Origin of the sequence: Bacillus cereus group sp. BfR-BA-01360 (assembly GCF_022663595.1) — a bacterium.
Classification (GTDB): Bacteria; Bacillota; Bacilli; order Bacillales; family Bacillaceae_G; genus Bacillus_A; species Bacillus_A cytotoxicus.
This window is the reverse complement of record NZ_JAKUFV010000003.1, coordinates 173,015-288,357: the sequence shown is the minus strand read 5'-3', so window position 1 is coordinate 288,357 and position 115,343 is coordinate 173,015. Positions and strand designations below refer to the sequence as shown.

Below are 115,343 nucleotides of genomic sequence, written 5' to 3'. Positions count from 1 at the left end.
GTTCGGAATATCTTCTAACATCTTATGTTTAAATTGTGCGGCGTACATGTAACCAAGTGCATAAGATGGGAAATAGCCAAACGATCCATCTGCCCAATGGATATCTTGCAATACTCCTTGTGCATCTGTTTCTGGACGAATGCCTAAATAGCTCTCCATTTTATCATTCCATGCTTTTGGTAAATCTTTTACTTCCAACGTTCCGTCAAATAATTCTTTTTCTAACTCATAGCGAACCATAATATGTAATGGATACGTTAATTCATCTGCCTCAATGCGGATAAAGGAAGGCTTTGATTCATTGATTGCATCATAAAATTCATCTACCGACACATTTTCAAATTGTCCCTCACTAAATTGCTTCAATAATTCATAATTGTTCTTCCAGAAAGATTTATGACGCCCAATAAAGTTTTCAAAAAATAGCGATTGTGATTCATGAATCCCCATTGAAGTACCACTGCAAAGCGGTGTTCCTTCTAAATCCTCGGAAATATTTTGTTCATATACAGCATGCCCACATTCATGAATTGTTCCAAACACAGCCGTTCGGAAGTCATTCTCATCATAACGAGTCGTAATGCGAACATCGCCTCTATTTAATGTAATTTCAAATGGATGAATCGTTTCATCTAAACGCCCAGCTTCAAAGTTATAATTTAATTGTTTTAATACTTCTAAAGTAAAATTCTTTTGTTGCTCCTTTGGAAAATGCTTAAATAATACATCTGTTTTTAATGTTTTATGAGACGCTGAAATGTTTTTCACAAGCGGTACAATTCGCTCACGTAATTGTCCAAATACATGGTCTAATATTTCTACTGTTACACCCGGTTCATACATATCTAACAACGTATTATATTTATACGTATCATAACCCCAATATGTAATAAATTTCTTCTTATATGCAACAATTTTTTCTAAATATGGTCTGAACATTTCAAAATCAGACTTTTCACGTGCTTCCCCCCAAACACTTTCTGATTTTGCTTGTAATTTTACAAACTCTTCATACTCAGCTTGTGGAATTTTTTTATTTTGGTCATACTTTTTGCGACACTCTTCTACAATTTTTTTCGTTGTTTCGGAAATTGTATTCTCTGCAATTCGTTGTTCTAATACTATTAAATATCTCTCCATCTCATCAGAAGTTGATAAAGAAAAGACTTCTGACGAAAGCATTCCGATGACTTCAGAGCGCTGATCTACCCCTTGTTTTGGAGCGCCTGTACGCAAGTCCCAAAATATTAAATTAAGTGCTTCGCCATAATTATTTATCTTTTTCACATATGCTAAAAATTCTTTTTCTAATTCATGTGTAGCGATTTTCATATCTCATTCCCTCCTTTTTCTATCTCCCCTTTATTTCGACATAAATAGATAAATTCCTTTTCTCCCTATAGAAAAAAGCTTGGCATTGACCAAGCTTTTTTCGTTAGATCATTATTCCTTCTACTGGCAGTACTTTCTTTACAGCTTCGACAACCTTTTCATTCTCATTTTCAGACAAGAATAACGAAATCGCTCCTTTGTCCTCACTTGTACGAATTAAGCGTCCAATTCCTTGACGAAGTCGTAAAATCATATATGGTACATCTACGTTCCAAAATGAATCATTTACATGTTTTCGTTTCGCTTCAAACACAGGGTCATTTGGAGGGAATGGAAGCGACCAAATAATGACATGTGATAATGATGAACCAGGAATATCTAACCCTTCCCATAAATGAACAGCACAAAGGACAGTCTCTTCTTCATTTTGGAAACGTGAAACGAGCTGACTAATTTCTTGATCTCCCTCATATAAGAACGGAATAGACATTTGTTCTTTGCTTACGTATTCTTTAAAGACAGCAAGCTCCTCAGTTGTTCGGAACAATACAAGTGTACGTCCATTGGTTTTTTGAATATTTTCAAGTATATATTGACACTTTCTTTCCCATGCATTTTCTTCATTATAGGATGGTAAATACACTTTCATTTGTTCTTCATAATCAAATGGAGAAGCAACCGAGAACGATAGATAATCTTTTATGCCGAGACTATTTGCGGTAAATGCAAATGAACCATTTTCAGATAATGTAGCAGAAGAGAAAATATACGGGATTTTTTTAGAGAATACTTTCTCTTGTAATACTTCTTCTACTGCACGTGGCATAATAACTAATGTAAATGTTCCATCCCCTTCTTCTCCCCACGTAATCGCATTTTTCTCATGCATGAAAAGACGAAGTGAATGTTCCAGTACATCTAAATGCTCGTCAACAATATTTAAATCATATGTGTTGACTGTATACATTTCACTTTCAAATACTAATGCATCGCCGACTTCAGCAATTTTCGCATATAATCGTTTTGCTTCTGTAGTCACTTTTTCTGTTACCGTAATTTCCAAGCGATCTGACCCTGGAATTTCTTGTTTATTCTCTTGTAAAACATCAAAGAAACGTTCTGTCTGCCAAATTGTTTCTTCTATTAAATGAGCAAATTCTTCACGAATATCATTTTGCAACAATCTTGTTAATAATTGTTCCATCATCGTTTGCTTTAATCGATACGTTAGTGCTTTTTGCGCTGCATATTCAACCAAATGTCCTTCATCAAAAACGACACAGCTACTTTCTGGTAGAAGCGGCATCTGTCCTTCACGCTTACGAGCATCATATGTCCAAATGTGGTCCATATAGAAATCTTGAGAACAAATAATTAAATCTGCTGCTTTACGGTAATGTTCACGAGAAAGCGTTTGACCGCAGCGATGGCGAGATTCACATGTGAAACAATCTTGGAAATAATCCCAAGATACTTTTGACCACTCTTCATCATTTAATAGCGGAAACTCTTTACGATCTCCATATGGTGTAAAATTTTGCATTGTTCCGTGATCAAATACAAATTGCGGCAATTCATAATATAAATCTTCAATTACTTCTGGAGCTCGTCCACTCATTACATCTTCTAATTTACGTAAACATAAATAATTATCCATTGATTTTGCAAGTCTAACATCAACAGATAACCCTAACGCTTCTGATAACTTCGCGATGTCCCCTTCTTCTTTTACAAGCTGTTCAATTAGCGTTTCATCTGCACAAGCGATAATAGCCGGCTTTCCTGTATAACGTGCATAACAAATTGCATATAAAAGATATACAATTGTTTTTCCTGTTCCAACACCAGCCTCAGCAAACATAACCTTCTTCTCTTGAAACGCTCGTTCTAATTGAAACGCCATAAAAATTTGTTCATCGCGCTCTTCAAAACCTTTTTCTGGGAGGATATCGTAAAATACATCTCCAATCCACTCATTCAACTTATCATAAAAATTATCTTGTTTCCCTACTTCAAATGGTAATCTCTTCTTAGTAAACATGCTTAGCCTCCAACCAAAAAGTTTTTCTATAAAAAAGATATAGCAACTGCTACTTATAAATAGCAGTTGCTTTCCCCTGTTGTAATACATAGAAATGCGTGAAAAAAGTTTTCCTTTATGTAAAGGAAAACTTTTTTTACTCTATTAATGACTTTAAATAACGCTTATCAATTAATGTTTCATATGATAACGCAGATAAATATTCTTCCTGTGCCTTTTGAATTTCATCTGCTGCTACACTTTGAAAATCAAGTTCTTTGCCGAGTTCATCATACGTACGATGAATCGCTTTTTGAATCATTGACAACTGGAACCCATCCATATCGATTCCTCCTTTTGCACATTACATAGTAGCCAGTATATGCGCAAAAAAGAGGTTTTATACTACGAATTACGAGGCGGACGTTTTCCAAAGTATTGGTAGTAATCTGTACGAATAAAGCCATTGAATAATTTACGCTTTTTCGACGCTTCTTGTCCATAACATTTTTCAAATGCCTCATAGCTTGTTAATACATATAAGGACCAAGTGTCTAACGGACGGAATACTTCTCCCATTTCTTTGTATAACTTTTCAACAAGTGCTTTTTCACTTAAACGTTCTCCGTATGGAGGATTCGTTACAACATAGCCATATTCCTCTTTTGTCGTAAAATCTTTTACTTGCATTTGTTTAAAGGAAATTAAATCGCCTAATCCAACTTCATCCGCATTATCTTGCGCGATTCTTATCATACGATGATCAATATCTGATCCGATAATTTGTAATGGCTGATCATAATTTGCTAAATCCTCTACTTCTTGACGCGCTTCTTTCCAATTTTGCTTACCAATCCAGTCCCATTCATCCGATGCAAAGTCTCGGTTAAATCCTGGTGCAATATTTTGTCCAATCAGCGCCGCTTCAATCGGAATTGTTCCAGAACCACAAAACGGATCAACGAATGGACGATCTGGTTTCCAATTTGTAAGTTTAATTAAGGATGCAGCTAACGTTTCTTTCAACGGTGCTTCTCCCTGATCAACACGATATCCGCGCTTGTGCAATCCGACACCACTTGTATCGATTGTTAACGTTGCAATATCTTTTAACATGGCAATCTCAATGCGGAATAAAGGACCATTCTCTTCAAACCAAGTTGTACGCTTATATGTTGATTTTAACTTTTCAACAACAGCTTTTTTGACGATACGTTGGCAATCTGGAACACTAAATAAAGTTGATTTCACAGATTTACCAATAACAGGGAATTCCCCGTTTTCAGGAATATAATCTCCCCAATTTAGAGCCTTTGTCTTCTCAAATAATTCATCAAACGTAGTTGCTTTAAATTCCCCCACTTTGATTTTGACACGATCAGCAGTACGCAACCATAAATTGGCACGACAAATTGCATTTACATCTGCTTCAAACGTTACTTTTCCGTTATCTACTTGGCACTCGTAGCCAAGATCACGAACTTCTCTTGCAACTAGAGCTTCAATTCCCATCGCTGCTGTTGCAATTAAAGTAACTTTTCCCATTTTCTATTCACCTCTTATGTATAATCAAACAATCATCACTCTATAAATGATTAAGTATGATAACGTATTGTTTTCTTTACCATTGTAACTCAAGCATCATTACTTCATACAAATAAAAAGCTCTCCTCTTTCAAAGGAGAGCTGAGTCATTACGTAATTGGTTCATAACGTTCTGTAAGCCATGTTCTGTTCCTTTGTACTACAAACGGCCCACGCCTCGTACTCCGGTGGTAATCATCTATCTACAGGTTACTCAAACCTGTCCTTTTCCATCGTTCATTTCCTTGGAAAAGATTCCCCTACCATTATTTGGGTTTCTCGCTCGTGGGGTTTACCTCGTTCCACTCCTATCATTTCTTCAAGGACTTCGTCACTGTGGCACTTTAAAGGTAGTCAAACCATATCCAAAAGGACTTAGGTTTTTTCCCTGCCGTTAAACCAGCCTCGCGGCCAGAATACCCTAGCTTATGAATTGGCTAGGCACGAACACTACGACCATCTCAGGTCGTGCGAGCATGGACTTTCCTCTACAACGTTTACGTTGCAGCGATTACCCAAACGCTATGACAAAGATTAGTATAGTGGAAACAAAAAGATTTTGCAATGCTTTTTTATATGTAAGATGTTTCAATCTTTTCCATTTCTACATTACTCGTATAATTTGCTTCCAAAAACAGCTTTTTCTAAATTAGATAAACGTTTCAAAATATCTGTATTTGTATTGCTATATACAGGTTGTGCAGCCGGTGTTGGAATCGTTTGTTGCGGAGCTTGTGCCGCAGCAAGTTTCTGCTCTTCTAATTCACGTTTCAAACGTGCGTTTTGCTGTTGCAATTGTTCCAGTTCCTTATGAAATACTTCATAATCTTTAATAATCATATCAAGAAACTTGTCGACCTCTTCTTGCTGATATCCTCTCATGCCTGTTTTAAATTCTTTTTCTAAAATATCTTTTGCCGTTAATTTAATTTTATCCGAAATCATTCTCTTCACCTCAAATTTTCACCAAAACTTTTATTAGCTAAATTTTTTCAGAAACAGTCACTTTTGTCAATCATATCTGCACAAGCAATCTTCCATATTACTCTGCATCATTCCACTGTTCTTCTTCTATTATATCTTGTAAATCAGAAAAAAGAATGAAATAGCTATGATAATTTTCTATTTCTTCTTTTTTCTTAGCCACCTCTACTATATATTTTGGACTTCCTGGTTTTTCTTCATCATATACAGCTAAAAGTGCGTCACTTTTGTCAATAAAAAATTGATTTTTTAATCGAAATTGCTCTGGGCTTTCATATCTTCTTTTTGTAATACTATCAACATGATCAGCTTGCTCTAAAATGAATTCATACCATTCTTTATTTTCTTCTTTCCAGTTTTCCTCTTGTGCTAAAAAAGGGGTAAACACAGCAAGTTTTAAATCGGGATATTCTAATTGTAAGTCAAACACAACTTCTGCAGCCCATAATTCAACCCCAAGTTGTCCACTAATCATCACCCATTCTAATCCTTCTTCCAAAAAGGCAAGAAATTTACGATGTAACGCTTTTTTTATATAAGTCACACCTGGGTGATCATTCTGAAATATTCCAAGTTCAAAAGGTTTATATCCTGTTACAGCTAAAACTTTCATATCAACACTCCAATAAAAAGAAAAGAACTAGCATCTCGCTAGTTCTAACATAACATTTACTTTTTAAATATTCCACCTACATTAGGGCCTGCGTTTGGGCCAAATGGTGATACATTAGGGCCTGCATTTGGACCAAACGGTGATACACTAGGGCCTGCATTTGGACCAAACGGTGATACACTAGGGCCTACATTTGGACCAAATGGTGATACTTGATGAGGGTATCCATGGTGTCCACACCCTCCACCATGACCTGGGTCTTCAAATCCTGGATCTACAACATTTACATTTGAATGTGTTTGCGGGAAGAAATGTTGGTTTTTAATTTGTTGATGATGCACATGCGTTGTATGAGTTGGGTGAATATGTGGCACCACCGTTGTAGAAAAAGTGTGTGTTACACATTGTTTTGTTGGATGAACAACAGGAGGTGCTGTGCAAATAGGACCTGTTGGCTTATGCCCTCCAAAACAAGGATGACAATGACGCATAGTTTTTCTCTCCTCTCTCACTCAAAATCTAACTACACTTTACAATATGAGAAAAGAGTAAAAGCCGCTTGTTATATATACCTATTTCTTCAAAGGAAATTCGTCTAGATTATAAGTCATTAGATGAAGAGCTTGGCTTATTGTCACACGATTACTTTCCGAAGAACCCCCCAACTTGTTTTACAATTCCTGTAACTTGATTTACCGCATTCATCATTTGGCCTGCTGTATTCATCATTTTGTTCACATCATAATTTCCATCTGCTGTTTTAAATTGAGACACCAAACTAGAAAACTGACTCGGTTGCTGTTTCTGCTTGTTCATTTTTGGATATGGTTGAAAGGGCTGCTGCGGCGGATAAAACATAGATGGTTGTGAGTGCGGCGGTGCGTAATACGGCATATTCATATAAGGTTGTTCATGCTGATTCATAAATGATACTTCAAATGGCTGATAATAATTTTGATTCCCATAATAAGGTGCGAAAGGATACATATTGTAGCGTAAATGCGGCGCTCCATTATGTTGATACGCGTTTGGCTGTGGGTTTGAATGAAACCCTTGATAAGTAGGTTGTTGAAACATGCATTCTCTCCCCCTTTATCTTCGTTTCTACCTTTAGAATATGTACCTACAAAATAAAAGGTGTTCTTATATAATTGTCTGTTTTTGTCGGAAGTTTAAATTTTTAAAAAAATAAAAAAGTAAACCCTTTCATGTTATGATATAAAAGAAGAAGATTCTCATGGGGGAGGAATCAACATGATATTAGGGGATTTAAAACAAGCGTTTTTACAAAAAAAGGGGTATTGTACAGAAAATATGAATGAATTGCTCGACTTTGCGCGACATTGTTATTTGGAAGGGAAAATCTGTATTTCAGAATATCGAGTGTTGATACGAGAATTGGAAACAAGTGGAGCAACAAGACCACGTCATAAAATTACAGAATCATAAAAAACACAAGAGGGATTCCCCTCTTGTTATTTACATAATTCCACAATAGTCTGTAACGTATATAAAATCGCCTGGTGCGTTTCATAAAACCGTTTCCCTTTTCCTTTATTCACAAAGCATTGCAAAGCATTATTTTGTAAATTTTCGCACACTTGATCTATTTGTTGAAAATGGACATATTTAGGATGTTCTTCTTTTATCCATCTGTAAGCCAATTCTTTCCAAGCCCTCAACTCGTTATCTACCATATCCACAAACGGCTTCATATCGGTATAAAAATCATATTCTACCACTTCTCTTTTTTTAACAATTGTTTCATCGTTATACTCTATTAACTTTATTGAAGATTGCTTTAACGCTTGATCCTTCACTTTATCCCACCTTGCTTATGCACCTACGACAACGTTTTGAAACGTTTGGAGCCAATTTCCTTTCTCCTGATGATGCACTAATTTATCTTCCATATGTTGAATGTGCATTTCTGTTATTTCTACTTTCTTACATATATCCTCACGTCTGTCCTTTAAATCATGATTAATCCTAAGTGAAACTTTCATTTCCAGCAAATCAAGAGCACTTAACATTTGATCCATTTTCTTCATTACATTTTCCTTCTGAACCATCGCCATCTATAAAACGCCTCCTTCTTTGCTTTCCCTTTGCCATGTAATTTCGACACCCCAGTTCTCACTCCTGCACGATTGACAAAACTAGTTGTGATTCGGCAAATAAAGTGAAACTTTCATTCGTATTTCTTCTTCATCTTTTAAAAATTAGAAAAGCTTGTATTCTGCATGTGTTTTATAGAAATGGTAACAATACAAATGGGAGGTGTTACTATGGCTAAAAATAAAAATGAAAAGAAGAAAAAACAAAGCAAACAGCAAAACAAACCTGAAACAGGAAATCCAAAATTAGATGGACCAAACTTCCCTGCTACATAAACAGGGGGCTGTTCATCCAAATTCGCTATTTCCTTCTAAAGTTCATCTTTTTTCACGCTGTTACAACAACATTTTTTCATTCAATACGTAAAGAACGTAAGCTATATAATCGATCCCCGCACTTTCACAAAGGTGCGGGGCTTTTTTTATTATAACACGAAGCTGTTGAATCGTTTACGAAAGCTAATGAATGAAGCAATGTAATGAATCTTCCTTTGTTTCTTTAGAAACCATGTAGTAACATCAATCTTTTCCTGCGGCTCCTTAACTATAAAAAAATTCTCTACATTTGTATAAGAATGAAACCAATCTAATGGATCTTGTCGCGCCGGAGGGACAATAGAAAACACCTCCCTAAGTTGCGGTGTACGATATCCTTTCATTCCCTTGAAATATTGTTCATAATCTAATCTTGAGCCTGTAGGAATCGTATGCAAAGCAAAATCATAAAATAACTCCTTATACTTCGGATGAAATAATAGCCACGCTAACTTCTTACCAAGTTCAATACGTTTTTTTACATTTTCAAATCCAGTAACCGAAAAACCATATAAATCCCCTTCTAAAGTTGGAAAAACAACCGCGTTCAAATGAAATCTTTCTTGCATTTTAAAAAGTAATCGATCCAATACACGAGACTGAATATACCGATTTTCAATAACTGGTTTTTGAATTTTATTTTGCTCATTAATAATTAATGCTATCATTAACCGCTTTTTATTTCTTTCTCTCCAAAAACGATTCCATTCCTTTTCCATAAAAACAGATACATAAAAAGAAGGCAACAAATGAAAGAACGTTCTATTTCTTTTTTTACTCTCTTCATATAGTAATAACTGTGGATAAGCATCTAAAAAAATAAGGCAATTTGCTTTCTCATATGTAAGGAATAATTGTTGTCTCATCCCTTTAGATAGGATATTCGAGTAATTTTCTCCTTCTAAATCTGTCATATTCCAGCCAGCATTTCTCGAAACCATACTCGCTAAAAAAGACCACTCGACCTCTTTATTTCGCAAATAATATTGTTGATAAGTTCGTGTACGCGAAATGTTGTCCATATTTGCAATAGCAGTCTTTTCCTTAATATAGGTAATGAGTTGTTTCTCCTCTTTTGTAAACGAAACCATTTCTTCATCTCTTTTCCAATTCTTATCTTCACTTCCGTTACCTCTCATCCATTCACCGCCTCTCTTTAAAAAAATCGCATTTTCATTGCTTTTTTTGATATAATCACCTGTGTAAGTGATTCTAAGCAAGATGGAGTGGACAAAACATGACCATTCGTTACCCAAACGGAAAAAGATATAATCAAGCTTTACAACCTCAAAAAACAAAAATGAAAAAACATACTTATGGTAACAGGGGGATGTCTCTTGAAGAGGAACTAAATGAAACAAATCAATATTATTTGAGTCATAATATTGCCTGTGTACACAAAAAACCAACACCTCTTCAAATTGTAAAAGTGGATTATCCTGCCCGAAGTGCTGCAGTTGTAAGAGAAGCTTATTTTAAACAGCCTTCTACAACAGATTACAACGGTGTTTATAAGGGTAAATACATTGATTTTGAAGCAAAGGAAACAAAAAATAAAACAAACTTCCCGCTCCAAAACTTCCATCTCCACCAAATTGAGCATATGAAACAAGTTATTGCTCATGATGGAATTGCATTCGTCATTATTAAATTTACACTTTATAACGAAATTTATTTACTCGATGCAAAACACGTTATTTCATTTTGGAATCGCAAAGATACCGGAGGGAGAAAATCAATTACAAAACAAGAAATTGAGGAACACGGCTCTTTGTTATCATGCGGTTATCATCCTCGAATCGATTATATTTCTATACTAGACATGGTTTATTTTTCGTGATAGAGTCAAAAATAAGGCTCTTTTTTCGACTTTTGGGGAGAAGATGAAAGGTAGGAGAAAGTATAATGTCAGAAAATTATCGTTCTCGTACAGAACGAAAACATGCAAAACAGCAAACAAAAGATAAAAATAAAAAGGATAAACCCAAGAAAAAAGGATCCTTTTTCAAGAAATTTTTAGTGACTTGCCTGCTTCTTGGCATTGTCGGACTTGTAGCTGGAGTTTCAGCATTCTTTGTCATAGTGAAAGATGCTCCAAAGCTAGACAAAGCGAAACTTGTCAATCCTCTATCAACTAAATTTTATGATAAAGACGGTAACTTCTTTTATGAATATGGTGCTGAGAAACGGACTGCTATCACTTATGATCAAGTTCCAAAAGTAGTTGAAAATGCCTTTCTTGCCACCGAGGATGCTCGATTTTATGACCATCATGGAATTGACTTTAAGCGTACAGGAAAAGCCATTATGGAAAACATCACAGGCGGGTTCGGTTCACAAGGTGGTAGTACAATTACGCAGCAAGTAATTAAAAATTACTTCCTTACAATGAAAAAAACACCAAAACGAAAAGTGCAAGAATGGTATTTAGCTTACAAACTAGAACAGAAATACTCTAAGCATGAAATTTTAGAAATGTACTTAAATAAAATTAATTTAGGTAATCGCTCTTATGGCGTAGCAACAGCAGCTCAAAACTATTATGGAAAAGATTTGAAAGATTTAAAGTTACATGAAGCTGCAATGCTCGCTGGCTTACCACAAGGCCCTAATATTTATGATCCAACGAAAAAAGAAAATGTACAACGTGCAACAAAACGTCGTAACGTTGTTTTAACATTAATGAATCGTCATAACTTTATAACAAAACAACAGATGGAAGAAGCGATGGCAATTCCAGTAACAGAAGGACTCCTTCCTTCTAAAGAGGTTACTGAAATGCCTTATCCTGCTTTTTTAGATGCAGTTGTAAAAGAAGTTGAAAAGCAAATACCTGATGTAAATATTGGATCTGATGGATTACAAATCTATACAACTCTTGATACAAAAGCACAAGATTATGCTGAAAAGATTTTAGATGGGGATCTTATCCGATATCCAAATGATAAATTCCAAGGTTCTTTCGTATTTATGGACACACAAACTGGTGAAGTTCGTGCAGTCGGTGCTGGACGTAAAGAAAGTAAATCAACATTTAAAGGTCATAACTTAGCCACTGATTTAGATCGACAAGTTGGATCTACAATGAAACCTATTTTTGACTACGGCCCAGCAATTGAATATATGCAATGGTCAACTTATCATCAATTAAATGACTCAGAATATACGTACTCAGATGGTACAAAAATTCGAAATGCAACGAGCAGCTATAAAGGGGATGTTTCAATGCGTGAAGCATTAAAAAAATCTTTAAACATCCCAGCATTAAAAACTGCTCAAGCAGTCGGACTAAATAAGTCAAAAGAGTTTTCTGAAAAACTCGGGATGACATTTAAGCAAGGACCATATGAATCAGCAGCAATCGGTAGTAATGAAAGTTCTCCGTTACAAGTAGCTGGTGCCTATGCAGCATTTGGGAATGACGGTATTTATAATAAACCTCATTTCGTAAAAGAAGTTGTCTTCCCTGATGGTAAGAAGAAAAACTTTAAACCAAAAGAAGAGCGAGTAATGAAAGACTATACAGCGTATATGATTACAGATATGCTTCGCGATGTTGTTAAACCAGGATCTGGTGGAACTGGCTCAGCAGCTTATGTTTCAGGCGTCGATCTTGCTGGTAAAACAGGGACGCAAAACTATGACAAATCGGTGATTGAAAAATATGATATTCCAGCAGATGCAAACCGCGATAGTTGGTTTGCCGGCTATACACCGCAATATACAATGGCTGTATGGACAGGTTATGAAAATGATAGTTCAGAAAACTATATAGGCGACCGCTCAACGAAAATTGCTCAACAAATGTTTAAAGTCATGATGGGTAAATTCGCAACAGACCGCAGTCGTTTTGAACAACCTTCTTCTGTAGAACGAATCAATGGCGAACTTTACGTAAAAGGTGCGAAAAAAGATGCGATTAAACAAATTAAGGTAGATCCACCAACTGGTGTAACACCTTCTTATGACGCAGGATCAAATACAATTACATTAAGTTGGTCCGGTCCTTCTGATGTATCTTATGCAGCAAGTTATAAAGCAAATGACGGTTCTAGTGGTAGCTTATCCGTAAAAGGAACATCTGCTACACTTGGCGGTGTAAAATCAGGTGTAACATATAGCTTCTCTGTCGTAGCCCAAAAAGGGACTGGCACAAGTAGTCCAGCTGGCGTTTCCTTTACCGTTCCTGGTCAAAATGCAGACGCTCAAAAGAAAGCTGAAGAAGAAAAGCGTAAAGCTGAAGAAGAACTGAAGAAAAAAGCCGAAGAAGAAAAGCGTAAAGCTGAAGAAGAACTAAAGAAAAAAGCCGAAGAAGAAAAGCGTAAAGCTGAAGAAGAACTAAAGAAAAAAGCTGAGGAAGAAAAACGTAAAGCTGAAGAAGAAGCAAAAAAACAACAAGAACAGCAGCAGAATCAGCATCCCCAACAAACTCCACCAGAACAGCCAACTGGTGGAAACGGTGGAACGAATGGAGAATCGACTCCTCAACCAGATGGACAATAAAAAAAGAAGTCACTATCTACTTTTAAGATAGTGACTTCTTTTTTATCATCATGTTTTTGGCGTATATTTTTTCTATTTCAATATATAGCTGTGTCAATTGGATGTACGATTGGTAATGATTCGGTTGCTCTATAATAAATGCATAGCGTTCCATAAAATTAACAGGCTGTAGCTTTAACTTCTCTGTATCCTGTTTTATATCTTTTAAACTAGATATTCTTTTTTCATTCATCCAATATAAAATCGATAATAAATAAGCACTGAAATGAATCATAGGCGCTTTCGCTTCGTTTCTTTTTCTCTCTTTAAATAACTTCGAAAGTGCCTCTTTCTTATTCGCCCACATTTGTAGCACTGCCGGTATACTCTTTTCTATTTTACGCCACGGTTGATATTTTTGTTCTATATCAAACAAAAAATAAGTATTTTGGATTAATTCTTCAAATGATTGACTACATGTGTACACAATTTTTGTTTCACTTTCTTTGAAAAACGGCTCACATTGAAACTCAGGTGGTATCTCCACAACTCTGTTTTCCATTCCCTACTTCACCTTCATCCGCTTTTTACCTTCACGACATATTTCTAATAACGGACATACTTCACACTGTGGCTTTTGTGCTTTACAATGATAACGTCCAAAAAAAATCAGTCTATGATGCGTAACGCCCCATTCTTCCATAGGCACCTTTTTCATTAATGTTTTTTCAACTTCTAACACAGAGTCTTTCCATCGACAAATTCCTAAACGCTTACTCACTCGTTCCACATGTGTATCGACTGCAATTGCTGGAATGCCAAAAGCAACAGAAACAACTACATTTGCCGTCTTTCGACCTACCCCTGGTAATTTTGTTAATTCATCACGATCTGCAGGAACTTTCCCATCATACTCATCGATTAGCATTCTGCATAGCTTTTGAATATTTTTTGCCTTATTTCTATAAAGCCCTATGGAACGTATGTCTTGTTGTAATTCTTCCAAAGAAACTTTCAAATAGTCCTCAGGTGTTTTATATTTTTGAAATAAATTTTTCGTCACTTTATTTACAAGTGCATCTGTACATTGTGCAGATAAAGCCACTGCAATGACAAGTTCAAATGGATTATCATGAATTAATTCACAATGTGCCTCTGGATACATTTTCGCCATTGTATCTAGACAATAGCGAATTTGTGTTTTATTTAACATACATTTCCTCCTACCTTATTGCTCCAACCAATTATAAAAAGGGACTTTCCCTGTGTACTTTGTCTCTTGTTTTGTTATCTGATGTGAGCGTTGCTGATTTGCTCGAAACTTCCGTCCTTGCTCTTGTGCTTGATCTACCGTTTTGATTCCATTCTTTTTCCATTCAAATAAAATCCGATCAATATATCGAAAATTAAGCTTTCCACTCATTACAGCTTCCTTAAGAGCAGCTTGAATTAAATTAGGATGGTGTTGATCTTGATCCTGCCACATTGCCAATGTCTCACATTCAAATGGTGACAATGGTCTCCCAAATTCACGTTCGAAAATAGTATATAAATTCAGTTGTAACTGCTTTTGTTCTTTCTGCTCTTCTTCTATTGTTTCATTCATTAAATAATGTAATATTTTTTCCCAAAGTGGTTGTAAAGAATAACTTTCGCACATCTTCGCTTCAGACCTTTGTCCACCTTCTAAAGCAAGAAAGCCTTTTTGAATTAATGATTGAATCATTTCCATACACTTCATTTCTGAAATTGTCATTCGTTCTGCAATTTCAGAAGGAGTTGGAAACGAATTACCCGACTCTAAAAAAGTATGAACATGAAGTACAATCATAAATTCCATCTCATTTAAGCCCAATTTTTTATAGTGCATCATAAGCAATTTTGGAATGGCAATACTCCCCTGTTCAAACCAATGTAACATCATTTTTTTCTTCATAACCAAAACACCTCGCTTTCTAGTATAACACAACCTCATAGCATTTCTTTTTCCACAATTCGTCAAAAAACCTCCCTATATAGGGAGGTCATGTTCATTTGTTCAAAAGTGCAAATCCAAAATATTCTTTTTAAGCCTGCACTTTACCTTTCATAAATGTATGAATTCGTTCTAAAGCTTTCTCTAATTGCTCAAGAGATGTAGCATATGATAAACGAACATTGTTTGGAGCACCAAATCCTGTTCCAGGAACAAGTGCTACTTTTTCTTCCTCTAACAGCGCTTTTGCCCATTCATCTACTGTTTTGTATCCAGCTAGTGCTACCGCTTCTTTTACATTTGGAAATAAGTAAAATGCGCCTTGTGGTTTGATACAAGTGAAACCAGGAACTTGAATTAATTTATTATAAATAATGTTTAATCTTTCTTCGAATGCTTGTCGCATCATTTCCACAGGTTCTTGTGGCCCTGCATATGCAGCAATTGCACCGTATTGAGCAATTGAAGTAGGGTTTGATGTACTATGACTTGCTAAATTGGTCATTGCTTTAATAAGCTGCTTATTTCCTGCTGCATATCCAATTCGCCATCCTGTCATAGAATGTGATTTAGATACACCATTTATAATAATCGTTTGTTCTTTCAATTCATTAGAAAGCTGAGCAATTGAAGTATATTCTACTCCGCCATAAACTAACTTTTCATAAATTTCATCAGAAACAATTAAAATGTCATGTTCTAAGCATACTTCTCCAAGCTGTTTTAATTCTTCCTTGCTATAAATCATTCCTGTTGGATTGCTCGGTGAATTAATAATAACAGCTTTTGTTTTCTCTGTAATCGCTTCACGTAGCTGCTCTGCTGTAATTTTATATTGATTCTCTTCTAACCCTTCCACATAAACTGGTTTTCCACCAGCAAGTTTTACTTGTTCTGGATAACTTACCCAATAAGGAGTTGGAATAATCACTTCATCCCCTTCATCAAGCAATACTTGAAAGAGTGTATAAAGTGAATGTTTTGCACCGTTACATATAATAATTTCTGTCGGATCATACGTTAGTTTTTGATCACGCATAAATTTCTTTACAATTTCTTGTTTTAGCGTTTGTAACCCACCAGTAGGTGTATATTTTGTATGTCCTTGTAACATCGCTTTATGTGCAGCATCTATAATATGCTCCGGCGTATTAAAATCAGGTTCTCCTGCTCCTAAACCAATGACATCATGCCCTTCGGCCTTTAGTACCTGAGCCTTTGCTGTAATCTCTAAAGTTGCAGACGGTGTTAAAGCAGCTACTCGCTTTGCTAATTTCATTTGCGGTTTTCCCCCTGTATCTATTTTTCAATGCTGTAAAATGCAGCAAATTCCCCATCTTGAAATCTCAAATAATAATACTTATAACGACCTTCTTGATCAATATATGTAATTTCCCAAAGCGGAACATCTTTTTCGATACCTAATTTTACTTTTACAATTTCTTTTGGAAGTTGCGGCTTTGATTCTTTATTTACCGTTTCCAAATACTCCATCATTTTTTGTATAGCTTGTTTTTCAGAAATGCCTTCACTCTTTTTCCTTACTAGAACTTTTCCTTTTTTCTCAGGTACCCATACAATCAGTTGTTCTCCTTTTTCATCTACACCTTGTACGACTACATATGAAGATTTCCCGTTATAATAATCAACGGATTTTACCTTTGTCAGCTTAGCTTTTTCTTTTGCAATTGCTACAACTTTTGATTCTTTCGGAATTTTCTTTTCCACTGTAGCATGATAAACATGCACCCCATACAATCCAATAGCAACGATAACGATAATGATGGCAAAGATCCACTTTTTCATTGTACCACTACGTTCTGTATATCGTAAATATTGCTGTTTCTTTTTCGTTTTCGTCTAACGCCAATCCGAACATGAGGTCCTGTTCCTTTAAAGTGCGATTTAAACTATCAACAATTTTATACAAATCAGATGAATATTTTATACGCGTCGTTGATAGCACTTCGATTTTCTTCTCCATGAAAACTCCTCCGTTACACAAAATTTCTAATTATAGAAGAACGCAATGCGGTTACAATAATAGTACATTCTTTACAACCCCTGCTTCATCACCCATCTATTATAGCAGGACATGTACAGCAAAAAAAGGTTTCAAGTCGAAAAGCAATATAATTTGTATATAAGAAGTAAGAAAAAATAAAATTCCTCCTACCCACATCGTTTACGCCTGAAGCATACGCTACTTCAGGCGTATTTTTCATATTTATTCATTTTATAAGCGGCGTAAAAGTTCATCTAATGATTCTTCATAAAGCGGAACATTTGGGATCGATTGCAAAAACTTTTCTCCATAAAAAGATGTTGTTAGCCGGCGATCTAACACAAATACAGTACCTGTATCCGAAGTACTTCGAATTAATCGACCGAATCCTTGTTTAAACCGAAGAATTGCTTGCGGGAGCGCTAGCTTTGTAAACACATCTTCTCCGTTCCTCTTCAACCATTCACTTTTTGCCTCCATCATCGGTTGATGAGGTGGCGTAAATGGTAATCGAGCAATGACAAGATGACTTAATGCAGCCCCAGGAATATCAATTCCTTCCCAAAAACTACTAGTTCCCAATAATATTGCCTTATCAAACTCTTGAAATTTCCGGATTAAACGACTGCGACTACGATTGTGAACACTTTGTGTTAGCAATATATATTCTTCTAATGCAGCTTCATTTTTTAACTTTGCGTACGTTTCTTTCAACATCTCATAGGAAGTAAATAGTACGAGTATTCTTCCATTTGTAGCCTGCGCAATCTTTTTAAGCTGTTGAGAAATTTCACGAATATATTCCTCTTCCTTCACTTCTTTAATAAGAGGAATATCTGTTGGAACCATTAATTTCACTTGCTCTTCATAGCGAAACGGTGATGGAACCGTTAATGTATGTGGCGCAAAATCCTCTAATCCAAGCTCTTCTTTTATATAGTCAAAAGTATGGTTCACCGTCAATGTAGCAGATGTAAAAATAACACTTCTCTTCTCTGCAAAAAACTCATCCGCAAGTCTTTCCCCAATATGAATAGGCTGTGCATATAACATTGTTGAATGAATGGTCCCTTTCGTTTCAGTTTCCATCCATGTTACATATGTATTTGCTTCTAATAAAAGTACTTGTAAAGAATGAGTCATCTTTCGGAGTGCAGTAATTAAATGAAAAAATTCACCTGTAACAACATGCATATTCCACTTCATTCCACTTTGCAGCAAATCAACTTGCTTCTCCAAATCCGTACACAAATCTTTTAATTCAAATATAAGCCGACTTGTTAATTCTATAATACCACTCCATAGCTTTCCGTTCTCTCGTTCAGTATGATATCGATAAATAAGTGGTATATTGTTATTTGAACTTTTTTCTTGCTTTGTTTTCTGAAATATAAATGCGCGCAACATTTGAAAAAGTTCATCGGCATCAAACTTCATTTCCTTCAACCTATGACTAATCTTCCGAAATGTAGAGCGAGAGGCTTGTCCTGATTCTTTCATCATTTTATACACCTTAGCTAATACATCATCTGTATCTAACGTACCAAGACGTGATAAAACCATTTGAAAATACATACATGAAAAACGCTCTCCTAACGTTCGACTTGCTGCTTCTTCAATGTGATGCGCTTCGTCAAAAATAATGTATTTATAAGACGAAAACAGCGATTCCTCACTAATAAAATCTTGAAATAGTAATGTGTGATTTGTAATCACAATATCTGCAAATAATGCCCGATTCTTCGCACGCTGATAAAAGCAACGACTAAACCAACTACTTTGAACTCCATTTGGGCTATATGCATCGCTACAAATTCGATTCCACAGTAATTTTCCACCTTCTGGAATGTTAAGTTCGTCACAATCACCTGTTTCCGTCTTCAATAACCATATTAAAATTTTCGCTTTCGTTAACGCAATATCATAATTCTTCTCATCTTCTTGTAAAGCATACTCAAATTTATGTAAACAAAGATAATGTTTTCTTCCCTTTAGTAAAGCAACTTCAAAAGGAAATGGCAGCACACTTTGTAATAACGGTATTTCCTTTTCTAATATTTGTTGCTGCAACTGCACCGTTTGTGTACTAATCACGACCGGTTCTTCTTTTTTCTTCGCAAAATAAATACTTGGAAGGAGGTAAGCTAACGTCTTCCCTGTACCTGTCCCTGCCTCTATTAATGAAAAACGTGCGTCTTGTAAGGCAGCATATATTTCTTTCATCATTTGTTGTTGCGTTTCTCTTTTTTCAAATTTGGGCACCTTTTTCTCAAGTTGTTCCATTGACTTGTGCAAAAAAATGCTAAATTTAGATGTTTGATTTTCACCTAAGTGCAACGAATAGCTACGCTTTCGCAGTGCAATATTTCGATATATGTCATATTCCTCCGATTCCTCTTTACCAGCCGTCATTTTCTTGAGAATATTTTCTGAAAGAATATGAGACATATCACTTTGAAATACATCACTCAATTCGTATAAAGATTGCAAAGTAACAAGCGGTAATTTTTCAATTTGAGTGAGAAATTGTAAAAATAATTCTGCCGTTGCAAGAGCATCACTATCTGCACGATGTGGTTGATCGTGCTCTAACTCATGTTTTTTAGCTAAATCTCTCAATTTATAACTATCAGCCGTCGGCAATAAAATCTGTGCCAATTCAACCGTATCAATTTTAGGACAATGTATATCTGCATAGCCAGCCTGCTTTAATTCTTCTTTTAAAAAATTCCAATCAAAGTGAACGTTATGTGCAACAAAAGAAGCACCCTGTAATAGCTCAACAATCATCGGCGCTACATCTTGAAATAGCGGGGCTTGTTTTACAAGATTTTCATCAATCCCTGTTAATTCTGTAATAAATGGGGGAATCTCCCTCTTTGGATTCACAAAAGACGAGAAAATTTCTAATATTTCTCCACCTTCCACCACAACAGCTGCGATTTGGGTAATTTTGTCTTTCCCATCTTTCCAAGAGTTCCCTGTCGTCTCTAAGTCGACAACGACATAACGTTTACTCATATGTAACACCTCAATTTCTTACCTTTCAAACAACAAAAATTCATATATTGTTACTATACCACGTTTTGTCTTATCTTAATGAAAAGATGCATAAAATGAACTGATTTTACAATTCCAATGATGCTGCTTCTCCAAAAAGAACCATATAGAAAAGACATTCTTGTAATAGCCGATAAAAAACAGGAGCCTTCTGACTCCTGTTTTCACCATTTATCTCGCTATTTTAGGGCAGTAACAGCCCGCTTGGTAAGGGCTTATAATCAATGCGAGAGAAAGAATCCCCCCATCAGTTTATACTTCAGTGCCTGCCTTTTCAGCACTTAACATTTCAATAATTTGATTGCGATCATCTAGCACTGCAATTTTGGGTATTTGTTTATAGACTTCTTCAGCTGATACAAGGCCATAACAAATAATAATCACTTTATCTCCAGGCTGCACAAGTCTTGCTGCAGCTCCATTTAAACAAATGACGCCGCTACCACGCTCCCCCTTAATCACATATGTCTCTAAGCGCTCTCCATTGTTATTATTGACAACTTGTACTTTTTCATTTTCGACAATTTCTACAGCGTCCATTAAATCTTCATCAATTGTAATACTTCCAACATAATTTAAATTAGCTTCTGTTACAGTTGCACGATGTAACTTTGCTCTCATCATTGTACGAAACATGGATGTCTCCCCCTTATTGAACCGTTAATGTTATATTGTCAATTAATCGCGCATTCTTGAACTGAACTGCAATTGCTAAAATTATTCTGCCTTTGATGATTTCTAGTGGCGTTAAAGCTGGATATGCATATATATCTACATAATCAACTATACCGTTTGTATTTGCTTCAATGTATTCTTTTACAACTGTGGTAATGTTTCGTGGATGACGCTCCCCCTCTTCTATTTTCTGTTTTGCTATACATAAGCTGCGGTATAAATGTGGTGCTTCCTTACGTTCTTGCTCCGATAAATATACGTTGCGGGAGCTTTTCGCCAACCCGTCTGCTTCCCTAACAATCTCAACTGGTACAATTGTAACTGGGATATGAAAGTCACTGACAATCCCTTCAACAACTGCTACTTGCTGTGCATCTTTCATTCCGAAATAAGCACGAGTTGGCATTGTAATATGAAACAGTTTCATCAACACCGTCGCAACACCTGCAAAATGAACCGGTCGTCTTTTCCCACATAAAACATTTGTACGTTTTACAACCTCTATTTTTGTTGTTTGTTCTGCTGGATACATTTCGTCTACACTCGGATAAAATAAGTAGTCAACGCCCGCTTCTTTTGCCACTCTTTCATCTCGCTTTATATCCCTTGGATAACGATCGAAATCTTCATCTGGTCCAAACTGTAACGGATTCACAAATACACTTAAAATGACAATGTCATTTTCTTTTTTGGCCTGGCGCAATAAAGTTGCATGTCCTTCATGTAAATATCCCATTGTTGGAACAAACCCAATCTCTTTACCACTTGCCCGAAGTTCGCCTGCAATTTGTTGCATGTCCTTCACTGTTGTTATCACTTTCATCCCTGTTTTCCTCCATATAAAGCTACATACTCTTCTTCTTTCATCGTAAATGAATATTGATCTTCTGGAAATTGTCTTGTTTTTACTTCAGCCACATATTGCGAAATCCCACGCACAATTTCATCCTGAACAGCCGTATATTGCTTGACAAATTTCGGAACTCTATTTACTCCGTAAGAAATCAAATCATGATAGACTAGCACTTGCCCATCCACATCTTTACCAGCACCGATGCCAATTGTCGGAATAGTTAACTCATCTGATATTATCTTTGCTAACTGCATCGGTACACATTCTAATACGAGAGCTATTGCTCCAGCATCTTCACATTTCTTCGCATCTGCTATTAATTGTTTTGCACTTTCAGCATCTTTCCCTTGTACTTTATAACCACCTAATATACCGACAGACTGTGGCGTTAATCCAAGATGAGCAACAACAGGAATTCCTGCATTCGTTAAATAATGAATAGTGGAAATGACTTCTCCAGCTCCTTCTACTTTTAAAGCATGCGCTCCGCCTTCTTGCACAATGCGACGCGCATGATGCATAGTTTCTGCCAGCGATACATGATAAGACATAAATGGCATATCTGTTACAACAAACGTATCCTTCGCCCCTCGGCGGACAGCTTTTGTATGATGAATCATATCCTCTACCGTCACAGGTACTGTGGAATCATATCCAAGTACAACCATTCCGAGAGAATCTCCAACTAAAATCATATCGACTTCAGCTTCCTCTACTAACTTAGCTGAGGGGTAGTCATACGCTGTCAGCATCGTAATCGGCTCACCTTTCTGTTTCATTCTCAAAAAATCTGTTTTCGTTTTCAAATATTACTCCTCCTTTATTTAGGAGAGAGGCGATGGCCGAAATGATATAAAAAAACCTTCTGACCATAAAAGGGCAGAAGGGTAGTGTTTGTAAATCGGCATAATCCATCCCTCTGTCCCAGTCCATTATTGGATCAAGGCAGAATCCAAATTATTATTGTTCCCTGCTTGGAATAACGGTGCAGTTCATTTTGATACTGCCCATATTCGAAATAATTATAGCAAACTGAGAATAAAAATGACTACATTTTATTTCAAATCCAAACCATGGGACCTTCTTTTTAGTTCATTTCTATATCAGCAGAATGGATATGATGAATATAACCTTGATGATCTTCTAATAGTAAGACGCCATCATCGGTAATCCCTTTCGCTACACCGGTAATCGTTCGCCTCATTGTACGAGCTGTAATTTCTTTTCCAATGCTCACTGCATAACTTTCCCATAACAGCTTAACAACCGTAAATCCATTATTTAAGTATTCTTTGTACAGTTTCTCCATTTGTAAAAAGATTTGCTGCATAAGTTCTGCACGAACAATTGGTTTTCCTGACTCGATGGCTAAAGAGGTAGCAATTTGTTTAATCTCATCAACAAAATGTTCTGTTTGTTGATTTGCATTAATTCCAATCCCCATAATAACTGCATTAATTTTATCTGGATCAGCTTGCATTTCTGTTAAAATACCTACAGTTTTTTTTCCATTTATTAAAATATCATTCGGCCATTTAATCCCTACATTCACGCCCGTACATTTCTCGATTGCTTGCGCCACGCTAACAGCAGCTAGTAAAGTAAGCTGAGGCGCATGATGAACAGGAATGGATGGGCGTAAAATAATGCTCATCCAAACTCCTGTTCCTTTTGGCGAATACCATTTTCGACTTAAGCGTCCTCTCCCTGCTGTTTGTTCTTCGGCGACGACTATTGTTCCTTCCGCTGCACCTTCATATGCAAGTTTCGCTGCAACATGCTGCGTAGATTCAACCGACTCTTCAAAGTATACCGTTCTCCCTATAAAGTCTGTTTGTAGCCCTAATTGAATTTCATTTGCTGTCACTTTATCTGGCTTACTCGTAATTCGGTATCCTAAGCGGCGAATCGCCTCCAATTCATAACCTTCTGTGCGCAAATCCTCCATATGCTTCCACACAGCCGTTCTAGAACAACCGAGCTTTTCACTTATCGTTTGTCCAGATACAAATTCTCCATTTGCCTCAGAAAAAATTTGTAACAATTGTTTTCTCATAGTAGATTGCATTCTTCAATCCACCCCCTTATCGCCTCTTTTTCATTTTCCAATCGCTTCTGCAAAATTTCTTCTTCAATTTTTTGTAATACTTCCGCTACCCAAGGGCCTGGTGTTTTATCTGTCCAACTTAATAAATCATTACCACTTACGTTCATTTCTTGACGCTTCTGAATTGGTAATGAATCAAATAATCTTTGCACTTCGCTTACTGTAGACATATTGTATTCTTCTATCATCACTTGATAGACTCTCTCTGCCATGAGAGCAATTTGTACACCAGTTTGATATAAGAAAACTGCATCCCATTCTTTTGTCTTTCGAGTACGAATAGCTAACAAAACAGCCACAATTTCTTTTATTTTCTTATTTGAAAATTTCCATTGACGTAAAAATACAGATGGATGTTCCTCTCCTATACAGGATAAGAAAAACGCCCATGCTTCAATTTCTGTTTCAAAAGACTCCCAGTTATACTCCGCAGCCTTTAAAATTTTCTCTTCTGACATTTGTAAATACGGTAAATGCATAAACAATTTCGTCTCTACTAGTTTTTGAAGTCCTTTTACACAGTATGGACCCGTTAATAACTTTTCAAATTCAACAGTAATTCTTTCAATCGCTATATGTTCTAATAAATGACCGTAGCGCTTAATCGCACACTCTGTTTTCTCTTCTAAAGAAAACCCTAATGTACTCACAAAACGAATACCACGCATCATGCGCAGCGCATCTTCTTGAAAACGCTCTGCCGCATTTCCTACTGTCACAATTTCTCGTTTTTGAATGGCTTCTTGACCTCCAAATAAGTCAATGATTTCTCCATCCTCATTCATCGCAATCGCATTCATTGTAAAATCACGTCGTTTTAAATCTTCTTCCAACGAGCGAACAAATTGTACACTACTTGGCCTGCGAAAATCTTCATAATCACTCTCTGTACGGAAAGTAGTTACTTCATATGGCTCACCATCTTGCAAAACGATAACCGTTCCGTGTTCAAGACCAACAGGAACGTGCTTTGGAAATAATTTCATAACTTCTTCTGGGAGAGCAGATGTAGCAATATCAATATCTCCTATCGGTCTATCAATAATAAAGTCACGTACACTTCCTCCTACAAAGTAGGCCTCATGTCCATGTTCCTTTAACGTCTCAATAATTGCTCCAGCTCTTTTAAATCGTTTCATTGTTGTCATCCCTTAATATGTCATAATAAATTGCTTCATATTGTGAAACGATATTTTCTGAACGAAATTGCTCGTGCACCGTTTCTAATGCTTGATCCGCCATATTTCGATGGAGTTCCTTATTTTGAAGAAGTTGTATAGCTTGCTTCGCTACCTCTGACGTATCACCAACTTCACATATATATCCCGTTTCACCATGTTTAATAACCTCTGGAATGCCCCCAACTCGCGAGCCAATACATGGCACACCACAAGCCATTGCTTCTAGTAAAACAAGGCCAAAGCTTTCTTTTTCTGATAAAAGTAACATCACATCACTCATAGCAAGTAGCTCTGCTACATTATCCTGTTTTCCTAAAAACAAGACACGTTCCTCTATATGTAAGTTTTTCACTAATTGCAAAATCGTGCAAAACTCTGGTCCATCGCCAACGAGCAATAGTTTCGCATTGACTTCTTTTACAACTTTAGCAAAAGCCTGCACAACATCTTGCACACGTTTCACCTTGCGGAAATTTGAAATATGGATCAATATCTTTTCATCTTCACTTATACCATATTCTTTTTTTAGTTGAGACATATCTCGCTTAAAATAGACACGCTCATCAATAAAATTATATACAGTCTGAATTTCCTTATTTGGTTTCACAAGTTCATTCGTTTCCTTAATCAATGAGTGAGATACAGCAGTAACAACGTCGGATTGTTCGATACCAAATCGAATTAAATTGTTCAGTGAAGGGTCTGAACCAAGTACAGTAATGTCCGTTCCATGCAATGTTGTAACAATTTTAATATGATCTCCAATCATTTGTTTTGCTAAGTATGCACAAATCGCATGTGGTATTGCATAGTGCACATGTAATATATCAAGCTTTTCTCTCTGCGCAACTTCTGCCATTTTACTCGCCAATGCTAAATCGTACGGCGGATATTGAAAAACAGAATATTGGTTCACTGTTACTTCATGAAAATAAATGTTTGGATATACTTTATTTAAACGAAATGGAACACCTGATGTAATAAAATGAATTTCATGGCCTCTTTCAGCTAATTGCTTGCCCAGTTCTGTCCCAACAACTCCAGAGCCACCTACAGAAGGATAACATGTAATACCTATTTTTAATTTCATTTACATCCTCCTATTAAATCAGCATGTAATAAAATTGGCTTCTTACTCATAAATCCTTCAGCATACATAACTCCAACTTCTTTTCCAAACATTTTCTCACGAGCTACTACTGTTTCTACATATCCTTCTGTTAAAGGCGTTTTTACGCCATCATTTCCCGTTGTAAATTGACTTTCATATGCTTCTAATGCTGCTATCTTCTCAGAAAGATGTTCACTAATATCTACGCAAAAATTGGGCTTATGGAAACCATTAATCATATAATAATAAAAAGATTGCACGCGGTGCGGTGAAATTTCTGGCATATATTTGCGAATACCAGCTGAAAAGACCGCTTCTTCTACAAGTTTTGCACAATTGGCATGATCTGGATGACGATCTTCATAGTATGGTGCAAAAATTAGCGCTGGCCTATATGTACGGATTATCTTTACAATTTCACGTATATATTCGTCTTTCATATATAGACCGCGATCAGGCATCGCCAAGTTTATTCGCGTCTTCACACCCATAATGTGCGCAGCCTCTTGAGCTTCTTTTTTTCTTAGCTCAATTGTTCCATTCGAAGATAAGTCCGCTTCTGTTAAATCACAAATACCGACTTCATATCCTTGTTTCGTATATTTGGCAATCGTTCCTGCCATGCCGATTTCAACATCATCGGCATGAGCACCAAACGCTAATATATGTAATCCACTCATAATCGTTCCCCTCATTTTCTAAACTTTCGATAGTCTAAATCTCCCCGATTTAATGCATGCATTAACATTTCAGCACTTGCCATATTTGTTGCAAGTGGAATTGCATATACATCGCATAAACGAAGTAGCGCATTTACATCTGGTTCATGCGGTTGTGCTGTTAGTGGATCTCGGAAGAAAATGACCATGTCTAAAGCATTTTTTGCAATCATAGCACCAATTTCTTGATCGCCACCAAGAGGACCTGATTGATATCTTGTAACAGCAAGACCTGTTGCTTCCATAACACGAAGGCCCGTTGTTCCTGTCGCGAAAAGTTCATGTTGTTCAAAAATTGGTTTATATGCGTATGCAAACGAAACCATATCATCTTTCTTTTTGTCATGTGCAATTAAGGCAATTTTCATCCGTTATCTCTCCCTTAATCCATAATATTCTCTAAACCGTATACAAGATGATCCAAGTTCATTACTGTTTCGATAGAAAGTTTTACCCCTGACATGAAGGAAGCTCGATTGAATGAATCATGACGAACTGTTAACATTTGTCCATCCCCGCCAAATAAAACTTCCTGATGTGCAATTAAACCTGGTAAACGTACGCTATGAATATGAATACCATCCACATTTGCCCCACGTACTCCTTTCAATTGTTCTGTTTCATTTGGATGACCTTGCTGCTTTGGCTCACGATTTTGGCGAATTAAGTCTACTGTTTTTACAGCCGTTCCAGAAGGAGCATCTAATTTTTGATCATGGTGCAATTCAATTATCTCGACATCTTGGAAATATTTCGCCGCCATTTGAGAAAATTTCATCATCAATACTGCCCCAATTGCAAAGTTTGGTGCAATAATAGTTCCTACTTCTTTTTCCTTCGCTATATTTGTTAAATGCTGTAATTCTTCTTCTGTAAATCCAGTTGTACCAATAACGGAACGAAGACCATGTTCAACCGCAAGCGTTACATGCTTCTTGCCTACCTCCGGTGTTGTTAAATCTAACAGCACATCTGCTTCTATCTCATCTAAACAAGTATGTAAATCCTCATAAATCGGAACATCTAACGCGGGCATTCCTGGTAAGTCTGAAATCTTTTCCCCACCATGTTTATAGTCAACAGCTGCTACAAATTGAAAATGCGGTGTTCTTTCCATAAGAAGAACTGCTTCATGTCCCATACGGCCTCTAGGTCCTGCAATAATTACTTTAATGTCTTTCATCGTTCTTCCTCTCCTTCTTCAATGCGTGTCCAACGATCCTTGTCACGTGTATTAAATTTATTCATTACAGTGTTATGCGCTATTTCTAAATCAATATTTAAACTATTTGCCATGCAAATCATCACAAATAATATATCGCCAAGCTCTTCTTCAATTGTTTTCTCTTTTTCAGTCGTTTTCTTTGGCTTTTCACCGTAATAGTGATTGATTTCTCTTGCAAGTTCACCCATTTCTTCTGTTAAACGAGCCATCATGGCAAGCGGACTAAAATAGCCCTCTTTAAATTGACCAATATATGCATCTACTTCCTTTTGCATATCTTTCATCGTTTTTGATTGCATCTTGTTCACCTCTATTCCTTCCTCTTTCATGTTAGCCAATTCATCGCAATTTGACAAATATTATCCCCCCATATTTGCCGATTTGCTCCGTTTTTTGGGATAGACTATAATAAAGTGAATTTCTCTTTCACAATGCTATTTTTATTAAAAATTCGCCTAAACTGCGCGAACTCTTACTGGCTATTCTTTTTTGCCACCTATTAGCCGTTTAAGCGGAGCAGTGCAAATCATTACATTATTGAGGGGGGCTTTTTATATGAAGACAAACTTGAAGATTCGCAATGTTATTTTCATTCTTATCGGTTCCGCTATCTTTTCTTTCGGTATTGTTAATATTAATATTGAAAACCATCTAGCAGAAGGTGGATTTACAGGTATTACCTTACTATTATACTTCCTCTTTTCACTCGACCCTTCCTATACAAACTTAATTTTAAACATTCCTCTATTTTTCGTCGGTTGGAAGTTACTTGGTCGAACAACATTTTTATATACGTTAATTGGAACCTTTAGCGTATCTTTCTTCTTATGGATTTTTCAGCGTTATGAACTGTTCAAATTACATGTAAACTTGCAAAACGACATGACATTGGCAGCACTTTTTGCAGGTGCATTTATTGGTATTGGTCTTGGAATTATCTTTAAGTATGGCGGAACGACTGGCGGCGTTGATATTATTGCGCGGCTCGCTCATAAATATATCGGTTGGAGTATGGGAAAAACGATGTTTATGTTTGATGCAGTGGTGATTGTTGTTTCTATCCTTACATACTTATCTTATCGTGAAGGCATGTATACATTAGTTGCTGTTTTTATCGGGGCGAAAGTCATTGATTTTATGCAAGAAGGTGCTTACGCTGCAAAAGGTGCTACGATTATTTCTAATAAAAATGACCAAATCGCTGACAAAATTTTATTAGAAATGAGCCGTGGAGCAACTTTTTTAAAAGCGGTTGGATCCTATACAAAAGTGGAGCGAAATGTATTATATTGCGTCGTGGCTAAAAATGAAATTGTTAAATTAAAAAACATTATCACTTCCATTGATCCTCACGCTTTCGTTGCCGTTAGTGATGTGCATGATGTCGTCGGTGAAGGGTTTACCCTCGATGAAAATAAAAATCCGTTACATCATTAAAAGAGAGAAAAGTTTTCTCTCTTTTAATGATGTATGTACTCCTTCAACTTTTCTAAATCTTCATATATGAAATCCAATAAACTTCGATTATAAAAAATAGACGCTGGATGAAAGATAGGAAAGATATAATACTCTTTTTTTGTCCATATAAACTCTGAGCTATTTATATCTTTTAGCTTTCGTACGGATTGCTTCAGTAGTTTTCCGTGAACATCCGTAATCTTCTTATCTCGTCCCACTAAACGCTGCAGTCCAATATTTCCAAGCGTGACAATCATTCGCGGCTTGATTTGTTCCAATTCATAATCTAATAACGGAGCATGCGCAACAATTTCTCTTTGATTTGGTGTTCGATTATACTTTTTCTGAATCACTTCTCCACTTTTTTCTTTTTTCTCTTTCCATTTATAAGGTCTACTTCGAACTGCACTCGTAATATACACTTCTTCTCTCGTAATATGAAGATAATTTAAAAATTCCATCAAATACTTTCCTGCCCGGCCGCTAAACGGGATACCATTGTGAATTTCTGTCTCACCAGGCGCTTCGCCAACAAGCATGAATTTCGGGTTTTTCGGACCCTGCCCACTTAAGAAACCTTCCAATGGATAGGGGGCACTCTTTTCTTTCACATGCTGAATTAAAAAATCTGGATATTGCATCTGATCACCTGCACTTATTGTACTTGTTCGTTTCTCACTTTTATACTTTCACTCCACGTTGTTTTCCTATACTTGTACTCTCAAATTAGAGAATCGAAATTTTTTATCCCGCTATTTTAGGGCAGTAAGACTCCCGCCTCAAGATTCAGAGAAAAGCAAGAAAGATAGGTGGGAGTAGGGCTGCCCGTAACAGCCCGGAGTGGTGAGGGCTCATAATCAGTTGGGATGAAGCCCCCCCCACTGATTAAAGTTTCACTTTATCGCACGTGAATAGAAAGTAAAAAAGACTATCAAAATCGATAGCCTTTAATCATCACTGCGCTGCATGCCTGTATAAATCAATACGAGACGCAATAACTCAAATACCGCAACAGCCGCTGCTGCTACATATGTTAACGCCGCCGCATTCAATACTTTACGAGCTTGGCCGTACTCATCCGTTGATACAATCCCAAGCGCCTCAATTTGTTGCATCGCACGTTTAGATGCATCAAACTCAACTGGTAAAGTAACAAGCTGGAAAAGTACACCTGCTGCCATTAAAACGATTCCTAATAGCAATAAATTAGACATTTGAGCAAATATGCCAATTAAAACAAAAACCCATGACATATTTGACCCAAAATTCGCAACGGGAACGAGAGAATGACGAACACGCATAAAGTTATAATCTTTTGCGTCTTGAATCGCATGTCCTACTTCATGGGCTGCTACAGCTGTTCCTGCAACAGAGTGTCCATAATAGTTATCTGTCGATAGTCGAACTGTCTTTGCTGTTGGATCATAGTGATCTGACAAATGCCCTGGCGTTTCTTCGACTGCAACGTTATACAAACCGTTTTCATCTAATATTTTTCGAGCTACTTCCGCTCCTGTCATACCTGATGTAGAATATACTTGTGAATACTTACTATAAGCACTGCGTACTTTAGACTGTGCATATAACGGTATGATCATAATGATTGCGAAGTAAATTAAATAAAACATCATGAACCTCCACCTAAGTCTTAATTGTTAGTACTTTTCATTCTATTTTTTTCTTGAAACATTGTCAATAAAGAAACCTTACAATCCTTACCTTTATTCGTAATATTAGCGATTTTTAGATGTAAGGTTACTTTTACGCTTCGTCTTCTCGCCTTTATATTTTCTCCATCCAACATATGTTAATGTAAATAAAATAATCCCGCCTGTAATGGTCATAAACCAAATAAGAGATGTATCTACCCCATCTTTCTTTACTGTTTGAAATATTTTTTGCAAATCTCCTTTAATAATACTTAATTGCGTTTGACCACTTTTATGTTTCAGCATCATATTTCGAAATTCATCCAAATAGGATAAATGAGCATTCACACGCTGCGTTTGATTTTCTGGCAACGCAATCATAAGACTTGGATAAATAATATCAAATTCATACAAAAATGTATTTAATGATTGTTGGAAATCAGCCTCATCTTCTTGTTGCATGGCTTTTTCCATCTTTGCAAAGGCTCCCATCACCGGCTCTTCTCGCTCCATCCACAGCGGTTGATATTTAGACACCTCAGCATCTACTGCCAATTGAAGCGCTAACGTATCATTTATCTTAATTTGTCTATCTACATGCTTTTCCTCAAGAGATTTCTGCGCTTTCTCATATGCTAGCGAAATAATCCGAAAATGAGCAGGTGTCACTTTTTTTTGTTTTGCATATTCACTTTGTACAAATTGCTTAGAAAAATATTGTAACACTTGAATTGCTTTTTCATCCTCTTTTTGTTTGACAAGTTGCAAAGAGTCATCTAACAGCCCTGTTAACTCATTCCATTCTTCAGCATATATACGTACTGGAAACATGATAAGCAGAAATGCTATCATTCCAAACAATGCTCGCTTCATTCCTGTCCCCCCTATAACTACTAGTACAAAATATGTTGAGATGGACAAGAATAGAACAGAATGAAGCTGAAAATTATTTCTCCTAAGCTAAGCAAATTTTCTTTTTACATATCTATATAAACAATAAGATAGTAGGCTTCCACCTAAAATGAGCAATAATATCCCGCATGCTGCGTGCATAAAGAACGTCTCTGGTAACATATTAATAACCGGATCCTTTTCACTATCAAATTGCCAATAATCATTACGAAATAAAAGTTTATGAAATAGTACAAAACTCTTTTCAAAATCTATAGCAATCGGCACTATCAATATAACCGGTATAGCAATCGTTAAAATAGCACCATTTAATAAAAACTTAATTTGTCGCTTACGTAACATATACCCTCCACCTAGCAAAGCAACTATAATCGTTACACACATTCCGTATTGAATATGTATTAAAATATTTTTCACATCCACAAAATGAATTCTTCCTTCTGCGGACATATGTAATGTCGGAAACTGTAATGATCCTTCATAAAAAGGGGAAAGATATGTAATCAATACATCATAATTCTTCTTAATTTCCGACTCAGTCATATTTGCTAAATCTGGTATATTTAAAAGATGTATATCCGCATAATATAACCATTTTCCATAGACAACGAGTACCGTCGCAATCGCAAAAATAGAAAATGCAATGCAATACGAGACGATTAAATTTATGAAGCGATTTAGTAACCTGATTCCTATCTTATTTTTATTCATTTGCTTTCCCCAATCCTTTATTCATTTCATAATGAAAATTGTTTTCGCCTGCTACTGAAACAATAATAATAAGTAATTCCTAATACAGCTATACTGAGCCAAAATGTAAAATAGCCAATTTTATCTACGAACAAATGCATAATGCCATACCGTGGCATTTGCCAAAATAAATAATCAATCGCATCATTATGTAAAATCCATAGTCCTGCAACAATAAGATGCCATTTTTTCATGCGGGTATATGGCGCATATAATAGTCCTTGCATGGCCATTGCAAGATGCGACAAAACGAGCATATAACTCATCATTCCAAGCGGCTCCTTGATCGCAAACATAATACCATTCACCACCACAGCCCAAATGCCATATTTCATTAAAGTAACAATTGCTAAAGCCTCTATTAACCCCCAATTTTTCTTTTGCAAAAACGCGATCAAAACAAATACAAAAAAGAGACTTGCCATCGGACTATCTGGAACAAAAGGCCAAAATAAATACGAAGTCTCTCTCAATTGCTCTTCATACCAAATAAATCCATAAATTGTTCCCAATATATTAACAATCAGCAACAACCATAAAACAGAACGTTGTCTTAACATTGCATATAAATACGTCACTCTCTCTGTACAACACCTTTCACACAACATAAAATCTTGTTACGCACAAATAATAAAGAAAAAATCTACTCTATTATAACAAAATTTTTCTTTTCATTAACAAAGCCGACTACAAATTTGCAGTCGGCTTCCGTCTTATTTTTCATTATATTTCGCGATAAATTCCGAAAGTTTCTTCAATTCTTCATCTGTTCCTTTAAATACCCCTTTCGGCATTGCCCCTTTTCCCTCTTTTGCAATCTTAGCAATTTCTTCTGGCTTTAAAGTTAAGTTTTGCAGTGCTGGCGCTGCTGCTCCACCTTGTAAATTATCGCCGTGACATGTTAAACATGTATTCTTTTCCAATAATTTATAGCCTTCATCGTTTTTATCAACTTGTACCGTCTTAACAATTTCACCTTGTTTTTTAGCAGCTTCCCAATCATGATGTGCTACAGACTCCCAAGTTAAGTAAACAATAGATGCAATTGCTAACATCATAAATCCAGTTGCTACTGGACGCTTCAACGGGCGTCGTTCAGGGCCACGATCAAGAAATGGCGCTAACATTAATGCTCCAAAAGCGATACCTGGCATAATAAACGCTCCTATTACAGTAAATGAGCCTGAAGCGTATGAATATTTTAAGAGCTGATACAAAAATAAGAAATACCAGTCTGGCAATGGTATATATCCTGCATCTGTGGGATCTGCCATTCTCTCAAGTGGTGATGGATGGGCCACTGTTAAACACAAATAGCCGATTAAAAAAACGGCCCCAACCATCCATTCTTTTAACAAGAAGTTTGGCCAAAACGCTTCCGTTTTGCCCGGATATTCGGAATAATCTTTCGGAATATTTTGTTTTCTAACTACAGGTACCCGCGAATCTCCTACAAACTTCATCCCTTTGCCGCGATGCATAATCTCCCTCCTTCATTTCTTTTCCCCTTTAATTTTGTAATTCTTATAGTGGACCGGAAATACCTTGTTTGCGAATCATGATGAAGTGGAAGGCCATTAAGCCTAGAAGTGCTGCTGGTAAGAAGAAGACGTGAATAGCGAAGAAGCGAGTTAATGTTTGAGCACCAACAATTTCGGAATGACCAGCAAGTAAAGTTTTAATATAAGGACCAATGAGCGGTGTTTGCTCAGCAATTTGAATCCCTACTTTTGTTGCAAATAACGCTTTCATATCCCACGGTAATAAATATCCGGTAAAACCAAGACCTAGCATAACAAAGAAAATAAGAACACCAACGATCCAATTGAGTTCACGAGGCTTTTTATAAGCGCCTTGAAAGAAAACTCTAAGTGTATGTAAAAACATCATTACAATTACAAGACTAGCGCCCCAATGATGCATACCGCGAACAATTTGTCCATATGCAACTTCATTTTGTAAATAATACACTGACTCCCAAGCATTTTTTATATCTGGTACATAGTACATGGTTAAAAACATTCCTGATAAAATTTGAATAACTGTTACAAAAAACGTAAGTCCTCCGAAGCAGTAAACGAATGCTGAGAAATGATGTGCTGGATTGACATGTTCAGGCACTTCGTGATCAGCAATATCACGCCAAATCGGTGTAATATCGAGCCGCTCGTCTACCCAATCATAAATTTTATTTAACATCTATTTCGCACCCCCTCGTGGCTTAGCTTTTCCTAAATAAAGTGTTCCATTTTTTACTTTTGATTCGTACACATCTAACGGAGCAAGAGGCGGTGTACCTTTAATATTGACGCCATCTTTTGTGTACCGTCCAGCATGACACGGGCAATAAAATTGATTTGGATGTGCCTTGTCAGAATTCCAGTTTACTGTACATCCTAAATGCTTACAAACTGGGGAAAGTGCAACAATGTCTCCGCTTTCATCTTTATACACCCATGCAGATTTAGGCTCCTCAGACTTGTACCATCCATCAACTTGTTTTACCTTGAAGTCAAAACGTTTTGGCTCTGTCGTAACCTCTTTTACTTGTGCAACAGCAACCAGTTCTCCCCCATCTTCTTTTCTTAATACTGGATCAAGTGCAAAGCGTGTCATCGGCATGAAAATTCCAGCTGCCATAAACCCTCCCACACCTGTAAGTGTGTAGTTCAAAAACTGTCTTCTTGATACACGATGCTCTTTCTCACTCACGAAAAATTCCCCCCTCTATCAGAAATTGTCCCCTCGTGACAAAACCGTATAAAAATAAAAACTAGGACACTATCATGATATAATACCCACATTCGCAGGTCAATATCACACTTCTCCCAATAATAAGAAATATATATTTATTTTATATTTTTCCATTTTTCAGTTAATAATTCCATTATATTTTTAATATGAGCATGAATGACTTCTCTTTTTGCTTGATCACTAAGTTGATCGAATGATATAGCCGGCAACCAAAATAATTGTCCTTGTAATACATTAGCTTGTTTCCAAGCGAAGTCACTTGTCACATACACAATATGCTGTATCCCTTGCTCTTGTAAATGATTCGTCCATCCTTCCAATCTTTCTTTCTCTTTTTCTTGATTTTCCGCTAAGTAAGTAAAGGCCGGTAATAACAAGACTCTGCCTTTATATTCTCTTTCTAATTCCATACTCAAAACCTCAATAAATTCCCCTTGTTCTACAAGCGCCTTCATCTCTTTCGCTACTGAAATTGAGAGAAGAGGTATAATACATGTATCTACATATTCCCTTGCTTGTACAAACTGTTCTGCATCTTTTACAGCCCATCTCAACTTTCATCCCTCCTTCTCCTAAATCTCTACACAAATGACAGAACTTTCACTTTATATATATTAAACCATACTAAAACAGGTAAAAAAAGAAAAACTACCCAATATAGGTAGTTTTTCTTAGAATAGTCGGAAAGTTATCAAAAATAAAATTTTAATCACCAGAAGTTTTCTTCATCCCTACGCCTATTTCTTACCCTCTTTTTTATCGCTTACGTCTTAAGGCGGAGTCTCGCTTCCCATAAAATACGGAATAAGCAGCACAAACAGTTATAAAGTTTTCAATTCAGCTGTTAGTCTCTGAAAAGCTTCTTGATCATGATTGTCTAACGCCTCGTCAATTTGCTTTAAAAGACGATTTCTTCGGAATGAAAAAACACTTTCTTCTAAAAAGCGTTCTGCAAGTAAACGATCCTTCTCGTTTACTTCAATATGCTTTGGTAAATATGGATTTTCCTCCAATACCGCCACATAATTTGGGTTTTGAAACGACGATTTAAAATTAAGTTGAATATAAATATCTTCATCCCGATTGAGACGAATGTCATGAAAAGATTTTTCCGCATCCGTTGTCATTACATTTTGTTTAAAAAAATGAAACGGAGTTTCTTTCACGCAATTAGCTGACATGATCAAGCCACGCGGACAATATTTTGCATGTTCTACAAAGTGAACTTTATGCATTAATTGATCATGACTCATTAAATAATTTAAAATCCATACACATTCACGCTGTTTCAGTTGGTAATTATTTAAAAACCATTTCACAAAATCCTTCTTCTCGTTTACAGAAACAGGGGTATTCATAGCGCCTAAGTCCCTCCTCTGTCTTTCTTTTTTTTATTTAGATTCAAGAAGTAGCATTCAGTTTCCTTCCAACTTATGAAAAATCCTCTAAATTATATAACAATTCCTCAATATGAATTTGTGTCGGATCTAGTTGTATTAAGCGTGTAAATACTTCTTTCGCCTCTTTTCGCATCCCTTCTTCTAATAAGAAGTAACCGTACTCTTCCAAGAAATCGGGATGATTCTTAAAAGAAGTATATGCACTTTCATAGTGTTTTAATGCATCCGAATACATTTCTAATTGTTTTTTAGCAAATGCAAGATCCCAAAGTAATTGCGCATCCTGCTCTCCACTTTCTCTTGCATTTTCTACAACACGAATTAATTCTTCGTATTTTTCTTGCCCTTTTAAGATATAGACATATTTTAATATTGCTCCTAAATGTCCTGGATCTAATCGCAGAGCCTTTTGAAGAACTTCCTCTGCTTCCGCCATCTTTCCTAGCTTCGCTGCAATATTTGCCAATTCTACATAAAGCGGCACAGATAACTCATCGACTTTAATACCATCGTGAAGTGTTTCATAGCTTTCTTGAAGCATCCCTTCTTTTTCGTAGCATTTCGCCAAATACATATATAATGATGCATATTCTGGATCTAATTCCTTCAATTCTTGCCAAACACTAATCGCTCGTTGATATTCTTCTCCTTGATAAAGAGTAAATGCATATCCGAATAAAGAATGAATATCTTTCTGTTCTTCTAATCCTTCTTCATAATAAGGGATTGCTTCTTCCCAATTTCCAACCGCACTTAACGTTTCTGCAAGGCGAAGAGCGATAATAACGCCTCCCATTACTTTATGTTCGGCAAGTAATGATTGATAATACTGAATCGCCTTTTTCTCTTCTCCTTTACTGCTATACAATTCAGCAAGACCAAATATAATGACAGGCTCTTCTGGCATGATTTCTTTCGCCTTTAATAGTTTTTGTTCGGCAACATCATCAAATCCTTGCATTTGGAATAAATCCGCAACAAGTAATAAAGATTGTACATAAAAATCGTCATCTTCAGGAATATCATGAAGTACCTCAATTGCTTCATCTTCTTTATCTAAATCAATATATAGCTCTGCTAAAAATATTGTAAATTCACTTTCTTCAGGATATAGAAGGTGTAAATCCTCTGCAATCGCGAGCGCTTCATCTACAAACCCAAGTGTATGATAATAGCGAGCAATATCGTATTTCTCCTCGTCCGTCCCTTGCTTCACCTGTTCTTTTAATTGCTGTAAACCTTTTTCTACCTCTCCATTTTCAATATAGGAAACAGCTTGTTCAAACTTTTGCATATATATCTCCTTTAACCTAAAAATATTCTCATCTATTCACTTAATCATAAACAACAGTTGACTACTAAGCAACTAAAAGAAATGGAAAAGAATTTTCTCAAAGAAAGTGCCTTCCTTTTCTTTACAAAGATGCCAACTGATCAAAAAAGTTTGGATAAGATACAGAAACCGCATCACTTCTTTGTATTTCAACCTCGCCATCAGCGATACAAGAAGCAATCGCAAGCATCATCCCAATGCGATGATCCCCATGACTATCAACAATCCCTCCTTGTAGCTTCTGATTTCCATATATAATCATACCATCTGATGTCGCTTCAATTTTTACGCCTAGCTTTTTTAGTTCTTGTACAACTGTATCAATACGATTTGTTTCTTTTACTTTTAATTCTTCAGCATCTTTAATAACGGTTGTGCCAGTTGCCTGTGTCGCTAGTAAAGCAATAATAGGAATTTCATCAATTAATCTTGGAATTAACGAGCCTCCAATTTCGATTCCTTGTAATTTTGAAGTTTCAATTGTAATATCTCCACATGGCTCAAATTCTTCATTTCGTACATGATCAACCGAAAGAATTGCCCCCATTTTTTGTAAAACGTCTATAATCCCTGTTCTCGTTGGATTTAAGCCAACATTTTTTAAGACGATTTTACTATTCGGAACAATCGCACCTGCAACTAAGAAAAAGGCTGCTGAAGAAATATCACCAGGCACTTCAATCTCCGTCCCTATGAGGGATTGTCCTCCTCGCAGTGAAACTGTTTGGCCCGTTACTTCCACTGTACAACCAAATGCACGGAGCATACGCTCAGTATGATCGCGTGATTGTAGTGGTTCCGTTACTGTTGTAACGCCCTCTCCTTTTAATCCAGCAAGTAAAATTGCTGATTTTACTTGTGCACTTGCAACAGGAGAATCATAATGTATCCCTTTTATATTCCCGCCTCGAATCGATAATGGCGTATATTGTCCATCTTCTCGACCATCTATTTGTGCATTCATTTCACGAAGAGGATCTGTAACACGTTTCATAGGACGTTTTCCAATAGAATCGTCGCCTATGATTGTACAATGGAAAGGTACATTTGCTAAAATACCGAGCATAAGGCGAATGGTCGTTCCCGAATTTCCCACATCTAATACCTCTCTGGGCTCTTGCAATCCAGCTAATCCTTTTCCATATATCGTGACATCATTTCCACTTTGATCAATTTTCACACCGAGTTTTCGAAAACATGCAATGGTACTTAAACAATCTTCTCCTAATAAAAAATTTGAAACTTTTGTTGTACCTTCCGCTATCGCTCCAAACATGACAGCGCGATGTGAAATCGATTTATCTCCAGGTATCGTAATCGTTCCATTTAACCCTTTTTCTCGCCTTATATTTGCCATCCTTTGCCCTCCTATATGTGTACTTACTTATATATGTATTATCTATCTTTATTGTACAGCTTTCTTTCTCTGCCGTGCAAACACATAAAACGAAACTTTTCACAACATCGTTTCATACATTACATATCAGGCTACAAGTATCGATATTCGCTTGCACCAATTCAATTGTTTCTTCCTAAATCACGTAGCGAGAGTCTTATTCCCCTAAAATAGCGGAATAAAATAAGCGGCTCCCCTTATAGGAGGCCGCTATAATCAATTAAGAGTATGTTTCTTCTTTCTTTACATGTTCTTTTACGAGATTCGCAAGCAACGCAATAATCTCAGCGTTCTCTTCTTTTAAACCAACTGTAATACGAATACCATCCAATAAACCAAACGGTGCACCTGATCGAACAATATATCCTTTTTTCATTAATTTCTCAAACACTTCGTTACCCGGAAGACCAATCTTTAGGAAAATGAAATTCGTTTGAGATGGATAATAAAACACATCATATTCTTTACAAAATTGATAATATTGTTCTAAACCTTCCGCATTCTTTTTCACACATTCTTGTAGAAATGATTGATCGTCTATTGCCACTGATGCCACGACTTGCGCAACAGTCGATGTATTAAATGGCAATCTTGCTACTTCCAACTTCTTTATTAACTCCGCGTATCCTACAGCATATCCAATCCGAAAAGCAGCTAATCCGTAAGCTTTCGAAAATGTACGTAACACCATAAGGTTTTCATATTTTTCAAGAAGTGGTAATGTTTGCGGGTAATCTTCAGCACCTGCATATTCATAGTATGCTTCATCCATAATAACGAGCGATGACTTTGGAACATTCTCTAAAAATGAAAGTAATTTCTGCTTTTCTACATATGTACCAGTCGGATTATTCGGATTACAGACCCAGACAATGCGCGTATTGTAATCTACTTGTTCAAGCATAGCATCTAAGTCATGAATCCCATCTTTTAACGGTACTTCACGAACTTCAGCCCCTTCGATGATAGCATGATGACGATATTGAGAAAAAGTTGGCCTCGCCATCACAACATTTGTGCCTTTATGTAATAAAGCACGACTAATCATCTGAATAACCTCATCCAATCCGCTACCAAATAGAAGTTGCTCTGGTTGCACTTTCAGATGATTTGCTACCTTTTGACGAAGTTCAAATGCAGCGCCATCTGGATATAGTGCATATTGCTCATTTAATAAAGCAAGTGCTTCTTTTACACGTTTCGAACAACCAAATGGATTTTCATTCGATGCTAGCTTAACAATTTTCGATAGTCCATACTCCCTCTTTACTTCTTCAATGTTTTTGCCAGGTACATACGCATTTAAACTGAACAACTGCTCTTTCACTTTCATTTTTCTTCCCCCAGTCATTTTGTTTAATCAGCGGCAATATAAGAAGCCGTTTCTTATACTACATACTCTTTTCCAACCGTCACCATCATTCAAAATTCATTTCTTCACCTAGTACCATATCTTTTTGAAATGCTTCTAATGAAGTGTGAACGGTCTTATCTGAAATAGATACGACATGTACGCCCCCATATTCCTGCATAAGTACCATACGAATTGTTCCAGCATTTGCTTTTTTATCTTGTTTCATAACATTTACAAGACGATCCACCTTCAAATGCCTTGGTATGCTCGGGTAACCATACTGCAAAAACCACTGTTTTAATTCTTTATACCTGAGGTCAATCTTATACATTTGTTCACTTAAAAATATGGCAAATAACATGCCGATTGCAACACCGTCACCATGCGTGATATTGCCATATCCCGATTCTTTTTCTAAGGCATGTCCTAACGTATGCCCAAAGTTCAAATGTGCACGCACCCCTTTTTCTGTCTCATCTTGCGCTACAATCTTCGCTTTAACAGGGATTGCACGTTTTAATACATAAACTAATTTATCATCTCGTAAATCCGCTAATGTTGTCACATTGTTTTTTAACCAATGATATAATTCTACATCTCCGATTAAAGCGTGTTTGATTACTTCAGCAAAGCCAGAGCGCCATTCTTTTTCAGGTAATGAATCTAGAAATGGCGTATGGTATAACACCGCTTCCGGCTGATGAAACGCCCCGATCATGTTTTTCCCTAAAGGATGGTTAATAGCCACCTTCCCGCCCACTGCACTATCATGTGCCAACAGTGTTGTCGGTACTTGAACAAAGCGAATCCCCCGCATAAATGTAGCTGCTACAAATCCTGCTAAATCGCCAATCATTCCGCCACCTAGTGCAATTATTAATGAATTACGATCGAGCTTGTTCTCAAGTGCCGCTGTATGGACTGCATAGAAATTTTCAAATGACTTTTCTTTTTCTCCACTTGCAATAACAAATGAAAACACATCTTGCTTTATTTGCAAAGCCTCTTTTACTTTTTGTAAATGCAAGGTTGCAACAGATTCATCAGAAATGATCATAACATTTGAAACAGCTGGTTTCATACGTTGAACAACCTCTGTTAAAGAGGATAGGACATGTTTGCCAACATATACATCATATTTTTTGGATGTTGTTTGAATGTGTATACTTTCCATTAAAATTCCCTCGCGTATTCATTATGTCGCTCAATATTTTCACGAATACAATCCATTCGATCTGCTCCAAATTGCTCCACTAAAGCTGTAGCTAGCTCCCATGCAACAACTGCTTCCGCTACAACACTTGCCGCTGGTACAGCACAACTATCAGAGCGCTCAATGCTTGCTGAGAAAGACTCTTTCGTTTCAATATCAACACTTTGGAGGGGTTTATATAATGTTGGAATAGGTTTCATAACCCCGCGAACAACAACTGGCATGCCCGTTGTCATACCACCTTCTAGACCGCCAGCATGATTCGTTCTTCTCGTGTACCCTTCTTCTTCGTTCCAAAGAATCTCATCATGAACTTGACTTCCTGGACGATGAGCTGCTTCAAATCCAATACCAATTTCCACACCTTTAAAGGCATTAATGCTCATAACTGCTGCTGCTAATTTCGCATCAAGCTTTCTATCATAATGCACATAGCTGCCAACTCCAATTGGCATGCCTTCAACAATAACTTCTACAATACCACCAATAGAATCGCCACTTGCTTTCGCATCATCTATCGCTTGCATCATCTTTTTCCCAGCTTCTTCATCTAAACAACGAACAGGAGATGCTTCGGTAATTTCTTGCAGTTGTTCAATCGTTTCGTAAGTCGTTTGTTCAGCGCGCACACCACCAATTTCGATGACATGTCCTGCCACTTTAATGCCAAGCTCTGCTAACACTTTCTTTGCCACAGCGCCTGCCGCTACTCGCACTGTTGTTTCACGTGCGGAAGAACGCTCAAGTACGTTTCTCATATCTCGATGACCATATTTAATGGCACCATTTAAATCGGCATGCCCTGGTCTTGGTCTTGTAATTTGTCGTTTCATTTCCTTTTTTTCTTGCTCAGTTAAAGGGGCTGCTCCCATAATTTTCGTCCAATGGGCAAAATCCTTATTTTCTACAATAAGTGCAATGGGTGCTCCAATTGTTTGACCATGTCTGACACCACTTACAATTTGAACTTGATCCTTTTCAATTTGCATGCGTCTTCCTCGGCCGTACCCTTTTTGTCGTCTCGCTAACTCGGCATTTATATCATCCGCGACTAGAGGTAAACCTGCCGGAATCCCTTCCAAAATCGTTGTCAGTTGCGGACCATGTGACTCACCAGCTGTTATATATCTCATCGGTTATTCCTCTTTTCTTATATGTATTTCATGTTCTAGCAATGTTCCACGCGCCATGCTAAAAAACGGAAATCGCATGGTAGAACACGCTATTTGTTTAAATATAATTTTCGATTCCGTTAATTGTCAAAAGGAAAGCTCTTTATGAATCGAACGTTTACTTTATGTATCAATATATCACACTAAACTTAGCTTCGTAACTATTAGAAACGAAAAAAGTGCAAGAAGGAAATCATCATCCTCTTGCACTTTTCACTATTATCACAGTGATTAAAGCGTTTACAAATTATTTTAAAATAATTAATAAATCCATTGATTCATTAGTTTTGAATAATCTACTAACTCTTCTTCTTTGAAGAAAATACCAATCTCACGTTCAGCACTTTCTAAAGAATCAGAACCGTGGATTACATTTTTCTCAACTGTTAAACCGAAATCGCCACGAATTGTACCTGGTGCCGCTTCATGTGGTCTTGTTTTCCCCATCATGTTACGAGCAGTATTTACTACACCTTCTCCTTGCCATACCATTGCAAACACCGGTCCAGATGTAATAAAATCTAGTAATTCACCAAAGAAAGGCTTTTCCACATGCTCAGCATAATGTTGCTTTGCAATTTCTGGAGTAACTTGCATTAATTTCGCACCAACCAATTGAAAGCCCTTTTTCTCAAAACGAGCTACAATTTCCCCAATGAAGGCACGTTGTACGCCGTCTGGTTTTACCATTAGAAATGTTTTTTCCATAAAAAAATCTCTCCACTTCTGAATTATGTATGTAATTGTATATCCCCACACACATATTAACACCCTTATCGTAATTGTGCAATAGTTTTGAAATAGAGAGATTTTTTTGTTTTTTAGAAAAAATATTAAAATTTTCTTTTTCCAATATACTTTGCTACATTTTGCAAAGCATATTTCGCCTGTCCTCTAGGCAATGGTTTAATCACTTCTAAAGCTTTATGTAAATAACGTTCACTAAATGCAAATGCTCGATCAATTGCCGGACTCATTTTAATAGCATGGATTATTTCCTTCATTTCGCTTGCTGTTGTATTTTCATGAACAGATACAATTTTCTCTCGAAGCTTCGAATCTTCCATCGCATACAAAGCTGGAAGTGTAACATTCCCCTGCAATAAATCTCCACCAGCAGGTTTGCCAAGTTTCTCTTCTGTCGAAACAAAATCTAAAATATCATCGATAATTTGATACGACATGCCGACAAAATACCCATACCAAAACAAGCGATTTACCGTATCGCGACTTGCCCCAGAAGCAATTGCACCTAACTGACAACTCGCGGCAATGAGTAGCGCCGTTTTTCTCTTAATTCTACGCAAATATGTTCGTAAGTTTTGATCATAATTATACTTGTCTTTAATTTGTTCAATCTCACCTTTACATACTTCTAAAATTGTATAAGACAAGGCTTGATGAGCTTCTGGAACCTCTAGATTCGTAATGCATTCAAGAGATTTTGCAAATAAATAATCTCCCGTATACATCGCAATACGATCTCCCCAGTTTGCATTCACTGTTGCACTGCCACGTCGCAATAGAGCAGCGTCAATCACATCATCATGAACAAGGGATGCCATATGAATAAGTTCTAATGCAACCGCTACATGCTTAATCGCATCTAATTTATATTCCCCAAATTTCCCTGCAAGAAGTACAAATACAGGACGAATTCGTTTCCCACCAGCTTCAATCAGTTGCAATGCTGCTTCTTCCACTAACGGTTGCTCAGAAGCAACCGTCTTTTTTAATTCTTTTTCTATCACATTAATATCTGATCGTAAAAAAGAGTACATAAGTTGTAACTTCATATTGTTCACCTTAACCTAAAACATCTTTTTTCTACTCTGATTCTGGCTTAACCCCTAAATGCATAGCAGCTACTCCAAAGGTAAATGGTTTTACTTGTATTCGCTCAAGTCCAGCATCTTCAAACATTCTTGCTAATTCCTTCATTCCTGGAAATGTACTTGCTGACTCTTGAAGCCAGGAGTATTCCTTATAACTTTTCGCAAATATTTTTCCAAATAACGGCATTATATATTTGAAATATAAGATGTATATTTGACGAAAACCAATCATCGTTGGTTGTGATGTCTCCAAACAAATGACTTTTCCGCCAGGTTTGACTACTCGTGTCATTTCTTTCAATACGTGCATATAATCTGGAACATTCCGCAAACCAAATCCAATTGTTACGTAATCAAATGTATGATCCTCAAATGGAAGTTCCATCGCATTCCCATGCATAAGTTCTACTTGCTCTAATCCTAAAGCCTTCACCTTTTCTTTCCCAACAGCTAGCATATTTTCGCTGAAGTCTAAACCTTTCACCTCACCATTTGGCCCTACTGCATTCGCAAGTGCAATCGTCCAATCTGCGGTTCCACAGCATACATCTAATGCTTTACTACCAGGTTTAACATCCATAATGCGCATTGTTTCTTTGCGCCACGCTTTATGTCTTTGAAAACTAATTACTGAATTCATTACATCATATTTATCAGAGATTTTCTCAAAGACATCATGTACTCTTTCTTCTTTTGATTGCTGCATGCTCTTACCCTTCTTCCAATATAAAATTGCTTAAGTGTTCAATTTGCCTTTTAAAGTAGAAACGATATCTCCAAATTCTTTATGATTTTTCAAAAATATTTGTTTCTGCTTGTTCAATTTTTCTAACCAATCCTCAAAGACGGTCTTCACATTTTTTTCATCATCATTTAATAAAATGGCTCGAACCGCTTCAAAAACAGGTGCATTTTGTTTTTCAGCATGCAATCGATACTCTTTTTGAAGACGATTTTTCCCTAATACATGTGCTACAAACAGTTTCCAATGTGATATTTGAAAATGATCACACGTTTTTTGTAAAAGCGCCGATTCGATTGTCATAACACTTTCAATGATTTCATCTACTGTGTGATATGCCTTCTGATACAGCATGATTTTATGCTCATTAATTTCTTTAATACCTTCTGCAAGTGCACGAATTAAAACAATATCACAATTCATTGACAATAAATAGTAATACAAACCACTATAATAATCTCCTGCAAGAACTGTAAGTTGACGACACTTATGAGATTCACTTGCTTCTTGATCTGCCTTATTCGATACTTTTTCATGTGTATCAAGCGCAATTTGTACAAGCATGATTGTTACTACATAATGTTCAATTTGTTCTTTATGTAAATTTGCATTCTTTAAAGCGGTGTATAAAAGTACTACCTTTTCTTCATCAATAAATGGTTCCTCAATATAATTTATAAAATAAGGATGGCGCAGTTTTTCTAACAACTGCTCCTTTATATCCGCATATCCTCTGTAGATGTCACACACAAAAAATCACCCTTGTTTTCTAATTCATAAAACCTATTATAACACATACATTTGATTTTCTATAATGAAAACTTGGTTGTCTCAAATAAAGTGAAGCATTCATTCATGTACGTTGTTCTTCATTCCTCACTAATTTCCACTACTCATAAATAAAAAAGAAAAGCAGTTTCCCGCTTTTCTTTACTTAGACTTAATAAAAGACAAAATTTCACTGCGTGCTGCTGCATCGTTTTCTAATACACCACGTACAGCTGTGGTTACTGTTTTAGCACCCGGCTTTTTCACACCGCGCATTGTCATACACATATGTTCTGCTTCCACCACGACCATAACACCATGCGGTTCTAACACTTCCATGATAGAGTCTGCTACTGTTGATGTAATACGCTCTTGCAGCTGTGGACGGCGCGCAATCGTGTCTACAGTACGAGCTAACTTACTTAAGCCCGTTACTTTTCCGCCACGTGGGATATATGCCACATGCGCAACTCCATAAAACGGAACAAGGTGATGCTCACACATTGAGTAAAATGGAATATCTTTTACTAATACCAGTTCTTCATGATCTTCCCCAAATACTTTATGTAAATGTTCTTTTGGGTCCTCATGCATTCCTGAAAATACTTCTGCATACATCTTTGCAACTCGTCTTGGTGTATCCAGTACTCCCTCACGATTTGGATCATCACCAATCGCCTCTAAAATAAGGCGCACTGCATGTTCAATTTGCTCTAAGTTAACTTTTGCCATCCGCTAGCCCTCCCAAGAAACCTAAAAATGATACGAACACATTCTAGCATATTTATGTTTTTAAAAGCAAAAAGAAGAGCCTCCTAAAAGGAAACTCTTCTTCCCTGTAATATGTAAGGATTATTTAACCGCATCTTTTAACGCTTTACCAGGTTTAAATGCAGGTACTTTACTTGCCGCGATTTCAATTTCCTCACCAGTTTGTGGATTGCGACCTTTACGAGCCGCACGCTCACGAACTTCGAAATTACCAAATCCGATCAATTGTACTTTGTCACCTTGTTTTAAAGCTTCTAAGATAGAATCAAAAACAGCGTCAACTGCTTTTGTTGCGTCCTTTTTAGAAAGGGAACTTGCTTCTGCAACAGCATTGATTAAATCTGTCTTGTTCATGCCATTCACCTCCTCCCAAAGATAAGACTGTATAATGATCATAAAATGAGTCTTACTTTCATTTGTAGGCAATTTTTACAAATTCTATACTACAAAGACGTAGATAAATCATTATCAACGCCTATATTATACGATTCTTCTTTATAATTCAATATTTTTAAGGAATTTGTTGCTCTGAAAATGCGAAAATCTGTTGAAACTTGACAATATACAATAAAGTATTAGATAATGACTATTTATTTTTCAAGTATATACTCTACCAAAGTGTAAAATCCCTCTGCACGCAGAGGGATTTTCATTATAATATAATCGCAATTAATCCACCAGATCCTTCGTTAATAATTCTCTCTAATGTTTCTTTCAATTTATAGCGGGCATTTTCTGGCATTAATGATAATTTTGCTTGAATTCCTTCACGAACAATCGAGCTAAGTGAACGCCCAAAAATATCAGAATTCCATATTGATAGCGGATCATCCTCAAAATCTTGCATTAAATAACGCACAAGTTCTTCACTTTGCTTCTCTGTACCGATAATGGGCTCAAATGTAGATTCAACATCCACTTTAATCATATGGATAGATGGCGCAACAGCCTTTAACTTAACACCAAATCGTGAACCGTGGCGAATGATTTCCGGTTCATCTAAGCTCATATCTGTTAAAGCTGGAGCCGCCACACCATAACCCGTTTGCTTTACCATTCGTAAAGCATCTGACACCTGGTCATATTCTGTTTTGGCATGAGAGAAGTCTAGCATGAGCTTTAATAAATGATCTTTCCCTCTAATTTCTACTCCTACAACTTCCTTTAGAATTTGATCATATAATTCATCTGGTGCATATAAATCAATTTCTGCTACCCCTTGCCCCATATCAATTCCTGCTAAACTTGCTCGATCAATGAATTCGTATTGACTAAACTGCCAAACGACACGATCTACATCACGAAGTCGTTTTATATCTTTTACCGTTTCTTGAACAGCCTCTTGATAACTTTTTCGTAACCAATGCCCCTCATTTAATACCATCACCCAGCTTGGAAGATTAACATTCACCTCTAAGACAGGAAATTCAAATAGTGCTTCACGAAGTACATTATATACATCTGTTTCTCTTAAACTCTCCACACTCATCGCAATAACGGGAATATCATATTCTTCAGATAAGCTTTGTCGTAACTGCTCTGTATCTGGATGATATGGCTGTACTGTATTAATAATCATGATAAATGGTTTTCCAACTTCTTTTAACTCATTTACAACTCGTTCTTCTGCTTCTATATAGTCGCGCCTTGGAATTTCACCAATCGTTCCATCAGTTGTAATGACAACCCCAATAGTAGAATGTTCCTGAATCACTTTACGCGTTCCAATTTCTGCAGCTTCATGAAATGGAATCGGTTCTTCATACCAAGGTGTATGAATCATGCGCGGACCATTCTCATCCTCATAGCCTTTCGCTCCAGGAACTGTATATCCCACACAATCTACTAACCGAACGTTTACCTCAAGACCGTCATCAACTTGTATGGAAACCGCTTGGTTTGGAACAAATTTTGGTTCAGTTGTCATAATGGTACGTCCAGCAGCACTTTGGGGTAATTCATCTTGTGCACGTTGACGATCAGATTCATTTTCAATGTTTGGAATAACAACTAACTCCATAAATTTCTTAATAAACGTTGATTTTCCAGTTCGAACAGCTCCTACCACCCCAAAATAAATATCACCGCCTGTGCGCTCAGCAATGTCTTTAAAAATATCTACCTTTTCCAAGTGATTCCCTCCCTCAAGATTTTTGGGAATAATTCATTTTCCATGAACGAACCATGCATATGCTGTTCTCTATGAATATCTTAGATATTATAGAGATTCGGATAATATATCATATGATTTTGTCCTAATTTCATATGACTATTTAAAAAAAACTTTTTGTTTATATCATAAGTTGGATTACATGAAAAAACCTTTCTTTTAGAACTTATTCGCCAAAAGAAAGGTTCATGACTTATCATTTAAAAAAAATTGGTTCTCCATCTTTTACTGTATAAGGTAGAGAATAAGCAGGTACAAACGGCGAATCCTTAAATAGCATATTTCGAATATCGTCTCCCTCCTTAGCAGTCCCTTTGTTTTTTTGCAGCATTTCATATAAATCCATTCGATAATCGACAAATATTTGTCCTTTTTCATTAATGACAAGCGGTAACCCTTTTCCAGAGTAAGGACTCGTTACCTGTGGTACATCTTTATACCCCATCTTCTTAAAGTCAAGTTCATATACTCCATCAGCAATCACTTTTTTATAAGGAGGATACTCATGTTCATCACGATACATCCGCAATTTTAGCGTAATATCACGAATTTTCTCTGCCATTCTTACATCAATTAATTTTACCATTGGATTTGTTTCAACATCCACCAATACATATTGATATACACCACCGCTTTCATAAGCATTTCCCGGTGCCTCCGGTATATAACGCGGTGCTATTTTTTGAAAATCAATAGGATATTTCTGATATAGTGGTGTATTCATGTCACGCGTCTTAATAGGAAGTAGCCCATTATTTTGTTCCTTATATATATCAACTGCCTTTTGAACCATTTGTAATTGATCTTCATAAGGAACTTCGTTTCGCTTCATATTTTCTCGCGGGTACATACATCCAACTAACATGCTTGTACAGCAAAATATTAAAATAATATAAATTTTTTTCATGAAACATTCACCCTTTATGCCCTTGCTAACCTTCTTTTCTTCATCGTTATCCTTTCGAAAGTCGCTATATTATTACGTAGGATTGGTGAGCACCTATTAAAAAATAATGTTCTCTTTATTGCTCCACCGGTCCGCTAAACACAACAAGAAAAATAACAATGCCAGATACAATCATAAGTGTATACGCAATACTAGCTGTAACCCCTTTCAAAAATTTATTCTTTATTTTATGCCGACTCAGCAAAATAAAGATAACTGCAATGAACATAAACCCCATTGCCCCCAAAGAAAACCACATTTTCATAAGCCCCTCAGACATATACACACCTCTTTATTCATTAATGGTTTTTATATTATTTTAACAAATTAAAAAATTTAAACAAATATATTTTTTTATTACCAATTGCTCTTCCTAACCTTTTATTTTCATTTCTATAACATGTTTTTCAAAAAATAACACTATAAAACCGAAGTGAACGGATTCACTTCGGTTGACCAAATACGCCCCAAACAGCCCTCTATTCCCATTTTTCAAAACTATTATATGCAATCGATAAACACTGTGTTTCCTATCCTTTATTTTTTAAACATTTTGCTTAGCGAGTTAAAGTCTGTTGGCATATTATTATTAATAATCGCTTTTACAATTTGATCTTCCTGTTCTTTTGGTACTTCGCGCCCTGCTATTGCTCCCACTTGATGAATTAATTGACGCAGCACTTTCTCATCTCGTAAATTGGCATTTTGCACAGATGATGCTAATTTAAAAATATCTTCTTTGTTCACTTTCGCTTCTTTCTCAATGTTATTGAAAATGTTATGATCCATTTTCCTTCACCCTCTCCTCAAGTTACTCTTTATCCTATGCAAAAAAGAAAAAATGGTGAAAGAACCTATAAAAAAAGCGACAAAAGTGTATTTGCACTTTTGTCGCTTTTTTTTTAAGATAGAGTGACACTTGAACTTGAATCAGTGTCCCCGCTGATTATTAACCTTCACCAATCGGACTGTTCCTCATTCTTGAAGCGAGAGCCTTAGCGAGATAAATCAGGTATCGCTTCAACTTCATGCTTACGAACACGGCCCATTAATGAACCAACTGCATCTTTCACGTTTTTCCCATTAAATAATACATCATATAAAGCCGCTGTAATTGGCATTTCAACTTCCATTTTTTCTGCTAATTCATAAGCAGCTTTTGTCGTTCTAACCCCTTCAACGACCATTCCCATACTATCGAGTACTTCCTCTAAAGAATGTCCTTTACCGAGCATATTTCCAGCTCGCCAGTTGCGGCTATGCACACTTGTACAAGTCACAATTAAGTCACCCATTCCTGTTAAGCCTGCAAATGTTAAAGGATTCCCGCCCATCTTTCTTCCTAGACGGGCAATTTCCGTTAATCCGCGTGTCATTAAAGCTGCCTTCGCATTATCACCTAACCCAAGTCCATCTGTAATCCCAGCAGCTAGCGCAATAATATTCTTTAACGCTCCACCAAGTTCTACTCCGATAATATCCGGGTTCGTATATACTCGAAAATAATGGTTCATAAATAAATCTTGTACTTCTTCAGCTGCTTCCATCCGCTTCGCAGCCGAAGTAACTGTTGTCGCTTGGCGAAGAGCAACTTCCTCCGCATGGCTTGGCCCTGATAACACAACAACTTCTCGAATAAGATGTTCTGGAATTTCTTCTTCAATCATCTCTGAAATTCGTTTTGATGTTCCAGGTTCAATTCCTTTACTTGCATGAATCCAAGTCATTGGTCCTGAAATCACTTTTTTCATATCTTGCAGTACTTCTCGGTACGCTTTCGTTGGTACAACTAAAAGTACCGTACTTACATCCACTAACGCTTCTTCTAAAGAAGAGTAGGCTACGATTGTGCTTGGCAATGTAATCCCCGGAAGATATCGTTTATTCTCGTGCTTTGTATTTATTTCATCCATAAGCTCAGGACGATTCCCCCAAATTCGTACATCATGACCATTGTCAGCTAATACCATCGCTAACGCTGTCCCCCAGCTACCTGCTCCTATTACTGTGATTTTTGTCATAAAATCACATCCTCTCCATTAGTCTCTTGCTCTAGCAATAATTCGAATTGGCGTTCCTACAAATCCGAACGATTCGCGAAGACGGTTCTTCAAGAAACGCTCATATGAAAAGTGCATTAATTCTGGATCATTTACAAACACAACAAATGTTGGTGGTTTCACCGCTACTTGTGTTGCATAGAAAATTTTCAATCGGCTACCGTTATGTGTTGGCGTTGGGTTCATCGCTACCGCATCCATAATGACATCATTTAATACATTCGTTTGTACACGGATGTTATGGCTCTCGCTCACCTGATTAATAACTGGCAGCAATGTTTGCGTACGCTTTTTCGTTTTTGCAGATAAAAATACAATTGGAGCGTAATCTAAGAATTGGAAATGAGCACGAATATTATCTTCAAACGCCTTCATTGTCTTCTCATCTTTTTTCACTGCATCCCACTTGTTCACAACGATCACAACAGCTCGTCCTGAATCATGCGCATATCCAGCAATCTTTTTATCTTGTTCAATAATTCCTTCTTCGCCGTCTAATACGACTAAGACAACATCAGAGCGTTCAATTGCTCGTAATGCACGAAGTACACTATACTTTTCGGTGCTCTCATACACTTTCCCTTTTTTACGCATTCCAGCTGTATCAATAATGACATAATCTTGGCCATCTTTCGTATATGGCGTATCGACAGCATCACGCGTTGTTCCTGCCACATTACTTACAATAACACGTTCTTGACCAAGAAGCGCATTGACAAGTGATGATTTCCCTACATTTGGACGACCAATGAGACAGAAACGGATCGTTTCATCATCATATTCTTCTTCCTCTACTTTAGGAAAATGCTGCGCTACTTCATCAAGTAAATCCCCTAGCCCTAACCCATGTGTACCTGAAATTGGGAACGGCTCTCCAAATCCTAATGCATAAAAGTCATAAATTTCATTGCGCATCTCTGGATTATCTACTTTATTTACCGCAAGTACAACAGGTTTATTAGAGCGGTATAAAATTTTCGCTACTTCCTCATCAGCTGCCGTTACACCGTCGCGGCCATTTGTCATAAAAATGATAACGTCCGCTTCGTCAATCGCTACTTCTGCTTGTTGACGAATTTGTGTCAAAAATGGCTCGTCTCCAATATCAATTCCACCTGTATCAATAATGTTAAATTCATGATTTAACCATTCTCCGGCACTATAAATACGATCTCGTGTTACTCCCGGAATATCTTCAACAATAGAAATTCTTTCTCCAACAATTCTATTAAAAATAGTGGATTTCCCTACGTTCGGGCGTCCCACTATTGCCACTACTGGTTTTGGCATATGCTCTCATCCTTTCAACTTGCTTCTGTTTATTATGTAAAAAACCCTTCTTTGTGCAAGAAGGGATTTGCATTCCAGAATATTTCTCATTATATCAAAACATCTCATATTATATCATACGTTACTAATGTTTCACAATAATATATACATTCTCTTGTAAGCGATGAGCAATTCCATCTAAAATGGCTTCTAAATTGTTTGCAACAAACTCCATTTCTTCTTTCGATTCACAAACAAATAGCGGCGCTCCTCCAGCAAATTTTTCTGGCGTTGTTGTAATAACAGCAAGAATATAACTTTCCAAAATCATCTCACATCTCTCCTTCTTTTTGGAGCTTCAGATGACATATGAACCGCACTTTCTAATGTTGGGACATTCCCTATAACGGCGATGGCTTTTTCCACATCTTGATCTTGGGGAAGCACAAATATCCCTACTCTTCCATCTTCCAAATCACGTTTTGCCAATGGCACTAAAGCAGGCGTTCCGGAATCTCTAAATATACCTAGCGCTACCGAAACGTCATGTAATATTGCTTGCCTTTGTCCAAGATTAGAAATTGTAACTCTTGCATCAATCGATTTTGGCTTTAAAATAAACCCCATTCCATACTTCATAATTTCTTCTTGCCTCGCTGGCAACCCAATATTCATCATATAAATGTTATCGATATACAGTCCCGCCCCTTCAAATCGAAGTGGCACATGCTCAATCTCGACAAGATCGCGCAACCTTTTGCCTGACATTAATATTTTAGCAATAAAGAAACACACGATACCAGCGATGATGCCAGCTACCCATGAACGAAATCCGATATAAGTGAGGGTTGTTACAAACGATGTTAACATCGCTAAATAATTGCGGCTTTCAAATACTAACGCAATCCCTTCAATATACGTATGCCCGCGCGGTACAAGCTCATATCCATCTAATTGTTGCAATGTATTTCGTTCCATATTTCGCACGTCTCGAAATTGTGATGCCGCTAATGTTAGAAATGTAATTGCTGAAAAATCTTTCTTCAAAATAGATGGAATCGCAATCGCCCCAAGAGCGGCTGCAATTAACCCCATCGCAATGTGAATAATTTTCCCATGCAGACGAGTAGGATATTGCCTCGTATCTGTACGAAGCATAAAGATTCTTGTGATTGTTCCCGCAATAACGCCACACAAAATGGCTGGTGTATATTCAGTCATGTATTATCCTTGCCTTTCTTTTACATGTTTTTTTCTAAATTGCCCAGTAAGGGCAGAGACTTTCGTAATCAAAAATAAAATAGCTACAAATAGCGTAGAAACAGCGATACTATCAAAAAACAGCAAACTGCCAAGTTCATACGGAAAATGCAGCTTACGAAAGATAAACGCTACTAAGATTTCTCCCTGTATCATTCCTATATATAAAGTACAAAGACGTAATAAGCGATCTCGATGCAATAACACAGATGCATATACAAGAGCTGCGCTTAACATCAAGGTTCGGTTGATTATAATCCAAATTGGGTCATACACTTCTAATAAATGAAAACTCGTATATAGCATCGCAACAATAAGAGCTGAAAACAGCGTGTACAACTTTTTCCATACCGAATATATTCCAACGATTCCGAAAGCAATGATGCTAATAAAAAGGGCGTTCACCGAGATTGAGAAAGACGCGATGGAAAATGTAAATTGCGAGCAAATAATCAGGAATAAAATAAAAGCACTCATTTTCCACCTAATGGATTCTTTTTTCATAAAAAACGTAGTAATAATCCAGCCCATCCATGCCAAAAAATAAAAATAACCTCCATCCATATTTTTCCCTCCTATCATTTCCATTATGGGAGCTTTTTATAAAAATTAATCTCTTTCTTCTTTCAGTATAGTTTTTCGTATATCAGCAACACTTTGTAATAAGGAGGTGCAGCAATGGGAAAAGATCGCCAAGAAAAGAAACTAAAACAATCGCGCCGCGTTGAATCCGATCGTGATCAGTCGCTTCAATATCCAGGTGCCACAGGGCTTGATACACCGGAGCAAGCTCGCAAGCAAAATCAGCATTAAAAAAGAACTGAAAAAGCAGCTCATACTAGCTGTTTTTTCAGTTCTTCTTCGTGATAACCCCAAGTTCTAACGCTTTCTTTACTGCTTCTACACGATTAGAAACTTTCATATTCGTATATATTAATAATATGTGTTTTTGCTATGGAAATAGAAATACAACGTTCTTTTCCTATTTCCTTATTTGTAAGCCCTCACCAATCGGGCTGTTACGGGCAGCCCTACTCCCACCTATCTTCCTTGCTTCTTTCTGCATCTTGAGGTGGGAGTCTTACTGCCCGAAAATAGCGGGATAAAAGATTAAAAAGATTCCCTGTTACCTCTGACTATAATACATCGTATCAATGCCACGCTGCGTTAACCAATGATATGTATCACCTTTCACAACAAGAGGAACTTGCTGGAGTTCTAAAATGTTCTTCGCCCCAAGAGCTGTCATGATAAATCGTAAATCGGTATGTAACAATTCTACTTCTTCGATTAATGTATCCATGCCTTCATTCATCAATATCCGCAAAAAATAGCCCGCAAAAGCCGTTGCCTGTGCTCCTAAAGCAATCGCTTTAGCTACATCAAGTGCCGTTTGGATTCCACCTGATGCAATGAGAGAGAGGGTATTGTTTGTAGAGGATGCTTCTATTATAGAAGAAGCTGTTTGAATGCCCCAATCATTAAAGTAAGAGAGCATACGGTTTCTTCTTTCATTTTCTACAGCAGCAAAGTTTGTACCGCCTTGACCACCAATATCTATCGCTGTTACACCTATGTTAGCTAACTGCTGAACCGTTTCTTTACTCATCCCAAATCCTACTTCCTTCACAATAACAGGAACTTCAGAAGTAAGGACAATGTTTTCAATTCGTTTTAATACACCTTTAAAATCTCGATCTCCCTCTGGCATCGTTAATTCTTGAATCACATTTAAATGAATCTGCAAAGCATTCGCTTCAATCATATCAACAGCACATTTTGCCTGTTCAACTGTCGCTTCGCTTCCTAAGTTTGCAAACACAATACCATTCGGGTTTACTCTTCTTACAATTCGATACGAGTCTACTTCTCTTTTCTCTTTTAACGCTGCCATTTGGGAACCGACGGCCATCGCAAGGTGATGATGTTTTGCTACATAGGCCAGTTGTTCATTAATGTGTAATGTACGCTCTCCTCCACCACCAGTCATCGCATTGATAAAAATCGGCGAACTTAGTGAAAGTTCGCCGATTTTAGTTTCACATGTAACACTTTCAAAACTTGAATTTGGTAAGCTTTTATGGACGAATTCAATATCACAAAAGCCATGTGTACGAGACTGTCCAGTGGAAAGAGCGTATTCAATATGTTCTAATTTACGTTTCTCTCTTGCCACTTATATCCCTCTTTATTTCTTTAATTTTTTCAATTGTTCTCCAATAATATCACTAAATTGGAAAGTTGCAGACTCAGAAGTTGGCTCATATTGACTATAATCTTCTGTGACATTATTTTCTTCAAGAGCTTCTTTTATACTTAAAGAAATACGCTTTTCTGCTGCATTCACTTCAAGCACTTTCACTTTCACTTCTTGTCCAATTTCTAATACTTCATTTGGATTTTTTACGTGACGATTGGCAATTTGTGACACATGCACAAGTCCTTCGACACCTGGTAAAATCTCAACAAAAGCACCAAATGTAACAATGCGGTTCACTGTGCCTTCACGAACATCGCCTACTTTGATTTCATCAGCGACATGTTCCCAAGGCCCTGGTGCTGCTGCTTTAATTGATAGCGAAATACGTTGTGTATCTGCATCAACAGATAATACTTTCACTTTCACCTTTTGTCCTTGTTCTAACACATCAGACGGTTGTCCCACGCGCTCATGAGAAATTTGTGAAATATGAACTAATCCATCTACCCCACCAACATTTACAAAAGCACCAAAGTCTGTTAAGCGTTGCACTGTTCCTTCCACAATCTCGCCTTCTTTTAAAGAGGAAATCGCTTCTTTTTTCTTAGAATCTAACTCTTGTTCTACAACTGCTTTATGAGAAAGAATCACACGATTTTTTTCGCGATCTAATTCTACAATTTTTACAGCTAATGTTTTCCCTTTATATTCAGTAAAATCTTCTACATAATGCACTTCGACAAGTGAAGCTGGAATAAATCCACGGACACCTAAATCCACAACTAAACCACCATTCACAATATCCTTCACTGTAACATCAAACACTTCACCAGAAGTGAATTTCTCTTGTAATTCTACCCATGCTTTTTCTGCATCAACAGCACGTTTTGATAATACAAGATCATCCTCTTCTAATTTAATTACTTTTAATTCAAGAGTTTGGTCCACCTCTACAACATCGCTTGCTTTTTCAATATGAACATTAGCTAATTCACTAATTGGAATTACACCATCTGTTTTGTATCCAACATTTACAAGTACTTGTTTTTCTTCCACTTTTATTACAGAACCTGTAACAATATCACCTACTTGTAGTACTTTTGAATCCACAACTTCTTCATTCATTTTCTCTACCATGGAAATACCTCCCTACAGAATTGACAAAGCTTTTATGTATATACGAAATGAAAACAAATGCTTTCATTTGCATGTTAATAAGAAATTATAACATATATTCCATTACAATACATTTTGTAGAAAGCGGTTTTAACTCTCCCTATAAATAGTATACAGCAAAATCGTTTTGAATAAAGTATGTTTTGAAATATAATAGCGAATATATTCTGACAGTTCCATCCCTCTTTAACTAACTTCTTATAAATTCATATATTTGTCAAGAAAAGTGTCCTCTACCGTATCATTACTTCTATAAAAAAAGAAAGAGGACGATTCCCCTTTCTCTATTTTTGCAATGCTTCAGAGACGATGGCCATAATGTTTCGAACAACTTCTTCAATGGATAAAGAAGTTGTATCTAATTCAAACGCATCTTCAGCTTTTTTCAGCGGAGATACTTCACGTTCTGAGTCTAGCTTATCACGCTGAGCAATTTCTTTTTTCAATTGTTCTAAATTAGAGGAAAAACCTTTCCTCATATTCTCTAAATGTCTGCGTTCCGCTCTTTCTTCAACAGAAGCGAGCATAAAAATTTTCACCTCAGCATTAGGAAGTACATGCGTGCCAATGTCACGTCCATCCATTACAACGCCACCTTGTGCCGCTAACTCCTGTTGACGGCGTACCATCTCTTCTCTAACAAGACGATGCTTTGCCACAATTGATACACGATTTGTTACATCTGGTGTACGAATCACTTCAGATACATCTTGTCCATTTAAAAAGACTTGTTGTGTATCTTTTCCTTGTTGAAATTCAATACGTATACTTTGCAAAACTTCCATTAACTTTTCTTCATTTTCAATATCAATATTTTGCTCAAGAGCAGCATATGTAAGCGTACGATACATTGCACCTGTATCAATATATACATAAGAAAGTTGTTTTGCTACAACTTTTGCAACCGTACTTTTCCCAGCCGCTGCTGGACCATCTATCGCAATTGAAATTCGTTTATCCATTTGTAACACCTCATTTTTCACTTATAAAACAAAATGAAAAGCAGGTATGTCCCCCTGCTTCCCTCTGTCAGTTTTAATCCTTTTCATCCTTCATTATTGTAGCATAATCCTCATAAGAAGAAAATGAAAACTACTTATTCACCTCTAAAATATCTGTCTTCGTTTTAAGCATGACTCCTTCATAATAAACGATTTTCGATAAATATTTAATGGAAGACCCCTGCATAAGCAGCAGCTGCGTCAGACATATGCAAATAAACTGGACAATCAGTATATGTATGATGAACTTCTCCACTTTTTTCAACAAATTTGCCCCTCTTTATCATTTTATGTTTTAGTGATCCCTTCTCTCTATCTTTACTACATAGAAAGGTATAATCCAATCTCATTTTATTCTCATTTTCCCTCTAAACTTTTATACATTTTCATTGTCGAATTTGCTAAAATCATGATATGTTCTAAATGTATTTTCAACCGAAAGGGGTATAATCATTGAAGAAAATCCTAGTTTTACACACAGGTGGAACAATTGCAATGGAGGAAGATAAAGAAACTGGGGTTGTACAACCAGGAAAACAAAATCCTCTTTTGAAATTTATACCTGATTTAGAAGATGATCTTGATTTAATTGTTGAAGATGTATTCCATCTTCCGTCTCCTCATATGACACCGAGTGAAATGTTGCAATTGCAAGTCATCATTGATGAAAGAGTCAAGCATGAAAATATTCATGGTGTAGTCATTACACATGGTACAGATACCTTAGAAGAAACGGCCTATTTTCTTGATTTAACCGTACAAGCAAATATCCCAATCGTTGTAACAGGCGCAATGCGTTCTAGCAATGAATTAGGTGCTGATGGCCTATATAACTTCTTATCCGCAGTCAAAGTCGCAAGCAGTGACGAAGCAATTGGAAAAGGTGTTTTAGTTGTATTAAATGACGAAATTCACTGTGCTACAAATGTAACGAAAACACATACGAGTAATGTTGCTACATTCCAAAGTCCTCAGTACGGACCAATTGGTATGGTAACAAAACGCGGCGTCGTATTCCATCATGCTTTAGTCCATCACGAGACCTATACGGTTAAACAAATTTCAAAAAATGTTGTTATATTAAAAGCATATGCTGGAATGGATGATACATTATTAGCTGCAATCGAAACTTTACCAGTGGACGGAATCGTCATTGAAGCACTCGGACAAGGTAATTTACCTCCAAGGACGTTGCCTAGCTTACAACGTTTAATTCATAAAGGAATCCCGATTATCCTCGTTTCCCGTTGCTTCAACGGCATCGTTCAAGATGTATATTCTTATGAAGGTGGCGGAAAACAATTAAAAGATATGGGGATTGTATTCACATACGGTTTAAACGCACAAAAAGCTCGTATTAAATTGCTTGTTGCTTTAGAATGTGCTCATTCGCAAGAAAAAATCCAAAAAATATTTATGCATGATTAAAAAATAAGCTGTCGAAATTCGACAGCTTATTTTGATTCTCTTGATACAATTGCTTGTGCAATTGCTCCACCATGAAATCGTCCATTTTCAATAAAAATTTCATTTGCATTATTACCAGCTGCAATCACACCCGCAATAAAGATGTTCTCCACATTTGTTTCCATCGTTTCTTCATTGTAAAGTGGGCGTCCCGTTTCATTATCAATCTCCACTCCCATTTTCGTCAAGAAGCTATGATCTGGATGGTATCCTGTCATTGCGAATACAAAATCATTTTGAATTGTAAAGGATTTCCCATCAATTGTATACGTTAACGTATGCTCCGTAATTCTCTCCACATGAGCATGAAAATGCATTTGAATCGTACCATTGCGTACGAGCGCTTCAAATTCCGGCAAAATCCATGGTTTAATGCTCGGTGAATATTCCCCGCCACGATACAATACTGTTACACGTGCTCCAGCTTTTACAAGTTCTAGCGCAGCGTCTACACTGGAATTCTTTCCACCTATTACAACTACATCTCGATCAAAATAAGGATGTGCCTCTTTAAAATAATGAGATACTTTGTCAAGTTCTTCACCTGGAACGTTCATATAATTTGGATTATCATAATACCCTGTTGCAACAATCACATACTTTGCTTTATATGTTTCTTCATTTCCATCTCGTTTTTTCGTATGAACAACAAAGAACTCTCCATCTTTTTGTACTTGTTCAACACGCTCAAATGCATGTACACGCACACCTTTTCGTTTCACTACTTCACGATAATAGGCAAGCGCTTGATTACGCACTGGTTTCCGATTTTCTGTAATAAAAGCTACATCACCAATTTCTAATTTTTCACTAGATGAAAAGAATGTTTGATGAGTTGGATAATGATAAATTGCATTTACGATATTCCCTTTTTCAATTACTAACGCGTTGATTCCAGCTTCCTGCAAAGAAATTGCCGCTGCCAACCCACAAGGTCCGCCCCCGATGATAATCGCTGCTTCTTTTTGCATACTCGGTTCACTCCTAGTCTTCTACCTCAAACTCTATTTATAAAACAAGAAAAAACCTACTTTCAGCAGTAGGTACCTATCTTTATTGTATTCTTTTTTCATATATTTGTCATCTAAACGAGACATACATTCGATAGACATCTGCTAAAAATTGCTGAAATCGAATCCCTTGTTGTCCTAGTACATTTTCAGGATCAATTTTCCGAGCTGGATCCAGCATCTTATGAGATACAATATCTGTTTTCGGATTCAAGCCAAAATAGTGGCATAAATATGCATGGTACCAAGTAAAACGTGTATACGCATCCCAAAAATTCATATTTCCTCCATAGCAAAGTTCAACTCCGATAGCTGCTTTATTCGCATCATAACCATATCGTTCATTATCTGTCGGAACATTGTATCTTACATGATAAGCGACTTCATCAATTGGGATAATTTCTAATATCGTTTTATCATCTACAAATGTATGCGCCGAAGCTTTCGGCTGTATTTCATGAAAATAATCTCTATTACCTATCGCATTACTACCAGGATTCCCCGTATCATGACTCACAATAAACCTTACCTTTGAAAGACGAATTCCGGGTCTCGAACTTCCATATTCAATATAATTTCGCTCTATTGGGAACGTAGCCATTTTAATCAACTCCGCTCTAAAAAATTACCATTCTTCTATATATGTATTCAAACGCTATGTCCATATGGCATATTTCTTATTTAAAGAGTAAATCAAAAATGTTAGAAGTAAATACCATAAATAATACAATACTTACAGCGATTCCATAAAAACCGTAAAACCAAATACGATCTTCTTTCGTATGTAAACCAAAAAAAGTATGTACTGATTTTAATAAAGATCCACGCTTACTATGTTTATTTCGTAAAACTTCCACTCGCTCCATAACGTCCGCTGGCATCATAAATCTTTGTTCTGCTGTCATCTTCATTTCTCTCATCTCTCCTTATTTTATATCCGCTTTGTTTATCTAAGAGAAGTATAGCACAAACGTTCGCTTGGAACAAGTGTTCTTTTTTATCTTTTTTTAAAAGACCATATCATCATCTAACATACAATAACTATAAGTTCCATAATGTTTGCTCTAAAAGTAAAGAATAGAAGCTCTTCCCCAAAATTCTATTACAGCTTATTTTTCATTCTTACTCCTTTCTAACTTCTCAACTAGCTATATTCACTTCATTTTGCACCTAAAAAAAGCGTGGTTTCCTCAAAAGGAAACCACGCTTTTCAAATACTCTATTCTATTATACCCAACCTCTAAAGCGGCTAGCTTCTGCCATTTTACGCACACCAACCATATAAGCTGCTAAACGCATATTCACTTTACGAACTTGAGATGTTTCATAAATAGACTCAAATGATTTTACCATTACTTTTTCTAAACGCTCTTCAACTTCTTCTTCTGACCAATAATAACCTTGATTATTTTGTACCCACTCAAAGTAAGATACTGTAACTCCACCAGCACTTGCTAGTACGTCAGGAACAAGAAGAATACCGCGATCTGTTAAAATTTTTGTTGCTTCTAATGTAGTTGGGCCATTTGCTGCTTCTACTACAATTTTCGCTTTAATATCAGCGGCATTTTTTTCTGTTATTTGATTTTCAATTGCAGCTGGAACTAAAATATCACATTCCAGTTCTAACAATTCTTTATTTGTAATTGTATTGTTAAACAATTTTGTTACGGTACCAAAGCTATCGCGACGATCTAATAAATAATCAATGTCCAATCCATTTGGATCGTGCAGTGCACCATAAGCATCTGAAATGGCAATTACTTTTGCACCCGCATCATGCATAAACTTAGCTAAGAAACTACCAGCGTTACCAAATCCTTGAACAACAACACGAGCTCCCTTAATATCAATACCGCGTTTTTTCGCAGCTTCACGAATACAAATCGTTACACCTTTTGCAGTCGCTGTTTCACGTCCATGGGAACCACCTAACACAAGCGGCTTACCAGTAATGAATCCTGGTGAATTAAATTCATCAATACGGCTATATTCATCCATCATCCATGCCATAATTTGTGAGTTTGTAAATACGTCTGGAGCAGGAATGTCTTTTGTTGGGCCAACAATTTGGCTAATTGCTCGTACATATCCACGACTTAATCTTTCTAATTCACGGAAAGACATCTCACGCGGATCACAAACGATTCCGCCTTTTCCTCCACCATATGGTAAATCAACGATACCACATTTTAAGCTCATCCAGATTGAAAGTGCTTTCACTTCATTTTCTGTTACATTTGGATGGAAGCGGATTCCACCTTTCGTTGGACCAACAGCGTCATTGTGCTGCGCACGATACCCTGTAAATATTTTAACAGTCCCATCGTCCATACGAACTGGAATTTTTACTGTCATCATACGAACCGGCTCTTTTAGTAATTCATATACTTCGTTTGGATAACCCAATTTTTCTAATGCTTCATTAATAACAATTTGTGTTGAATTCAACAATTCAAAATGTTGTTCCCTCTGTTGTGTTTGTGTTTGAGTTCCCTTTTCGGCTACCATAGTAAGTAAACCCCCTGTAATTTCACTTGTTTAGTAAACCTTCATTGCCTAGTATACACCGTTAAATTTTGAATGCAATAGAAAACGCTAACAAATATATGCAAACTATTTTTTGTTGCAAGCGTTTTCACTATTATTATAGTCCTTTTATTGCTTTTAGAAAAGTAAAATACTCAAATATTTAAATGCTTTTTATCTCGTTTTAGAGCAATAAGGCTTCATCTCAAAATTTAGAGAGAATCAAAGAAGATATCCGTAACAGCCCGATTGATGAGGGCTCATAATCAACGGGAGATGAAAAAACCTCACTGATTAAAGTTTCACTTTATCTCACCCTATCCAACAATCAAAATATGGTCATAACAAAAACCTCAAGCTATTGCTAATTAGCTGAGGTTTCCTTTTAAAATAAAATAATGATGTATTTGTTGAATCGCCTGAGAATCCATTAGCGATTTACCATACTCCATAATACGGTAAATCGTTACTGTTGCCGGATTACCATACTCCGCTAAAATCGCGATAAAATCCGCTTTTAAAAGCTTTGTTTCTTCCTCCATCCAGAGATAAAAACGTCCATCCCATGTGTACAACTTTCCGCCAGTAACTCCTAAGTTATATAAGCGTTCTGATAAATTGATTACATCCTCTAATGTAGCAAATTCATATAATATATGCTCACTCTCATCTAGAGTTACTTGCATCTCAATAAACTCATCGCGAAAATCATCTTCTATCTCCATATCATGATTTTCTTTTGTTACAATTACAACCATCCCTTGCGCTTGTAAGGAAAATACTTCAACAGCAACTGGGCCATTTGCTTCAAATCCAAGTTCTTTATTCGCTTCTTGCATCATATCACGGAATAATTGCTGCACTTTCGGTGCGTTTCTCCATAAATCTTCCTTGGTCAATCCGCGTTCTGATAAATCATCAAATGTTAGGAAAATTTTTATTTTATTATAATTCAAGCGTTCCAACCTCATCTTATAACCTCCTTACGTAAAACCATCGCTTCTAATTTTTATTATATGAAATGAGAAATAGATGGTTCTTTTCGAACAACTATTCTGACATTTTTAACCATTCATCCCACTCTTCTTTTGTACTTCCTATAAATACATACTCACTCTCAAATGGCTGGTCTGTTGAAATATGTGTGATGGCTGATCCAAGAAGAGCTATACTAAGCTTTTCATGCTGAGTTTGCAAGCTTTGAGCTAAATGCATCGTATCTTGCACATGTTTCATTTGTAAACAAGATATCACTACATAATCCGGTTCCAATTGTACAATCGTTTCATTGATTTTTTCTTCTTGCAAGCCTGTCCCAATATATATAGTTTGGTAACCTTTCAATCGTAAATAGACTGTTAAAATAAACAGCTGTAATGCCTGAACTTCTCCCGGTCCACAAAATGCGAAAACACTTTGTAAAGCTGAGGACTTCGGTACATACGCGTTATGATAAATCATACCTATACGCGTGCCTAAAAATGATTCTACATATTGCATTTGTACCATTGTAACTTGATTTGTTCCTTCTAACTTCTCCAACTGTTTTGTAATTTCGAGAAATATGTGTGTAATCACCTTTTCAATTGGATATATACTAAATGCCTCATTTACGAATGCAGAAGCTTTTACTTCATCAAATTTTAGCAAAGAATGTAGGATATCGTCTACTAAAAGCATTTCTTTATTATATGCCATTTCTATTTCATTGTGATTTTGCAACCGATTTCTCTCTAATATTTGCACAGCTTGTCCAATTGCAATCCCTTTATTCACCTGGTCTATTAACCATTTTAAGATTTGTATATGTTCCTCTGTATATAATCGATGCCCCGCATCATTTCGTTTTGGGGCAACAATATGATAGCGTCTTTCCCACGCCCTAAGTGTACTCGGTTGAATCCCAAGCATCTTTGAAACTGCTTTTATATTATATTTTCCTTTTAAAGTTGGCATCATTTCCCCCACCTTAAAAATTAAAAATCTCCTATTCCTTTTGCTTTAAAGTAATGATATGGGTTTGAGCAGGTGCTCGGAAACGAAGCGGGACAAGTGTCGTTCCATATCCATTACTAACAAAAAGTGTCATATTCGAATAATAATATACGCCACCCTTTAAATATTTTTTAAAATGGAATAAACGAATTTGTCCTCCATGAGTATGTCCACTTAGTATAAGAGAAATTCCTTCTTCCCCAGACATTTTGTCTATAATAGCAGGATTGTGACTAATCAAAATTCGAAAACCATCTTCTTGGCAATCAGCTAATGCTAAATCTAAACGATCGCGCTCTAACCCTACATCATCTACACCGAGCAAACAAAGCTTCTCTCCAGCACCTGATTCAAATATCACTCGTGTATTATCTAAAACTTTTACACCATGTTCTAACAATAGAGCATCTAGTTCATGGTATTCAATTTCATAATCATTATTTCCCCACACAAAATATACAGGGCCTATTTCCCTTAACTGCTTAATATTGAAAGCGATTTGCGCTAAAGATACACCTTTTTCTGCCAAATCGCCACCAATAATTACAAGATCTACTTGTCCCTTCACTCTTTCGATTAATGTGCGGGACACAATCCTCCTATGAATATCAGAAATGAAGAAAATTCTCACCTTTTGAAAGCTTTTCGGAAAGTCTTTGAAGGTTAAAGTATGTTCTAATACTGTATCACGCATCGCTTCCCTATACATGATAAAGAAAAAAATAAACCCGAGACATATAAAGACACTACCTAATATGATCCATAGCATATATTCGTCTCAACTTCTCCCTTAGTAGAATATAATTCTTTTATTCACTTCATTTTGTCTAACAAAAATACATGATATACATTTCTCTTATTCATTCTTCTTCTCATGATTCGTAATAGGTATTTTCAATTTTTGTCCTACTTCTAACTCACGATTTTGCAAATGATTATATTCCTCTATCTTTTCAGCTCCATTTTCTCCAGGAAAGTATTTCTCGCCAATGCTCTCTAAAGTTTCCCCTTCTTTTACAATGTGAATTTTAGGTTTCTCTATTTTTTTCTGCTCCACTGATTTATTCGAATCAAAAAAGATAACTTCAAATGCTCCTCTATTGGTCTCATTCTCTCCTTTTGAACTTTGCACTTCAATATATTGATCTGTATACCATAAAATACATATTGGTAACAAGATAAATAAGAACGTTAATACTCTAACAAAGAAATGATTAATTTTAAATTTCTTCTTTTTATCTCTATGAACCTCGCTACGCGGCGGTAAACCTTCCTCTACCTGCTCTTGTTCCTGTTCTTCTTGTAATTCTTCCTCAAAATCAGGAATTTTCCTTCTCACGTTGGTCACCACCACCTTTCATTTATTTCCTCAATTGAAGCCCCATTATAAAATCAACAAGAAAGTGGGCGAAAATTGTTATAAGCAAATTCCCCGTCCATTGAAATACATATCCGAAAATAAAACTTATAATACAAACAAAAGAGAATAAAAATGGCTTCGTAATATACCGGATATGTAAAATGGCAAAGATAAGGCTCGCAAGTATAAGTCCAAAATGTGTTTGCAAAACACCCCGGAATAAAAGTTCTTCAGCAAATCCGATAAAAAAAGTCACAACTAGTAATTGCATCACTGACATTCCTCGGAACATGCGATCATTAATACCACCATCATCAAACCATGACTCCGGCAAGATTTGCATTGCAAGATAATCTACTAGCACAATCCCACAGGCAATCCCGCCGCCTATGAAAAGAATAGAAAACGGTTCCCATTTCCATAAATTGGAAAATTCTTCTTTTCCTGGAAATAATATATATGCTAGCAAACATCCAATACTTATTATAATCAGTTGTGTGATATAGAGGTTAAGTCGTATCTCTTTCGGACTCATATCTTCAACGCTACGCCTTTGAATATTCATCATTCCTCCGTTCTCCCATACCAAAGAGCAATTGTAACTCTGTTTCCCAATTATAGTCGAAAACTGACTGCCTTGCTCGTCTTTTTTTATACTCTTCTTTTATAATACCGCAGTAGTCACAACAATTTTTTATCTTATCTTCCTTTTCATACCCGAACAGCTGTAATAATTGTTCTCGTTTACAACCTTGAATTTGTAACCACGATTTCATCTTTTCTAATTGATTATATTTATTATAAAGGCGTTTCTCCACCTCTAATATTAATTTTTGCATCGTTTCATCTGACAAGTCTTCTAATATAAGCATATTTTGTTGTACGATTTCCATTTTTTCTAAATGATACTTAAGAAAACGCCAATGTTGTTCATTTAATCCTGCAGTATGATAACAAATTTCTGCCACATCTTCTATCGGTAATCTTTTCGTTTGAAGTAATTTTTCTTGTAATAAAGCAAATAAAAATTGAATTTGCTTTTTATTAGGCAATTCATCTTCAATAATAGAAATAGGTAAATCATGATCGAGTGGACTACATAATAAAATCGCTATACTCGCCTCTCCATCACGACCTGCTCTTCCTATTTCTTGCAAATAGGAAGCAATATTCGTAGGATAATGAAAATGAATAATATACCTTGTATTCGGTTTGTTAACTCCCATTCCAAAAGCACTTGTGCAAATAACAAGTTGCAGTTGGTCATTCATAAATTGCTGCTGAATTAACATCCTTTCTTCATGATCCATTCCACCATGATAAAAAGCAACATCTATTATTCCTTTACTCCTTAAATACTCCGTTAACCGCTCTGTCCAAGCTCTGCTGGAGCAATAAATAATTCCTGGCCCTTGCAAGTAAGAAACATGCGAAAGAAGCGCTTCTTTTTTTTCCTCTATCGTTTCTAAAAACTGTACTTCTATAGCGATATTCGGTCGATCAATTGAATACACATGCTGGGAGACATTCTTCAAGCCTAAACTTACTATAATATCTTGCAATACTTCCTTTGTAGCCGTCGCCGTTAATGCTAGTACTGGGGGACGGCCAATGCGCATAATTACTTGATCCAATTTTTTATAATCTGTTCGAAAATCATATCCCCATTGTGAAATGCAGTGAGCCTCATCTACAACAAACAAAGAAATAGGAATTTTTTTCAATTCTTTCATTAATAATTCAGATTGCAACATTTCAGGTGAAACGAAGACAAATTTATACCATGCTAACTGCTTAATCGCTTTTCTTTTCTCACTTAATGTACGAAAACTATTAAATGCAATGACACGATTTTTCACAACATATTTCAGCTGTGTAACTTGATCTTCCATTAAAGATAGAAGCGGAGAGACAATCAATACCGTTCCTCCTTGCAACAAACCCGGAAGTTGATAGCACATAGACTTTCCTTGTCCTGTTGGAAGCATTGCTACGACATCTTTCCCTTGCAGTAAGTCTGTAATAACCTCTTTCTGTCCTTGGCGAAACTCCTTGTATCCAAACCATTTATTTAAATGCTCTTCAAGTTTCATTTGTTCCCTCCAGTTGTGCTAATACTAGGCGAATTTCAAAATAAGAAATCTCCTCTCCTACCGCTTGTTTTAATGCACGTAGCTTCCTTGTTTGTAACGTTTCAATCACTTGTTTCACGCGTTTTATCTTATTCTTTTCAATAAACATTTCAATCGAAAAAGCTTTTTCTCTTAATGCAATTTCTACAAAATGATCTTCTATTGTGGCAAGTTTTAAATTTCTAATCACTGCAATTTCTTCTAATGAGTATCCTTGTTTCCATAGTCTATATGTTTTTTTTGTTGATAAACTAAACAAATCTTCTCTTTCATTCGGATAAGATACAATTTTCGTTAATAAAGGAAACTCTTTCTCTCTTTGACAAACAACTTGAATCATATAATGAATCGTGCTCCAAAATAACAAATAAACTCGAAATACATCTTCATTTATTATTTCAGCAAGCTGTTGCAGCGTATAACCAATTCGTTCATACCCTGTTAAACGATATGTCAAAATCGTCGCTTCTATTTCATCCATATTCTTTAAAATATTGTACATTTCTTCCCATAGTCTTGTTGCTAATTCACTTCTTACATATGGTAACCCAATCAGAAATTCTTTTACCCACCGAGTTACTTCTGGATCTTGTTGAATAGGAATAAACTTTGTGTTTTTCTGTTGTAAGTTCGATACTGTTTGAATCGTTAATGATAACCTTTTCCAAAAAACTTCGCCAAGATCCCCGTAATTCAATCCATCTAAGTGCTTTGGGAAAGCCATTGTCTTTTCCAAAGTCTCTAATTGCTTTTCACCACGATCCGTTAGTACATATGTATTTTCGTGCTTAACTTCAATCCATTCCGAAGCTAAAATACGTTCGATTTCTTGCTCATAATTAGATCTTGTCAACGATTTATATACACCAAAAAGAAATGAAATCCGAAATATTTTTCCATCCTGTAACGTTTGGGAGGAACGTTTTCCCTTCAACAAATAATAAATGGAAGAAACGGTTCGTTCACCATTCAATTGTTTTAAACAATATAATATAGTGTATTGAAATTGCATTACCGCTTCCACCTCTCGATATATTTTTCCTTCCTAGACACTTGGCTCCAGAAATAAATCAAAAGCTTTATGGATGAAACTTCCTACGCGCAAATTTTTTCAGAAGGAAATAATAGAAAAAGATTGAATACACTATCAATAACATTTATCTACCGCTAAACTTTTATCTTCTATTTCCTATTGTATCAAACTGCTTAGCATTTAGGCATTTTGAAAATCTTATGAAATAACTAAAAAATAAGTTGACACCCTAATTGATAAGCATTATCATTATAATTTTATGTTGAAAAGTTTGAAGAACCGTTTTACAATAGGATTATAATTTTTATAGCGAATGTTTCACATACATATTATCAGGAGGGAAAAAAGATGGCAAAATATACAATCGTTGATAAAGACACTTGTATCGCATGCGGAGCTTGCGGAGCTGCTGCACCAGACATTTATGACTATGATGATGAAGGTATTGCCTTTGTAACATTAGATGATAACCAAGGAATCGTTGAAGTGCCAGATGTATTAATCGAAGATATGATGGATGCATTTGAAGGTTGTCCTACTGATTCCATTAAAGTTGCTGATGAAACATTTGATGGAGACGCTCTTAAATTCGAATAGTCCGTTTATTAACTTCAAAAAATCCCCCTCATGGAAATGAGGGGGATTTTTTGTGATGCAGCTCAATTCAGCATAAGACAAAAAAGCCTCTCTGCTAATTAAAGTTTCAATTTATCCACGAACCTCTTCCATCTAGCTTCTCATCAATAGGTGGATACTAAAAAGTCATGAGCGGTATCTTCACCGCTCATGACTTTTTATGCATTTTTCATTTTCGCAAATACCCATACTTTCAAACGTGAGAACAATGCTACAAATACAACTGTTACAGCAATTCCTTTTACTAAATTAAATGGCAGTATCGCCGTTACAATCATTTGTCGCATAGCACCGCTCGACATAGCTGGCGAATTTAAAAACCACGTGTACGCTGGTAAAATGATGAAGTAATTTAACACACTCATGATAAGAGCCATCATAATTGTTCCTAGCATCAAACCCATTGTTAAACTTTTGATTGTACGGTGTTTTCGGAATAGGAACGCCGCTGGTCCAATAAATAAGCATCCCGCAATAAAGTTTGCGATTTCTCCAATTGGAACCCCGGTCAAACTCCCTTGAACTCCATAATACAGAATGTTTTTGATTCCTTCTACAACTACACCTGCAATCGGACTAAAAACAATCGCTGCAATTAATGCCGGTATATCGCTAAAGTCAATTTTTAAAAAAGGTGGAAATCCTGGGAATGGGAAATCCAACATCATAAGTAGATACGCAATACTACTAAGCATTGCCACACTCACCATTTGTACTACACTGTTTTTTTGTTTCATCCTGCTCTCTCCTTTTCCATCGATCATCTCATGGAAAGTAGAAAGGTTCTGCTATGCCTGCTTTTCCTATCATAAAAAAACCCTTTGCGTTTTACACAAAGGGAGAAATTTTAGGCACCTCAAACAGACGTCCAAATACTAATCTTTTTTGAACGCTTGAACCTCCATCTTCTCCCATCCAGACTGTACTGTCGGCTTTGGAATCGCACCAAATCCTGCCTTAACGGCTCGCGGGCTTAGAACTCACATATTCATATACTCATTCATTACCGCCGGTCGGGATTTTCACCCTGCCCCGAAGATAGACCGATATTCTATTTTCTTCTTCATTATACAACAACATGTGGCTGTTGTGAATAAAAAGATTGTAACTTATTAAAAATAAGTTATTTATTTTTAATCCACATCTTCTACCACCTATTACTTTACAATTCAAACCAATTATTTCATATTTTCCAGCTCAATTCTCTAGCTATCCATACAGAAAAGTGATAAGATGTTGAAGTGTTAAGATAAGAGCATTTTCTTAATATGGAGGAAATGTCATGAAAAAAGAGAAAAGACACTCAATTCGCGAAACGATGAAAAAAAACTTAAGAAAAGAATACTTTTATTTAAAAAAAGAATTGCTTTTCTATTGTCCAATTGACCTAGGCACATTTTCGACAGAAACATACTACGCTACCTTTGATAAAGAAGGAATTAGTATTTATCAATATGATAAAAGTGCGGAAAGTAAACTAAAGCTATGCGAGCGCCATGCATGGAGCAATTGGAGAAAAGTGAAAATCGATCATTACTTAACTACTTCACGATTCATCTTCCAAGGGAAACGAAATTGGATTCTTTCTCTGTTCCATAAAGGAAAAGATGCTCAAAAAATAATAGAAGAACATACCTCTCTACAAACAGAGGTTGTTTCTCGTTCTTTTTTAAAAAAACTACCAGGCTTTCGTTCGAATGTAACATTAAATCAATACATCGGCAGTATTTGTTATACCGCACTTATTGCATTTTTATTAAAATGGCTTATCCCATTTCAAGTACAAATTGCCCTGTACTCTTTTTCAATTGGGTGCATGCTTCTCGGTTTGTTATGCCTTACAATCGGTTTAATTGAACCGACGATTGTTTTATTTCGAACGAAAGAAAAAACAAGAGCAAAAGTCTTTTATTATTATAGCTATTTAGCTATTTCCGGATTTATATGTGTCTTTATTTTTTGGTAAAACAAGAGCTAGCTGAAGCTAGCTCTTGTTTTAATTAATATATAATCTTTGATTTGGATAAATTTGATCTTGCCGCAGTGCATTTTTCTTTTTTATTTTGTCTACCGTAGTCCCAAACTTATGTGCAATTTTAACGAGCGTATCCCCCTTTTGGACTACATATAAAGACGATGAAACGACTTGATCCCACTTTTCATCTAAAACAAGTAATGGATTCATTGCATTTCTTTTTTCAATTGTCCAATTTCCTTGATGAATTTCTAGGTGTAAGTGCGCTCCTCTCGATTCACCTGTATTTCCAACCTCACCGATGACTTCACCGTTTCGAACGCGATCTCCTTGAATAACATATCGCTTATTTAAATGAGCATAAACAGCTTCATATTTCCCATGTTTTACAAATACAACATGTCCATAACTATTGGAAAAGTACGATTTTGTTACGATGCCATCTCGAATCGCTACAACAGGAGTTCCAACTTGAGCGGCAATATCAATCCCATAATGTTTTCCATGTCTAGTCCCAAAGTAGTCACTAATTCTACCGTCGACAGGCCATGTCCACTGATTTTCATCAGCATAAACATATAATTGGGAACAAAAGAATAATCCTGTTATGATGATACCAATTTTAAAAACTTTCATATGTATCCTCCGCTTTCTATTAGCCGTTATCCTTTCTCTATTGTGGTATAATACGGAAAAAAGTATACAAAAAAAAGAAAGTGATTCAGTCCACTTCCTTTTTTCCTTTATTCCGAAACACAATCGCACTTCGATTATATTCAACATCAGCAATTTGCAAACGTGCATTCACTACTCTCGCAATCGCAAATAAATAATCAGATAACCTGTTCACATAACGCAGAACAACTTCATTTATTTCTTCTTGCTTTCTTAATGATACAATCGCTCGTTCCGCTCTTCGCGTTACTGTTCGAGCAATATGAATCGCAGCAGCCGCTTTGCTGCCCCCCGGCAAAATAAAACGTTCTAACGGAGGAGCTTCCTCTATATATTGATCAATACGTTCTTCTAAATATTCCACCATCTCATCTGTCACTTTATAAGGTACTTTCTGCCCAACAATGGCCAAATCTCCTCCACAATCGAATAATTCATGTTGAATATTTTCACATTCCTGATAAATGTCTTGAAATTTTCCATCTTGTAAGAAAGTCATAGCATATCCAATATGAGAGTTCACTTCATCAATCGTACCATATGCTTCCACACGATAATGATCTTTATCCACTCGTCCACCAACAACACTTGTTTGTCCTTTATCTCCCGTTTTAGTGTACAGTCTCAGTTCAGCTCATCCTCTCTTCAATACAGTGAAACTTTAATCAGTGGAGTTTTCTTCATCCCCCACTGATTATGAGCCCTCACCAATCGGGCTGTTACGGGTAGCCCTACTCCCACCTATCTTCCTTGCTTCTTTCTGAATCTTAAGATGGAGTCTTACTACCCTAAAATAGCGGGATAAAAAGTTCTACTATCCTTTATTCAATCGAGAAACAATCTTCAAAATGAATAAATAAAATAGTAGAACTGTTATCCTTATTCCTTATATAATGCCCATGTTATATATATTACAACGCATGATTTGGTAAGTATACAAAGAAGGTTGTTCCTTCTCCAACAACACTTGATACCGAGATTTTTCCATCATGACTTTGAACAATATTTTTCGCAATCGCAAGACCTAAACCAGTACCACCTGTTTTTCCTCTCGTTCTTGCTTTATCCGCTTTATAGAATCGATCAAATAAAAATGGAATATCTTCTTCAGGAATACCTGCACCCGTATCTTGCACTTCAAATACAATTCCAGCATCCTTCTTGTCAATAACAAGTTTCACATGCCCATCAGCACTTGTATGTCTAATTGCATTATCAATCAAATTCGTCAACACTTGCTCTAGTCGATCTGGATCAAAAGTATGCTCTGTAACCTCCGTGCGAAAATCAACAGTTAACTTGACCCCTTTATCCTGTGCAATCCCTTGGAATTTACGTCCGATTTTCTCAACAAACGGGTGAATCTCCACTTCAGACATATGCAATTCCACATGTCCACTTTCCATTCGAGCCAAATCTAAAAGTTCATTTACAAGACGCCCTAAACGAACAGATTCATCGTAGATAATTTGTACAAATTCGTTTATTTCTTCTTTTGTTTGAACAACATCATCTAAGATTGCTTCACTGTATCCTTGTAGCATCACCATCGGCGTGCGTAGTTCATGTGATACATTCGCGATAAAATCCTTTCGCATTTTTTCTAAGCGGCGCTCTTCTGTCATATCTCGAAGTACAGCCACTGCTCCACGAATTTTCGTTTGATTATAAAGAGGCGTCATTAAAACAACATAATTTCCCTTTTGGAGATTCATTTCAATGACTTGCTGTTGTTCACTCTCAGCAACAAAATGGAACTGTTCCACAAGCTCAGGCGGCAAGTTTCTACTTAACTCCAGGTCGTTTTCTTCTTGCCATACTTGTAAGAAATGTTCCGCTGGCGGATTAATGACAACAACTTCCCCTTCTTGATTTAGCGTAATTACACCATCAGCCATACTACTTAAAATGCTCGATAGCTGTTCTTTTTCTTGTTGCAGCGCATTCATATTAAACTTCAATTGCTTTCCCATTTGGTTTAAAGCTGTAGCTAACTCTCCAATTTCATCTTGGGAAACCATCGGCACTTTCGCATCAAATTTACCGCGCGCTACTTCAAATGCTACTTCACGCATCTTACGGAGCGGCGCTGTAATTCGTGTTGATAAGAAGAAAGCAAAGAATGTTGTTAAAATAATCGCAATTCCGGCTGATAGAAAAATAAAATCCGTTGCCTTTTCCATACCTTTTATTGGAACTTGTAATGATTCATATACAAATACCGCGCTATTCTTTGTTCCTTTCAACGGCTTACCGACAATCATAATATCATTTTCGGAACTTTGTTTTGTTTTCCCATCAGGAAATTGTCTAATTTTATTTTTATTTTCTTTCTGGTTGATAAAAACAGCTGCTAATTCTTTATCTGCTTTTAAATCGTCTATCGTAAGTGTGACCAATCCTTCTTGTTTCGGAGAAGCAGAGAATTCCTTACCATCTTTCACAATAATAATGCGTGAAAGCGGGTCACTAAACTTATATGCGATATTCTCAATCGTTTTTACATCCGCACCTTCTTCAACAAGCTCTGTGACACTTTGAGCTACTTTCGTCAGTCTAGTCTCACTCAAATCGACATAATACGTTCTAAAAAACTGGGAAAGTAAAATCGCTACAAAGCCAAGAACAAACGAAACAAGCAGTAATATGGTCATCCATAACTTACCTACTACACTCCGCCAAAGCATCAGTCGTTCACAACCTCAAACTTATAACCCACGCCCCATACAGTTACAATCATCTTCGCTGCATTAGGTGATTTTTTACTGAGCTTCTCGCGTAAACGCTTCACATGTGTATCCACTGTACGTAAGTCCCCAAAGAATTCATATTGCCACACTTCTTTTAATAATTGTTCACGATCAAACACTTTATCTGGAGACTTCGCTAAGAATAGTAACAATTCATACTCTTTCGGTGTTAAATTTACTTCCTGTCCATCTGCTGTAATGCGATGAGCATCATTATCAATTGTTAGATGCGGGAATACAATTACATCTTTCGTGGTTGTATCTTGTGTAAAGAATGTTGTCGATACAGAACGGCGCAATACAGCTTTCACACGAAGAACAACTTCGCGCGGACTAAATGGTTTTACAATATAATCATCAGATCCAACTTCAAATCCTTGTACTCTATTTACTTCCTCACCTTTAGCTGTCAGCATAATAACTGGTGTTGCTTTTTTCTCACGAATTCCTTTACAAACTTCTATTCCATCTTTTCCAGGCATCATAATATCTAATAGAATTAAATCATAATCATTTTGCAGTGCCTTTTCTAAAGCTGTATCACCATTGTCAGCTTCATCAATTACGTAGTTCTCTCTTTCTAAATACATTTTTAATAAACGACGAATTCGATCCTCATCATCTACAACTAAAATTCTTGGTTCGTTTTCCATTGCTACCCGCTGCGGCTTATGTTTCAAAATGACCGCTGCGGTTCACACCTACCTTTCTCCAATATAATCCTATGCTTATTCTCATTTCATAAGGAATCATGCTAAAATGATCCATTCTTCACTTTAAATATTATACTTCACAAGAATAATAAAGTTTGTTCATTATTTTTCTAAAACTATGTATTTTTCTTGAACAAGCATTTCGGCCTCGACATTATTTTACAAAATTGACCTGTACTTTGTCATGTTTTTCTCAAAAAAGAAAAACATTTGATAAAAATATAGTAGGAAAGTGACGCTCACTTTCCTACTAGCTACTATTAAAACTTTTTCTCTTATACGACTGATTCTCTTTTCCTTATAATAAAAAGGTACGTTATGCGTAAGAATGCAGCCCGGCAATAATTAAATTTACGGCAATAAAATTAAACATAATAATCGCAAAACCGATTACTGCGAGCCATGCAGACTTCTCACCATGCCATCCTTTCGATAAGCGTAAATGTAAAACTGCTGCATAAAAAAGCCATGTAATAAGTGCCCAAACCTCTTTTGGATCCCATCCCCAAAAACGCGTCCACGCAATTTGCGCCCAAATCATTGCAAAAATTAGCGCACCTAGAGTAAAAACCGGAAAACCTATCGCAATCGAACGGTACCCAATTTCATCAAGCAAATCACTGTTAGCATTTTTTAAAATCGGTTGAAGGGCTGCTGATATTCTTTTTCGTAATACAAGCCTTGCTATGACATACAATCCTGTTCCAATAAGAAATGACCAAATTACCGTATTTAATTTTTTTGCATTTATTAGCGCTGGCATATCTATGACCGGCTCAAACTTTCCATCTGTTATTAATTTTCCTTCATTCGGCCCAACTAAAGCAGGTAAATGATACTCCATTTCAGCCTTTTGTTTGTTCTTATCCACCCACTGAAACTTCGCTTCATATTTCATTGCAGAATAAGTTGTTGTTACCGCTATAAATCCAACAGCACAAACAAGTGTAAATACAACGGTTTCTAGCCAAAATGTTCGCTTTGTGCTCCTAGATTGATCGACATTTTTCAGTAAATACATAACTCCTGTAATAAAGCTAATCGCTAAAATAGCTTGTCCAGCTGCCGCTGTTGTCACATGAATATGTAACCAATTACTTTTCAAAGATGGGATAAGCGGTGAAATTTCCCTCGGAAACATACTGGCATAGGCAATTAATAATAACGCTACCGGTAAGGCAAATAAGCCAACTATACTTATGCGATACATAAAGTACATAATAATAAATGCACCAACAAGCATCATGCCAAAAAATGTACCGAATTCAAAGAAGTTACTCACTGGCGCATGTCCAGAAGCAATCCACCTTGTTACAAAATATACTGTTTGTGAGGCAAATCCTAAAATTGTTATCGCTATCCCTATATTTGCCCACTTTCGGCCTTTTTCTTTTATTGCTCCTCCAAAAAAAAGCGTTGCGATTAAATATAAAATAAAAGCGATAAATAAGAAATTACTGCTTATTTGCACCATATATTCTCCCCACCTTAGCTAATTTTTTTATCATTCACTTTATCGTATGGTTGCGGAATAGATGTCCCTTCTAGTACTCTTTCAATATCTTTACGTAAACCAAACCAGTTTTTATTCGTATGACCAGCAATCCACCATTCATCTTTTACGCGTTGTATCCAAATACGGCGATGATTCCAATACATCCCTTGAATAACACCAACCATAAATATAAATCCTCCAACTCCAAGAATCCATAACGTTAAATCTTTTCGAACAACGAGTGCTGTTGCGTTTTGCATTTCTACTCCTGCAAATGCCAGTTTATATTTATTATTTCCTTCTGGCTCTATATTTTGTTGAATTCCAACGAAACTAATTTCTCCTTGGGGTGTTTCAGGTGTAAACATTTTAAACACAAACGCCGGATTATTGGGAAGCTTCGTTTTTGTATTCGGTTTACCGCTCTCATCAAAATAAAAATCTGGGAAATAGCTTAGTAGTGTAAGAGAATATCCATTTCCTAAGTCATATGATTCCTTAGGATGGTTTAAATCAACCTTAATCGGTCCCCATTTTTGCTTTGTTTCTTTATTCTGTAAATGGAAGGACATACTCCGAAATTCACTTTCTTTATAAGAATATTGATAAAGGGCGAAATGATTAAATTTAAGCGGTTCATTTACGCGGATTTTCGCTTCTTTTACTTTTTCTAATTTTGGTTTTTGTCCTGCCACTTTTTTCCCAACCGCTTTATATAAAATAGCATTCGTTTGATAGTTTTTCGCAATCATTTTATCTCCGATTCGATCAATAGCGGTATCAAATTTCTTATCTTCCTCATTTTCTTTATCATAAACTTCTTTTATAAATTTCTCATTTTTTAAGTAATACTCCCCGTTTGTTCCCGGGATTTCCTTCGTTTCTCCATCCCTTATCCAAACGGATTCATCTACATACATACTAGGAAGGACACGAAGCATTGCTCCGAATAAAAAAATGATAAGACCAACATGATTCACATATGGTCCCCAACGGGAAAAACGTCCTTTTTCCGCTAAAATGTTTTCACCGTCGACTCTTACATTATAATTTCTTTTTTTTAAATTCGCTTGAATCGTGTCCAATTCTCCTTCTTTCGGTGAAGCCGTTCCATATAATCGCTGTCTTTTTAAAAAACTCGGATGTCTTTTGACCCCTTGTTTCTTTAAAGCTTTATAAAGTGGAATCACTCGGTCTAAACTACATATCACAAGCGAAACTCCAATTGACGCAATTAAAATTATGTACCACCATGAACTATATAAGTGATTAAAACCTAATTGATAATATAATTTTCCTAAAAAACCATACTCTTGTTCATAATATTCACTCGGTGTTACACCTGAAGGAATATACATTTCTTGCGGGAATATTGTCCCTATAGCAGACGCTAATAGCGTAATCACAATGAGCCATACTCCGACTTTGACAGAAGAAAAGAAACTCCAAATCTTATCAACAATCGTTTTCGTTTGTGTAATAGAGCGCCTTGCACTTCCCTCGTAACGCATATCTAATAGCTTGGCACTTTCATTGTTTTCAAAAGGCTTACCACAAGATTCACAAAAAATAGTTCCTATCGGATTCACATGTCCGCATTCACATTTCACCTGTTCCAACACTTTCACCGCCTCTTGTTTCTATCACTATTGTATAATCTGAAACAAATTTCACGCAATACTCAGAATTTTCAACTTAGGCACTATACTTATAGTACCTCGCTAAATATGTAAAGGCTTACCCAATTATGGAGTAATCTTCTTTAAATATTCTTCCATTTGTTCTTTTGTTTGTGTCCCCGTAATCATTTGGATTACCTTTCCTTCTTTATCAATTAAAAACGTAGTTGGTAGTGGACCGACTCCATATGTATTAATAACTTCTGATCCTTTATCAATTGCAACAGGGAACTTTAATCCATATTGATTTACAAAATTTTTCACCGCGATTTCTGTTTCATCTGCATCTAACGCAATGATTTCTACACCTTTTTCTTTATACTTCGGATATAGCTCATTCATATAAGGCATCTCTTTTTCACAAGGCTTACACCATGTTCCCCAAAAGTTTAAAAATATTCCTTTTCCTTTTAAGTCTTTTCGTTCTATTTTCTTTCCGTCTAAAGTTGTCACAACGAAATTAGGTGCAACTTTTCCAACTTGCATTTTTTCTTTATCTGCAAAAAAGTTTTGATATAATGTAAAACCAACTGCCACGCTTAAAATCAGTAAGATCAGAACGCGAAATAGTAAACGATTCTTTTTCATCTCCCCACTCCTCTCTCTAGTTCATATCTATATAGGTACAAAATCACATAAAGTGAACCGTTAATCAGTGAGGTTTTCTTCATCCCTCACTCATTATGAGCCCTCGCCAATCGGGTTGTTATGGTCAGTAAGGCTCCCACTTATTTTCACAAAATGGTCTCATGTAACGAATCACCAGTGGAACAATCCACTGGTGATTCGTTATCTTGGCTTTGTAGATGCCAATGCACGCAGTTGTTTCACTTCATGCGGCGTCAATTCTCGTGCGTCACCAGGGCGCAAGCTACCTACTTCTAAGAAAGCGTATCGTTCACGCTTTAACTTCATGACTTTACAGCCAATCGCCTCAAACATACGGCGAACTTGACGATTGCGTCCTTCATGAATTGTCAATTGTACAATTGACATTTCTTTACGCTTATCCCAAGAAATAATTTTCACACGTGCCGGTGATGTTTTTCCATCTTCTAATATAACGCCTTTTTCCAACATGCGAATCTTTTCGCCTGTCAGCGGACCTTTTACCTTTGCAACATATGTTTTTTCCACCTTGTACTTTGGATGCATTAATATATTTGCAAAGTCACCATCATTTGTCATCAATAACACACCGGATGTATCATAGTCTAAACGCCCAATCGGAAATAGACGTTGCGGGATATCTTGGAAAAAGTCTGTAACAACCTTTCGTCCTTTATCATCTGATACACTCGAAATAACTCCTGTCGGTTTATATAATAAGAAATAAACAGGCTCTTCTTTCTCAAGAGGAATATGATTTACTTCTACTTTATCTTGAGGAGTTACCTTTGTGCCTAATTCGGTCACAATTTTTCCGTTAACTTTCACTTTCCCTTGTTGAATAAGCTCCTCAGCCTTTCTTCTTGATGCAATACCTGCTTGTGCAATCACTTTTTGTAGTCGTTCCATTTCCTTTTTTCACCTCAAATTTATCTTACCTTCATTAGAAACACTTGGCAACCGCCCAAGTCTTGTAGCGATTTACTCTAGTTTTCTCCAAACAACATAGGTATAGTGTAAACTTCAAAGGGTCAATAGCAAATTTTCCCCTTTATTATTATTGATGTTCTACTAGTTGTTTACAACAAAAGTTCATTATTTTGTCAAATTTACCGCATAAAAAAAACGCTATTAAGCGACACCTTAATAGCGGCTGTATACGTATTATAAGTGAATAGGAGAAAAAAATGAATAACTTTAATGAAATAATAATGAAACAAATACAATCGAACAAATAATCCCAATTAAATCAGCAAACAAACCAACCTTTAGTGCATCCCCCATTTTCCGAATTCCGACAGCACCAAAGTACACTGTTAAAATATAAAATGTCGTATCTGTACTTCCTTGCATCGTAGACGCTAATCTACCAATAAAAGAATCCGGTCCATATGTAGCAATTAAATCGGTCGTAATGCTCAAACCTGCCGATCCAGAAATCGGGCGTATAAGCGCAAGCGGCACAATCTCTGCAGGTACATGAATTATATCTAATGCGGGCTTCATAACCGATATCATCGCATCTAGCGCGCCTGATGCTCTAAAAATGGAAATAGATACAAGCATCCCTACCATAAATGGTAAAATAGAAATCGCAATTTGAATTCCTTCTTTTCCACCCTCTACAAATGATTCATAGGTCGGAACCTTTTTGATTGTCCCATATAATAATATAAATCCGATCACACATGGAATAATCCATAGTGATATAGTGTTAACAATACTCACTTTTTCCGCCCCTTCCTACTTCTTCTTCGGTAAAAATAGCGGTCAATCCAAATTGCTCCAATCATAGAAATGACTTGTGCTATAAATGTTACCCCTACAATTTCAGTTGGGTTCGCCGATTCATATGTCATTCGAATTGAAATGACAGTCGTTGGAATTAGTGTAATGGCAGAAGTATTTAGCGCTAAAAATGTTACCATAGAGCGGCTCGCAGAATCTTTCCCGCCGTTCAATTCTTTTAACTGCTCCATTGCTTTAATCCCAAGCGGTGTCGCTGCATTTCCTAATCCAAAAAAGTTTGCCATCATATTGGATAAGATGAACCCCATTGACGGATGATTTTTTGGTATTTCCGGGAATAGTCTTTTTGCAATTGGCATAAATAACGAAACTAACTTTTTTAACAAACCTGCTTCTTCTGCAATCTTCATTAAACCTAACCAAAATACTAAAACACTTATTAACCCTATACAAATTGTTACAGCATCTTTTGCCCCTGCAAAAACAGCTTTATTTACTTCTTCCATCGTTCCATTTACCATCGCATATACAATTCCAATAACTGCCATTGCCACCCATACAAGATTAACCATCGCCGTTCACACCTATCATATGAGAAAAAATTTCTCTCACATTATTCCAGTACGCCCCTGTTGTAGCTACTAATTTCCTCTTACTATAAAATAAATTTCGTTCCCCTACTTTTTCATTTCCTACATAAATAACTATTTTCCCTACTTTGTTTCCATCTTTTAAATTTGCACGTTTATCCAATTCGACTCTTAATAAAACTTTATTTTTTTCATCACTTGCTAACGGCACTGCAAAACCATTCTTTGTATAAACATGATGAGCATACTTCTTTTCTTTCAATTCCGGAAATGCCCCTTGTGCTAACACTTTTGTTAACTTATATCGTTTAAATCCTTGATCAAATAAATACATATGATCATCCCAATCACTCGAGGCTTTTAGCGTTACTACAATGAAATCCAAACCATTTTTTGATGCTGTCGTTACAAGGGTACGCCCTGCTTTTTTTGTAAATCCTGTTTTCCCTCCAGTTGCAAATTCATAATATGACGTAACAAGCTTATGTTTATTTTTCCATGGGTAATCCCACGATTCCGATTGGTATGTTTTTGTCCCAAAAATCTTTCGAAATGTTTCATTTCCCATTGCATACTTTGTTAAAAGTGCCATGTCATAAGCAGAAGAATAATGCGTGCCATCACCATCTAAACCATGTGGGTTCGAAAAGTGAGTATCTTTCATTCCAATTTCTTTTGCTTTTTCATTCATTAAATACACAAATCCCTCTATACTTCCACCAACTTTTTCAGCAATCGCTTGCGCTGCATCATTACCAGATCGAAGCATTAAACCATAAACTAAGTCCTCTAATTTCACTTTTTGTCCAGGTTTTAAATAAATCGCTGAGCCTTCTACACGAACTGCCTTGTTACTAATAGAGACCATTTCCTTCATTTTTCCCGATTCAGCAGCTAGTAACGCTGTCATGATTTTTGTAATACTAGCAATTTTTTGTGGTTCATGTTCACGTTTCCCATATAAAACACGCCCTGAATGTTCTTCCATTAATACAGCATTATGGGCACTCACATTGTTCATTTGTGCATATGTAGAATTAGGCATCGCATGCATACACATAATAAGAAGTGCAACTATCACCCAAGCTCGTTTCATACTTCCCCCACGTCCTTTTGGCACTTTTTTGTACAAGTGTATGCTTGGCCTTTTAAAATATGAATAAAATATTCTTTCTGCCACCACAAGAAAAGACGCACAAACATGCGTCTAATACGGAATCCATTCCAATTGTTTCGCTTGCTCAAATCTCTTTTGTACATCTGGCCAATTTACAACATTCCACCAATTTTTAATATATTCTTCTTTTTTATTTTTGTATTGTAAATAATAAGCATGTTCCCATACATCAAGCACCAGTAATGGTACTGTATCCCACTGGGTAAATAATTGATGCAATGTACTCTGTAGAATCTCTAACCTTCCTGAACGCGGGACCCAAACAAGAATCGCCCAACCAGCCCCTTCTACTTTTGATGCAGCTTCTGTAAAATGCTTTTGAAAACGTAAAAAGCTCCCGAAATTTTTTTCGATTTCTTCTGACAATTCCCCCCTTGGACTCCCGCCGCCATCTTTTTTCATATTATTCCAAAATATCGTGTGTAAATAATGCCCTGAACCATGAAAGGCAGCTTCTCTTTCCCAATGTTTAATTAAATCAAATTTATTTGTCCTCCGTGCTTCCTCCATCATTTTCTCCGCTTTATTTAACCCTTCTACATAACTACGATGATGCTTATCATGATGCAACATCATAACCTCTCTGGAAATATAAGGTTCCAAATCATGATATGGATACGGTAATGGAGGCAATGTATGTCCTCCAATTGGAACCGATCTATCTAAATACGTTCGTTCATATAATTCACATTGTTCCTCTTCTTGCATAAATACTTCTTGTAAATGATGTTGTATATGTTCTACATCCTCGCTAATTTCATATAGAAATTCTGCGTCTGTCTCGTATTCATTTTCTTTCATACGTTCTAACAAGCTTTGAATTTTATAAGCAAGCATATGGACATCGTATACTTCCATTGCACGGCTATCTAATACATCTAGAACACTTTCACACCAGCTCTCTACTTCATGAAAGTAATCGGTAAATACACCTTGTTGGCTCATGTCACACCTCCTCGATGCTATCCACTTTAACTATATTCACCATCATTCTCTTATATACCGTCTAAACAAGGAAAAGAAGCTAGGTTTCTTCTAGCTTCTTTTCCTTGTTTCTATCCTTTGGCATCCCATATTAATATTTGTGCAGCATTTTAGTCTGATAATCTGTTTCATAATATTCTAATTCCTCACGCATTGTCTGGAATTTCCCTTCTAATTCTTTCATCACCTTTACCATAGAAGAAGGTGGTGTTCGTTGAAATACAATCGAATTTTTTCCAGTGTATGCTGATCGACTATTTTCATACCACTGATCATTTTTTGGTGAAAAAAATTCAGCAATAACTTGATGATAAATTTTGTACAATGTTTTTTCAGCGGCTGTTTTTCGAAATGGTTGACTATTTAGCAAAATGAGACATGCATCTAATCCTTCTTCACAAAAAACAAGTAATCTTCTTACAGCTGCTAGTAATCCTTCATAGTAATTTTTATCACCTGTTGGTGCCTCTTTTAATAAAGAAGGTAGCGAATGATAGTTCACATAGTTTGTCATCACAGCAATTACTTCCTCTAAAAATGCTGAAACCTGTTCTGTTTGATTCTCAACCATTGAATTAGACATACCCTTTTCTCCCCTTTGCCATTTTACACAATCTCTACTTGTTTCTTCTCATGTAGTTCAACCAAAATCTCTTGTACTTTTCCCACTACACTTTCATCAAAAATGTCTTGAAAATCCTCTATTCTATTGATATACACGCGTTTTTGTCTATATATATCTGGATTTTTGAGAAAATATGCAAGAGCAGCGATATCGCGTAAATATATGTCTTTTCCTTCTATTTTAAAAACTGGATTTCCTTCAAAGGGGGTAATTTCATGCAAAATTTCTTCAAAGTATCGGACATATAATATAGAAAATGTTTTTTCCTTCCCATTACATATATATGTAAACTCAGATCTATTGAAAAAATCCTCAGACGTATTCGGTTGCGCTTTTTCTAATTCCCATCCTGCATAACCTGTTATAATCATCTCCGGCCCCTCTTCCTTCTTTTTGCTTTAGTTTAACTTATTTCCAGAATAAAAAAAACATTCTGAATCAATATTAAATGAAAAATAGAAAAAACCACTGCACTATTTTGGAATTCACCTTTTTATTTTCTTTGAAGTTTGTCATAATAAAGTATATTGTTGTCTCAGTTTTCTTAAACAAGGAGAGTTGTATTTATGTCGTTTTCATGGAAACGTTTATTACAAATTGGAAAATTTATTTTCCCGTTTGTTGTACTGACAATTGTTTTCTTTCAAGCACGGAAAGAACTAGCGGGGATTTCATTTCGCGACGCAATCGAAACAATTAAAAACATCCCAACGGGAGGGGTCTTTTTAGCGATTACACTTGGTGCATTAGCTGTATCAACAATGTTCTTTTATGACTTCGTTATGCTCCGGCACTTGAAAACAGATATACCTGTCAAAAAAATCTTTCGTGTTTCTTGGACTGCTAACACTTTAAATGGATTTCTTGGCTTTGGTGGTCTAGTTGGAGCTGGTGTACGTACGATATTATATCGTCCTTACATAAATGAAAATGGAAAGCTGATTAAAAGCATTGCTTGGATGACAACTGCTTTTATTAATGGATTAGCGCTTCTCTCATTTCTTGGTCTTATTGGAATATTGGATACACAGTTTATTTTGCATGAAAACCCTTGGCTATGGCCCGTTCTCATCTTCTTCGCTCTTTTTGTTCCTCTATATATTGGTTTTTCAAAACTAAAAAATAGAAAAAAACAAAATGTAGATGGACAAGAAGAAGAAAAAAATCCAACCGTTCTCTATTCACTTGTTTCTTTAGTGGAATGGCTTTCTGCTGGAATTGTTATGTATGTGATTTTGATGCTATTTGGAATTCACATCGATTTCCGTAAATTTTTAGGGGTATATGTAATTGCTGCTTTAGCTGGGGTTATCAGTCTTGTCCCAGGTGGTCTTGGTTCATTTGACCTTGTATTTTTGAGTGGTTTAGGACAATACGGGATTGATACAGGTGTTTTATTACCTGCCATGTTACTATACAGACTTGTATACTATATTTTACCGTTTTGCCTCGGCCTTATATTTGCTGCTTTTGAAATGACAGGGGCTGCTCTAAAAAAAATGGAAGACAAACCATTTATCGCACCCGCTTTAGAAACAACGGGGGTTCTTTGGACATTACAGCGCGATTTCATCGGAAAATTAGGATCTTGGGCCTCAGCAGCGCTAACAGCTTTTGCTGGTTTAATGGTTATTTTGTCAACGATTTTACCGACGAGTATAGACCGAGCACATGCATTACATATTTTAGCACCAAAACATCTCATTCAATTTTCTTTTAGCTTATCACTCACATTTGGTATCCTTCTTTTTATTTTATCAAGAGGGATTTACTATGGAACAAAACGGTCTTACTATATGACCATCGTCTCATTAATTGGTGCTGCTATTTTTAATACGTTAAAAGGGATTGATATTGAAGAAACTTTCATTTTACTAATTGTACTTGCTGTTCTATACATGCTCCGAAAAAGGTTTGTACGTGAGAGAATGGAAGTATCTTTCTCAGATATCATAAAACTATTTATATTTTTATTCATTATTTTATATTTGTACAAGAACTTAGGAGTTGTATTTGCAGAAGCAAAAGATGCATTTAAACCTGATTTTGTCGTTCGTAATATTACACAAGTAAAACGAAGTGCACTTGCAGCTGCGTTCTTTGTGCCAACTTTTTTACTTATCGGTTCGCTCATTGCCAACCGTTACCGCAATGAATTTCCTGGGCAACCAGCAAACGATAAACGTTTGCAAAATTTTTTAGACCAATATGGTGGAAACGTATTAAGCCATCTAGGCTTTTTAGGAGATAAACAATTCTTCTTCAGCAGTGATGGAAAAGCACTTCTTTTATTTTCTATCACAGGAAAACGGTTAGTCGTACTCGGCGATCCAATTGGTGATCCTACTTCCTTTCGGACAGTACTGCAAGAATTTCTAATAGAAGCTGATCGATTTGGCTATATTTGCGTTTTTTATCAAATTGAAAGTAGATGGATGAGTTTATATCATGACTTTGGCTATAACTTCTTTAAACTTGGTGAGGAAGCTGTTGTAGACCTAAATACATTTACGATTTCCGGAAAGAAACGTGCTGGATTACGCGCTACTTTTAACCGTTTTGAACGAGAAGGTTACACGTTCTCGATTCACCAACCTCCATTTTCAGATGCGTTATATGAAGAGCTAAAAAAAGTATCGGACGCATGGCTTGGCGGAAAAAAAGAGAAAAGCTTTTCGCTTGGATATTTTGATAGAGAGTATATCAATCGTGCTCCAATCGCTACTTTATCAGATGCAGAAGGCAAAATAATCGCCTTTACTACATTTATGCCTGTTTACCAAAGCGGTATCCTTTCTGTAGATTTAATGCGCTATTATCCTGACGCACCGAGCGGAATTATGGATGCAATCTTTATTCATCTATTCCAGTGGGCGAAAGAAAACGATTATCATTCCTTTAATATTGGTATGGCACCTCTTTCTAATGTTGGATTGTCTGCTCAATCATTTTGGTCTGAACGAGTTGCCGCTGCTATTTTTAACAATGTACGTTATACATATAGTTTTAGCGGGTTACGACATTTTAAAGAAAAATATAAACCAGTTTGGAGCGGAAAATATTTAGCATTTAGGAAAAACCATTCATTACCCGTTACAATGCTTGCTGTAACAAAGTTAATAGGAAAGCGAAAAAGCAGCTAATGATTAGCTGTTTTTTCGCTTTTGTACTTGAACAATAAACTCCTGTTTATATTTTTTATCATTTAAATAAAACGTCCCCCATATTTTATATGTTCCTTCTTGTGGAAATGTTATACGATACTGCAATTGTTCTTCCACATGAAAAGGTACTCCATATATAAAATGTTCTCTCTCTTCATCAACAATGGAAAGTGTACTTTTTACTCCCCGATGAGAGCCTATTTTCAGCTTCTCCCCTTTTTTAGCTTGAAACTGAAACGTTAATGTAGCTGCTTCATTTGGATGTAGAGCACCAAATAAAAGCGAAACTTGGTGGTCACCAATCTTCTTTGTTAAAATGGTATCTCCTACCAAACCTTTTGGCTTGTTCTTATTTTTTTCTCCAAAGTTTTTCTTAGAAAAGGATGATTCCGTTTTATTATGGTCTTCATATAAAAAAACTGTATATTCCTTACTTTTCTCTATCTTTTGCGTTATTTTATAGGATCCACTACCGATAAAGATAGGTTTTACCTCCTGTATCTCTCCTAAATTCTCATCTACAACAACTGCTCGAAGTTGATCATTTACCCCTCGAATCGCATTGCTCTTTTTGTTAAACAACTGAAATGCAAGATCTACTTTTTTATTTTCTTTTCCTTTCTTTATATCCCATTTCACTTCTTGAATCATGGCAGTTGTTTCTGCTATTCCTTGATATTTCTTTATGTAAAAACCTCCAGCAACAAGCAAGAATAAAGCTACAAATGCAATCCCAAGATTTTTCATCAAATCACCCACCGCATTTTTTACCAATTCGGGTTCTTATTTCGTTACTCCATCTCTCTTTTTTATGTATTCTATATAACCATTTATGAAATCCTTCTATTTTACTAAAAGTAAGAAAAAGATTTAAATTAGTAGTATTACTAGTGTATAATGCAGATGATATTGATTTGTATTCATACATAATGAAGGAGGTTATTTTATGAGCGTTCATATTGAAGCGAAACAAGGGGAAATTGCTGAGTCTATTTTATTACCTGGCGATCCATTACGCGCAAAATATATCGCGGAAACATTTTTAGAAGATGTAACTTGCTATAATAATGTGCGTGGTATGCTAGGGTTCACTGGAACATATAAAGGGAAACGTGTTTCTGTTCAAGGAACAGGCATGGGGGTACCTTCTATTTCCATTTACGTTAACGAATTAATCCAAAGCTATGGAGTAAAAAATTTAATTCGTGTAGGAACTTGTGGGGCCATTCAAAAAGATGTTAAAGTGCGCGATGTGATTATTGCAATGACAGCATGTACAGATTCTAATATTAATCGTTTAACATTCCCTGGTTTCGATTTTTCACCAGCTGCAAACTTTGATCTTTTAAAGAAAGCATATGATGCAGGAACAGAAAAAGGACTTCATATTCGTGTTGGGAATGTATTAACAGCAGATGTATTCTACCGCGAGAGCATGGATATGGTGAAAAAACTTGGTGATTACGGTGTATTAGCAGTAGAAATGGAAACAACTGCACTTTATACATTGGCAGCAAAATATGGTGTAAATGCCCTATCTGTATTAACAGTAAGTGACCATATTTTTACGGGAGAAGAAACAACTGCAGAAGAGCGTCAAACTACATTTAACGAAATGATTGAAATTGCTTTAGAAGCAGCAATCCAACAATAATAGCGTAAAAGAACTCGTCATACGTCTGGCGAGTTCTTTTTTCATATTTCAGGATAACTTCTTTCTTTGCTACATTTGAAAGTAAGAACGTTACTACTCATAAAAAATGTACTAAAACACGCTATGATATATAAATATATTTAGAAAACCATTCATACGAGTATATGACTTTTTACAAAAAACTTTTCTAAACAGAGACAGATTTTCAATTTTTACTTACTACTATCGTTTGTTATAATAAAGAAAATATTTATATGCATATACTGAGGTGAAGAAGTGAAAAAAAGAAGCATTGTCTTTAAACTTTTTTTATTAACAGCGGCACTATTTACGATTACTTTTCTCCTCTTTTTCATTGGACAATCTTTATATTTAGAAAAATTTTATATTGATAAAAAAATAAAAACAGTTCAAACGGCCTTTGAAAAATTTGTGACAAGTTACGAAAAAAGTGATGGTACATTTGAAGAAGTAAGAAAACTAAAACAAGAGTTTCATGATAAAACCAATTCCGATATTGTCTTATTAGGTTCAGATGGAAGCATAAAAAGTGAAAATAATTACTATATTGAAATCGTTGATCGTTTATCTAATAAACAGCTTATGATTCCTCTTAACAATATTTTAACAATTGATGAATATAATAAATTTATAAATTTACAGTTGAAGGTAAACGATCCTATCCAAGTTCAGGGGATTGTAAGACAAAATTCAATATTCCCTACTAAAATTAGAACCAATTATAATGTATGGCGAAATGATAATCTCTTAGCTGACATTGGGCCATTGATTACTCCAAAAAACAAGTACACAGAAGGACAGTCAAAATATACGATTCGTACATTTGAAGGTGTTATTTCTCAAATTCACCTTCCGTCTAAAAATGAAATTCGCCTTGCAAATAATATAGAAACATTGTATGCCATTCAACAATGGAACTTTGCATCAAGTCCTGATAATGCGAACGCAAATGAACTTACTACTTATCCAGTAGGTGACGATGATGACAGTAAAAGTCAAATTTTCGTACAACCTATTGTAGAAAGTGGACATATTAAAGAATTTGTTTTCGCCATGACTTCGTTGCAACCTGTTAATGAAGCGATGCTTGTTTTAAAAGATTACTACGTGTATGCACTTATCATCGTATTTTTTGTTATTATTTTATTATCCTTTTATTATTCAAAAATCATTGTAAAACCGCTTATTAAAATGAATCGAGTCACAAAAAAAATGGCTAACTTTGATTTCACTGAAAAATTACCAATTTCAGCAGACGATGAAATTGGCAGTCTATCTAGTAGTATTAATACGCTATCGGTTAATTTAAAAGACCGTATTGATCGCCTAAATATTGCAAATACAAAATTACAACAAGATATTGAAAGAGAACGACAATTAGAACGAACAAGAAAAGAATTTATTTCTGGCGTATCTCACGAATTAAAAACACCACTCAGTGTGATTAGAAGTTTTGCAGAAGGAATTAAAGACGGTGTTAGTAAAGATACAACGTACTATACGGACGTCATTTTAGAAGAAACAGAAAATATGAATCGATTAATTGTCGAAATGTTAGAACTAGCCAAACTAGAGTCTGGTACCTATAAATTAGAAATGACGACTTTTTCAATTGGGGATCTTATTCAGCAAGTATATACAAAGTTACTATTTAGTATGGAAGAAAAACATTTACAGGTAGAAATGGATATAGATTGTTCTATATACGTTAAAGCAAATCGAAATCGTATTGAACAAGTTGTTGTGAATTTACTAAGTAATGCCATCCGTTATACTCCTGATACAAAGCATATTTGTATTCGTGTGATAGATGGAGAAGAGAAAGTAAAAGTTGAAATTGAAAATAACGGTAACCCAATTCCAGATGAAAGCTTACAAAAAATATGGGATCGCTTCTACCGTTTAGATGCTTCACGAAGCCGCCATACTGGTGGAACTGGACTTGGTCTATCTATTGTCAAAAATATTTTAGAATTACACCATGCTAATTACGGTGTATATAATATCGACAACGGGGTTGTTTTTTATTTTGATTTACAAAAAGTAAAAGAAGTCAAATAATTTGTCTTAATTTCACGAGGAGTTCACATGGAATTCACACTCTCCCTTTATAGTAGTAACCAAGTTAATCCTTTCCTTTACACATATAAAAGAGGAGAGTGCATAAAATGAAACAAGCAGGACAACCTATTCAAAACGAGAAACAATTAGAAAAAATCAAAAATATACTTTTACAATCTTCAAAACGTGATGGCCTATTATTCGTATTAGCAGTTAACTCTGGCCTAAAAGTAAGTGAAATCTTACAATTAAAAGTTGGAGATGTCATCGATGAAAATGACACTGTTCGTCATTCCATTTTATTTTACAATGAAAAAGTGAAAAAACATAAATGGTTCGCTGTAAATGAAGACTTACAGCACGCAATTGAAGAGTATATGAAAGAACGTAAATCATGGAAACGAAATGAACCATTATTAAAGTCTCAAAAAGGAACAAAATCTATTACAAGGCAGCATGCATGGTATATTTTAAATAAAGCAGCAAAAGAAGTTGGTTTAGAAGGGATTAGCTCACATACACTTCGAAAAACTTGGGGATATTGTGCATATAAATCTGGTGTTGATATCGCATTTTTACAACACTTCTTTGACCATAGTACCCCATCAAAAACTTTAAAATATATCGGTATTGCATAAAGTAGATATTGTTCTTATACATAAAAAAGGTTACCAACAATTAATTGCTGGTAACCTTTTTTATGTTTCACAGTCTCTTTTCTTGTTTCTCCTAGTATTATAGCGGTACTCTAACAATAAGGGGGAAAATGATGAACACATTAACAATTGAATTGCCAAAAGATATTGCTGAAAAACTCGATTTATTAAAACAAGTGTATCAAAAGAAAACAGGTGCTACTATTTCAGACAGTACACTTATCTCCAAGGAGTTTGTTCAAAAAATAACTCCTTTTGATTTACAACAATATGTTATAGAAAAAGAACAGCGTTAATGCTGTTTTTTATTATTTTAAATAAGAGCATCCTTTTCTTCAAAAAAATCGAAGCGAAGTCATCTTCCTAAGGGCATTACGAAAAGTTTATAGTTCCTCTTTTTTCTGAACGAATGTAAAAGTAGAGGGAGGACGTTTCCTCTCAAATATATATAAATTTTTTATTTTATTTTTGAAAACCATTGACAATGATAATGATAACCATTATCATTTATTATGAAGCCAACAATTGATGAATCAACCAAACGCTCAGTAACATTGTTACCCCTCTTTTTCATATAGAAAAGCACTGTACATTCCCCCTGTTTGTACAGTGCTTTTCTTTTCTACATACATCAAGAACAATCAGCTTCTACTTATTCAAATAAATTCAGCTGCTCTGGCTTTGGCTCCCCGTATGTAATATTCATCATTTCCATCAATTGTTTTGCATTATCAGCTGCATCCCCACCTGAATTATTATTAAATAGCACATATATGTTTTTTGTTTTCTTCTGCAACTGTTTTAATCGGTCTACCCATTCCGCCAACTCTTGCCTATTATAGCGATATAAACAGCGAACTGCCCTCCAATTTTCGCTCTTATCGAGCCAGCCATGAACATTTCGTCCATGAAAACGGATCAGTGCCATGTCAGAATGAGTTGCTTCTAATACAAGCGGAACGGAACCAATACCCGCTTGTGGTTCATCACAAATTGTATGAATCCAATTCTCTTGTTCTAGAAATTGTAATGTTTTATCATGCATATGAGGGCGAAACCACGTTTGATTTCTAAACTCTATGGCACATGGAAACCCTTCCATTTTCTCCTTTGTATAACGCAGCAATTCTACATTTTTCTTCTGACAATCGAACCATGGTGGATATTGGAATAATATCGCCTGTAATTTATTTACCTCTTGAAGAGGTAGAATGGATTGTTTGAATACTTCAAACATCTCTTCAATTGTTGCAAATGGGATTTCTCCCTGCATATGCCCAGTCATTCCTTGATATGCTTTTACAACAAACGAAAAATCTTTCGGCGTTTCTCCTGCCCATTTTGTATAATTGCGAGCAGGTTGCATCGCATAAAATGAACTATCGACTTCCACAATAGGAAAATACTCACTATATGTTCGTAATTTATTTCTATTTTCGTAGGAATCTGTATATAAAGAGTCATGATCTCCCCATCCTGTTAATCCAATAGAAATCATTTATGCTCCTCCTTTCCTTGTCTTTCATCAAATGAAACTAGTTTCTCTGTCAAAATATGATATACTATATGGAAGAATTTTTAAATTGAGGGGTTATTTACTTATGCTTCAAGAGGATACTATTTTATCTCAGGAAAATCAAATAAAAGAGCTAGAAAATAAAGTTCGTTTTTATGAGCAACTATTGAATCACTTGCCACATCATTTTACATATAAAAATTCTCAGCTCGGCTTACAGATGCAGAAGAAGGGGAAGGCGTATTCTATCCAGCATATTCCAAAGGAAGACAAAGAACCAATTTTTGAACTTACTTGTGATTCTTTATTTCTATTTGAACAACTAGAAAAGCACTTCATTCATATTTTCGATGCTTTTTCTCATCATGTGACTTTTATTGATAAAAACGGAATCATTACACTATGTAATCGAGCAGCTGCTGATGATTTCGGTGTAGTAAGAAGCACTATAATTGGAAAGCCCATTCAAGACTTATTACAATTGCCACCAGAAAAAATAAAAGCACTAGAAACATTAAAAACGGGAAAAGAGAACTATAATGAAGAAATATTAGATAAAAATTATGGTATTTGTAACAATCGTATTATTCGTGATCAAAATGGTGAAATTTTCCGCGTGATTAGTGTTTTTCATTATTTGAATACAGAACGTGATGCAGAAAAGCTCGCCTTATCTGGGCGAATTGCTGCTGGAATTGCACATGAAGTTCGCAATCCACTTACAACAGTACGAGGATATTTACAATTTTTACAAGAAAATGTTTCACCTGTTCATAAAGAACTTTTTAAAAACTTACTAATTCCTGAATTAGATCGTGCAAATAGTATTATTACAAAATTTTTATCGATTTCAAAAGCTCACGAATTTAAACGGGAACCATTTCCTATCAACAATTTTTTACGTGAATATATTCAGCAATTGCTTGCTAGCGAAGCGTTTTTACATAATATCTCTATCGAATATAATCTATCTTCTGAATTGGAAGATGTACTTGTTCCGATTGATCGGCATGAACTTGTTCAAGTTTTTCTAAACTTATTTCAAAATGCTGTTGATGCAAAGAGCGATAAGCCTCTATCCATTAAAATTACAAGTCATCGTCTAGAAAATTTTGTACGCATTACATTTCAAGACAATGGAATTGGTATTCCTCCAGCAATTCAAGATTATATATTCGATCCATTCTTTTCTACGAAAGATGATGGAACTGGTCTTGGATTATCTGTTACGAAAAAAATTATTCAAAATCATGCTGGTACCTTAAAGGTTGCTAGTGATTCAAATGGTACAACCTTTTTTATTTCTATTCCGTTATCCCCCAAAAAACATGAAATATAAGAAATGATAAGAACCATGTTGTCACAAGATGTTCTTTCCTTCGTGATAACATGGCTCTTTCTTTTATACATCCCTCTTTTACGTTTCTTTACTTCAAATTTACGCTATCTTAATGCTAATTTTGTATGATAAGTAATGAAGACAAATGACATGAAAGAGGGATGAAAATGAAAGTTTTATTGTCAAAACACTTTGGGATCGTCCTCATATTTTGTATTTTTTTATGTTCAGGACTCTTGTTTACTTTGATTTATACCATAACATCAAACGCAGCTGAAAACCGCGTTACCGCTCCATACGAGCTCGTACATGCAAAACAAACTCTGATACCTCTTTCGTCTTCCCCTCATAAAGAAAAAAGAGTGATAAAGGGAATGCTCATTACAGAAGCTTCCACTTATCAAGACTTCGCTCAAATTGCAAGTGAACTCCAACAGCGTTATCAAAATCAAGGACTACATGAAATGACTCTATCCATCCACAATAAAAACAACGGACAATATGAAGAAGATCTCCCTTATGAACCGATTCGTAAAGGAACCATTTCGATTATTTATACATCACCAACTGCAGCAAATATAAACATCCACATGCCATAAAAAGAGAGGCGAACGTTTCCATCGCCTCTTCTCAAAAAAATGGAATCCACTCTTTTACCTTATCAATCCATTCTTTCTGTTGTTCCTTTCTTTGCTGTTCTTCCTCTTTTCTTCTTTTCTCCTCTTCTTTCCTTCTTTTTTCTTCTTCAATTGTTTGTAACTGTTTTGTATATTCAGCCTCCGGTATTAAGGATAACTGGAATGCTTTTTGAGATGTTTTTTCTCCTACTTTGTTCATAATATCCCGAAACATCGTTGTTGTAATATGACTGCCACTTGGCACATAATGCTCATGGTCTGTCTTATCATATCCAACCCAAATTGCTCCTACTAAGTCTGGGGTATACCCTACAAACCATGAATCTTTTGCCCCGCTGCTTGGACCACCTACAATTTGAGTTGTTCCTGTTTTTCCTGCTGTATCAATATTTTTCAGCTTTGCTTTTTCACCCGTTCCTTTTTCAACAACACCCTTTAATAAATATGTCATCTTTTGGGCAACTTTTTCGGTTGTTATACGTGTTTCTTTTTTATACCATTTCCCTACTGTTTCGCCTTCAGTATTTTTTATTTCGCGAATTGCATGTCCCTCTACCTGCACTCCATTATTAGCAAATGTCGCATACGCTTGAGCCATAACAAATGGGGAAGTCCCTGTATGCATTCCACCGAGTGCGATAGGATACGTACGATCTTCTTCTTGCAACGGAATACCAAAACGCTCTAACGATTTCAGCCCTTTTTCTAAACCGATTTGTTTCAATAGCCAAACAGCTGATACGTTATACGACTTTGCAATCGCTTCGTACATCGTCACATCCCCATGAAAAATATGATCGCTGTTTTGAGGTGCATATTCTTTTATATGCAGTGGTTCATCCTTCAATATATCATATACTTCATACCCTTCTTCTAAGGCTGGTACGTACACTGCAAACGGCTTTAACGTTGATCCTGGTTGACGCTTTAATTGCGTCGCATGATTAAATTGTAAAAATTGATATGGTCCCCTGCTACCAACTAGTGCCGGAACACCACCTGTTTTCGGGTTCATCAGTACAATGCCTGTTTGAAGTAATTGATCTGAGCTACGATCTTTAAAATACCTATTATTATTAACAACATCTTCTACCGCTTGCTGTTTTTTAGGATCAAGTTCGGTATAAATGTGATAACCACCAGCTAAAATTTCATTTTGGGTTAAATCATATTTCTCCATTGCTTCTCTTACAATATAATCTACATATTGTGAGTATTTCCCTTTATATTTATCATCTACACCTCGGCGTAGTACAAGTCCTTTTTCTTTTTCTTTGCTATATTGTTCCTCCGAAATATACCCTTGCTCCTTCATTAAAGCTAGCACAATATTCCGTCTTTCAATGGATTTATTGAAATTTTTATAGGGGGAGTAAGTAGACGGAGCCTTAATAAGACCAGCTATGGTAGCAGCCTCTGCTATCGTTAAGTCTTTCACTTCTTTATCAAAATATGATTTAGCAGCTTTCCTTATCCCCCAAGCGCCTTCACCAAAATAAATTTGATTCATATACATCTCAATAATTTCATCTTTCGTATATGTGCGCTCTATTTTTTTCGTTAAAAAATATTCTTTAAATTTCCTTGAAAATGTTCGTTCTTGTGTTAAAAATACATTTTTCGCAAGCTGTTGCGTGATTGTACTCCCTCCCGCAATGACTTCACCCGCAGTAACATTCTTTAATATAGCATTCAAAATTCCACTATAATAAATTCCATGATGGTTATAAAAATGTTTGTCTTCTACTGATATTATGGCTTGAACCATAATATCAGGTATGTCTTTTCTTTTAATTCCTTCTGTTTTAGAAGACGATAACTTAGCTGCCACTTCATTATTTGCATCATAAATAAGTGTTGGTTGTGGAACTGCTTGTTTTAATGCTGATATGTCTTGAATGGATATCATTATATTTATTGCAACAAAGAGAGTTATGAATAAACCACCTAAAATCAATAATGTATTGCGCAGTTTCTTTCTCTTGTTGAACCACTCAAGCACGTTCTTAAAATGAGTGTTGTCCAATTTCATTTATCCACTTCCTTCATTTCTTTACACTCTTGTATTAAAAGGAAGAAACTCCCTCCTTTTAAATTCATTATAATATCGTAATCCATTCTTAGGTGTAAAGTATTTCTTTTACATTCATACTTTTTACAAGAAAAGGACATTCTACAAGTAAGATATTCACAGTTGATTACTAATATTATTAATGCATCAAGATAAGTTATGTTAAGTTTTTGTAAACTTTTCGATAAAATGTTTTAAAAAACGACAGTTTTTTGTTAGAATTGATTAGCCAATATATTTTACATATATTACTTTTCGGTGGGGGTAACAATAATGGTTTTTAAATCTAAAAAAGATAAATTTTCTGAAATGTTAATGAACGTTTCTGAAAATTTAAAAGAAGGCGCTAAGTTCTTTGTGGAATATAAAATTAAGAACGCTAGTGATCTCAAAGAATTTTCTATGCGCATGAAAGAATACGAGTCAAAGGGTGACTCATTTATTCACGAAATCATTATGGAGCTAAACAAAGCGTTTATCACTCCAATTGAACGTGAAGACATTTTACAACTGGCAATGAGCATGGACGATGTATTAGACGGATTAGACCACAGTGCTGGTTTATTTGAAATGTACTCTATCACAGAAGCTGATGAATACATGATTAAATTCGTTGAAGCAATTAATCAATGTGCAATCGAGATTGCTGCTTCTGTAGAATTAATGTCTAATAAGAAACTGCTTGACATTCGTACAAACGCGATTAAGATTAAAGATTACGAATCACAATGTGACGATATTCGTCGTCATGCCATTAAGCATCTATTCTCTCGTGAAAAAGATCCTATTAAGATCATTCAGTTCAAAGAAATTTATGAAGAATTAGAAGAAGTAGCTGATAGCTGCCAAAGCGTAGCAAACGTGTTAGAAACAATTATTATGAAGAACGCATAAGGAGTTTGATCATGGATACAGTCTTGATTTTAACTGTTTTAATAGTCATTTGTGCTTTAGCTTTCGACTTTATTAACGGATTCCATGATACAGCGAACGCCATTGCAACAGCTGTTTCTACAAAAGCTTTGAAGCCACGACAAGCGATTATTATGGCAGCTATTATGAATTTTTTAGGTGCAATGACATTTACTGGTGTAGCAAAAACAATTACAAAAGATATCGTTGATCCGTTTGCATTAGAACACGGTTCAGAAGTTATTTTAGCCGCTTTACTTGCTGCGATCGCGTGGAACTTAATTACTTGGTACTATGGAATCCCAAGTAGTTCTTCGCATGCAATTATTGGTGCAATCGCGGGTGCTGCAATTGCTGCTGCTGGTGTAGCATCCATTAACTTTAAAGGATTTATTAAAATCATCGAATCATTAATTATTTCACCGATTGTTGCATTTGTAATTGGATTTATTGTATACAGTATTTTTAAAGTCGCTTTTAAAAATTTCAACTTAACAAAAACAAACCAAAATTTCCGTTTATTCCAAGTTGGAACCGCAGCTTTACAAGCTTATACACATGGTACAAATGATGCGCAAAAAGCAATGGGTATTATTACAATGGCACTGATGACAAACAACCTCCATAGTTCTGAAGATATTCCATTCTGGGTTCAATTCTCATGTGCTCTCGCAATGGGACTTGGTACTTCTATTGGCGGGTGGAAAATTATCAAAACTGTCGGTGGACAAATTATGAAAATCCGCCCTGTAAATGGGGTAGCTGCCGATTTATCATCATCTCTTGTTATTTTCGGTGCAACATTTATTCACTTGCCAGTTAGTACAACACATGTCATCTCTTCCTCTATTTTAGGGGTAGGAGCATCACATCGTGTAAAAGGTGTAAAATGGGGAACTGCCCAAAGAATGTTAATTACTTGGGTCATTACACTCCCAATTTCCGCTTCTTTAGCAGCTTTATTCTATTACGCATTACATTTCATTTTTTAATCAAAAGTCGCCTTCCTTATTTTTTCCAGGAAGGCGACTTTTTTGTGAACAGTCTTATTTCTTATCAAAAAGTGTGTATAATGAATGTTGGACTTGTTATATAGAGGAGTTGGCAATTTTGGAATATATCATGCTACTTTTTATTGGATTAATTGCAGGAACAATTGGAAGTCTTGTAGGGCTAGGAGGAGGAATTATCGTTGTTCCTTTACTGATTGGACTACATAGCTTATCGCCCCAAATCGCAGTAGGGACTTCCATTGTAACTGTTGTTTTCACAGGCCTTTCTTCTACGCTTGCTTATGTGAAGCATAAACGAGTAGATTATAAAAGTGGGCTTATTTTATTTATTGGTAGTGGCCCTGGTGGCATCATTGGATCGTGGGCAAACAAATTTTTAAATCAAGATACTTTCTCTTTATACTTTGGAATCTTTCTTATTTGCGTATCGATTCTTCTTATGTTACGCGATAAGCTGAAACCTCTTTCCTTATCAAATGCAACGGTTATTAAGCGTTCTTTCACGGATACTGAGGGAAATACTGCTTATTATCAGTTTCCGCCATTTCTTTCTATCCTTATCGCATTTATAGTCGGTTTCATATCTGGACTATTCGGCATTGGCGGAGGAGCTTTACTCGTTCCTGCTATGATGCTGTTGTTTGCTTTTCCAGCTCAAATCGCTGTTGCAACTTCCATGTTTATCGTTTTATTATCAGCAATAGTAAGTTCTTTCACTCACATCTCCCTTGGTAATGTAAGTTGGATTTATGCATTAATCTTAATTCCAGGTGCTTGGATTGGAGGGAAAATCGGGGCTTATATTAATACAAAGTTAAGTGGCAATGCAATCATTAACTTATTACGCATTACATTAATAATCCTTGGGGCAAGGTTGATTATTACTTCATTCCTATAACGCGTTCTCCTTAGAATGCGTTTTTTTATACACACGAATAGAAAAAGACACCTAACACAATACATAGGACAATGCACATACACAGCAACATGAAATTTGATATATACATTTTTCTCAAGTGAATCACTCCTTATAACTGCTTACCCTTATCATAGCGAAAAAACAGCTATCTTATCGTTACAAAGCACTAACAATGCAAAATCAATTATTACAGATTAAATCTCTTTATTGCATTCCTTTGTATAGTCTATCTATTATATAAAAAAGATGTCATATCGACATCTTTTTAATGAAGGAGTGACCATCCCATAAAATCTTCATGTACTTGGCACGCTCGTTTGTCATTTCGATCATATAGTTCAGCATAACTATCAGTTTTCTCATCGTAAGCCATTGTATAAATGATTTGACCATCTATTACAACGGATAGAACGACTCCGCCTTTCATCTCTTCCACATGTATGATTGCATTAGCTGGTATTTTCATATCAGTCATTTTCGGATCTAACAATATACTAAACCCCCTACAGCATATTCATGGTTCGTACGATTACACACTAAATAGTATACTACTGTAATAGCATATATTTCGTCAATACAATTACAACATGGATACAAAATAGAAAAAGCATGGTTTATCATGTCTTCTACTTTCGCTCCATGTCGAAAAAAATAAGTATGAAAAAACGAATGAACATATACATGCATATTATAAACACAAATTCGACTATATCGATTAAAATAAAATACATAGGAATATTTAAATGAGGTGCTAACATTGATTTTACATAAAGGAGAGCTATTATTCCGTCAAGGTGAAGAAGGACCCTTATACTTTGTGAAAACAGGTCTATTAAAAGTGGTTCGATTACAAGAAGATGGAACACCATTTTTATTTAATATTATTGTTCCAGGTGAGACAATTCCTCATCATTCTTTAATTTCACCTAAAGAATACCACGGAACAGCCATCGCTTTAATGAAAACTGAAATTGAACCTATTATGAGTCAAGAATGGTATGATAAGCTGCGAAAAAATCCAGAATTATATGCTAACGTTGCACTACAGTTACAAACGAAATTACGAATGATGCAACAGCGAATTGATCAATTAACAACGGTCTCGCCAAGGGAGCGCCTTCATCGGTTACAACAATGGTTTTCATTATATTTAGGTGGCATTCCGATTTATGAAATATTAACGCAAACTGAAATTGGTCAACTCATTGGTGTGCGACGTGAAACCGTAAATCGTTTATTACGAGATCAAATCAAAAACGAGGTGAAATAACCTCGTTTTTGATTTGGTAAATTCTCTTTATTGTAAGCTAACTGCTGGTCCAAAGAACTCATAGTGAATACGATCAGCTGGAACTCCCCACTCTAGTAACACTGCATTGATATGTTTCATAAATGGTACTGGACCACAGAAATAAAATTCCGCTTCATTTGAAGGAATAATAGATTGTAACCAAGCTAAATCAATAAGTCCTTCTTTCTCAAAATTTTCCGCTTGTACATCTTGCTTTGTTGGTGCTGAATAACAAGTATATACTTTCACTCTTTCTTTACTTTCTGCTACCTTTTGGACATGCTCTTTCATTGCATGGACTTTACTATTTAACGCTGCATGAATAAAGTATACATCGCGGTCCATTTCTCTCTCAGTTAACGTATTAAACATACTCATCATAGGCGTAATTCCTACACCACCGCTTATTAATACAACCGGTAAGTTTGAATCTATATTTAATACAAAGTCTCCAGCTGGTGCACTGAGTGGCAAAATATCTCCTTCGTGAACATGGTCGTGTAAATAATTCGAAACTTTCCCATCCGGTGCTTCTGCACTTGTTTCACGTTTTACACTAATACGATAATACTCTTTTCCAGGAGCATCCGATAAACTATACTGGCGATTATGTATATACGTTTCTCCTTCTATACGAATTTGAACCGTTACATACTGACCAGGTAAAAACATTGATAGTTCTCCACCGTCTTCTGGTTTTAAGTAAAACGATGTAATAACGTCGCTCTCTTTCTCTTTTTTCACAACAATAAAGTTACGTAACTCTTTCCAGCCGCCTTCTTTTTTTGCTGCTTCTTCATACATTTCCGCCTCGATACGAATAAATGCATCAGCAATTACACCATACGCTTCGCCCCAAGCATCCAACACTTCTTGCGGTGCGCCTGCTACCTCTTTAATTGCCTGTAATAAACAATTTCCTACAATTGGATAATGTTCAGCTTTAATTCCTAAGCTTCTATGTTTATGACCAATCTGTTTGACAACAGGAATAATGGCTTCCAAGTGATCAATATACATAGCCGCCGCACACACTGCACTTGCTAACGCTTGTTGTTGTCTTCCTATTTTCTGGTTTGTATGATTAAAAATATTTAATAACTCCGGGTGTTCCGCAAACATAATTTGATAAAAGCGTGTCGTGATATCAACACCTTTTTCTTGTAATAATGGTACTGTTGATTTTACAATTTCAATTGTTTTTTGACTTAACATTGTATCTCACTCCTCTGTTTCCTTGACTACTGTTAGTGTAAAAGAGTTTTTGATGGAACGTTGTGATTTTAATCACTATAAACACGGTGTTTTTGTGAAAAATATATGAACAATTTAAATTTATCCTACAATAAAGTTCTCATATCATAAAAATTAGGCAGAAGTAGATTGACCGATTCATAAAGGCGATTTATTATAAAACGAGTTCTATATCATACACCATTGTATATTTTCCTTTTATACGGATAACAGAATACTTTGTAGGAAATGAAACTTACTAATTTCCTTCTACGAACTGTACCCCGAATCGTGAACACTAAAAACAGTCCATGACTCGGTTTTTTTGTGTATATTTATAAGCAAACCTCGTTATAATAGATACAACGATAGAAGTGAGGTATAAATGCTAGTGTTGAGATGTACACTTTTGATTGAATAAATATGCTCTAAAATGATTGAGGAAGTATAAGTGAAATATAGCTACTAAGCCATTTTCGTCAAAAATATATGTACAGGAATATCTGTTGTACATTGTTTTTTTACTTTTTTCATACATATCCTTGAATAGGATTTGTGTAACAAAGCCATTTCAATATATGTGTGCCAACAACTGAAGCGTTAGCGAAAGGCGTTAGTCAAGTTCTAGAAACACACAATTTCTGCTGATATTTAAAGCATTTCTGTACAACTTTATACAAGCAAAACTGTACCTTTAAGAATAATCATTTACAGTGAGGTAAGGAAACAACTAGAAAAGAATCAACCGGAACAAAAGATGGTAACCGATATGACGTATTTATTTTATGAGAAAGGGAAAAAAGCATATTTATCGTGTGTAAAAGATTGTAAGATGCGAGAGAGTTTAGCCTATCACGTCTCTCCCTCTTTACAAATGGAGATCGTCTATCAAACACTCAAAAAATGGAAAGTTAGATTCGGAGGCACCATTCATCCAGAAGTCCTGCTTCATTCCGATCAAGGTGTTCATTACACTCATCCGGAATACCAAAAGCGAGTAAGAGAAATGGGGCTCAGACAATCTATGTCACGTAGAGGCAACTGCTTAGATAACGCTCCAATGGAATCCTTTTTCGGTCATATGAAGGATGAATGAAATGATAAATGTTGTCAAACATTACAATGTCACCCAGAAGTGATAGACGAGTATATGCAAGATTATCATTATGACCGTTATCAATGGACACTCAAAAAGATGATTCCGGTACAATACCGGAATCATCTTTTAAGTGCTTGATTTTTAAAGTTCTTTTTATGAAACTGTCCATTTTAAAGGATACAGTTTAGTTATGGAACACCCTTTTCCGATACTACATATACATGTGTAATAATGATAACGAACCTATATACAGCATTTTGTTTGATGGAAACATCCTCGACTTAGACAACAAAAGACATAGTAAAACAAGATCTTCGCTTTATAAAGAAACGGATCCATTCTATCTAGAGTTCAAATACTTTGAAACAGCTATATCCATTCTTTCTGAAATAGAAGCTATGCATATGATGAAAAAAGACCACTTACTTTACGGGATCAGTCTGTCCAAAATCAACTAAAGTTTATCGCGCAACTATTTAGAATAGTTGCGCGATAAAAAATTCCATTAGGAATCTATATACCTCTTTCAAATATAGGTATTCTTTGCACTAGAACCGTACTTAATAACAATAATTTTATAATTATATATACAGATAACTAACTTAATATATTATAAACTTGAAACAATACAGTTAGTGTTACCTCTCAAATTGTATTCCCCAAAGTAACTAGGTAATAGAAAATGATCTCCTTTTTTAAAGAAGAAGTGTTCGCCTTCTTTAATTAATTCCCCTTCCCCCTCGATTACACTAACAAGAAGGAAGGGTTTTTCTTGTTTTAAACTAGCTGATCCATCTAACTCCCATTTTTCCACTGAAAAATACGGACATTCAATAAAGTTTGTTACACTCAAATCTTCTATTTTTTCATGTTTCACCGATAACTGCTTTTGTATACATGGTGTTTCAGTTACTTCAATACTCTTTTCAAGATGAAGTTCACGTAAGTTCCCTTCTGAATCTTTTCTATCATAATCATACAATCTATAGGTTGTATCAGAATTTTGCTGCGTTTCTAGTATTAAAATTCCTTTACCAATTGCATGAACAGTTCCGCTTGGCACATAGAAGAAATCTCCCGGGTTCACCTTCACACGATGTAACAGTTGATTCCATTCTTTCTGTTTAATCATAGTCACTAATTCTTCTTTTGTTTTTGCATGATGTCCATAAATAATTTCTGCGTCTTCTTCGGAATCGATTACATACCAGCATTCTGTCTTTCCCAATTCTCCGTTTTCATGCACATTGGCATACTCATCATTTGGATGAACTTGAACAGATAAATCTTGATTAGCATCCAAAATTTTTGTAAGAAGAGGGAAACGCTTTCCCTCCACATTTCCAAATAAATCTCGATGTTCTTCCCACAATTCACCTAAAGATAACCCTTTATACTTTCCGTTCTTAACAATACTTTGTCCATGTTGATGCGCTGCAAAAGCCCAACACTCTCCAGTTTGATTTGATGGAATCTCATATCCAAAAGAAGTTAAATGGGTTCCCCCCCAAATTCTTTCTTTAAAAACAGGTGCAAAAAATAATGGTTCAGTCATAATTAAACTCCTCCATTCTATACAATTTCATCTAATAGTTTGTATGCTTCTTCTTTTGTTCGGACGGATAATAAACGCTCTCTATAACTGTCATCCATTAGTTTCCGAGAAAGTATTTGAAGGATTTTTAAATGTTCATTTCCTTCACTTTCTTTTGGTACTGCAATCATAAATATTAATTTCGCTTTCGTTCCATCAAGGCTTTTCCAATCTATGCCCGATTGTTTAATCCCAAATACTACACTCGGTTTCTTAACAGCAGCTGATTTCCCGTGTGGAATCGCAATATTCATACCAATTCCTGTTGTACTTTCGTTCTCACGGTTCATAATCGCTTGTTTAAATTCTACTTTTGAATGCAGTACACCAATATGGTTTAATTTTTGAATCATTTCATCAATGATGTCATCTCGCGTTTCTCCTGTTAAATCTGTTTCAATTAACTCTAAACTTGTAATATCTGTTAATTTTTTTATTTCTACTTGTTTGCTTTCTACTTCTGTTTCTTGTAGTACCTGTGGTATTTCTTTTGTCGCTGAAACTTCTTTTATTTCTACTACTTCTGACATGTCGGCTTTTGAAATATCTTTTTTCAACACGTTTACCACAAGTGCAGTCACAATAGAACCAACAATTACAGCTACAAAGAACATAAATACATTATCTACTGCTCCTAACACTGCAACAATTGGACCACCATGTGCCACTCTATCACCTACATGCCCAATCATCGCAATCACAGCACCTGTCATTGAACCAGCCATAATACTTGGAATCACACGAAGTGGATCTTGTGCAGCAAATGGGATAGCTCCTTCAGTAATACCAAAGAGCCCCATTGTAAATGATGCCTTTCCCATTTCTCTTTCTGACTCTTGAAACTTTCTCTTTCCTATAAACGTAGCAAGTCCCATTCCAATTGGTGGAATACAGATTGCTGCAGCAATTGGCCCCATAATTTCATAGTTTCCTTCTCCAATCATTGCTGAACCGAATAAGAATGCAACCTTATTGACTGGACCACCCATGTCAAATGAAATCATTGCTCCTAAAATCAATGCTAAGAGAATTGAACTCGATCCTTGCATACCCGCCAGCCAAGCAGTTAATAACTCGAAAGCTTGTGCGACAGGAGCACCTATAATAAATATAAATGCTAAACCAACTACAAGTGTAGCAAACACTGGAATAATAATGATTGGCATAATAGGTTGAATCGCTTTCGGAACTTTTATTTTTTTAATTCCTAATACTATATAACCTGCTAGAAAACCAGCGATAATTCCGCCAAGAAAACCAGCGCCACTTTCACTTCCATAAAAACTTCCTGTTGCTGCAATATATCCACCAATCATACCAGGAACAAGACCAGGTTTATCAGCTATACTGTATGCAATATATCCAGCTAATATTGGAACCATAAATGTAAATGATGCACCGCCAATTTGTTCAATTTCTTTCCAGAAAGATCCCTCTGGAATTACTAAACCTCCAGGTGTTTTTTCTCCACCGAGCGTCAATGCGATTGCAATTAATAATCCACCAACTACAATAAATGGAACCATAAAAGATACACCATTCATTAAATGACGATATATCGGATTTTGCTTTCTTTCCTGTTGATTACTTGCTACTGTTTTCGATTGTGAATGGTAGACGGGTACATCTCCACTTGCTACTTTCTGAATTAATTCCTCTGGTTTACGGATACCATCTTGAACTCCGACAACTAATAATTTTTTACCTATGAATCTATCTTTATTTACCGCTCTATCAGCAGCTATAATGATCCCGTCTGCTTCTCGAATATCTTGTTCAGTCAGCTCATTTTCTACCCCTATACCACCTTGGGTTTCAATTTTCATTTGAACCCCTAATTTATCTGCTGCTTTTTGCAAATTTTCTGCTGCCATATAAGTATGGGCAATTCCATTCGGACACGATGTTATCGCTAACAGTTTCATTTTTAGTCCTCCTCACACTGTTTTGTAAGCGCCTACATATAATATAAATTAATATTATGATAATAAAAGTTTCATTTTTTACCGGAACTTCCGGAAAAATAACTCTTTTACCTGAACAAACAAAAAAGTGAAGTATTTAGACCTCCACTTTTCGTTTAATTATGTAGATAGGATAAAAATTTCATTACATTTGTTTCTTTCGTCAGCTTTTGAACAAAGTATGGTTGCTCACTTATTAAAGATAGCTCGTAGAACAATCGTTTCGTTACCTCTTGTCCATCACTTTTAACTGCTAGCATAAATACAAGTGATACCTTCTCTGACCCCCAATCAATCGGTTCTTTTAATGTAGCAATTGCAATGACTGACTCCTTAATAAACTTAGGATTGCCGTGAGGAATCGCAATCCCAGCTCCAATTGTTGTTGCCGACATCTTCTCTCTTATAATCGCATTTTCTGCATACTCTTTGTCTACATACCCTTTACTATGTAAAGCATATGCTAACTTTTCAATTAATTCATATGGATGTTGTACATCTTGTTGTAAAAATATTAAAAATGGAGATGTATAATTAAGCATAACAAAATCTTTTTGTTTTTTATAACTCGGTTCATCGCATTCTTTTATGAAGTCTCCTAGTTTCTTTTCTTCCGTTCCCTCTAATAATGGGGATACTACAATATGAGGAATATTTAAATCCGAGAGAAAAACGGTAGAAATAACCAAATCCACCTGGCGATGTTTCTTTAAATATTCATGTAAATCAGCTTTTGCAATACAGTCCATCACATGGACATGATGAAATTTCCGCTCAATTTTTGTCCGTAACAGCTGTGACATACCAATTCCTAGATGACAGACAATAATTACATTTTTTGATTTTTCCTGATGATTTAACCGTTCAACAGATGCTTCAAAGTGTAGAGTGAGATACGCTGCTTCTTCTTCCGGAATACATAGATTTAGAGATTTATTTATTTCTTCTAATACCTGAATCAACATATTAAACATATAAGGATACATTCTTTTTATATCATGTAGCATAGGATTAGATACAGAAAGATCATAGTTCAAGCGGTTCAATGTGGTGTATAGATGAATAGTTAATCCTTCGATTAAAATTTGGTCCCTACTGAAATCCATTTCACACGACTGTGTCATACATTGTACTAGTTGCTTTACAACCTTAGAAAGGATCGGATTACTTTCAGTAAGTTTATCCCCTCCTCCTGTTTTATCTTGATAACGGAATTTCCCACCCAAAATATGAGCTGTTAAATACGTTGCTTCTTCTTCTGTAAAATGAACCGCGAAAACACTCTCTAATCGTTTTAAAAACTCTAATGTCCATTTGTATTCTTTAGTTTCTTGCATTGTTTTCATTTCCTCTTCAGAAGTTAAAATGGGTTGCTTCAGTTTCATTCTCCGTACCATAAGCAACGTATGTATTAATAATCCTTCAAATGCATCATCTGAAAAAAACAATTCATATCGTTTTTGGAGCGCTTTCAATTCAGTTGTAACAAATTCAACTTCATGATATGAAAATTGTTCCTTAATAAATTGATTCGTTAGTTCAGAGTTACAAATTAAATCTGATAATCTAGCCAACGCTTTCCTTTTGTTTTTTTCATTCCCCTCAATAATCAATCCTACTCGCTGTTTTGAAACGACAGTTAAGTCAAAATGATGTAACCACTTTTCAATTTTATCTAAATCTTTTTTTATAGTAGTCCGGCTTACAAAATGTTGAGAAGCCATATCCTGTGCAGTAACTGCTTTTATATTCATTAACAAGTTATAAGCAATTCGTAGGATTCTTTCTTCATCTGATTCATACGTTGTACAATTATTTATACGATAAAGTTTATTAAATAAATCTACCTTTTCATATTCTTCAATCTCTAAGTAAACCCCTAAGCCCGGTTTCTTTACAAGAACTGCACTCGAATAATTCGTCAGATATTCCTCAATTACTTTAAAATCATTACGAATTGTTTTTTCGGAGCAATTTACTTGTTCTGCAAGGTATTGTACTAATAAATAGTCATTAGGTTCAGATAACAACAGAAGCAAAATTTCTTTTTGTCTTGTATTCATGAATTTCACCTGTCTCTTATACTCTTCTATGTTACATGCATTACTTTACCAGATATTGTACTCTCTTATAATTGATCTGGTCAAGAGAAGAAAAAACATGATTTCCCAGATCAGAAAATCATTAGAAAAGGGGCTGCCCCTAGTTCCTACCACCCAAAAATGATGACAAAAGTGATTCTCTATACGTATACGCAAAAAAATCTATTCTTGTCGTGATATTGCCAAATCATTACGAGAACACCTACCAATGATGTGAGTATCTGGGCAACAAATGCCGGATTTTCGAACGATTAATCGCATTCGCTCCGAACGAATGAAAGATAGGATTGAACCTCTTTTCTCGGAATTCATTCAGCTCTTATGAAAACAAAACTACATATCTATGGAGAACTACTTTTTGGATAGAACAAAAATAGAAGCGATTGAGTTTGTGGCTGATCGCCATAGCCCACAACTTCCTCAAACAGGCGAAAAAAAACGCTCGTTTGAGGAAGAAAATCAAAAAAATAACAAAACCCACGGAGAAACTACATTTTCTCCATGGGTTTTAGTCATTTAAAGGAACTTTTTGGACAGCTCCTTCTCTTTTATTTACCATAATTTCTTTTTTGCTTTTCCAAAATGAACTACAAAGATTATGTCAAAAGTAGTGAGGGATACTAAATAAGTGCTAGCACATGCTATTCTCATAATATGACTTCGGTGCAGTTATTTAATAAAAGTCAGTAGTTTTCTTTACCGAATACGCAATTTTCTAGCTTTAATTTCACTTTACTGAATACAAAAAACTAAATACGTAAAAAAAGAGGTTGCCAAAAGTAGCTATTCCGATACTTTTGGCAAAACCTCTTTGTTTTGGAGAACTTGTTCAATAACTTGCACCTCTTTTCCGTCTCCAAATTCCGTATATCCCCATATATTTGTCTCACCCGTATACTTATTTACAATGATATCTAAATCATGATAAATTCGATGAGCATATACAACATATTCAATATTCCGTGCTTCTATACCCATTTTCATAACGTCATAACTCCGTCTTACATCGCGCTTTATCTTCTCATTTTTCACTTGTTTATGTATACCTTTTAGAAACTGCTCTTGTTCTTGAAACCATTTCACAAGATGATTCCAATCTCCCTCTGTATATTGATCCGCTTTACCGTAATTTAAAAAATCATTATAGTCTTCATGAGTTGTACGGATAAATTGTAATACATGCTTTTTTTCCTTCACATCATCTACTTTAGGCATTGTCGATACACCAGCAGGTTTACTTGCATAATGTAACAATACTTTCATACATCCATAGCTTGCAAGCCCCATTATCATAATCATTCCCAGTACACCCAATATCCTCTTCATATGCCGACTCCTTTTCTATTAGGAATATTACATTTATTTCTATAAATCGTTATATTTGTAACATTCTCTAATTGAAAAAGAATTCCTGTATAAATACTTCTTATCATTTCAACACTGTTTTTCTACACATTTCGCGCTGGTAAATACTGCTGTAAAATCACATGTCCTTCATAAGCAGCATAGCCTAATATGACAAGTAGACCAATGTAACAACCAAATACAATCCACCTTGTTTTCGCATCGACTTTATAATATTCCTCTTGTTGTTTCTTTTCCTTCTCCCATTGATTTCCTTTTGTTTCTAATAACGCGATCGCTTCTTTCATACGATTGGTATGTTCTTCTTTTTCCTCTTCATATGGCACATAATCAAGCGCTTCAAATTTAGGCACGATATACTCTAATACTTCAATTTTTTGGCTTTCTCCTGTTTCAAGCTTCTTTTCTTTCGCCTTTTGTCTCAATTGTCCCATTTCATGGTGAGCTACATAAAGCGTTCGATGCACTGCTCCTGTTTCAAGAAACTCTTCTTGCAATTTAGAAAGATATGTTTTTAATATTTCTACTTTGTAACCTAATTCTTCAATCGGCTTATCACGCTTCATTACTCGATACAGTTCCATGCATCCTATAACAAAAATGAAAAATCCGATAATACTTGTAAAGAAAATGGAATAGCCAAGCAATAAAACAAGACCGCCAATCCAAATTTTCGTGCTAACAACCGAAATAATTCTTCCGCCATCTAAAGGCGATACCGGAATTAAATTAAAAAAGTTCAACATGCTTCCCAGTAAAATCACGAGTGCCCAGAATGGCTCATTCGTTAGCATATAAAGCGGAATAGCTGGTAAAAATGATAACAACCCAAATAAAGGTCCCATATAAGCAAGATACGCCTCATCCTTTGCATTTTTCGGCATCTCCTTCATTCCAATTAACGCACCCATAAATGGAATGAAAATTGCCGGTGACGTAGGTATACCTTTTCGCTTCGCCGCCCATAAATGTCCCATTTCATGTACGAAAAGTAAATAAATGAGTGCGACTCCAAATTTCCAACCATATATAGCTGCATATGCTCCGAGTGATAACAACATACTAAATACTGTTGAAAATTTAGCAAATTTCAAAATTGCTAATACCCATTTCAGCTTAGAAAATAAAAAGATTCCGACTGCAGCCAAAATTCCCCATAATCCCTTTGTATTTTTCTTTTGCATCATTTTCTCCTTTTTTCTTTCTATTATGCCATAATTTGCTCTTTTATTGGAAACTATGTTTATAACATCTAATTTTAGCCAAAAATATAAATGAAAGGAGGTTATAACATGACATTACAAGTTTTCATAATAGGAACTCTTTCTTTTTTAGCTTCTACATTCATTTTCTATACAGTTAGTTACGTCTTATTATTAGACTTGTTACCGAATCATTTCGTTATTTCTCTAATTATTCTTTCTGCTCTCATGATTTCTTATCTTATTACAAGAAAATCAATGAATAAACCTTCTGCAAAAACAAAGTAATGGAGCGAACCTCTTGGCTAGCTCCATTATCATTTCCTAGGAAAGATTACATTCATCTTTGAAAATTCATTTTTTCACCATAATCTTTTACAATTTGAATAATATTTTGAA

120 protein-coding genes, 1 other RNA gene, 3 pseudogenes and 1 riboswitch (2 of these 125 running past the window's edge) are annotated in these 115,343 nt (G+C 35.9%); of the genes and pseudogenes, 24 read left to right on the top strand and 100 right to left on the bottom strand.

All coding sequences use genetic code 11. From position 1 onward, the window contains the following. The 9 genes from MR056_RS05110 to MR056_RS05070 form a co-directional block, all read right to left on the bottom strand. Positions 1-1,332 carry the 5' portion of a carboxypeptidase M32 gene (locus MR056_RS05110; RefSeq protein ID WP_048722610.1) on the bottom strand. It extends 192 nt beyond the left edge of the window, so the window shows 1,332 of its 1,524 coding nt (coding positions 1-1,332); its start codon is at positions 1,330-1,332; its stop codon lies off the left edge, out of view. A gap of 103 nt (positions 1,333-1,435) precedes the next feature. Beyond that, a complete protein-coding gene (locus tag MR056_RS05105) occupies positions 1,436-3,373 on the bottom strand; it encodes an ATP-dependent DNA helicase (protein ID WP_048722607.1) in 1,938 nt (645 codons plus the stop codon). 136 nt (positions 3,374-3,509) lie between these two features. Beyond that, complete coding sequence (locus MR056_RS05100) at positions 3,510-3,695, bottom strand: DUF3921 family protein (RefSeq protein ID WP_012093789.1); 186 nt, start codon at positions 3,693-3,695, stop codon at positions 3,510-3,512. Between the two features lie 62 nt (positions 3,696-3,757). Continuing rightward, positions 3,758-4,897: a THUMP domain-containing class I SAM-dependent RNA methyltransferase gene (locus MR056_RS05095; protein ID WP_012093771.1), complete on the bottom strand. Its 1,140-nt coding sequence runs from the start codon at positions 4,895-4,897 to the stop codon at positions 3,758-3,760. A 170-nt stretch (positions 4,898-5,067) separates the two neighbouring features. Beyond that, positions 5,068-5,459, bottom strand: an RNA gene (gene rnpB / locus MR056_RS05090) — RNase P RNA component class B. A gap of 86 nt (positions 5,460-5,545) precedes the next feature. Continuing rightward, the gene (gene gpsB, locus MR056_RS05085; RefSeq protein WP_012093770.1) at positions 5,546-5,881 is read right to left on the bottom strand and encodes a cell division regulator GpsB; all 336 of its coding nucleotides are present in this window, start codon (positions 5,879-5,881) and stop codon (positions 5,546-5,548) included. A gap of 97 nt (positions 5,882-5,978) precedes the next feature. Further along, a complete protein-coding gene (locus tag MR056_RS05080; protein ID WP_012093769.1) occupies positions 5,979-6,533 on the bottom strand; it encodes an SLOG family protein in 555 nt (184 codons plus the stop codon). Between the two features lie 56 nt (positions 6,534-6,589). Continuing rightward, a complete protein-coding gene (locus MR056_RS05075; protein ID WP_012093768.1) occupies positions 6,590-7,024 on the bottom strand; it encodes a CotD family spore coat protein in 435 nt (144 codons plus the stop codon). Between the two features lie 151 nt (positions 7,025-7,175). Then, positions 7,176-7,610, bottom strand: a complete 435-nt coding sequence (locus MR056_RS05070; RefSeq protein WP_012093767.1) for a YppG family protein — start codon at positions 7,608-7,610, stop codon at positions 7,176-7,178. 177 nt (positions 7,611-7,787) lie between these two features. On the opposite strand from MR056_RS05070, the gene MR056_RS05065 reads away from it, so the two are divergent. Then, the gene (locus MR056_RS05065; protein WP_012093766.1) at positions 7,788-7,982 is read left to right on the top strand and encodes a YppF family protein; all 195 of its coding nucleotides are present in this window, start codon (positions 7,788-7,790) and stop codon (positions 7,980-7,982) included. A gap of 26 nt (positions 7,983-8,008) precedes the next feature. Here MR056_RS05065 and MR056_RS05060 read toward each other — a convergent pair whose 3' ends face one another. The 3 genes from MR056_RS05060 to MR056_RS05050 form a co-directional block, all read right to left on the bottom strand. Then, positions 8,009-8,353 (bottom strand): YppE family protein, encoded by a 345-nt coding sequence (locus MR056_RS05060; RefSeq protein ID WP_012093765.1) that lies wholly within the window; start codon positions 8,351-8,353, stop codon positions 8,009-8,011. 15 nt (positions 8,354-8,368) lie between these two features. Then, the gene (locus MR056_RS05055) at positions 8,369-8,611 is read right to left on the bottom strand and encodes a hypothetical protein (RefSeq protein WP_012093764.1); all 243 of its coding nucleotides are present in this window, start codon (positions 8,609-8,611) and stop codon (positions 8,369-8,371) included. 464 nt (positions 8,612-9,075) lie between these two features. Then, a complete protein-coding gene (locus MR056_RS05050; protein ID WP_012093763.1) occupies positions 9,076-10,104 on the bottom strand; it encodes a DUF2515 domain-containing protein in 1,029 nt (342 codons plus the stop codon). A 98-nt stretch (positions 10,105-10,202) separates the two neighbouring features. Between MR056_RS05050 and recU the strand changes: the two genes are divergently transcribed. Together recU and MR056_RS05040 are read left to right on the top strand one after the other, a co-directional pair. Next, positions 10,203-10,805 carry a Holliday junction resolvase RecU gene (gene recU / locus MR056_RS05045; RefSeq protein WP_012093762.1) on the top strand — a complete coding sequence of 201 codons (603 nt, stop codon included), beginning with the start codon at positions 10,203-10,205 and terminating at the stop codon, positions 10,803-10,805. A gap of 65 nt (positions 10,806-10,870) precedes the next feature. After that, the gene (locus MR056_RS05040) at positions 10,871-13,468 is read left to right on the top strand and encodes a PBP1A family penicillin-binding protein (protein ID WP_048722597.1); all 2,598 of its coding nucleotides are present in this window, start codon (positions 10,871-10,873) and stop codon (positions 13,466-13,468) included. Positions 13,469-13,490: 22 nt separating this feature from the next. Here the strand turns inward: MR056_RS05040 and MR056_RS05035 are convergent, their stop codons facing one another. From MR056_RS05035 to MR056_RS04955, 17 genes are all read right to left on the bottom strand, one after another. Then, positions 13,491-14,009: a YpoC family protein gene (locus MR056_RS05035; RefSeq protein WP_012093760.1), complete on the bottom strand. Its 519-nt coding sequence runs from the start codon at positions 14,007-14,009 to the stop codon at positions 13,491-13,493. 3 nt (positions 14,010-14,012) lie between these two features. After that, a complete protein-coding gene (gene nth / locus MR056_RS05030; RefSeq protein ID WP_012093759.1) occupies positions 14,013-14,660 on the bottom strand; it encodes an endonuclease III in 648 nt (215 codons plus the stop codon). Between the two features lie 15 nt (positions 14,661-14,675). Next, positions 14,676-15,383, bottom strand: coding sequence for a DNA replication protein DnaD (dnaD, locus tag MR056_RS05025; RefSeq protein ID WP_012093758.1), 708 nt, complete (start codon positions 15,381-15,383; stop codon positions 14,676-14,678). A gap of 130 nt (positions 15,384-15,513) precedes the next feature. Beyond that, complete coding sequence (locus tag MR056_RS05020) at positions 15,514-16,701, bottom strand: pyridoxal phosphate-dependent aminotransferase (RefSeq protein ID WP_012093757.1); 1,188 nt, start codon at positions 16,699-16,701, stop codon at positions 15,514-15,516. Between the two features lie 20 nt (positions 16,702-16,721). After that, on the bottom strand, positions 16,722-17,228 hold the full coding sequence (locus MR056_RS05015; protein ID WP_012093756.1) for a cell wall elongation regulator TseB-like domain-containing protein: 507 nt from the start codon (positions 17,226-17,228) through the stop codon (positions 16,722-16,724). 7 nt (positions 17,229-17,235) lie between these two features. After that, positions 17,236-17,406 (bottom strand): YpmA family protein, encoded by a 171-nt coding sequence (locus MR056_RS05010; protein ID WP_012093755.1) that lies wholly within the window; start codon positions 17,404-17,406, stop codon positions 17,236-17,238. A gap of 252 nt (positions 17,407-17,658) precedes the next feature. Then, a complete protein-coding gene (gene dinG / locus MR056_RS05005) occupies positions 17,659-20,448 on the bottom strand; it encodes an ATP-dependent DNA helicase DinG (protein WP_012093754.1) in 2,790 nt (929 codons plus the stop codon). Positions 20,449-20,739: 291 nt separating this feature from the next. Next, positions 20,740-21,123 (bottom strand): aspartate 1-decarboxylase, encoded by a 384-nt coding sequence (gene panD, locus MR056_RS05000; protein ID WP_012093753.1) that lies wholly within the window; start codon positions 21,121-21,123, stop codon positions 20,740-20,742. 13 nt (positions 21,124-21,136) lie between these two features. Then, positions 21,137-21,985 carry a pantoate--beta-alanine ligase gene (panC, locus tag MR056_RS04995; protein ID WP_012093752.1) on the bottom strand — a complete coding sequence of 283 codons (849 nt, stop codon included), beginning with the start codon at positions 21,983-21,985 and terminating at the stop codon, positions 21,137-21,139. Further along, positions 21,982-22,821: a 3-methyl-2-oxobutanoate hydroxymethyltransferase gene (gene panB, locus MR056_RS04990; RefSeq protein WP_012093751.1), complete on the bottom strand. Its 840-nt coding sequence runs from the start codon at positions 22,819-22,821 to the stop codon at positions 21,982-21,984. Before panB ends, panC begins: the two co-directional genes overlap by 4 nt. A 281-nt stretch (positions 22,822-23,102) precedes the next feature. Then, complete coding sequence (locus tag MR056_RS04985; RefSeq protein ID WP_048722591.1) at positions 23,103-24,083, bottom strand: biotin--[acetyl-CoA-carboxylase] ligase; 981 nt, start codon at positions 24,081-24,083, stop codon at positions 23,103-23,105. Continuing rightward, on the bottom strand, positions 24,068-25,261 hold the full coding sequence (locus MR056_RS04980) for a CCA tRNA nucleotidyltransferase (protein WP_012093749.1): 1,194 nt from the start codon (positions 25,259-25,261) through the stop codon (positions 24,068-24,070). Before MR056_RS04980 ends, MR056_RS04985 begins: the two co-directional genes overlap by 16 nt. After that, positions 25,248-26,393: an N-acetyl-alpha-D-glucosaminyl L-malate synthase BshA gene (gene bshA, locus MR056_RS04975; RefSeq protein WP_012093748.1), complete on the bottom strand. Its 1,146-nt coding sequence runs from the start codon at positions 26,391-26,393 to the stop codon at positions 25,248-25,250. Before bshA ends, MR056_RS04980 begins: the two co-directional genes overlap by 14 nt. After that, the gene (gene bshB1, locus MR056_RS04970) at positions 26,390-27,094 is read right to left on the bottom strand and encodes a bacillithiol biosynthesis deacetylase BshB1 (protein ID WP_012093747.1); all 705 of its coding nucleotides are present in this window, start codon (positions 27,092-27,094) and stop codon (positions 26,390-26,392) included. Before bshB1 ends, bshA begins: the two co-directional genes overlap by 4 nt. 11 nt (positions 27,095-27,105) lie before the next feature. Then, positions 27,106-27,501: a methylglyoxal synthase gene (gene mgsA / locus MR056_RS04965; protein WP_012093746.1), complete on the bottom strand. Its 396-nt coding sequence runs from the start codon at positions 27,499-27,501 to the stop codon at positions 27,106-27,108. A gap of 14 nt (positions 27,502-27,515) precedes the next feature. After that, on the bottom strand, positions 27,516-28,316 hold the full coding sequence (dapB, locus tag MR056_RS04960; RefSeq protein ID WP_048722586.1) for a 4-hydroxy-tetrahydrodipicolinate reductase: 801 nt from the start codon (positions 28,314-28,316) through the stop codon (positions 27,516-27,518). After that, a complete protein-coding gene (locus MR056_RS04955; RefSeq protein ID WP_012093744.1) occupies positions 28,313-28,657 on the bottom strand; it encodes a nucleotide pyrophosphohydrolase in 345 nt (114 codons plus the stop codon). The genes dapB and MR056_RS04955 overlap by 4 nt, the downstream gene beginning before the upstream one ends. 256 nt (positions 28,658-28,913) lie before the next feature. Between MR056_RS04955 and MR056_RS04950 the strand changes: the two genes are divergently transcribed. Then, a complete protein-coding gene (locus tag MR056_RS04950) occupies positions 28,914-29,795 on the top strand; it encodes a YitT family protein (protein ID WP_011984326.1) in 882 nt (293 codons plus the stop codon). 23 nt (positions 29,796-29,818) lie between these two features. Here MR056_RS04950 and MR056_RS04945 read toward each other — a convergent pair whose 3' ends face one another. The 30 genes and pseudogenes from MR056_RS04945 to MR056_RS04800 form a co-directional block, all read right to left on the bottom strand. Further along, the gene (locus MR056_RS04945) at positions 29,819-30,457 is read right to left on the bottom strand and encodes a uracil-DNA glycosylase (protein ID WP_011984325.1); all 639 of its coding nucleotides are present in this window, start codon (positions 30,455-30,457) and stop codon (positions 29,819-29,821) included. A gap of 306 nt (positions 30,458-30,763) precedes the next feature. Further along, positions 30,764-31,444, bottom strand: a complete 681-nt coding sequence (locus MR056_RS04940) for a zinc metallopeptidase (RefSeq protein ID WP_041810303.1) — start codon at positions 31,442-31,444, stop codon at positions 30,764-30,766. A 105-nt stretch (positions 31,445-31,549) separates the two neighbouring features. Continuing rightward, on the bottom strand, positions 31,550-32,338 hold the full coding sequence (gene ypjB / locus MR056_RS04935; protein WP_011984323.1) for a sporulation protein YpjB: 789 nt from the start codon (positions 32,336-32,338) through the stop codon (positions 31,550-31,552). 87 nt (positions 32,339-32,425) lie between these two features. Beyond that, a complete protein-coding gene (gene lit, locus MR056_RS04930) occupies positions 32,426-33,088 on the bottom strand; it encodes a lipoprotein intramolecular transacylase Lit (RefSeq protein WP_011984322.1) in 663 nt (220 codons plus the stop codon). 26 nt (positions 33,089-33,114) lie between these two features. Next, the gene (lhaT, locus tag MR056_RS04925; protein ID WP_041809587.1) at positions 33,115-33,705 is read right to left on the bottom strand and encodes a lipoprotein heptaprenylglyceryl N-acetyltransferase LhaT; all 591 of its coding nucleotides are present in this window, start codon (positions 33,703-33,705) and stop codon (positions 33,115-33,117) included. A 135-nt stretch (positions 33,706-33,840) separates the two neighbouring features. Continuing rightward, a complete protein-coding gene (locus MR056_RS04920) occupies positions 33,841-34,608 on the bottom strand; it encodes a menaquinol-cytochrome c reductase cytochrome b/c subunit (RefSeq protein ID WP_011984320.1) in 768 nt (255 codons plus the stop codon). Positions 34,609-34,651: 43 nt separating this feature from the next. Further along, a complete protein-coding gene (qcrB, locus tag MR056_RS04915; RefSeq protein ID WP_000932700.1) occupies positions 34,652-35,326 on the bottom strand; it encodes a menaquinol-cytochrome c reductase cytochrome b subunit in 675 nt (224 codons plus the stop codon). After that, positions 35,327-35,839 (bottom strand): QcrA and Rieske domain-containing protein, encoded by a 513-nt coding sequence (locus MR056_RS04910; protein ID WP_011984319.1) that lies wholly within the window; start codon positions 35,837-35,839, stop codon positions 35,327-35,329. 137 nt (positions 35,840-35,976) lie between these two features. Then, a complete protein-coding gene (locus MR056_RS04905; protein ID WP_011984318.1) occupies positions 35,977-36,435 on the bottom strand; it encodes a YpiF family protein in 459 nt (152 codons plus the stop codon). A gap of 267 nt (positions 36,436-36,702) precedes the next feature. Beyond that, the gene (locus tag MR056_RS04900) at positions 36,703-37,239 is read right to left on the bottom strand and encodes a ReoY family proteolytic degradation factor (protein ID WP_011984317.1); all 537 of its coding nucleotides are present in this window, start codon (positions 37,237-37,239) and stop codon (positions 36,703-36,705) included. 73 nt (positions 37,240-37,312) lie between these two features. Next, complete coding sequence (locus MR056_RS04895) at positions 37,313-38,575, bottom strand: tetratricopeptide repeat protein (RefSeq protein ID WP_048722573.1); 1,263 nt, start codon at positions 38,573-38,575, stop codon at positions 37,313-37,315. 121 nt (positions 38,576-38,696) lie between these two features. Further along, the gene (gene aroA / locus MR056_RS04890) at positions 38,697-39,971 is read right to left on the bottom strand and encodes a 3-phosphoshikimate 1-carboxyvinyltransferase (RefSeq protein ID WP_048722570.1); all 1,275 of its coding nucleotides are present in this window, start codon (positions 39,969-39,971) and stop codon (positions 38,697-38,699) included. Between the two features lie 259 nt (positions 39,972-40,230). Beyond that, on the bottom strand, positions 40,231-41,343 hold the full coding sequence (gene hisC, locus MR056_RS04885) for a histidinol-phosphate transaminase (protein ID WP_048722567.1): 1,113 nt from the start codon (positions 41,341-41,343) through the stop codon (positions 40,231-40,233). Between the two features lie 85 nt (positions 41,344-41,428). Then, on the bottom strand, positions 41,429-42,538 hold the full coding sequence (gene aroB, locus MR056_RS04880; RefSeq protein WP_048722564.1) for a 3-dehydroquinate synthase: 1,110 nt from the start codon (positions 42,536-42,538) through the stop codon (positions 41,429-41,431). Continuing rightward, entirely contained in the window at positions 42,538-43,710 is a 1,173-nt protein-coding gene (aroC, locus tag MR056_RS04875; RefSeq protein WP_048722561.1) for a chorismate synthase, read from the bottom strand. The genes aroB and aroC overlap by 1 nt, the downstream gene beginning before the upstream one ends. A gap of 300 nt (positions 43,711-44,010) precedes the next feature. After that, positions 44,011-44,457, bottom strand: a complete 447-nt coding sequence (ndk, locus tag MR056_RS04870) for a nucleoside-diphosphate kinase (protein WP_048722558.1) — start codon at positions 44,455-44,457, stop codon at positions 44,011-44,013. A 125-nt stretch (positions 44,458-44,582) separates the two neighbouring features. Next, positions 44,583-45,545 (bottom strand): heptaprenyl diphosphate synthase component II, encoded by a 963-nt coding sequence (gene hepT, locus MR056_RS04865; protein ID WP_011984310.1) that lies wholly within the window; start codon positions 45,543-45,545, stop codon positions 44,583-44,585. A gap of 31 nt (positions 45,546-45,576) precedes the next feature. Beyond that, a complete protein-coding gene (locus tag MR056_RS04860; protein WP_011984309.1) occupies positions 45,577-46,290 on the bottom strand; it encodes a demethylmenaquinone methyltransferase in 714 nt (237 codons plus the stop codon). Between the two features lie 30 nt (positions 46,291-46,320). Beyond that, the gene (locus MR056_RS04855) at positions 46,321-47,076 is read right to left on the bottom strand and encodes a heptaprenyl diphosphate synthase component 1 (RefSeq protein ID WP_011984308.1); all 756 of its coding nucleotides are present in this window, start codon (positions 47,074-47,076) and stop codon (positions 46,321-46,323) included. 180 nt (positions 47,077-47,256) lie between these two features. After that, entirely contained in the window at positions 47,257-47,826 is a 570-nt protein-coding gene (folE, locus tag MR056_RS04850; protein ID WP_011984307.1) for a GTP cyclohydrolase I FolE, read from the bottom strand. A gap of 120 nt (positions 47,827-47,946) precedes the next feature. Beyond that, entirely contained in the window at positions 47,947-48,219 is a 273-nt protein-coding gene (locus tag MR056_RS04845) for an HU family DNA-binding protein (protein WP_001043860.1), read from the bottom strand. Between the two features lie 298 nt (positions 48,220-48,517). Then, the gene (gene spoIVA, locus MR056_RS04840; RefSeq protein ID WP_011984306.1) at positions 48,518-49,996 is read right to left on the bottom strand and encodes a stage IV sporulation protein A; all 1,479 of its coding nucleotides are present in this window, start codon (positions 49,994-49,996) and stop codon (positions 48,518-48,520) included. Positions 49,997-50,231: 235 nt separating this feature from the next. Beyond that, positions 50,232-50,942 (bottom strand): hypothetical protein, encoded by a 711-nt coding sequence (locus MR056_RS04835; RefSeq protein ID WP_048722548.1) that lies wholly within the window; start codon positions 50,940-50,942, stop codon positions 50,232-50,234. A 115-nt stretch (positions 50,943-51,057) separates the two neighbouring features. Beyond that, positions 51,058-51,261, bottom strand: coding sequence for a DUF2768 domain-containing protein (locus tag MR056_RS04830; protein WP_011984304.1), 204 nt, complete (start codon positions 51,259-51,261; stop codon positions 51,058-51,060). Positions 51,262-51,518: 257 nt separating this feature from the next. Then, a complete protein-coding gene (locus MR056_RS04825) occupies positions 51,519-51,770 on the bottom strand; it encodes a stage VI sporulation protein F (protein WP_011984303.1) in 252 nt (83 codons plus the stop codon). Positions 51,771-51,976: 206 nt separating this feature from the next. Next, positions 51,977-53,002: an NAD(P)H-dependent glycerol-3-phosphate dehydrogenase gene (locus tag MR056_RS04820; protein ID WP_048722545.1), complete on the bottom strand. Its 1,026-nt coding sequence runs from the start codon at positions 53,000-53,002 to the stop codon at positions 51,977-51,979. An 18-nt stretch (positions 53,003-53,020) separates the two neighbouring features. Further along, positions 53,021-54,331, bottom strand: coding sequence for a ribosome biogenesis GTPase Der (gene der, locus MR056_RS04815; protein WP_011984301.1), 1,311 nt, complete (start codon positions 54,329-54,331; stop codon positions 53,021-53,023). A gap of 124 nt (positions 54,332-54,455) precedes the next feature. Then, a complete protein-coding gene (locus tag MR056_RS04810; RefSeq protein ID WP_011984300.1) occupies positions 54,456-54,641 on the bottom strand; it encodes a capping complex subunit for YIEGIA in 186 nt (61 codons plus the stop codon). Next, entirely contained in the window at positions 54,638-55,531 is an 894-nt protein-coding gene (locus MR056_RS04805) for a YIEGIA family protein (RefSeq protein WP_048722542.1), read from the bottom strand. The genes MR056_RS04810 and MR056_RS04805 overlap by 4 nt, the downstream gene beginning before the upstream one ends. Then, positions 55,524-56,134: pseudogene (locus MR056_RS04800) on the bottom strand (YphA family membrane protein). Before MR056_RS04800 ends, MR056_RS04805 begins: the two are co-directional and overlap by 8 nt. Before the next feature lie 114 nt (positions 56,135-56,248). Between MR056_RS04800 and MR056_RS04795 the strand changes: the two are divergent. Continuing rightward, positions 56,249-56,383, top strand: a complete 135-nt coding sequence (locus MR056_RS04795) for a YpzI family protein (protein WP_003206535.1) — start codon at positions 56,249-56,251, stop codon at positions 56,381-56,383. A 313-nt stretch (positions 56,384-56,696) separates the two neighbouring features. On the opposite strand, the gene fni is transcribed toward MR056_RS04795, so the two are convergent. From fni to MR056_RS04775, 4 genes are all read right to left on the bottom strand, one after another. Then, positions 56,697-57,746: a type 2 isopentenyl-diphosphate Delta-isomerase gene (gene fni / locus MR056_RS04790; RefSeq protein ID WP_011984297.1), complete on the bottom strand. Its 1,050-nt coding sequence runs from the start codon at positions 57,744-57,746 to the stop codon at positions 56,697-56,699. Positions 57,747-57,758: 12 nt separating this feature from the next. Beyond that, positions 57,759-58,907, bottom strand: coding sequence for a 30S ribosomal protein S1 (rpsA, locus tag MR056_RS04785; RefSeq protein WP_048722536.1), 1,149 nt, complete (start codon positions 58,905-58,907; stop codon positions 57,759-57,761). A 323-nt stretch (positions 58,908-59,230) separates the two neighbouring features. Further along, on the bottom strand, positions 59,231-59,908 hold the full coding sequence (gene cmk, locus MR056_RS04780) for a (d)CMP kinase (protein WP_011984295.1): 678 nt from the start codon (positions 59,906-59,908) through the stop codon (positions 59,231-59,233). Between the two features lie 130 nt (positions 59,909-60,038). Further along, entirely contained in the window at positions 60,039-60,212 is a 174-nt protein-coding gene (locus MR056_RS04775) for a DUF5359 family protein (protein ID WP_087098237.1), read from the bottom strand. A gap of 188 nt (positions 60,213-60,400) precedes the next feature. On the opposite strand from MR056_RS04775, the gene MR056_RS04770 reads away from it, so the two are divergent. Next, positions 60,401-61,375 (top strand): asparaginase, encoded by a 975-nt coding sequence (locus tag MR056_RS04770; protein ID WP_011984293.1) that lies wholly within the window; start codon positions 60,401-60,403, stop codon positions 61,373-61,375. 26 nt (positions 61,376-61,401) lie between these two features. Here MR056_RS04770 and MR056_RS04765 read toward each other — a convergent pair whose 3' ends face one another. The 11 genes from MR056_RS04765 to MR056_RS04715 form a co-directional block, all read right to left on the bottom strand. Further along, positions 61,402-62,385, bottom strand: coding sequence for a YpdA family putative bacillithiol disulfide reductase (locus MR056_RS04765; protein WP_011984292.1), 984 nt, complete (start codon positions 62,383-62,385; stop codon positions 61,402-61,404). A gap of 109 nt (positions 62,386-62,494) precedes the next feature. Continuing rightward, on the bottom strand, positions 62,495-63,025 hold the full coding sequence (locus tag MR056_RS04760) for a peptidoglycan recognition protein family protein (RefSeq protein ID WP_011984291.1): 531 nt from the start codon (positions 63,023-63,025) through the stop codon (positions 62,495-62,497). A gap of 76 nt (positions 63,026-63,101) precedes the next feature. Then, positions 63,102-63,335: a DUF3961 domain-containing protein gene (locus MR056_RS04755; protein WP_011984290.1), complete on the bottom strand. Its 234-nt coding sequence runs from the start codon at positions 63,333-63,335 to the stop codon at positions 63,102-63,104. A gap of 316 nt (positions 63,336-63,651) precedes the next feature. Continuing rightward, complete coding sequence (gene gudB / locus MR056_RS04750) at positions 63,652-64,935, bottom strand: NAD-specific glutamate dehydrogenase (protein WP_011984289.1); 1,284 nt, start codon at positions 64,933-64,935, stop codon at positions 63,652-63,654. A gap of 386 nt (positions 64,936-65,321) precedes the next feature. Beyond that, positions 65,322-65,924, bottom strand: a complete 603-nt coding sequence (locus MR056_RS04745) for a genetic competence negative regulator (RefSeq protein ID WP_011984288.1) — start codon at positions 65,922-65,924, stop codon at positions 65,322-65,324. Positions 65,925-66,003: 79 nt separating this feature from the next. Next, positions 66,004-66,909 (bottom strand): MerR family transcriptional regulator, encoded by a 906-nt coding sequence (locus MR056_RS04740; protein ID WP_041809581.1) that lies wholly within the window; start codon positions 66,907-66,909, stop codon positions 66,004-66,006. Between the two features lie 31 nt (positions 66,910-66,940). After that, positions 66,941-67,717, bottom strand: a complete 777-nt coding sequence (locus MR056_RS04735) for a metallophosphoesterase (protein ID WP_041809578.1) — start codon at positions 67,715-67,717, stop codon at positions 66,941-66,943. A gap of 87 nt (positions 67,718-67,804) precedes the next feature. Then, positions 67,805-68,287 (bottom strand): LysM peptidoglycan-binding domain-containing protein, encoded by a 483-nt coding sequence (locus tag MR056_RS04730; RefSeq protein WP_011984285.1) that lies wholly within the window; start codon positions 68,285-68,287, stop codon positions 67,805-67,807. 22 nt (positions 68,288-68,309) lie between these two features. Then, positions 68,310-68,873, bottom strand: coding sequence for a CPBP family intramembrane glutamic endopeptidase (locus tag MR056_RS04725; protein ID WP_041810299.1), 564 nt, complete (start codon positions 68,871-68,873; stop codon positions 68,310-68,312). After that, positions 68,854-70,401: a RecQ family ATP-dependent DNA helicase gene (locus tag MR056_RS04720; RefSeq protein ID WP_011984283.1), complete on the bottom strand. Its 1,548-nt coding sequence runs from the start codon at positions 70,399-70,401 to the stop codon at positions 68,854-68,856. Before MR056_RS04720 ends, MR056_RS04725 begins: the two co-directional genes overlap by 20 nt. Then, the gene (locus MR056_RS04715) at positions 70,391-71,452 is read right to left on the bottom strand and encodes a YpbB family protein (RefSeq protein ID WP_011984282.1); all 1,062 of its coding nucleotides are present in this window, start codon (positions 71,450-71,452) and stop codon (positions 70,391-70,393) included. Before MR056_RS04715 ends, MR056_RS04720 begins: the two co-directional genes overlap by 11 nt. A 369-nt stretch (positions 71,453-71,821) precedes the next feature. Between MR056_RS04715 and MR056_RS04710 the strand changes: the two genes are divergently transcribed. Beyond that, entirely contained in the window at positions 71,822-72,070 is a 249-nt protein-coding gene (locus MR056_RS04710; protein ID WP_011984281.1) for a ferredoxin, read from the top strand. 197 nt (positions 72,071-72,267) lie between these two features. Here the strand turns inward: MR056_RS04710 and MR056_RS04705 are convergent, their stop codons facing one another. Beyond that, positions 72,268-72,846, bottom strand: coding sequence for an ECF transporter S component (locus tag MR056_RS04705; RefSeq protein ID WP_048722532.1), 579 nt, complete (start codon positions 72,844-72,846; stop codon positions 72,268-72,270). Between the two features lie 162 nt (positions 72,847-73,008). Continuing rightward, positions 73,009-73,153: riboswitch (FMN riboswitch) on the bottom strand. 238 nt (positions 73,154-73,391) lie between these two features. Here MR056_RS04705 and MR056_RS04700 point away from each other — a divergent pair. Then, complete coding sequence (locus MR056_RS04700; protein WP_011984279.1) at positions 73,392-74,075, top strand: hypothetical protein; 684 nt, start codon at positions 73,392-73,394, stop codon at positions 74,073-74,075. A gap of 30 nt (positions 74,076-74,105) precedes the next feature. On the opposite strand, the gene MR056_RS04695 is transcribed toward MR056_RS04700, so the two are convergent. The 14 genes from MR056_RS04695 to MR056_RS04630 form a co-directional block, all read right to left on the bottom strand. After that, positions 74,106-74,720 (bottom strand): peptidoglycan DD-metalloendopeptidase family protein, encoded by a 615-nt coding sequence (locus tag MR056_RS04695; protein ID WP_011984278.1) that lies wholly within the window; start codon positions 74,718-74,720, stop codon positions 74,106-74,108. Between the two features lie 85 nt (positions 74,721-74,805). After that, complete coding sequence (locus MR056_RS04690) at positions 74,806-75,387, bottom strand: cob(I)yrinic acid a,c-diamide adenosyltransferase (protein WP_048722529.1); 582 nt, start codon at positions 75,385-75,387, stop codon at positions 74,806-74,808. A 283-nt stretch (positions 75,388-75,670) separates the two neighbouring features. Beyond that, positions 75,671-77,446 (bottom strand): ATP-binding protein, encoded by a 1,776-nt coding sequence (locus MR056_RS04685; protein WP_011984276.1) that lies wholly within the window; start codon positions 77,444-77,446, stop codon positions 75,671-75,673. After that, the gene (locus MR056_RS04680) at positions 77,446-78,162 is read right to left on the bottom strand and encodes a response regulator transcription factor (RefSeq protein WP_011984275.1); all 717 of its coding nucleotides are present in this window, start codon (positions 78,160-78,162) and stop codon (positions 77,446-77,448) included. The genes MR056_RS04685 and MR056_RS04680 overlap by 1 nt, the downstream gene beginning before the upstream one ends. A gap of 376 nt (positions 78,163-78,538) precedes the next feature. Then, a complete protein-coding gene (gene ccsB / locus MR056_RS04675; protein ID WP_011984274.1) occupies positions 78,539-79,696 on the bottom strand; it encodes a c-type cytochrome biogenesis protein CcsB in 1,158 nt (385 codons plus the stop codon). 14 nt (positions 79,697-79,710) lie between these two features. Next, a complete protein-coding gene (gene resB / locus MR056_RS04670; RefSeq protein WP_011984273.1) occupies positions 79,711-81,339 on the bottom strand; it encodes a cytochrome c biogenesis protein ResB in 1,629 nt (542 codons plus the stop codon). A 123-nt stretch (positions 81,340-81,462) separates the two neighbouring features. Beyond that, a complete protein-coding gene (gene resA, locus MR056_RS04665) occupies positions 81,463-81,984 on the bottom strand; it encodes a thiol-disulfide oxidoreductase ResA (protein WP_011984272.1) in 522 nt (173 codons plus the stop codon). Between the two features lie 201 nt (positions 81,985-82,185). Further along, positions 82,186-82,914, bottom strand: coding sequence for a 23S rRNA pseudouridine(2605) synthase RluB (rluB, locus tag MR056_RS04660; protein WP_011984271.1), 729 nt, complete (start codon positions 82,912-82,914; stop codon positions 82,186-82,188). 288 nt (positions 82,915-83,202) lie between these two features. Continuing rightward, a complete protein-coding gene (gene spmB / locus MR056_RS04655) occupies positions 83,203-83,733 on the bottom strand; it encodes a spore maturation protein SpmB (protein WP_011984270.1) in 531 nt (176 codons plus the stop codon). Continuing rightward, positions 83,730-84,326, bottom strand: a complete 597-nt coding sequence (gene spmA, locus MR056_RS04650; protein ID WP_011984269.1) for a spore maturation protein SpmA — start codon at positions 84,324-84,326, stop codon at positions 83,730-83,732. Before spmA ends, spmB begins: the two co-directional genes overlap by 4 nt. Further along, positions 84,319-85,440 carry a D-alanyl-D-alanine carboxypeptidase family protein gene (locus MR056_RS04645; protein ID WP_048722526.1) on the bottom strand — a complete coding sequence of 374 codons (1,122 nt, stop codon included), beginning with the start codon at positions 85,438-85,440 and terminating at the stop codon, positions 84,319-84,321. Before MR056_RS04645 ends, spmA begins: the two co-directional genes overlap by 8 nt. A gap of 111 nt (positions 85,441-85,551) precedes the next feature. Continuing rightward, positions 85,552-86,466, bottom strand: coding sequence for a superoxide dismutase (locus MR056_RS04640; RefSeq protein ID WP_011984267.1), 915 nt, complete (start codon positions 86,464-86,466; stop codon positions 85,552-85,554). Positions 86,467-86,596: 130 nt separating this feature from the next. Further along, positions 86,597-87,088: a YpuI family protein gene (locus MR056_RS04635; protein WP_048722523.1), complete on the bottom strand. Its 492-nt coding sequence runs from the start codon at positions 87,086-87,088 to the stop codon at positions 86,597-86,599. 23 nt (positions 87,089-87,111) lie between these two features. Continuing rightward, entirely contained in the window at positions 87,112-87,501 is a 390-nt protein-coding gene (locus tag MR056_RS04630; RefSeq protein WP_048722519.1) for a hypothetical protein, read from the bottom strand. Between the two features lie 195 nt (positions 87,502-87,696). Here MR056_RS04630 and mprF point away from each other — a divergent pair, with 195 nt between their 5' ends. Next, positions 87,697-90,273, top strand: a complete 2,577-nt coding sequence (gene mprF, locus MR056_RS04625; RefSeq protein ID WP_011984264.1) for a bifunctional lysylphosphatidylglycerol flippase/synthetase MprF — start codon at positions 87,697-87,699, stop codon at positions 90,271-90,273. A gap of 3 nt (positions 90,274-90,276) precedes the next feature. On the opposite strand, the gene MR056_RS04620 is transcribed toward mprF, so the two are convergent. Continuing rightward, positions 90,277-91,041, bottom strand: a complete 765-nt coding sequence (locus tag MR056_RS04620) for a hypothetical protein (protein WP_011984263.1) — start codon at positions 91,039-91,041, stop codon at positions 90,277-90,279. 199 nt (positions 91,042-91,240) lie between these two features. On the opposite strand from MR056_RS04620, the gene deoD reads away from it, so the two are divergent. From deoD to MR056_RS04600, 4 genes are all read left to right on the top strand, one after another. After that, positions 91,241-91,948, top strand: a complete 708-nt coding sequence (gene deoD, locus MR056_RS04615; protein ID WP_048722515.1) for a purine-nucleoside phosphorylase — start codon at positions 91,241-91,243, stop codon at positions 91,946-91,948. 276 nt (positions 91,949-92,224) lie between these two features. Next, positions 92,225-94,030 carry a sensor histidine kinase gene (locus MR056_RS04610; protein ID WP_011984261.1) on the top strand — a complete coding sequence of 602 codons (1,806 nt, stop codon included), beginning with the start codon at positions 92,225-92,227 and terminating at the stop codon, positions 94,028-94,030. 107 nt (positions 94,031-94,137) lie between these two features. Further along, positions 94,138-94,668: a tyrosine-type recombinase/integrase gene (locus MR056_RS04605; RefSeq protein ID WP_011984260.1), complete on the top strand. Its 531-nt coding sequence runs from the start codon at positions 94,138-94,140 to the stop codon at positions 94,666-94,668. 131 nt (positions 94,669-94,799) lie between these two features. Further along, positions 94,800-94,982, top strand: a complete 183-nt coding sequence (locus tag MR056_RS04600) for a DUF3924 family protein (RefSeq protein ID WP_048722513.1) — start codon at positions 94,800-94,802, stop codon at positions 94,980-94,982. A gap of 356 nt (positions 94,983-95,338) precedes the next feature. Here the strand turns inward: MR056_RS04600 and MR056_RS04595 are convergent, their stop codons facing one another. Beyond that, positions 95,339-96,184, bottom strand: coding sequence for a DUF72 domain-containing protein (locus MR056_RS04595; RefSeq protein ID WP_011984258.1), 846 nt, complete (start codon positions 96,182-96,184; stop codon positions 95,339-95,341). A gap of 103 nt (positions 96,185-96,287) precedes the next feature. On the opposite strand from MR056_RS04595, the gene MR056_RS04590 reads away from it, so the two are divergent. Further along, positions 96,288-97,541 carry an ATP-binding protein gene (locus MR056_RS04590; protein WP_048722511.1) on the top strand — a complete coding sequence of 418 codons (1,254 nt, stop codon included), beginning with the start codon at positions 96,288-96,290 and terminating at the stop codon, positions 97,539-97,541. A gap of 167 nt (positions 97,542-97,708) precedes the next feature. Continuing rightward, positions 97,709-98,140, top strand: a complete 432-nt coding sequence (locus tag MR056_RS04585) for a hypothetical protein (RefSeq protein ID WP_048722509.1) — start codon at positions 97,709-97,711, stop codon at positions 98,138-98,140. A 31-nt stretch (positions 98,141-98,171) separates the two neighbouring features. Here the strand turns inward: MR056_RS04585 and MR056_RS04580 are convergent, their stop codons facing one another. Further along, on the bottom strand, positions 98,172-100,211 hold the full coding sequence (locus tag MR056_RS04580; RefSeq protein ID WP_048722506.1) for a transglycosylase domain-containing protein: 2,040 nt from the start codon (positions 100,209-100,211) through the stop codon (positions 98,172-98,174). Positions 100,212-100,523: 312 nt separating this feature from the next. On the opposite strand from MR056_RS04580, the gene MR056_RS04575 reads away from it, so the two are divergent. From MR056_RS04575 to MR056_RS04565, 3 genes are all read left to right on the top strand, one after another. Next, complete coding sequence (locus MR056_RS04575) at positions 100,524-101,144, top strand: DUF47 domain-containing protein (protein ID WP_011984254.1); 621 nt, start codon at positions 100,524-100,526, stop codon at positions 101,142-101,144. Positions 101,145-101,155: 11 nt separating this feature from the next. Continuing rightward, the gene (locus MR056_RS04570; RefSeq protein WP_011984253.1) at positions 101,156-102,154 is read left to right on the top strand and encodes an inorganic phosphate transporter; all 999 of its coding nucleotides are present in this window, start codon (positions 101,156-101,158) and stop codon (positions 102,152-102,154) included. A gap of 118 nt (positions 102,155-102,272) precedes the next feature. Further along, the gene (locus MR056_RS04565; RefSeq protein WP_011984252.1) at positions 102,273-103,073 is read left to right on the top strand and encodes a sulfite exporter TauE/SafE family protein; all 801 of its coding nucleotides are present in this window, start codon (positions 102,273-102,275) and stop codon (positions 103,071-103,073) included. Positions 103,074-103,359: 286 nt separating this feature from the next. On the opposite strand, the gene MR056_RS04560 is transcribed toward MR056_RS04565, so the two are convergent. Then, the gene (locus tag MR056_RS04560) at positions 103,360-103,584 is read right to left on the bottom strand and encodes a hypothetical protein (protein ID WP_011984251.1); all 225 of its coding nucleotides are present in this window, start codon (positions 103,582-103,584) and stop codon (positions 103,360-103,362) included. A gap of 267 nt (positions 103,585-103,851) precedes the next feature. On the opposite strand from MR056_RS04560, the gene MR056_RS04555 reads away from it, so the two are divergent. After that, positions 103,852-104,364, top strand: a complete 513-nt coding sequence (locus MR056_RS04555) for a Crp/Fnr family transcriptional regulator (protein WP_011984250.1) — start codon at positions 103,852-103,854, stop codon at positions 104,362-104,364. Positions 104,365-104,391: 27 nt separating this feature from the next. On the opposite strand, the gene hmpA is transcribed toward MR056_RS04555, so the two are convergent. Beyond that, the gene (hmpA, locus tag MR056_RS04550; RefSeq protein WP_011984249.1) at positions 104,392-105,600 is read right to left on the bottom strand and encodes an NO-inducible flavohemoprotein; all 1,209 of its coding nucleotides are present in this window, start codon (positions 105,598-105,600) and stop codon (positions 104,392-104,394) included. Between the two features lie 676 nt (positions 105,601-106,276). Between hmpA and MR056_RS04545 the strand changes: the two genes are divergently transcribed. Together MR056_RS04545 and MR056_RS22540 are read left to right on the top strand one after the other, a co-directional pair. Then, complete coding sequence (locus MR056_RS04545) at positions 106,277-106,714, top strand: DDE-type integrase/transposase/recombinase (RefSeq protein ID WP_308806024.1); 438 nt, start codon at positions 106,277-106,279, stop codon at positions 106,712-106,714. Between the two features lie 21 nt (positions 106,715-106,735). Next, positions 106,736-106,855, top strand: a pseudogene (locus MR056_RS22540) (IS3 family transposase); the annotation flags it as partial. 472 nt (positions 106,856-107,327) lie between these two features. Here MR056_RS22540 and manA read toward each other — a convergent pair. The 3 genes from manA to MR056_RS04525 form a co-directional block, all read right to left on the bottom strand. Continuing rightward, positions 107,328-108,275 carry a mannose-6-phosphate isomerase, class I gene (gene manA / locus MR056_RS04535; protein ID WP_162208214.1) on the bottom strand — a complete coding sequence of 316 codons (948 nt, stop codon included), beginning with the start codon at positions 108,273-108,275 and terminating at the stop codon, positions 107,328-107,330. A gap of 14 nt (positions 108,276-108,289) precedes the next feature. Further along, positions 108,290-110,236: a PTS fructose transporter subunit IIABC gene (locus tag MR056_RS04530; protein ID WP_048722497.1), complete on the bottom strand. Its 1,947-nt coding sequence runs from the start codon at positions 110,234-110,236 to the stop codon at positions 108,290-108,292. A 155-nt stretch (positions 110,237-110,391) separates the two neighbouring features. Then, positions 110,392-112,338, bottom strand: coding sequence for a BglG family transcription antiterminator (locus tag MR056_RS04525; protein ID WP_087098211.1), 1,947 nt, complete (start codon positions 112,336-112,338; stop codon positions 110,392-110,394). A gap of 138 nt (positions 112,339-112,476) precedes the next feature. Here MR056_RS04525 and MR056_RS22795 point away from each other — a divergent pair. Both MR056_RS22795 and MR056_RS04520 read left to right on the top strand, forming a co-directional pair. Beyond that, positions 112,477-112,699 (top strand): annotated as a pseudogene (locus MR056_RS22795) (transposase); the annotation flags it as partial. 36 nt (positions 112,700-112,735) lie between these two features. Continuing rightward, the gene (locus tag MR056_RS04520; protein WP_157671202.1) at positions 112,736-112,897 is read left to right on the top strand and encodes a hypothetical protein; all 162 of its coding nucleotides are present in this window, start codon (positions 112,736-112,738) and stop codon (positions 112,895-112,897) included. Between the two features lie 263 nt (positions 112,898-113,160). On the opposite strand, the gene MR056_RS04515 is transcribed toward MR056_RS04520, so the two are convergent. After that, positions 113,161-113,703, bottom strand: coding sequence for a hypothetical protein (locus MR056_RS04515; protein WP_041809571.1), 543 nt, complete (start codon positions 113,701-113,703; stop codon positions 113,161-113,163). A 122-nt stretch (positions 113,704-113,825) separates the two neighbouring features. Then, a complete protein-coding gene (locus MR056_RS04510) occupies positions 113,826-114,926 on the bottom strand; it encodes a site-2 protease family protein (protein ID WP_011984244.1) in 1,101 nt (366 codons plus the stop codon). A gap of 108 nt (positions 114,927-115,034) precedes the next feature. On the opposite strand from MR056_RS04510, the gene MR056_RS04505 reads away from it, so the two are divergent. Then, on the top strand, positions 115,035-115,232 hold the full coding sequence (locus tag MR056_RS04505) for a hypothetical protein (RefSeq protein ID WP_011984243.1): 198 nt from the start codon (positions 115,035-115,037) through the stop codon (positions 115,230-115,232). Positions 115,233-115,284: 52 nt separating this feature from the next. On the opposite strand, the gene MR056_RS04500 is transcribed toward MR056_RS04505, so the two are convergent. After that, on the bottom strand, positions 115,285-115,343 hold the final stretch of the coding sequence (locus MR056_RS04500; protein ID WP_011984242.1) for a YhfM domain-containing protein. The gene runs 784 nt beyond the window's last position; the window shows 59 of its 843 coding nt (coding positions 785-843); the start codon falls outside the window, past its right edge — the gene reads right to left on this strand; it ends in the stop codon at positions 115,285-115,287.

Bases quoted from the DNA above. Each gene is read 5' to 3' on its own strand.
- MR056_RS05105 (WP_048722607.1), bottom strand. From the start codon at position 3,373: ATGTTTACTAAGAAGAGATTACCATTTGAAGTAGGGAAACAAGATAAT.
- MR056_RS05100 (WP_012093789.1), bottom strand. From the start codon at position 3,695: ATGGATGGGTTCCAGTTGTCAATGATTCAAAAAGCGATTCATCGTACG.
- MR056_RS05095 (WP_012093771.1), bottom strand. From the start codon at position 4,897: ATGGGAAAAGTTACTTTAATTGCAACAGCAGCGATGGGAATTGAAGCT.
- gpsB (WP_012093770.1), bottom strand. From the start codon at position 5,881: ATGATTTCGGATAAAATTAAATTAACGGCAAAAGATATTTTAGAAAAA.
- MR056_RS05080 (WP_012093769.1), bottom strand. From the start codon at position 6,533: ATGAAAGTTTTAGCTGTAACAGGATATAAACCTTTTGAACTTGGAATA.
- MR056_RS05075 (WP_012093768.1), bottom strand. From the start codon at position 7,024: ATGCGTCATTGTCATCCTTGTTTTGGAGGGCATAAGCCAACAGGTCCT.
- MR056_RS05070 (WP_012093767.1), bottom strand. From the start codon at position 7,610: ATGTTTCAACAACCTACTTATCAAGGGTTTCATTCAAACCCACAGCCA.
- MR056_RS05065 (WP_012093766.1), top strand. From the start codon at position 7,788: ATGATATTAGGGGATTTAAAACAAGCGTTTTTACAAAAAAAGGGGTAT.
- MR056_RS05055 (WP_012093764.1), bottom strand. From the start codon at position 8,611: ATGGCGATGGTTCAGAAGGAAAATGTAATGAAGAAAATGGATCAAATG.
- MR056_RS05050 (WP_012093763.1), bottom strand. From the start codon at position 10,104: ATGAGAGGTAACGGAAGTGAAGATAAGAATTGGAAAAGAGATGAAGAA.
- recU (WP_012093762.1), top strand. From the start codon at position 10,203: ATGACCATTCGTTACCCAAACGGAAAAAGATATAATCAAGCTTTACAA.
- MR056_RS05040 (WP_048722597.1), top strand. From the start codon at position 10,871: ATGTCAGAAAATTATCGTTCTCGTACAGAACGAAAACATGCAAAACAG.
- MR056_RS05035 (WP_012093760.1), bottom strand. From the start codon at position 14,009: ATGGAAAACAGAGTTGTGGAGATACCACCTGAGTTTCAATGTGAGCCG.
- nth (WP_012093759.1), bottom strand. From the start codon at position 14,660: ATGTTAAATAAAACACAAATTCGCTATTGTCTAGATACAATGGCGAAA.
- dnaD (WP_012093758.1), bottom strand. From the start codon at position 15,383: ATGAAGAAAAAAATGATGTTACATTGGTTTGAACAGGGGAGTATTGCC.
- MR056_RS05020 (WP_012093757.1), bottom strand. From the start codon at position 16,701: ATGAAATTAGCAAAGCGAGTAGCTGCTTTAACACCGTCTGCAACTTTA.
- MR056_RS05015 (WP_012093756.1), bottom strand. From the start codon at position 17,228: ATGAAAAAGTGGATCTTTGCCATCATTATCGTTATCGTTGCTATTGGA.
- MR056_RS05010 (WP_012093755.1), bottom strand. From the start codon at position 17,406: ATGGAGAAGAAAATCGAAGTGCTATCAACGACGCGTATAAAATATTCA.
- dinG (WP_012093754.1), bottom strand. From the start codon at position 20,448: ATGAGTAAACGTTATGTCGTTGTCGACTTAGAGACGACAGGGAACTCT.
- panD (WP_012093753.1), bottom strand. From the start codon at position 21,123: ATGTTTCGTACAATGATGAGAGCAAAGTTACATCGTGCAACTGTAACA.
- panC (WP_012093752.1), bottom strand. From the start codon at position 21,985: ATGAAAGTGATAACAACAGTGAAGGACATGCAACAAATTGCAGGCGAA.
- MR056_RS04985 (WP_048722591.1), bottom strand. From the start codon at position 24,083: ATGCAATCTACTATGAGAAAACAATTGTTACAAATTTTTTCTGAGGCA.
- MR056_RS04980 (WP_012093749.1), bottom strand. From the start codon at position 25,261: ATGAAACGATTTAAAAGAGCTGGAGCAATTATTGAGACGTTAAAGGAA.
- bshA (WP_012093748.1), bottom strand. From the start codon at position 26,393: ATGAAATTAAAAATAGGTATTACATGTTATCCTTCTGTAGGTGGCTCT.
- bshB1 (WP_012093747.1), bottom strand. From the start codon at position 27,094: ATGAGTGGATTACATATATTAGCGTTTGGTGCTCATGCCGATGATGTT.
- mgsA (WP_012093746.1), bottom strand. From the start codon at position 27,501: ATGAAAATTGCCTTAATTGCACATGACAAAAAGAAAGATGATATGGTT.
- dapB (WP_048722586.1), bottom strand. From the start codon at position 28,316: ATGAAAGACATTAAAGTAATTATTGCAGGACCTAGAGGCCGTATGGGA.
- MR056_RS04955 (WP_012093744.1), bottom strand. From the start codon at position 28,657: ATGCAATCAAAAACGATGAAAGATATGCAAAAGGAAGTAGATGCATAT.
- MR056_RS04950 (WP_011984326.1), top strand. From the start codon at position 28,914: ATGAAGACAAACTTGAAGATTCGCAATGTTATTTTCATTCTTATCGGT.
- MR056_RS04945 (WP_011984325.1), bottom strand. From the start codon at position 30,457: ATGCAATATCCAGATTTTTTAATTCAGCATGTGAAAGAAAAGAGTGCC.
- MR056_RS04940 (WP_041810303.1), bottom strand. From the start codon at position 31,444: ATGTTTTATTTAATTTACTTCGCAATCATTATGATCATACCGTTATAT.
- ypjB (WP_011984323.1), bottom strand. From the start codon at position 32,338: ATGAAGCGAGCATTGTTTGGAATGATAGCATTTCTGCTTATCATGTTT.
- lit (WP_011984322.1), bottom strand. From the start codon at position 33,088: ATGAATAAAAATAAGATAGGAATCAGGTTACTAAATCGCTTCATAAAT.
- MR056_RS04920 (WP_011984320.1), bottom strand. From the start codon at position 34,608: ATGCATCGCGGCAAAGGGATGAAGTTTGTAGGAGATTCGCGGGTACCT.
- qcrB (WP_000932700.1), bottom strand. From the start codon at position 35,326: ATGTTAAATAAAATTTATGATTGGGTAGACGAGCGGCTCGATATTACA.
- MR056_RS04900 (WP_011984317.1), bottom strand. From the start codon at position 37,239: ATGAATACCCCTGTTTCTGTAAACGAGAAGAAGGATTTTGTGAAATGG.
- MR056_RS04895 (WP_048722573.1), bottom strand. From the start codon at position 38,575: ATGCAAAAGTTTGAACAAGCTGTTTCCTATATTGAAAATGGAGAGGTA.
- aroA (WP_048722570.1), bottom strand. From the start codon at position 39,971: ATGGCAAATATAAGGCGAGAAAAAGGGTTAAATGGAACGATTACGATA.
- hisC (WP_048722567.1), bottom strand. From the start codon at position 41,343: ATGAAAGTGAAAGAGCAGTTGTTCAGTTTAAATGCGTATGTACCTGGC.
- aroB (WP_048722564.1), bottom strand. From the start codon at position 42,538: ATGGAAAGTATACACATTCAAACAACATCCAAAAAATATGATGTATAT.
- aroC (WP_048722561.1), bottom strand. From the start codon at position 43,710: ATGAGATATATAACAGCTGGTGAGTCACATGGTCCGCAACTGACAACG.
- ndk (WP_048722558.1), bottom strand. From the start codon at position 44,457: ATGGAAAAAACATTTCTAATGGTAAAACCAGACGGCGTACAACGTGCC.
- hepT (WP_011984310.1), bottom strand. From the start codon at position 45,545: ATGAAGTTACAACTTATGTACTCTTTTTTACGATCAGATATTAATGTG.
- MR056_RS04860 (WP_011984309.1), bottom strand. From the start codon at position 46,290: ATGCAGCAATCAAAAGAAGAAAGAGTACATGATGTCTTTGAGAAAATC.
- folE (WP_011984307.1), bottom strand. From the start codon at position 47,826: ATGGCAAAAGTTAACTTAGAGCAAATTGAACATGCAGTGCGCCTTATT.
- MR056_RS04845 (WP_001043860.1), bottom strand. From the start codon at position 48,219: ATGAACAAGACAGATTTAATCAATGCTGTTGCAGAAGCAAGTTCCCTT.
- MR056_RS04835 (WP_048722548.1), bottom strand. From the start codon at position 50,942: ATGAAAAAAATTTATATTATTTTAATATTTTGCTGTACAAGCATGTTA.
- MR056_RS04830 (WP_011984304.1), bottom strand. From the start codon at position 51,261: ATGTCTGAGGGGCTTATGAAAATGTGGTTTTCTTTGGGGGCAATGGGG.
- MR056_RS04825 (WP_011984303.1), bottom strand. From the start codon at position 51,770: ATGGATCATAACATTTTCAATAACATTGAGAAAGAAGCGAAAGTGAAC.
- MR056_RS04820 (WP_048722545.1), bottom strand. From the start codon at position 53,002: ATGACAAAAATCACAGTAATAGGAGCAGGTAGCTGGGGGACAGCGTTA.
- der (WP_011984301.1), bottom strand. From the start codon at position 54,331: ATGCCAAAACCAGTAGTGGCAATAGTGGGACGCCCGAACGTAGGGAAA.
- MR056_RS04810 (WP_011984300.1), bottom strand. From the start codon at position 54,641: ATGATTTTGGAAAGTTATATTCTTGCTGTTATTACAACAACGCCAGAA.
- MR056_RS04805 (WP_048722542.1), bottom strand. From the start codon at position 55,531: ATGACTGAATATACACCAGCCATTTTGTGTGGCGTTATTGCGGGAACA.
- MR056_RS04795 (WP_003206535.1), top strand. From the start codon at position 56,249: ATGGGAAAAGATCGCCAAGAAAAGAAACTAAAACAATCGCGCCGCGTT.
- rpsA (WP_048722536.1), bottom strand. From the start codon at position 58,907: ATGGTAGAGAAAATGAATGAAGAAGTTGTGGATTCAAAAGTACTACAA.
- cmk (WP_011984295.1), bottom strand. From the start codon at position 59,908: ATGGATAAACGAATTTCAATTGCGATAGATGGTCCAGCAGCGGCTGGG.
- MR056_RS04765 (WP_011984292.1), bottom strand. From the start codon at position 62,385: ATGCAAAAAGAAGCAGCGATTATCATCGGGGGCGGACCTTGTGGGTTG.
- MR056_RS04760 (WP_011984291.1), bottom strand. From the start codon at position 63,025: ATGGCTACGTTCCCAATAGAGCGAAATTATATTGAATATGGAAGTTCG.
- MR056_RS04755 (WP_011984290.1), bottom strand. From the start codon at position 63,335: ATGAAGATGACAGCAGAACAAAGATTTATGATGCCAGCGGACGTTATG.
- gudB (WP_011984289.1), bottom strand. From the start codon at position 64,935: ATGGTAGCCGAAAAGGGAACTCAAACACAAACACAACAGAGGGAACAA.
- MR056_RS04745 (WP_011984288.1), bottom strand. From the start codon at position 65,924: ATGAGGTTGGAACGCTTGAATTATAATAAAATAAAAATTTTCCTAACA.
- MR056_RS04740 (WP_041809581.1), bottom strand. From the start codon at position 66,909: ATGCCAACTTTAAAAGGAAAATATAATATAAAAGCAGTTTCAAAGATG.
- MR056_RS04735 (WP_041809578.1), bottom strand. From the start codon at position 67,717: ATGCTATGGATCATATTAGGTAGTGTCTTTATATGTCTCGGGTTTATT.
- MR056_RS04725 (WP_041810299.1), bottom strand. From the start codon at position 68,873: ATGAATATTCAAAGGCGTAGCGTTGAAGATATGAGTCCGAAAGAGATA.
- MR056_RS04720 (WP_011984283.1), bottom strand. From the start codon at position 70,401: ATGAAACTTGAAGAGCATTTAAATAAATGGTTTGGATACAAGGAGTTT.
- MR056_RS04715 (WP_011984282.1), bottom strand. From the start codon at position 71,452: ATGCAATTTCAATACACTATATTATATTGTTTAAAACAATTGAATGGT.
- MR056_RS04710 (WP_011984281.1), top strand. From the start codon at position 71,822: ATGGCAAAATATACAATCGTTGATAAAGACACTTGTATCGCATGCGGA.
- MR056_RS04705 (WP_048722532.1), bottom strand. From the start codon at position 72,846: ATGAAACAAAAAAACAGTGTAGTACAAATGGTGAGTGTGGCAATGCTT.
- MR056_RS04700 (WP_011984279.1), top strand. From the start codon at position 73,392: ATGAAAAAAGAGAAAAGACACTCAATTCGCGAAACGATGAAAAAAAAC.
- MR056_RS04695 (WP_011984278.1), bottom strand. From the start codon at position 74,720: ATGAAAGTTTTTAAAATTGGTATCATCATAACAGGATTATTCTTTTGT.
- MR056_RS04685 (WP_011984276.1), bottom strand. From the start codon at position 77,446: ATGCTTTGGCGGAGTGTAGTAGGTAAGTTATGGATGACCATATTACTG.
- MR056_RS04680 (WP_011984275.1), bottom strand. From the start codon at position 78,162: ATGGAAAACGAACCAAGAATTTTAGTTGTAGATGATGAGGATCGAATT.
- ccsB (WP_011984274.1), bottom strand. From the start codon at position 79,696: ATGGTGCAAATAAGCAGTAATTTCTTATTTATCGCTTTTATTTTATAT.
- resA (WP_011984272.1), bottom strand. From the start codon at position 81,984: ATGAAAAAGAATCGTTTACTATTTCGCGTTCTGATCTTACTGATTTTA.
- rluB (WP_011984271.1), bottom strand. From the start codon at position 82,914: ATGGAACGACTACAAAAAGTGATTGCACAAGCAGGTATTGCATCAAGA.
- spmA (WP_011984269.1), bottom strand. From the start codon at position 84,326: ATGGTTAATCTTGTATGGGTGGCAATGGCAGTTATTGGAATTGTATAT.
- MR056_RS04645 (WP_048722526.1), bottom strand. From the start codon at position 85,440: ATGAAACGAGCTTGGGTGATAGTTGCACTTCTTATTATGTGTATGCAT.
- MR056_RS04640 (WP_011984267.1), bottom strand. From the start codon at position 86,466: ATGAGCCAACAAGGTGTATTTACCGATTACTTTCATGAAGTAGAGAGC.
- MR056_RS04635 (WP_048722523.1), bottom strand. From the start codon at position 87,088: ATGTCTAATTCAATGGTTGAGAATCAAACAGAACAGGTTTCAGCATTT.
- MR056_RS04630 (WP_048722519.1), bottom strand. From the start codon at position 87,501: ATGATTATAACAGGTTATGCAGGATGGGAATTAGAAAAAGCGCAACCG.
- mprF (WP_011984264.1), top strand. From the start codon at position 87,697: ATGTCGTTTTCATGGAAACGTTTATTACAAATTGGAAAATTTATTTTC.
- MR056_RS04620 (WP_011984263.1), bottom strand. From the start codon at position 91,041: ATGAAAAATCTTGGGATTGCATTTGTAGCTTTATTCTTGCTTGTTGCT.
- deoD (WP_048722515.1), top strand. From the start codon at position 91,241: ATGAGCGTTCATATTGAAGCGAAACAAGGGGAAATTGCTGAGTCTATT.
- MR056_RS04605 (WP_011984260.1), top strand. From the start codon at position 94,138: ATGAAACAAGCAGGACAACCTATTCAAAACGAGAAACAATTAGAAAAA.
- MR056_RS04600 (WP_048722513.1), top strand. From the start codon at position 94,800: ATGAACACATTAACAATTGAATTGCCAAAAGATATTGCTGAAAAACTC.
- MR056_RS04595 (WP_011984258.1), bottom strand. From the start codon at position 96,184: ATGATTTCTATTGGATTAACAGGATGGGGAGATCATGACTCTTTATAT.
- MR056_RS04590 (WP_048722511.1), top strand. From the start codon at position 96,288: ATGCTTCAAGAGGATACTATTTTATCTCAGGAAAATCAAATAAAAGAG.
- MR056_RS04585 (WP_048722509.1), top strand. From the start codon at position 97,709: ATGAAAGTTTTATTGTCAAAACACTTTGGGATCGTCCTCATATTTTGT.
- MR056_RS04580 (WP_048722506.1), bottom strand. From the start codon at position 100,211: ATGAAATTGGACAACACTCATTTTAAGAACGTGCTTGAGTGGTTCAAC.
- MR056_RS04575 (WP_011984254.1), top strand. From the start codon at position 100,524: ATGGTTTTTAAATCTAAAAAAGATAAATTTTCTGAAATGTTAATGAAC.
- MR056_RS04570 (WP_011984253.1), top strand. From the start codon at position 101,156: ATGGATACAGTCTTGATTTTAACTGTTTTAATAGTCATTTGTGCTTTA.
- hmpA (WP_011984249.1), bottom strand. From the start codon at position 105,600: ATGTTAAGTCAAAAAACAATTGAAATTGTAAAATCAACAGTACCATTA.
- MR056_RS04530 (WP_048722497.1), bottom strand. From the start codon at position 110,236: ATGAAACTGTTAGCGATAACATCGTGTCCGAATGGAATTGCCCATACT.
- MR056_RS04525 (WP_087098211.1), bottom strand. From the start codon at position 112,338: ATGAATACAAGACAAAAAGAAATTTTGCTTCTGTTGTTATCTGAACCT.
- MR056_RS04515 (WP_041809571.1), bottom strand. From the start codon at position 113,703: ATGAAGAGGATATTGGGTGTACTGGGAATGATTATGATAATGGGGCTT.
- MR056_RS04510 (WP_011984244.1), bottom strand. From the start codon at position 114,926: ATGCAAAAGAAAAATACAAAGGGATTATGGGGAATTTTGGCTGCAGTC.
- MR056_RS04505 (WP_011984243.1), top strand. From the start codon at position 115,035: ATGACATTACAAGTTTTCATAATAGGAACTCTTTCTTTTTTAGCTTCT.